General features: G+C 67.0%; 108 protein-coding genes, 1 tRNA gene and 1 riboswitch (2 of these 110 cut by a window edge). Of the genes, 78 read left to right on the top strand and 31 right to left on the bottom strand.

Translation table 11 applies throughout. The annotated features are described in order from the left end of the window. From secY to ligD, 10 genes are all read left to right on the top strand, one after another. Positions 1 to 680 carry the 3' portion of a preprotein translocase subunit SecY gene (secY, locus tag ABIB54_RS05100; RefSeq protein WP_354574443.1) on the top strand. The gene continues 646 nt to the left of window position 1, outside the view, so only the last 680 of its 1,326 coding nucleotides appear in the window; the start codon falls outside the window, past its left edge; its stop codon occupies positions 678 to 680. Continuing rightward, on the top strand, positions 677 to 1,267 hold the full coding sequence (locus ABIB54_RS05095; RefSeq protein WP_354574442.1) for an adenylate kinase: 591 nt from the start codon (positions 677 to 679) through the stop codon (positions 1,265 to 1,267). The genes secY and ABIB54_RS05095 overlap by 4 nt, the downstream gene beginning before the upstream one ends. Further along, the gene (gene map / locus ABIB54_RS05090; RefSeq protein ID WP_354574441.1) at positions 1,264 to 2,094 is read left to right on the top strand and encodes a type I methionyl aminopeptidase; all 831 of its coding nucleotides are present in this window, start codon (positions 1,264 to 1,266) and stop codon (positions 2,092 to 2,094) included. The genes ABIB54_RS05095 and map overlap by 4 nt, the downstream gene beginning before the upstream one ends. 292 nt (positions 2,095 to 2,386) lie before the next feature. Then, positions 2,387 to 2,608, top strand: coding sequence for a translation initiation factor IF-1 (gene infA / locus ABIB54_RS05085; RefSeq protein WP_022883252.1), 222 nt, complete (start codon positions 2,387 to 2,389; stop codon positions 2,606 to 2,608). Positions 2,609 to 2,693: 85 nt separating this feature from the next. Further along, positions 2,694 to 2,810 (top strand): 50S ribosomal protein L36, encoded by a 117-nt coding sequence (gene rpmJ, locus ABIB54_RS05080; RefSeq protein WP_185201699.1) that lies wholly within the window; start codon positions 2,694 to 2,696, stop codon positions 2,808 to 2,810. Positions 2,811 to 2,972: 162 nt separating this feature from the next. Beyond that, a complete protein-coding gene (rpsM, locus tag ABIB54_RS05075; RefSeq protein ID WP_185201698.1) occupies positions 2,973 to 3,347 on the top strand; it encodes a 30S ribosomal protein S13 in 375 nt (124 codons plus the stop codon). Positions 3,348 to 3,389: 42 nt separating this feature from the next. Then, positions 3,390 to 3,788 carry a 30S ribosomal protein S11 gene (gene rpsK, locus ABIB54_RS05070; RefSeq protein WP_161885428.1) on the top strand — a complete coding sequence of 133 codons (399 nt, stop codon included), beginning with the start codon at positions 3,390 to 3,392 and terminating at the stop codon, positions 3,786 to 3,788. A 220-nt stretch (positions 3,789 to 4,008) separates the two neighbouring features. Next, positions 4,009 to 5,004, top strand: a complete 996-nt coding sequence (locus ABIB54_RS05065; RefSeq protein ID WP_354574440.1) for a DNA-directed RNA polymerase subunit alpha — start codon at positions 4,009 to 4,011, stop codon at positions 5,002 to 5,004. Between the two features lie 40 nt (positions 5,005 to 5,044). After that, positions 5,045 to 5,590 carry a 50S ribosomal protein L17 gene (gene rplQ, locus ABIB54_RS05060; RefSeq protein ID WP_354574439.1) on the top strand — a complete coding sequence of 182 codons (546 nt, stop codon included), beginning with the start codon at positions 5,045 to 5,047 and terminating at the stop codon, positions 5,588 to 5,590. Between the two features lie 86 nt (positions 5,591 to 5,676). Continuing rightward, entirely contained in the window at positions 5,677 to 6,702 is a 1,026-nt protein-coding gene (ligD, locus tag ABIB54_RS05055; RefSeq protein WP_354574438.1) for a non-homologous end-joining DNA ligase, read from the top strand. 12 nt (positions 6,703 to 6,714) lie between these two features. Here ligD and ABIB54_RS05050 read toward each other — a convergent pair whose 3' ends face one another. Further along, positions 6,715 to 8,595: an acyltransferase family protein gene (locus ABIB54_RS05050; protein ID WP_354574437.1), complete on the bottom strand. Its 1,881-nt coding sequence runs from the start codon at positions 8,593 to 8,595 to the stop codon at positions 6,715 to 6,717. 169 nt (positions 8,596 to 8,764) lie between these two features. On the opposite strand from ABIB54_RS05050, the gene ABIB54_RS05045 reads away from it, so the two are divergent. The 4 genes from ABIB54_RS05045 (at position 8,765) to glmM (ending at position 12,168) form a co-directional block, all read left to right on the top strand. Next, positions 8,765 to 9,646, top strand: coding sequence for a tRNA pseudouridine synthase A (locus tag ABIB54_RS05045; RefSeq protein WP_354574669.1), 882 nt, complete (start codon positions 8,765 to 8,767; stop codon positions 9,644 to 9,646). A 168-nt stretch (positions 9,647 to 9,814) separates the two neighbouring features. Beyond that, the gene (gene rplM / locus ABIB54_RS05040) at positions 9,815 to 10,261 is read left to right on the top strand and encodes a 50S ribosomal protein L13 (protein ID WP_185201693.1); all 447 of its coding nucleotides are present in this window, start codon (positions 9,815 to 9,817) and stop codon (positions 10,259 to 10,261) included. Positions 10,262 to 10,293: 32 nt separating this feature from the next. After that, on the top strand, positions 10,294 to 10,782 hold the full coding sequence (gene rpsI / locus ABIB54_RS05035) for a 30S ribosomal protein S9 (protein ID WP_354574436.1): 489 nt from the start codon (positions 10,294 to 10,296) through the stop codon (positions 10,780 to 10,782). Between the two features lie 24 nt (positions 10,783 to 10,806). Then, positions 10,807 to 12,168 carry a phosphoglucosamine mutase gene (gene glmM, locus ABIB54_RS05030; protein ID WP_354574435.1) on the top strand — a complete coding sequence of 454 codons (1,362 nt, stop codon included), beginning with the start codon at positions 10,807 to 10,809 and terminating at the stop codon, positions 12,166 to 12,168. Positions 12,169 to 13,171: 1,003 nt separating this feature from the next. On the opposite strand, the gene coaA is transcribed toward glmM, so the two are convergent. Then, positions 13,172 to 14,137 (bottom strand): type I pantothenate kinase, encoded by a 966-nt coding sequence (gene coaA, locus ABIB54_RS05025; protein ID WP_354574434.1) that lies wholly within the window; start codon positions 14,135 to 14,137, stop codon positions 13,172 to 13,174. A gap of 78 nt (positions 14,138 to 14,215) precedes the next feature. Between coaA and glmS the strand changes: the two genes are divergently transcribed. The 8 genes from glmS (at position 14,216) to ABIB54_RS04985 (ending at position 20,788) form a co-directional block, all read left to right on the top strand. Continuing rightward, positions 14,216 to 16,072 carry a glutamine--fructose-6-phosphate transaminase (isomerizing) gene (gene glmS, locus ABIB54_RS05020; protein ID WP_354574433.1) on the top strand — a complete coding sequence of 619 codons (1,857 nt, stop codon included), beginning with the start codon at positions 14,216 to 14,218 and terminating at the stop codon, positions 16,070 to 16,072. Between the two features lie 44 nt (positions 16,073 to 16,116). Beyond that, a complete protein-coding gene (locus ABIB54_RS05015; RefSeq protein ID WP_354574432.1) occupies positions 16,117 to 16,494 on the top strand; it encodes a holo-ACP synthase in 378 nt (125 codons plus the stop codon). After that, the gene (gene alr, locus ABIB54_RS05010) at positions 16,491 to 17,600 is read left to right on the top strand and encodes an alanine racemase (protein ID WP_354574431.1); all 1,110 of its coding nucleotides are present in this window, start codon (positions 16,491 to 16,493) and stop codon (positions 17,598 to 17,600) included. Before ABIB54_RS05015 ends, alr begins: the two co-directional genes overlap by 4 nt. After that, complete coding sequence (gene tsaE / locus ABIB54_RS05005) at positions 17,584 to 18,063, top strand: tRNA (adenosine(37)-N6)-threonylcarbamoyltransferase complex ATPase subunit type 1 TsaE (RefSeq protein WP_354574430.1); 480 nt, start codon at positions 17,584 to 17,586, stop codon at positions 18,061 to 18,063. Before alr ends, tsaE begins: the two co-directional genes overlap by 17 nt. Then, the gene (gene tsaB, locus ABIB54_RS05000; RefSeq protein WP_354574429.1) at positions 18,063 to 18,695 is read left to right on the top strand and encodes a tRNA (adenosine(37)-N6)-threonylcarbamoyltransferase complex dimerization subunit type 1 TsaB; all 633 of its coding nucleotides are present in this window, start codon (positions 18,063 to 18,065) and stop codon (positions 18,693 to 18,695) included. Before tsaE ends, tsaB begins: the two co-directional genes overlap by 1 nt. After that, positions 18,696 to 19,187 (top strand): ribosomal protein S18-alanine N-acetyltransferase, encoded by a 492-nt coding sequence (rimI, locus tag ABIB54_RS04995; RefSeq protein ID WP_354574428.1) that lies wholly within the window; start codon positions 18,696 to 18,698, stop codon positions 19,185 to 19,187. Then, positions 19,184 to 20,236, top strand: a complete 1,053-nt coding sequence (tsaD, locus tag ABIB54_RS04990) for a tRNA (adenosine(37)-N6)-threonylcarbamoyltransferase complex transferase subunit TsaD (RefSeq protein ID WP_354574427.1) — start codon at positions 19,184 to 19,186, stop codon at positions 20,234 to 20,236. The genes rimI and tsaD overlap by 4 nt, the downstream gene beginning before the upstream one ends. A gap of 99 nt (positions 20,237 to 20,335) precedes the next feature. Then, a complete protein-coding gene (locus tag ABIB54_RS04985; protein ID WP_354574426.1) occupies positions 20,336 to 20,788 on the top strand; it encodes a hypothetical protein in 453 nt (150 codons plus the stop codon). Positions 20,789 to 20,877: 89 nt separating this feature from the next. On the opposite strand, the gene ABIB54_RS04980 is transcribed toward ABIB54_RS04985, so the two are convergent. Further along, positions 20,878 to 22,077, bottom strand: coding sequence for a THUMP-like domain-containing protein (locus ABIB54_RS04980; protein ID WP_354574425.1), 1,200 nt, complete (start codon positions 22,075 to 22,077; stop codon positions 20,878 to 20,880). Positions 22,078 to 22,213: 136 nt separating this feature from the next. On the opposite strand from ABIB54_RS04980, the gene groES reads away from it, so the two are divergent. From groES to guaA, 17 genes are all read left to right on the top strand, one after another. Further along, entirely contained in the window at positions 22,214 to 22,510 is a 297-nt protein-coding gene (gene groES, locus ABIB54_RS04975; RefSeq protein ID WP_185201682.1) for a co-chaperone GroES, read from the top strand. Between the two features lie 77 nt (positions 22,511 to 22,587). Continuing rightward, positions 22,588 to 23,523, top strand: coding sequence for an EamA family transporter RarD (gene rarD / locus ABIB54_RS04970; protein WP_354574424.1), 936 nt, complete (start codon positions 22,588 to 22,590; stop codon positions 23,521 to 23,523). Positions 23,524 to 23,568: 45 nt separating this feature from the next. After that, on the top strand, positions 23,569 to 24,831 hold the full coding sequence (locus ABIB54_RS04965) for an ABC transporter substrate-binding protein (RefSeq protein ID WP_354574423.1): 1,263 nt from the start codon (positions 23,569 to 23,571) through the stop codon (positions 24,829 to 24,831). A 232-nt stretch (positions 24,832 to 25,063) separates the two neighbouring features. Beyond that, positions 25,064 to 26,290: a branched-chain amino acid ABC transporter substrate-binding protein gene (locus tag ABIB54_RS04960; protein WP_354574422.1), complete on the top strand. Its 1,227-nt coding sequence runs from the start codon at positions 25,064 to 25,066 to the stop codon at positions 26,288 to 26,290. Positions 26,291 to 26,400: 110 nt separating this feature from the next. Then, positions 26,401 to 27,408, top strand: coding sequence for a branched-chain amino acid ABC transporter permease (locus ABIB54_RS04955; RefSeq protein WP_354574421.1), 1,008 nt, complete (start codon positions 26,401 to 26,403; stop codon positions 27,406 to 27,408). Next, positions 27,405 to 28,640, top strand: a complete 1,236-nt coding sequence (locus ABIB54_RS04950) for a branched-chain amino acid ABC transporter permease (RefSeq protein ID WP_354574420.1) — start codon at positions 27,405 to 27,407, stop codon at positions 28,638 to 28,640. The genes ABIB54_RS04955 and ABIB54_RS04950 overlap by 4 nt, the downstream gene beginning before the upstream one ends. Before the next feature lie 98 nt (positions 28,641 to 28,738). Beyond that, entirely contained in the window at positions 28,739 to 29,530 is a 792-nt protein-coding gene (locus ABIB54_RS04945; protein WP_354574668.1) for an ABC transporter ATP-binding protein, read from the top strand. Next, the gene (locus tag ABIB54_RS04940; protein WP_502917065.1) at positions 29,517 to 30,230 is read left to right on the top strand and encodes an ABC transporter ATP-binding protein; all 714 of its coding nucleotides are present in this window, start codon (positions 29,517 to 29,519) and stop codon (positions 30,228 to 30,230) included. The genes ABIB54_RS04945 and ABIB54_RS04940 overlap by 14 nt, the downstream gene beginning before the upstream one ends. A 100-nt stretch (positions 30,231 to 30,330) precedes the next feature. Then, positions 30,331 to 31,833, top strand: coding sequence for an IMP dehydrogenase (gene guaB / locus ABIB54_RS04935; RefSeq protein ID WP_354574419.1), 1,503 nt, complete (start codon positions 30,331 to 30,333; stop codon positions 31,831 to 31,833). A gap of 259 nt (positions 31,834 to 32,092) precedes the next feature. Beyond that, on the top strand, positions 32,093 to 33,055 hold the full coding sequence (locus tag ABIB54_RS04930; protein ID WP_354574418.1) for a hypothetical protein: 963 nt from the start codon (positions 32,093 to 32,095) through the stop codon (positions 33,053 to 33,055). A gap of 253 nt (positions 33,056 to 33,308) precedes the next feature. Then, a complete protein-coding gene (locus ABIB54_RS04925; RefSeq protein ID WP_354574417.1) occupies positions 33,309 to 34,427 on the top strand; it encodes a GuaB3 family IMP dehydrogenase-related protein in 1,119 nt (372 codons plus the stop codon). A 34-nt stretch (positions 34,428 to 34,461) separates the two neighbouring features. Beyond that, positions 34,462 to 36,192: a glycerol-3-phosphate dehydrogenase/oxidase gene (locus tag ABIB54_RS04920; RefSeq protein WP_354574416.1), complete on the top strand. Its 1,731-nt coding sequence runs from the start codon at positions 34,462 to 34,464 to the stop codon at positions 36,190 to 36,192. Positions 36,193 to 36,275: 83 nt separating this feature from the next. Continuing rightward, positions 36,276 to 36,812, top strand: a complete 537-nt coding sequence (locus tag ABIB54_RS04915; protein WP_354574415.1) for a cation:proton antiporter regulatory subunit — start codon at positions 36,276 to 36,278, stop codon at positions 36,810 to 36,812. 2 nt (positions 36,813 to 36,814) lie between these two features. After that, positions 36,815 to 38,167, top strand: coding sequence for a cation:proton antiporter (locus tag ABIB54_RS04910; protein WP_354574414.1), 1,353 nt, complete (start codon positions 36,815 to 36,817; stop codon positions 38,165 to 38,167). Between the two features lie 4 nt (positions 38,168 to 38,171). After that, the gene (locus tag ABIB54_RS04905; protein ID WP_354574413.1) at positions 38,172 to 38,999 is read left to right on the top strand and encodes an SURF1 family cytochrome oxidase biogenesis protein; all 828 of its coding nucleotides are present in this window, start codon (positions 38,172 to 38,174) and stop codon (positions 38,997 to 38,999) included. 4 nt (positions 39,000 to 39,003) lie between these two features. Then, a complete protein-coding gene (locus ABIB54_RS04900; RefSeq protein WP_354574412.1) occupies positions 39,004 to 39,459 on the top strand; it encodes a DUF3817 domain-containing protein in 456 nt (151 codons plus the stop codon). After that, positions 39,455 to 41,041 (top strand): glutamine-hydrolyzing GMP synthase, encoded by a 1,587-nt coding sequence (guaA, locus tag ABIB54_RS04895; RefSeq protein ID WP_354574666.1) that lies wholly within the window; start codon positions 39,455 to 39,457, stop codon positions 41,039 to 41,041. The genes ABIB54_RS04900 and guaA overlap by 5 nt, the downstream gene beginning before the upstream one ends. A gap of 2 nt (positions 41,042 to 41,043) precedes the next feature. Here guaA and ABIB54_RS04890 read toward each other — a convergent pair whose 3' ends face one another. From ABIB54_RS04890 to ABIB54_RS04875, 4 genes are all read right to left on the bottom strand, one after another. After that, positions 41,044 to 41,556 (bottom strand): MarR family winged helix-turn-helix transcriptional regulator, encoded by a 513-nt coding sequence (locus ABIB54_RS04890; protein WP_354574411.1) that lies wholly within the window; start codon positions 41,554 to 41,556, stop codon positions 41,044 to 41,046. A 197-nt stretch (positions 41,557 to 41,753) separates the two neighbouring features. Then, the gene (locus ABIB54_RS04885; protein ID WP_354574410.1) at positions 41,754 to 42,587 is read right to left on the bottom strand and encodes a Bax inhibitor-1/YccA family protein; all 834 of its coding nucleotides are present in this window, start codon (positions 42,585 to 42,587) and stop codon (positions 41,754 to 41,756) included. Between the two features lie 42 nt (positions 42,588 to 42,629). Then, positions 42,630 to 43,145, bottom strand: coding sequence for a hypothetical protein (locus ABIB54_RS04880; protein ID WP_354574409.1), 516 nt, complete (start codon positions 43,143 to 43,145; stop codon positions 42,630 to 42,632). A gap of 4 nt (positions 43,146 to 43,149) precedes the next feature. Beyond that, complete coding sequence (locus ABIB54_RS04875) at positions 43,150 to 43,431, bottom strand: zinc-ribbon domain-containing protein (protein WP_354574408.1); 282 nt, start codon at positions 43,429 to 43,431, stop codon at positions 43,150 to 43,152. A gap of 57 nt (positions 43,432 to 43,488) precedes the next feature. On the opposite strand from ABIB54_RS04875, the gene ABIB54_RS04870 reads away from it, so the two are divergent. Together ABIB54_RS04870 and ABIB54_RS04865 are read left to right on the top strand one after the other, a co-directional pair. After that, complete coding sequence (locus ABIB54_RS04870; protein ID WP_354574407.1) at positions 43,489 to 44,508, top strand: glycerophosphodiester phosphodiesterase family protein; 1,020 nt, start codon at positions 43,489 to 43,491, stop codon at positions 44,506 to 44,508. Between the two features lie 60 nt (positions 44,509 to 44,568). Beyond that, complete coding sequence (locus ABIB54_RS04865) at positions 44,569 to 44,946, top strand: hypothetical protein (protein WP_354574406.1); 378 nt, start codon at positions 44,569 to 44,571, stop codon at positions 44,944 to 44,946. Between the two features lie 19 nt (positions 44,947 to 44,965). Here ABIB54_RS04865 and ABIB54_RS04860 read toward each other — a convergent pair whose 3' ends face one another. Beyond that, on the bottom strand, positions 44,966 to 46,387 hold the full coding sequence (locus ABIB54_RS04860) for a dihydrolipoyl dehydrogenase family protein (RefSeq protein ID WP_354574405.1): 1,422 nt from the start codon (positions 46,385 to 46,387) through the stop codon (positions 44,966 to 44,968). A gap of 110 nt (positions 46,388 to 46,497) precedes the next feature. Here ABIB54_RS04860 and ABIB54_RS04855 point away from each other — a divergent pair, with 110 nt between their 5' ends. The 3 genes from ABIB54_RS04855 to ABIB54_RS04845 all read left to right on the top strand — a co-directional run bounded on the left by ABIB54_RS04855 (position 46,498) and on the right by ABIB54_RS04845 (position 50,675). Beyond that, positions 46,498 to 48,936 carry an ATP-dependent helicase gene (locus ABIB54_RS04855; protein ID WP_354574404.1) on the top strand — a complete coding sequence of 813 codons (2,439 nt, stop codon included), beginning with the start codon at positions 46,498 to 46,500 and terminating at the stop codon, positions 48,934 to 48,936. Between the two features lie 227 nt (positions 48,937 to 49,163). Then, positions 49,164 to 50,237, top strand: coding sequence for an alkene reductase (locus ABIB54_RS04850; protein WP_354574403.1), 1,074 nt, complete (start codon positions 49,164 to 49,166; stop codon positions 50,235 to 50,237). Positions 50,238 to 50,378: 141 nt separating this feature from the next. Next, positions 50,379 to 50,675, top strand: a complete 297-nt coding sequence (locus ABIB54_RS04845; protein WP_354574402.1) for a hypothetical protein — start codon at positions 50,379 to 50,381, stop codon at positions 50,673 to 50,675. Between the two features lie 7 nt (positions 50,676 to 50,682). Here the strand turns inward: ABIB54_RS04845 and ABIB54_RS04840 are convergent, their stop codons facing one another. Further along, entirely contained in the window at positions 50,683 to 51,435 is a 753-nt protein-coding gene (locus ABIB54_RS04840) for an oxygenase MpaB family protein (protein ID WP_354574401.1), read from the bottom strand. A gap of 51 nt (positions 51,436 to 51,486) precedes the next feature. Between ABIB54_RS04840 and ABIB54_RS04835 the strand changes: the two genes are divergently transcribed. The 3 genes from ABIB54_RS04835 to sucD all read left to right on the top strand — a co-directional run bounded on the left by ABIB54_RS04835 (position 51,487) and on the right by sucD (position 55,141). After that, on the top strand, positions 51,487 to 52,902 hold the full coding sequence (locus ABIB54_RS04835) for an RNB domain-containing ribonuclease (RefSeq protein ID WP_354574400.1): 1,416 nt from the start codon (positions 51,487 to 51,489) through the stop codon (positions 52,900 to 52,902). A 176-nt stretch (positions 52,903 to 53,078) separates the two neighbouring features. Then, a complete protein-coding gene (sucC, locus tag ABIB54_RS04830; RefSeq protein ID WP_354574399.1) occupies positions 53,079 to 54,242 on the top strand; it encodes an ADP-forming succinate--CoA ligase subunit beta in 1,164 nt (387 codons plus the stop codon). Between the two features lie 14 nt (positions 54,243 to 54,256). After that, a complete protein-coding gene (gene sucD, locus ABIB54_RS04825) occupies positions 54,257 to 55,141 on the top strand; it encodes a succinate--CoA ligase subunit alpha (protein WP_354574398.1) in 885 nt (294 codons plus the stop codon). Positions 55,142 to 55,539: 398 nt separating this feature from the next. Here the strand turns inward: sucD and ABIB54_RS04820 are convergent, their stop codons facing one another. Continuing rightward, a complete protein-coding gene (locus ABIB54_RS04820) occupies positions 55,540 to 56,157 on the bottom strand; it encodes a fasciclin domain-containing protein (RefSeq protein WP_354574397.1) in 618 nt (205 codons plus the stop codon). Positions 56,158 to 56,341: 184 nt separating this feature from the next. Between ABIB54_RS04820 and dhaK the strand changes: the two genes are divergently transcribed. The 9 genes from dhaK (at position 56,342) to ABIB54_RS04775 (ending at position 68,092) form a co-directional block, all read left to right on the top strand. Continuing rightward, positions 56,342 to 57,340: a dihydroxyacetone kinase subunit DhaK gene (gene dhaK, locus ABIB54_RS04815; protein ID WP_354574396.1), complete on the top strand. Its 999-nt coding sequence runs from the start codon at positions 56,342 to 56,344 to the stop codon at positions 57,338 to 57,340. A gap of 4 nt (positions 57,341 to 57,344) precedes the next feature. Beyond that, the gene (dhaL, locus tag ABIB54_RS04810; protein ID WP_354574395.1) at positions 57,345 to 57,983 is read left to right on the top strand and encodes a dihydroxyacetone kinase subunit DhaL; all 639 of its coding nucleotides are present in this window, start codon (positions 57,345 to 57,347) and stop codon (positions 57,981 to 57,983) included. Then, a complete protein-coding gene (gene dhaM, locus ABIB54_RS04805; RefSeq protein ID WP_354574394.1) occupies positions 57,980 to 58,693 on the top strand; it encodes a dihydroxyacetone kinase phosphoryl donor subunit DhaM in 714 nt (237 codons plus the stop codon). The genes dhaL and dhaM overlap by 4 nt, the downstream gene beginning before the upstream one ends. 201 nt (positions 58,694 to 58,894) lie before the next feature. After that, positions 58,895 to 60,112 (top strand): cell division protein PerM, encoded by a 1,218-nt coding sequence (locus tag ABIB54_RS04800; protein WP_354574393.1) that lies wholly within the window; start codon positions 58,895 to 58,897, stop codon positions 60,110 to 60,112. Between the two features lie 88 nt (positions 60,113 to 60,200). Beyond that, positions 60,201 to 60,839, top strand: coding sequence for a phosphoribosylglycinamide formyltransferase (gene purN, locus ABIB54_RS04795; protein ID WP_354574392.1), 639 nt, complete (start codon positions 60,201 to 60,203; stop codon positions 60,837 to 60,839). After that, on the top strand, positions 60,836 to 62,440 hold the full coding sequence (gene purH / locus ABIB54_RS04790) for a bifunctional phosphoribosylaminoimidazolecarboxamide formyltransferase/IMP cyclohydrolase (protein ID WP_354574391.1): 1,605 nt from the start codon (positions 60,836 to 60,838) through the stop codon (positions 62,438 to 62,440). The genes purN and purH overlap by 4 nt, the downstream gene beginning before the upstream one ends. A gap of 406 nt (positions 62,441 to 62,846) precedes the next feature. Then, positions 62,847 to 64,046 carry a dimethylargininase gene (gene ddaH, locus ABIB54_RS04785; protein WP_354574390.1) on the top strand — a complete coding sequence of 400 codons (1,200 nt, stop codon included), beginning with the start codon at positions 62,847 to 62,849 and terminating at the stop codon, positions 64,044 to 64,046. Between the two features lie 516 nt (positions 64,047 to 64,562). After that, positions 64,563 to 66,281: an ABC transporter ATP-binding protein gene (locus ABIB54_RS04780; protein WP_354574665.1), complete on the top strand. Its 1,719-nt coding sequence runs from the start codon at positions 64,563 to 64,565 to the stop codon at positions 66,279 to 66,281. Beyond that, positions 66,278 to 68,092, top strand: coding sequence for an ABC transporter ATP-binding protein (locus ABIB54_RS04775; protein ID WP_354574389.1), 1,815 nt, complete (start codon positions 66,278 to 66,280; stop codon positions 68,090 to 68,092). Before ABIB54_RS04780 ends, ABIB54_RS04775 begins: the two co-directional genes overlap by 4 nt. Positions 68,093 to 68,518: 426 nt before the next feature. Here the strand turns inward: ABIB54_RS04775 and ABIB54_RS04770 are convergent, their stop codons facing one another. Then, complete coding sequence (locus ABIB54_RS04770) at positions 68,519 to 68,806, bottom strand: MGMT family protein (RefSeq protein WP_354574388.1); 288 nt, start codon at positions 68,804 to 68,806, stop codon at positions 68,519 to 68,521. A 190-nt stretch (positions 68,807 to 68,996) separates the two neighbouring features. Then, on the bottom strand, positions 68,997 to 69,449 hold the full coding sequence (locus ABIB54_RS04765; protein ID WP_354574387.1) for a GNAT family N-acetyltransferase: 453 nt from the start codon (positions 69,447 to 69,449) through the stop codon (positions 68,997 to 68,999). A gap of 143 nt (positions 69,450 to 69,592) precedes the next feature. Between ABIB54_RS04765 and ABIB54_RS04760 the strand changes: the two genes are divergently transcribed. The 6 genes from ABIB54_RS04760 to ABIB54_RS04735 all read left to right on the top strand — a co-directional run bounded on the left by ABIB54_RS04760 (position 69,593) and on the right by ABIB54_RS04735 (position 79,235). After that, entirely contained in the window at positions 69,593 to 70,822 is a 1,230-nt protein-coding gene (locus ABIB54_RS04760) for an NADP-dependent isocitrate dehydrogenase (protein WP_354574386.1), read from the top strand. A gap of 278 nt (positions 70,823 to 71,100) precedes the next feature. Continuing rightward, positions 71,101 to 74,691, top strand: a complete 3,591-nt coding sequence (locus ABIB54_RS04755) for a S8 family serine peptidase (protein ID WP_354574385.1) — start codon at positions 71,101 to 71,103, stop codon at positions 74,689 to 74,691. A gap of 58 nt (positions 74,692 to 74,749) precedes the next feature. Beyond that, a complete protein-coding gene (locus ABIB54_RS04750; RefSeq protein WP_354574384.1) occupies positions 74,750 to 75,955 on the top strand; it encodes an ROK family protein in 1,206 nt (401 codons plus the stop codon). Between the two features lie 73 nt (positions 75,956 to 76,028). After that, positions 76,029 to 77,480 carry a glycoside hydrolase family 3 protein gene (locus tag ABIB54_RS04745; RefSeq protein WP_354574383.1) on the top strand — a complete coding sequence of 484 codons (1,452 nt, stop codon included), beginning with the start codon at positions 76,029 to 76,031 and terminating at the stop codon, positions 77,478 to 77,480. Further along, positions 77,477 to 78,472, top strand: a complete 996-nt coding sequence (locus ABIB54_RS04740) for an ROK family protein (protein ID WP_354574382.1) — start codon at positions 77,477 to 77,479, stop codon at positions 78,470 to 78,472. The genes ABIB54_RS04745 and ABIB54_RS04740 overlap by 4 nt, the downstream gene beginning before the upstream one ends. Continuing rightward, a complete protein-coding gene (locus ABIB54_RS04735) occupies positions 78,465 to 79,235 on the top strand; it encodes a glucosamine-6-phosphate deaminase (RefSeq protein WP_354574381.1) in 771 nt (256 codons plus the stop codon). The genes ABIB54_RS04740 and ABIB54_RS04735 overlap by 8 nt, the downstream gene beginning before the upstream one ends. A gap of 58 nt (positions 79,236 to 79,293) precedes the next feature. Here the strand turns inward: ABIB54_RS04735 and nagA are convergent, their stop codons facing one another. Together nagA and ABIB54_RS04725 are read right to left on the bottom strand one after the other, a co-directional pair. Continuing rightward, the gene (gene nagA, locus ABIB54_RS04730) at positions 79,294 to 80,427 is read right to left on the bottom strand and encodes an N-acetylglucosamine-6-phosphate deacetylase (protein WP_354574380.1); all 1,134 of its coding nucleotides are present in this window, start codon (positions 80,425 to 80,427) and stop codon (positions 79,294 to 79,296) included. Then, positions 80,424 to 80,816, bottom strand: a complete 393-nt coding sequence (locus ABIB54_RS04725) for a YrdB family protein (RefSeq protein WP_354574379.1) — start codon at positions 80,814 to 80,816, stop codon at positions 80,424 to 80,426. The genes nagA and ABIB54_RS04725 overlap by 4 nt, the downstream gene beginning before the upstream one ends. Before the next feature lie 119 nt (positions 80,817 to 80,935). Here ABIB54_RS04725 and ABIB54_RS04720 point away from each other — a divergent pair, with 119 nt between their 5' ends. The 5 genes from ABIB54_RS04720 to ABIB54_RS04700 are packed head-to-tail and all read left to right on the top strand — an operon-like array spanning position 80,936 to position 85,578. Continuing rightward, entirely contained in the window at positions 80,936 to 82,420 is a 1,485-nt protein-coding gene (locus tag ABIB54_RS04720) for a purine-cytosine permease family protein (protein WP_354574378.1), read from the top strand. Continuing rightward, on the top strand, positions 82,417 to 82,956 hold the full coding sequence (locus ABIB54_RS04715) for a cysteine hydrolase family protein (protein ID WP_354574377.1): 540 nt from the start codon (positions 82,417 to 82,419) through the stop codon (positions 82,954 to 82,956). The genes ABIB54_RS04720 and ABIB54_RS04715 overlap by 4 nt, the downstream gene beginning before the upstream one ends. Then, the gene (locus ABIB54_RS04710) at positions 82,956 to 83,681 is read left to right on the top strand and encodes a GntR family transcriptional regulator (RefSeq protein ID WP_354574376.1); all 726 of its coding nucleotides are present in this window, start codon (positions 82,956 to 82,958) and stop codon (positions 83,679 to 83,681) included. The genes ABIB54_RS04715 and ABIB54_RS04710 overlap by 1 nt, the downstream gene beginning before the upstream one ends. Beyond that, the gene (locus tag ABIB54_RS04705; protein ID WP_354574375.1) at positions 83,678 to 84,667 is read left to right on the top strand and encodes an ADP-ribosylglycohydrolase family protein; all 990 of its coding nucleotides are present in this window, start codon (positions 83,678 to 83,680) and stop codon (positions 84,665 to 84,667) included. Before ABIB54_RS04710 ends, ABIB54_RS04705 begins: the two co-directional genes overlap by 4 nt. After that, a complete protein-coding gene (locus tag ABIB54_RS04700; protein WP_354574374.1) occupies positions 84,664 to 85,578 on the top strand; it encodes a PfkB family carbohydrate kinase in 915 nt (304 codons plus the stop codon). The genes ABIB54_RS04705 and ABIB54_RS04700 overlap by 4 nt, the downstream gene beginning before the upstream one ends. Here ABIB54_RS04700 and pdxH read toward each other — a convergent pair. After that, a complete protein-coding gene (gene pdxH, locus ABIB54_RS04695; protein ID WP_354574373.1) occupies positions 85,575 to 86,213 on the bottom strand; it encodes a pyridoxamine 5'-phosphate oxidase in 639 nt (212 codons plus the stop codon). The two genes, ABIB54_RS04700 and pdxH, sit on opposite strands and share 4 nt — an antisense overlap. A gap of 167 nt (positions 86,214 to 86,380) precedes the next feature. Continuing rightward, complete coding sequence (purU, locus tag ABIB54_RS04690; protein ID WP_354574372.1) at positions 86,381 to 87,241, bottom strand: formyltetrahydrofolate deformylase; 861 nt, start codon at positions 87,239 to 87,241, stop codon at positions 86,381 to 86,383. Between the two features lie 61 nt (positions 87,242 to 87,302). Here purU and ABIB54_RS04685 point away from each other — a divergent pair, with 61 nt between their 5' ends. From ABIB54_RS04685 to ABIB54_RS04670, 4 genes are all read left to right on the top strand, one after another. After that, a complete protein-coding gene (locus ABIB54_RS04685; RefSeq protein WP_354574371.1) occupies positions 87,303 to 88,628 on the top strand; it encodes an MFS transporter in 1,326 nt (441 codons plus the stop codon). A gap of 206 nt (positions 88,629 to 88,834) precedes the next feature. Then, positions 88,835 to 88,920: riboswitch (ZMP/ZTP riboswitch) on the top strand. Positions 88,921 to 88,965: 45 nt separating this feature from the next. After that, positions 88,966 to 90,270, top strand: a complete 1,305-nt coding sequence (glyA, locus tag ABIB54_RS04680) for a serine hydroxymethyltransferase (RefSeq protein ID WP_354574370.1) — start codon at positions 88,966 to 88,968, stop codon at positions 90,268 to 90,270. Between the two features lie 151 nt (positions 90,271 to 90,421). Further along, entirely contained in the window at positions 90,422 to 91,297 is an 876-nt protein-coding gene (locus tag ABIB54_RS04675; protein WP_354574369.1) for a bifunctional methylenetetrahydrofolate dehydrogenase/methenyltetrahydrofolate cyclohydrolase, read from the top strand. Between the two features lie 29 nt (positions 91,298 to 91,326). After that, positions 91,327 to 91,971, top strand: a complete 645-nt coding sequence (locus ABIB54_RS04670) for a pyridoxamine 5'-phosphate oxidase family protein (RefSeq protein WP_354574368.1) — start codon at positions 91,327 to 91,329, stop codon at positions 91,969 to 91,971. Here the strand turns inward: ABIB54_RS04670 and ABIB54_RS04665 are convergent. The 3 genes from ABIB54_RS04665 to galT are packed head-to-tail and all read right to left on the bottom strand — an operon-like array spanning position 91,956 to position 95,005. Then, positions 91,956 to 92,708, bottom strand: coding sequence for a hypothetical protein (locus tag ABIB54_RS04665; RefSeq protein ID WP_354574367.1), 753 nt, complete (start codon positions 92,706 to 92,708; stop codon positions 91,956 to 91,958). The two genes, ABIB54_RS04670 and ABIB54_RS04665, sit on opposite strands and share 16 nt — an antisense overlap. Positions 92,709 to 92,735: 27 nt before the next feature. After that, positions 92,736 to 93,893 (bottom strand): galactokinase, encoded by a 1,158-nt coding sequence (galK, locus tag ABIB54_RS04660; RefSeq protein WP_354574664.1) that lies wholly within the window; start codon positions 93,891 to 93,893, stop codon positions 92,736 to 92,738. 5 nt (positions 93,894 to 93,898) lie between these two features. After that, the gene (galT, locus tag ABIB54_RS04655) at positions 93,899 to 95,005 is read right to left on the bottom strand and encodes a galactose-1-phosphate uridylyltransferase (RefSeq protein ID WP_354574366.1); all 1,107 of its coding nucleotides are present in this window, start codon (positions 95,003 to 95,005) and stop codon (positions 93,899 to 93,901) included. Positions 95,006 to 95,101: 96 nt separating this feature from the next. Between galT and ABIB54_RS04650 the strand changes: the two genes are divergently transcribed. The 3 genes from ABIB54_RS04650 to ABIB54_RS04640 all read left to right on the top strand — a co-directional run bounded on the left by ABIB54_RS04650 (position 95,102) and on the right by ABIB54_RS04640 (position 98,129). Beyond that, positions 95,102 to 95,914, top strand: coding sequence for a DeoR/GlpR family DNA-binding transcription regulator (locus ABIB54_RS04650; RefSeq protein WP_354574365.1), 813 nt, complete (start codon positions 95,102 to 95,104; stop codon positions 95,912 to 95,914). A 9-nt stretch (positions 95,915 to 95,923) separates the two neighbouring features. After that, positions 95,924 to 96,862 carry an aldose 1-epimerase family protein gene (locus ABIB54_RS04645; protein WP_354574364.1) on the top strand — a complete coding sequence of 313 codons (939 nt, stop codon included), beginning with the start codon at positions 95,924 to 95,926 and terminating at the stop codon, positions 96,860 to 96,862. Positions 96,863 to 97,037: 175 nt separating this feature from the next. Next, positions 97,038 to 98,129 (top strand): VIT1/CCC1 transporter family protein, encoded by a 1,092-nt coding sequence (locus ABIB54_RS04640; RefSeq protein ID WP_354574663.1) that lies wholly within the window; start codon positions 97,038 to 97,040, stop codon positions 98,127 to 98,129. Positions 98,130 to 98,174: 45 nt separating this feature from the next. Here ABIB54_RS04640 and ABIB54_RS04635 read toward each other — a convergent pair whose 3' ends face one another. Further along, positions 98,175 to 98,789: a Pr6Pr family membrane protein gene (locus ABIB54_RS04635; protein WP_354574363.1), complete on the bottom strand. Its 615-nt coding sequence runs from the start codon at positions 98,787 to 98,789 to the stop codon at positions 98,175 to 98,177. Between the two features lie 220 nt (positions 98,790 to 99,009). Here ABIB54_RS04635 and sigK point away from each other — a divergent pair, with 220 nt between their 5' ends. Next, the gene (sigK, locus tag ABIB54_RS04630) at positions 99,010 to 99,615 is read left to right on the top strand and encodes an ECF RNA polymerase sigma factor SigK (RefSeq protein ID WP_354574362.1); all 606 of its coding nucleotides are present in this window, start codon (positions 99,010 to 99,012) and stop codon (positions 99,613 to 99,615) included. 36 nt (positions 99,616 to 99,651) lie between these two features. Here the strand turns inward: sigK and ABIB54_RS04625 are convergent, their stop codons facing one another. The 3 genes from ABIB54_RS04625 to ABIB54_RS04615 form a co-directional block, all read right to left on the bottom strand. Beyond that, positions 99,652 to 100,305 carry a TOPRIM nucleotidyl transferase/hydrolase domain-containing protein gene (locus tag ABIB54_RS04625; protein ID WP_354574361.1) on the bottom strand — a complete coding sequence of 218 codons (654 nt, stop codon included), beginning with the start codon at positions 100,303 to 100,305 and terminating at the stop codon, positions 99,652 to 99,654. Positions 100,306 to 100,371: 66 nt separating this feature from the next. After that, positions 100,372 to 101,595 carry a cation:proton antiporter domain-containing protein gene (locus ABIB54_RS04620; protein ID WP_354574360.1) on the bottom strand — a complete coding sequence of 408 codons (1,224 nt, stop codon included), beginning with the start codon at positions 101,593 to 101,595 and terminating at the stop codon, positions 100,372 to 100,374. Between the two features lie 145 nt (positions 101,596 to 101,740). Beyond that, positions 101,741 to 101,813 (bottom strand) — tRNA-Lys (locus tag ABIB54_RS04615). A gap of 79 nt (positions 101,814 to 101,892) precedes the next feature. On the opposite strand from ABIB54_RS04615, the gene ABIB54_RS04610 reads away from it, so the two are divergent. The 3 genes from ABIB54_RS04610 to ABIB54_RS04600 all read left to right on the top strand — a co-directional run bounded on the left by ABIB54_RS04610 (position 101,893) and on the right by ABIB54_RS04600 (position 104,466). Beyond that, on the top strand, positions 101,893 to 102,522 hold the full coding sequence (locus ABIB54_RS04610; RefSeq protein WP_354574359.1) for a DNA-directed RNA polymerase subunit beta: 630 nt from the start codon (positions 101,893 to 101,895) through the stop codon (positions 102,520 to 102,522). A gap of 511 nt (positions 102,523 to 103,033) precedes the next feature. Then, complete coding sequence (locus ABIB54_RS04605; RefSeq protein ID WP_502917061.1) at positions 103,034 to 103,639, top strand: sigma-70 family RNA polymerase sigma factor; 606 nt, start codon at positions 103,034 to 103,036, stop codon at positions 103,637 to 103,639. After that, the gene (locus tag ABIB54_RS04600) at positions 103,636 to 104,466 is read left to right on the top strand and encodes an anti-sigma factor (RefSeq protein ID WP_354574358.1); all 831 of its coding nucleotides are present in this window, start codon (positions 103,636 to 103,638) and stop codon (positions 104,464 to 104,466) included. The genes ABIB54_RS04605 and ABIB54_RS04600 overlap by 4 nt, the downstream gene beginning before the upstream one ends. A 101-nt stretch (positions 104,467 to 104,567) precedes the next feature. Here ABIB54_RS04600 and pstB read toward each other — a convergent pair whose 3' ends face one another. The 8 genes from pstB to ABIB54_RS04560 all read right to left on the bottom strand — a co-directional run. Beyond that, on the bottom strand, positions 104,568 to 105,347 hold the full coding sequence (gene pstB, locus ABIB54_RS04595) for a phosphate ABC transporter ATP-binding protein PstB (protein ID WP_354574357.1): 780 nt from the start codon (positions 105,345 to 105,347) through the stop codon (positions 104,568 to 104,570). Between the two features lie 28 nt (positions 105,348 to 105,375). Continuing rightward, positions 105,376 to 106,461: a phosphate ABC transporter permease PstA gene (gene pstA, locus ABIB54_RS04590; RefSeq protein WP_354574356.1), complete on the bottom strand. Its 1,086-nt coding sequence runs from the start codon at positions 106,459 to 106,461 to the stop codon at positions 105,376 to 105,378. Beyond that, a complete protein-coding gene (gene pstC / locus ABIB54_RS04585; RefSeq protein WP_354574355.1) occupies positions 106,461 to 107,402 on the bottom strand; it encodes a phosphate ABC transporter permease subunit PstC in 942 nt (313 codons plus the stop codon). The genes pstA and pstC overlap by 1 nt, the downstream gene beginning before the upstream one ends. Positions 107,403 to 107,504: 102 nt before the next feature. Continuing rightward, on the bottom strand, positions 107,505 to 108,602 hold the full coding sequence (gene pstS / locus ABIB54_RS04580) for a phosphate ABC transporter substrate-binding protein PstS (protein WP_354574354.1): 1,098 nt from the start codon (positions 108,600 to 108,602) through the stop codon (positions 107,505 to 107,507). A 145-nt stretch (positions 108,603 to 108,747) separates the two neighbouring features. Further along, on the bottom strand, positions 108,748 to 109,698 hold the full coding sequence (locus tag ABIB54_RS04575) for an NUDIX hydrolase (protein ID WP_354574353.1): 951 nt from the start codon (positions 109,696 to 109,698) through the stop codon (positions 108,748 to 108,750). After that, the gene (locus ABIB54_RS04570; protein WP_354574352.1) at positions 109,695 to 111,872 is read right to left on the bottom strand and encodes an RNA degradosome polyphosphate kinase; all 2,178 of its coding nucleotides are present in this window, start codon (positions 111,870 to 111,872) and stop codon (positions 109,695 to 109,697) included. Before ABIB54_RS04570 ends, ABIB54_RS04575 begins: the two co-directional genes overlap by 4 nt. A 64-nt stretch (positions 111,873 to 111,936) precedes the next feature. Next, positions 111,937 to 112,737, bottom strand: a complete 801-nt coding sequence (mshD, locus tag ABIB54_RS04565; RefSeq protein WP_354574351.1) for a mycothiol synthase — start codon at positions 112,735 to 112,737, stop codon at positions 111,937 to 111,939. After that, on the bottom strand, positions 112,715 to 113,244 hold the 3' portion of the coding sequence (locus tag ABIB54_RS04560; protein WP_354574350.1) for a response regulator transcription factor. It continues 163 nt past the right edge of the window; the window shows 530 of its 693 coding nt (coding positions 164–693); its start codon lies off the right edge, out of view; its stop codon occupies positions 112,715 to 112,717. The genes mshD and ABIB54_RS04560 overlap by 23 nt, the downstream gene beginning before the upstream one ends.

Raw genomic sequence — 113,244 nt, 5'->3', positions numbered from 1 at the left:
AGGGCTTCGAGACCTTCCTGCTGGTGATCGCGATGGGCGTCGTGATCATGGCGCTCGTGGTCTATGTCGAGCAGTCCCAGCGACGCATCCCGGTGCAATATGCCAAGCGGATGGTCGGCCGGCGTACCTATGGCGGCAACAACACCTACATTCCGATCAAGGTCAACATGGCCGGCGTGGTGCCGGTTATCTTCGCCTCCTCGCTGCTCTATCTGCCGGCGCTGATCGCCCAGTTCAACCAGCCGGCCCCGGGCAAGGCCCCGGCCCCCTGGGTCACCTGGATCACCGACAACCTGCGCACGGGTGACAACCCGCTGTACATGGCCCTGTACTTCCTGCTCATCGTCGGCTTCACCTACTTCTACGTCGCGATCACCTTCAACCCGGAGGAAGTCGCCGACAACATGAAGAAGTACGGCGGATTCATCCCCGGCATCCGCGCCGGCCGTCCGACCGCCGAGTATCTCGACTACGTGCTCACCCGCGTCACACTGCCGGGGTCCATCTACCTCGGCCTGATCGCTCTCGTGCCGCTGATCGCGCTCGGCCTGTTCGGCGCGAACCAGAACTTCCCCTTCGGAGGCGCGAGCATCCTGATCATCGTGGGTGTCGGACTCGAGACGGTCAAGCAGATCGACTCCCAGCTGCAGCAGCGCCACTACGAGGGCCTGCTCCGTTGACCCGCCTGCTGATCGTCGGTCCGCCCGGGGCCGGCAAGGGCACCCAGTCTGCTCGGCTCCTCGAGACCTATGCGATTCCAGCGATCGCCACAGGGGACATCTTCCGCAAGAACATCACGGAAGAGACCCCTCTCGGCATCGAGGTGAAGGCGATCGTGGATGCGGGCGACTACGTGCCCGATTCGCTCACCAATGCGCTGGTCAAGAGCCGGCTCGAAGAGGCTGACGCGCGGGACGGCTTCCTGCTCGACGGCTATCCCCGTACCCTCGAGCAGGTGTCCTACCTCGATGACCTGCTCGCCGGGAAGGGGCAGTCCCTCGACGCCGTGATCCAGCTCGTCGCAGACCAGGAGGAAGTGGTGGCCCGGCTGCGCAAGCGCGCGATCGAGCAGGGGCGCTCCGATGACACCGAGGACGCGATCCGTCACCGCCAGCAGGTATACGGCCGCGAGACCACACCCTTGATCGCGGTCTATCGCGATCGCGACCTGCTGATCGAGGTCGATGGTCTCGGTGAAATCGACGACGTGAGCGCCCGCATCTCCGAGGCTCTCGCTGCTCGCGGAATCGTGCCCGCAGCGAAGTGAGCCTTCGCAAGAACATCTACAAGACTCCGGCGGAGCTGAGGCTCATGGTTTCGCCGGGTCTCGCCACGGCAGCATCCCTCGCCGCGGTGAAGTCCGCGATTCGGGCGGGCGTCACGACGCTCGAGCTCGACGGGATCGCCGAGGCGACCATCAGGGCGCTCGGCGCCGTGCCCAACTTCATGAAGGAGCCGGGATACCGGCACACGATCTGCACCTCCGTGAATGACGACATCGTGCACGGGATTCCGGGCGCGCGCGTGCTCGAGCCGGGTGACATCGTGTCGATCGACAGCGGAGCCGAGCTCGCCGGCTGGAACGGGGATGCGGCCATCACCGTCGTCGTGCCGGACCCCTCTCGCCCGTCCCTCGTTGCGGAGCGGCAGAAGCTCTCGGATGTCACGGAGCAGTCGCTCTGGCGGGGCATCGCCTCCCTCGCCTCCGCCACCCATCTCAACCACATCGGTGGGGAGATGGAGGACTACATCGACTCCCAGGGCAGCTACGGCATCCTCGAGGACTACGTCGGCCACGGCATCGGGCGCTCGATGCACGAGGATCCTCCCGTGTTCAACTATCGGGTGCGGGACCGGGGACCGCGGGTGAGACCCGGGCTCGTGGTAGCGATCGAACCGATGGTGACCGCCGGGGGAATCGATACCTTCACCCGGGAAGACGAGTGGACCGTCGCGACCCTGGATGGCACGATGGCTGCGCACTGGGAGCACTCCGTGGCCGTTCACGCCGGAGGAATCTGGGTGCTCACCGCCGAGGACGGCGGAGCCTCAGCTCTCGCTCCCCTCGGTGTGGTCCCCGTCCCCATCCCCTGATCGCCCCCCCCGATCCGCTGACCTCGCGAAAACGCAGGAGATTGGCCACGAAACCGACCACTTTGCGGCGATAGCCCCATTTTGGTGGCGAATCTCCTGCGTTTTCGAGAGGGACGGATGCCGGGGAGCGGGCGTTCGCGGTGGGCGGAGGCGGAGTATAGGCACAAGTTGGCAAAACGCCCGGGATTGGCATAAGATCGATCTTTGGTGTCTGCTGCCTGGTTAATCACGCCCAGACTGCCACAATCCATCCGCACGACCAGTAAACAATACTTTTAGCGACGAAGAGGCTATGGCCAAAAAAGACGGTGTCATCGAAATCGAGGGTGCAGTAGTCGAAGCTCTGCCCAACGCAATGTTCCGCGTTGAGCTGACAAACGGCCACAAAGTCCTCGCCCATATTTCGGGGAAGATGCGCCAGCACTACATCCGTATCCTCCCTGAGGACCGCGTGATCGTAGAGCTGAGCCCGTACGACCTGACCCGCGGCCGGATCGTCTACCGCTACAAGTAGTGCCACCCGGCACGTGATTGCTGGAAAGTAACGGCCGGTTCGGCGTGACGCCGCACCGGTACGAAGACAGCGAAAGAAGAAAGCAATGAAGGTCGCCCCGAGCGTCAAGCCCATGTGCGAGCACTGCCGCGTGATCCGTCGCAACGGCAACGTCATGGTCATCTGCAAGAACAACCCGCGCCACAAGCAGCGCCAGGGTTAGGTCTCGGCCGGGTCGCTGAGCGGCCCATCCGAGCACCGCACACAACTGAACACGCAACACACATAGCAACACCAGATCCCACGCAGGTGGGGGACACCAGCGGTCGGAGGCCGCTGCACAGGTGCTGCTACAGACCTCCACTCACAACCAGGAGAAGCCACAATGGCTCGTCTAGCAGGAGTCGACATCCCGCGCGATAAGCGCGTCGAGGTCGCATTGACCTACATCTACGGTGTTGGCCGCACGAGGGCACTCAAGACCCTCGCGGACACCGAAATCAGCGGGGAGATCCGCGTCAAGGATCTGACCGATGACCAGCTCATCGCGCTCCGCGACTACGTCGAAGGAAACTTCAAGGTAGAGGGTGACCTCCGCCGCGAGGTCGCCGCGGACATCCGTCGCAAGGTCGAGATCGGCAGCTACCAGGGCATTCGTCACCGCCGTGGTCTCCCGGTTCACGGACAGCGCACCAAAACCAACGCTCGTACCCGCAAGGGCCCGAAGCGCACCGTCGCAGGCAAGAAGAAGGCCCGATAGCGAGCACTGCTCGTATCGCCATAAAAGTTTTAGGAGAAAACAATGGCAGCACCAAAATCGGCCGCTCGTAAGCCGCGTCGTAAAGAGAAGAAGAACGTCGCTGTCGGTCAGGCTCACATCAAGTCGACCTTCAACAACACCATCGTGACGATCACCGACCCCACCGGTGCCGTACTGAGCTGGGCATCGTCCGGCACCGTCGGTTTCAAGGGTTCGCGTAAGTCCACGCCCTTCGCCGCCCAGCTCTCCGCCGAGTCCGCTGCGCGTCAGGCGCAGGAGCACGGTGTCAAGAAGGTCGACGTCTTCGTCAAGGGACCGGGATCAGGCCGCGAGACCGCGATCCGCTCACTTCAGGCTGCAGGCCTCGAGGTCGGCTCGATCAACGACGTCACCCCCCAGGCGCACAACGGATGCCGTCCGCCCAAGCGCAGGCGCGTGTAGGCGCGAAGCGCCACACTCGCCTGCGGGTCGAGTAGCGAGCGCTAGCGAGCGTGTCGAGACACCAGCCATCACCGCGTGACGGGGGTCTCGACACGGCCGCAGGCGGCCTACTCGATCAGCACAGGTTTCACCACGAACACAACTCAATAGAACGACGGGCCCGCCACCCGCCGCACGCACAAGTGTCAAATAGCGGACACTTCGCCGAAAGGAATCACCAGTGCTTATTGCACAGCGTCCAACTCTTACCGAAGAGAACATCTCCGAGTTCCGTTCACGGTTCATCATCGAGCCGCTCGAACCCGGCTTCGGTTACACCCTGGGCAACTCGCTTCGCCGCACCCTCCTCTCCTCGATTCCCGGAGCTGCCGTCACGAGCATCCGCATCGACGGAGTCCTGCACGAGTTCTCGACGATCGCGGGCGTGAAGGAAGACGTCACCGAGATCATCCTGAACATCAAGGGTCTCGTCGTCTCCAGCGAGCACGACGAGCCCATCACCGCCTACCTGCGCAAGCAGGGCGCGGGCCAGGTCACGGCCGCAGACATCTCGGCTCCGGCCGGGGTCGAGATCCACAACCCGGAGCTCGTGATCGCGACGCTCAACGACAAGGCGAAGTTCGAACTCGAGCTGACCATCGAGCGTGGCCGCGGCTACGTCTCCGCGACGCAGAACCGCAGCGAGTTCAGCGAAGCCGGCCAGATTCCGATCGACTCGATCTACTCCCCGGTTCTCAAGGTCACCTACCGTGTCGAGGCCACCCGCGCCGGTGAGCGCACCGACTTCGACCGCCTTGTGGTGGATGTCGAGACCAAGAACGCGATCACCCCTCGCGATGCCATCGCCTCCGCCGGTCGCACGCTGACCGAGCTGTTCGGCCTGGCGCGCGAGCTCAACTCGGCCGCAGAGGGCATCGAGATCGGCCCGGCTCCGGTCGACGCCGTTCTCTCGAGCGAACTCAGCATGCCGATCGAGGACCTCGACCTGTCTGTGCGCAGCTACAACTGCCTCAAGCGCGAGGGCATCAACACCGTCAGCGAACTCGTCGCCCTCTCGGAGACGCAGCTCATGAACATCCGCAACTTCGGACAGAAGTCTGTGGACGAGGTCAAGGACAAGCTCGTCGAGCTCGGCCTGAGCCTCAAGGACACCGTTCCCGGCTTCGACGGCGCGCACTTCTACAGCGGCTACGACGACGTCGAAGAAGCCAACTAGGCCCTCGGCACCTACCTTTTCAGACCTGGAGAAATAACTAATGGCTGCACCAACTAAGGGACCCCGCCTCGGCGGTGGACCGGCGCACGAGCGCCTCATGCTTGCGAACCTCGCGGCTGCCCTGTTCACCCACAAGAGCATCAAGACGACCGAGACGAAGGCCAAGCGCATGCGTCCCCTCGTCGAGAGGCTCATTACGTTCGCGAAGCGGGGAGACCTCCACGCGCGTCGTCGTGTACTCGCGACGATCGGCGACAAGACCGTCGTGCACGAGCTCTTCACCGAGATCGCGCCGCTCGTCGAGTTGCGTGAAGGCGGCTACACCCGCATCACCAAGCTCGGCTTCCGCAAGGGCGACAACGCCTCGATGGTTCAGATCGAGCTCGTCCTCGAGCCCGTGAGCCCGAAGCCGAAGTCGGCCAAGAAGTCCGCCAAGGCCGAGGCGCCCGTCGCCGAGGCACCGGCAGAGGAAGAGGCCCCCGCGGCCGAGGTCACCGAGTCGGAGGCCGAGGTCGAAGCCGTCGACGCCGAGACCGCCGAGGTCACCGCCGAGCAGCCCGCTGCTTCGGAAGAAGACGCGAAGTAGTTTTTCACCGAACGATGGCCCCGCCGATGGCGGGGCCATCCTTCGTTAATCGGCCATAGCGACGCGGGCCCGAGTACCGTGGCACCATGGCCAGCGATGCAGCAACCCTCGATGTCCCCGGACCCCACGGCACCCGGCAGATGCGGGTATCGAGCCCGTCTCGAGTGCTCTGGCCGGACCTCGGGATCACCAAGCTCGACCTCGCGCGCTACGTAGTGGAGGTCGGTGATGCCTTCGTTCGGGCCAATGGCGACCGCCCCGTCTCCCTCCAGCGGTTTGCGGAGGGGATCGACGGGGAGCAGTTCTTCTCGAAGAACCCGCCGAAGGGCGCGCCGGATTTCGTGCGCGCGGTTCCGGTGGTCTACCCGAGTGGGCGATCGCATCCGCAACTCGTCATCGATGAGCCCGCGGCGGCCGTCTGGGCGGTGCAGATGAACACGATCGTCTTCCACCCCTGGCCCTCGCGTGCGGAGAACACCGACAATCCCGACCAGTTGCGCATCGATCTCGACCCGCAGCCCGGCACCGACTTCGACGACGCGATTCCCGCGGCGATCGAGCTGCGCGCTCTGCTCGCCGAGGTCGGCCTCGAGGCATTCATCAAGACCTCCGGCAACCGCGGACTCCATGTCTTCGCACCGATCGAGGCGAGCCGCGAGTTTCTCGATGTGCGGCACGCGGTGATCGCGGCGGCCAGGGAGTTGGAGCGACGGATGCCGAAACAGGTGACGACGGCCTGGTGGAAGGAGGAGCGTGGAGAGCGGATCTTCGTCGACTTCAACCAGGCCAACCGGGATCGCACCATGGCCGGCGCCTACAGTCCGAGGGCGCTTGCGCACGCTCCGGTGTCATGCCCGATCGAGTGGAGCGAGCTGGAGTCTGTGGACCCTCGAGCGCTCACCGTACTCACGGTTCCCGCGCGGCTGGCGAGCTCGGGCGATCCCTGGCAGCGCATGGGGGAGAAGCCCGGAACAATAGACGCGCTCCATGGATGGTGGGAGCGTGATCTCGCGAACGGTCTTGGCGAGTTGCCGTTCCCTCCCGACTTCCCCAAGATGCCCGGGGAGCCCCCACGCGTGCAGCCCAGTCGGGCGAAGCATCCGAAGTCCTGACACCGAACCGTTCTAGAGCGGCACGCCGGCGAGTCCGAAGTCGTTGGTGCTGCGTGAGGGCGGCAGTTCGGCCAGCCGCTGCAGGGCATCCGTCACCGCGCGAACATAGATGGCGCCGCCGGCGGCTCCGGGATGGATCTGGTCCCTGGCGAGCAGGTCGAGCCGCGAGGAGATGGCATCACGCCAGTTGGCGAGTTCGACCGAGCGATACTGCTGGGCGAACCGCGTGAGGGTGACGTTCACCTGATCGGTCCAGCCCCGCGGAGCCTGCACGTTCACCACCACGATCTCGTGACGGGGGCCAACGATGGACCGGATTTGGTCGAGGGACTGCCGGTCGATCGGGCCATTGGTGCCCAGGCCGATCAGCAGCACCGGTCGCAGCGTGCCGGAGTCGCGCAATCCCTGCACGATCGCGGGCGCTGACGAGAGCTGCCGTGACACGACGGCATCGATCTGGATGCCGGGAAAGCCGGCCTGGAGTTCGGGAGCGGAAGCGAGCATGACCGAGTCGCCGATCGCATCGATCTGGTCCCCGCCCGGCAGGGCGGGAGGGGTCGCGGCGGTGGCGGAGGGCCGTGGGCGTGCCGGTGCCAGTGACTTGCTCCCCCTCTCGATCACGGCCTGCGCGTCGGTGGTCCCGGGGTCGGCGGCGATGGCGACGCCGGTGGTGCCGACGAGCGCCGCAACCAGCAGCGCAGACGAGACGATGCCGATGATCCTTGGCGTCGTGCGCGGCCTGGAGTCGAGCCATCCGGCGACAACAGCGCGGAACCCGATGCGGTGGATCGGCTGCTCGATGAAGCGGTAGGAGGCGGCGGCGGCCCCGACGGTCAGCACGAGTGCGATCACGCCGGGCATCCATCCGCTCCCACCGCTCGACGGCGAGGGGAGTGCGGCCGTCACCAACACCCACAGCGGCCAGTGCCAGAGATAGAGGCCGTACGAGCGCGCGCCGATCCAGCGCAGCGGAGGCCAGTCGAGAGCCGCGCCGACGCGGGAGACGACAGCGCCGGCGATCGCCAGCGCGGTGAGCAGGGCGACCAACAGCAGCCCGCCGCGGTAGGTGAACGCGGCACCGGCCGGAAGCATCAGGGCGATGGCGAGGATGCCGAGAACCGAGAGCACGGCCACGGGGGGCAGCACCCGGCGGGCGGTCGGCCCCGTGCTCGCCGGCCAGTCCCGGTGGAGGATCGCGAGCGCCGCCCCGATCGCCAGGCCGAAGCTGTGCGTGTCGCTGCCGTAGTAGACGCGGGTGGGATCACCGGTCGAGGCGAGGAGGATCATCGCTGTGGCCGAGGCGGCGCCGATCGCCATGACGACGAGCAACCGTGCGCGCCGTGACCGAAGCGCGAGCACCAGCAGGACCACCACCGGCCAGACGAGGTAGAACTGCTCTTCGACCGCCAGCGACCAGAGGTTGCGGAACAGCTCCGGCGAAGTCTCATCGAAATAGCTCTGCGCGGCCGCAATGGACAGCCAGTTGCTGCTGAAGGTCGCGGCCCCGAGTACCTGGCGCCCCAGGTGAACGAGCGGATTGCCGCCGATCACGAGGGCGAGGGTCGCAGAGACCGCCACGACGAGGCTGAGAGCCGGCAAGAGGCGCCGGGCACGGCGCATCCAGAACCCGGAGAGGCGGATGCGAGTCTGCGAATCCTTCTCGCGCATCAGGAGCCCCGTGATGAGGAATCCACTGATCACGAAGAAGACGTCGACGCCGATGAATCCCCCCGGAAGGATGCCGGATCCCAGATGGTAGAGGATCACCGCGGCGACGGCGATGGCGCGAAGGCCGTCCAGCCCGGGTAGCCGCGTCGATCGGGGATCGACGGAGAGCGGCATCCCCCCTGGCGCGGGAGCCGTCGATTCGAGGAGTGTGGGGGAAGTGGTCATAGGGAGACCACTCGAGTTTCGTCGTGACCGGGCGGGAGGTCAACTCCGCTCGGAGCGGCGCCCGGTGGGCGGAGCGGCGAACACACTTCGATCTAGACTCTGGGGTGTGGACGTCGAGAATCTCCCTGGCGTGAACATCCTGCACGGACCCCCGCAGGTGTCCGGTCCCCTGCCGGGAAAGACCCGCATCCGACTCGACCTGTCCTATGACGGTGGCAACTTCCTCGGCTGGTCCGCGCAGCCCGGATTGCGCACCGTTCAGGGGGAGCTCGAGTCGGCGCTGGCCATCATCTTCGGCAAGCACGGGCCGGTCGAGCCGCTCACCGTCGCCGGACGAACGGATGCGGGGGTGCACGCGACCGGACAGGTCGCGCATCTCGACGTGACGAAGGAGCAGCTCGGTGTCCTGTCGCGGCCGAGGGGCAAGACACCTCCGTTGGCACCCGGGGCTCGTTTCGACGGACCGCGCGCCCTCGGCAGGCGCCTCAATGGCATCGCCGGGCTGAACGCCGATATCTACGTATCGCGCGGATCCTTCGCTCCCGAGGGATTCGACGCCCGGTTCTCGGCGACCTGGCGGCGGTACCAGTATCGGGTAGCGGATGCCTCGGCCCCGCGCAATCCGCTGCTTCGGGGCCACACGCTCTGGTATCCCGCCGTTCTCGACCTCGATCGAATGAACCAGGCGGCGCAGGGTCTCCTCGGGCTGCACGACTGGGCCGCCTTCTGCAAACCGCGAGAGGGGGCGACCACGGTGCGGACCCTCGAGCGCTTCTTCTGGACCAGGGCCGACGACGGGGTGCTCACGGCAGAGGTGCGAGCCGACGCGTTCTGCCACAGCATGGTGCGATCCCTCGTCGGTGCGACGATCGCGGTGGGGGAGTCCAAGCTCGAGTCCGGCCGGCTCGTCGAGCTGCGGGATGAGCTCGATCGACCGAGTGACTTCAAGGTTCTGCCGGCCAAGGGGCTGACTCTCGTGGAGGTGGGCTACCCGCCGGAGGCGGAGATGGCGGCCCGCGCCCATACCACGCGCAACCGTCGGCCGGTTTGACCCCGGACGGGCGCAGAGACTAGTCTTGACCCTTGGTGCCTGCGCTGTGTGGCGTGGTATCACGAACTTGAGCCCTCCACCGGCAGCGTTCCGCGACATCGTCTGCGGAACACCCATCGGAGTGGGATTCACGAACACCTCATTTCGACACAAGAAAGCAGTACTACTGTGACGCGCACTTTCTCCCCCAAGCCCGAAGACGTTCAGCGTGAGTGGGTCATCATCGACGCCACTGACATCGTCCTCGGTCGTCTGGCGACCCACGCGGCAGTCCTGCTGCGCGGCAAGCACAAGGCGACCTTCGCTCCCCACATGGACATGGGCGACTTCGTCATCATCATCAACGCCGAGAAGGTCGCCCTCACCGGCGCGAAGCTCGCGCAGAAGCGGGCCTACCGCCACTCCGGCTACCCGGGCGGCCTGAGCTCGATGACCTACATCGAGATGCTCGAGAAGCACCCGACGCGTGCCGTCGAGAAGGCCGTGCGCGGCATGCTGCCGAAGAACTCGATCGGTCGCGCCCAGCTCACCAAGCTCAAGGTCTACGCAGGCGCCGAGCACCCCCACGCTGCCCAGCAGCCCAAGACCTACACCCTCGGCCAGGTCGCGCAGTAGCGCGCACCGACAGAATAAGGATTTCCAACATCATGGCGAAGATCGAAGATTCACTCGACGAAGCAGTTCTCGAGAGCTATTCCACCGAGAGCAGCGCAGCGGTCGAGACGAAGACCCCTCGCGCGGTTCTGAACGTCCCCGGCGCAGCCGTCGGACGTCGCAAGCAGGCCATCGCGCGCGTGCGCATCGCTCCCGGATCCGGTGTCATCACCGTGAACGGTCGCACCCTCGAGGACTACTTCCCCAACAAGCTGCACCAGCAGCTCATCAACGACCCGTTCAAGATCCTCGACCTGCTCGGCAGCTACGACGTGATCGCCCGCATCACCGGTGGTGGCCCCTCGGGCCAGGCCGGAGCCCTGCGTCTCGGCATCTCGCGTTCGCTCAACCAGATCGACGAAGAGAACAACCGTGCGGCCCTCAAGAAGGCCGGCTTCCTCAGCCGTGACGCTCGCGTCAAGGAGCGCAAGAAGGCCGGACTCAAGAAGGCACGTAAGGCGCCTCAGTTCTCCAAGCGCTAACGCGCCGCAACTGAGTCGGGTTCTATGCCTCGCCTCTTCGGCACCGACGGCGTTCGGGGTCTGGCGAACGATGTCATCACGGTAGAGCTGGCCGTCGGGCTTGCCCAGGCCGCTTCCGTGGTGCTCGGTAAAGGACGATTCGCCGACGGCCGTCGAGCCTCCGGGCGACGGCCGGTCGGTGTGGTCGCGCGCGATCCGCGGGTCTCCGGAGAGTTCATCGCGGCGGCCGTCATGGCGGGTTTCGCCAGCTCCGGCGTCGATGTTCTCGACGCCGGAATCATCCCGACTCCGGCTGCGGCGTTCCTGATCGCGGACATCAAGGCCGATTTCGGCGTCGTGATCTCGGCATCTCACAATGCGGCTCCCGATAACGGGATCAAGTTCTTCGCGGTGGGCGGCACGAAATTGCCCGATGAAGTGGAAGACCGCATCGAAGCCGCGCTTGGGGAAAAGAAGCTTGCTCCGACCGGGGTCGAGGTCGGACGCATCCGTCGTTTCGCGGATGCCGAGGATCGCTACGTCCTCCACCTCCTTTCGACCCTCCCTCACCGGCTCGAGGGCATCCATGTGGTGCTCGACTGCGCCAACGGTGCCGCCGCCGGAATCTCCCCGGAGGTCTTCACGGACGCGGGCGCCACGGTGACAGTGATCGGTTCCGATCCCGACGGGTACAACATCAACGAGGGAGTCGGCTCCACCCACCTCGACAATCTCGCCCGCGCGGTGCTCGAACACGGCGCCGATGTCGGCATCGCCCATGACGGGGATGCGGATCGGTGCCTCGCCGTCGATCACCTCGGGCAGATCGTGGACGGCGACCAGATCATGGCGATCCTCGCGGTCTCCATGAAGGAGCGCGGCCTGCTCGCAGACGACACTCTCGTCGCCACGGTGATGTCTAACCTCGGCCTCAAGGTCGCGATGGCCGAGCACGGCATCACCCTGCTGCAGACCTCCGTCGGCGACCGCTACGTGCTCGAGGCTCTCACCGAGAAGAAGTTGAGCCTCGGGGGTGAACAGTCCGGGCATGTGATCATGAGCCAGTTCGCGACAACCGGCGACGGCATCCTCACCGGACTCCACCTGCTCGCCGAGATGGCACGCACCGGCAAGTCGCTGGCGGAGCTCGCCGCGGTGATGACGGTGTATCCGCAGGTCATGATCAACGTGCGCGGGGTGGACCAACACGGTCTGGCGACGAACACGGTGATCGCGGATGCGATTCGCGCCGCCGAAGCGCGCCTCGGGGAGACCGGGCGGGTGCTGCTGCGCAAGTCCGGTACGGAACCGATGGTGCGGGTGATGGTAGAGGCAGAAGACCAGGCGACCGCCCAGGCGATCACCGAGTCGCTCGCTGAGGTTGTGCGGGAGCAGCTCGCTCGCTGAGGTCGTGCGGGAGCAGCTCGCTCGCTGACCGTTTCCGACTCTCGTCCGTCAGTAAGTGCTCCGTCGCGGGGCGGGAGCGACAGTCAGTGACGGATGATCGCCGCCGGCCGCTTGCCGCTCACCGCCGGCCGCTCACCGCTTGCGGCTCGGCGCTTGCCGATCGCCGCTCACCGCTTGGCATGGTGCAGTGGCAGGACTCCGTCGGGGATAACCGGCGTCGGTTGGGAGGGTGTCGCGCCCAGCCGTCGGAAGGTACTCACGCGCGATCAGCCGTCGGAAGGTGCCCTCTCGCGCGACGGTGGCGACAGTCAGTGGCGATTGGTCGTGGTCGTGGTCCGCGGATTCTTCGTGACGAATCCGCTTAGTGGGAAGAGGCGCTTCCCCCGTCACGGTCTGCCGGCTACCTGGGCCCAGCCGTCAGTATGTGCTCGATAGCGCGACAGCGGCGACCGTTGGTGACGTCTCACCGCGGTAGAAGTGCCGGTCCGAGGGAAGACCTCTACGCCGGGTATCTCCCCGGCGCGCCCAGCCGTCAAGAGGTGCTCTTTGCCGGGGCGGAGACGACATCGAGTGACGGTTCACGTGTGTTCGCCTCGGTGGAGTGGGATGATCGCGCGGTTGCGCCTGCGCCCGTCGGTCGCCCGGCCTCCCGTCGCCCAGCCTCCATCGCCCGGCCTCCATCGCCCGCCCACCCGTCACTAAGTGCTCTATCGCGCGTCGACGACGACACTTAGTGACGGCTGACCGATGACCGCTGATGGCTGATGGCTGACCGCTGACGGCCCCGCCCATCCTCGCCCGGCCGCGCCCACCCGCGCCCGGCCGCGCCCAGCCCCGCCCACCGGTGCCCACCGGTGCGCCACCCGCGCCCACCGGCGCCCACCGGCGCCCATCTCCGCCCAGCGGACAGGAACTGCTCTCCCGCTCCCCGTCGAGGACAGCCAGTGACGGATCGACCGTCGCCGGCCGCACACCGGAGCCGGCACAGCGGTGGATGGCTCCGTTAGATCTTCCTCAGGAGAACACTGTTCACGGCGTGATCGGCTCCCTTGCGCAGCACGAGGTCCGCCCGAGAGCGCGTGGGAAGCACATTCTGCAGAAGGTTCGGCTCATTGATGCGCTTCCAGATCTCGGCGGCGCGAGCCACCGCCTCCTCGTGGCTCAGGCTCGCGAAGCGGTGGAAGTAGGACTTGGGGTTGGTGAATGCGCCCTGCTGGAGCTTCAGGAACCGCTCCTCGTACCAGCGGGCGATGTCGGAGGTGCGAGCATCCACATAGACGGTGAAGTCGAACAGGTCGCTGATCGCCAGTCCGTGCCCGGATGACGGCGGCTGCAACACGTTCAGGCCCTCGACGATGAGGATGTCCGGCCGCCGCACCACGATCTCGGCGTCGTGGATGATGTCGTAGCTGAGGTGCGAATAGAACGGGGCTCGCACCTCCTCCGCACCGCTCTTCACCTTCGTGACGAAGCGGAGCAGCGCGCGGCGATCGTAGGACTCGGGGAATCCCTTGCGCTCCATCAGGCCGCGGCGTTCGAGTTCCGCGTTGGGGAGCAGAAACCCGTCGGTGGTCACGAGCTCGACGCGCGGGGTGTCCTCCCAGCGCGAGAGGAGCTCACGCAGCAGTCGGGCGCTGGTCGACTTGCCGACCGCGACGGATCCGGCGACCCCGATCACAAAGGGGGTTGCGGGCGAATCGCGCCCGAGAAAACGACTCGTGTCGCGATGGAGTTGGCGAGCGCCCACCGCATACAGGCTGATGAGCTTGCTGAGAGGGAGGTAGACGTCTGTCACCTCGCTCAGGTCCAGTCTGTCGCCGAGCCCGCGGAGACCCACGATCTCGGTCGGCGAAAGTGGGAGCTCGGTCGTCGGCGCGAGGGCAGCCCAGTCGGCACGCTCGATTTCGACGAACGGGGTGGAGTGGGCGGACGTCGAGTGGGCCGCGGCGGAATGGGCCTTGTCGGACATAGGGATTCAGGCTACCGGAGACCCGGTGTGCCGACGACCCGGCGGAGATGCCTCGGCCGGTACCGTAAAATCGGCTCCATGTGTGGAATCGTGGGCTACGTCGGCAGCAACCAGAGCATCGAAGTACTGCTGGGGGGCCTTCGTCGACTCGAATACCGCGGCTACGACTCGGCGGGCATCGCCGTGATCGACCCAGAGGGTGTGCTGCACACGCGCAAGCGGGCGGGCAAGCTGCAGGTACTCATCGACGATCTGGATGGCCGCGAGATGGCGAACGGCGCCACCGGCATCGGGCACACGCGGTGGGCGACCCACGGTGGCCCCAACGACCAGAATGCGCACCCTCACCTGGGGGATGACGGCAAACTCGCGCTCATCCACAACGGAATCATCGAGAACTTCGCCGAACTCAAGGCCGAACTTCTCGCATCGCACCCCGACACCGTCTTCACCAGCGAGACCGATACCGAGGTCGCGGCGCTGCTCGTGGGAATCGAGTACGAGAAGACCGGTGATCTCGCCGTCGCGCTTCGCAACGTGGTCGATCGGCTGCACGGTGCGTTCACTCTGCTCGTGCTCCACAAAGACCAGCCCGGAGTCGTCGTCGGCGCCCGAAGGAACTCGCCCCTGGTGATCGGCCTCGGCGACGGCGAGAACTTCCTCGGGTCGGATGTCGCGGCCTTCGTCGAGCACACCCGTCGCGCCATGGCGATCGGCCAGGACCAGCTCGTCACCATCACCGCCGACAGCGTCACGGTCACCGACTTCCTCGGCAACCCGGTCGAGACCGAAGAATTCGAGATCGCCTGGGATGCCTCTGCCGCCGAGAAGGGTGGATGGTCGAGCTTCATGGCCAAGGAGATCAGCGAGGAGCCGGAGGCTATCGCCAAGACCCTGCTCGGCCGCATCGCCGACGGAGCGGTGCGACTTCACGAGCTCGACAGCCTCGGCGACGATGCCCTGCGGGACATCGACCGCATCGTGATCCTGGGCTGCGGCACGGCCAACTATTCCGGGATGCTCGGCAAGTACGCGATCGAGAAGTGGGCACGCATCCCGGTGGATGTCGAACTCTCGCACGAGTTCCGCTACCGCGATCCGGTGATCGACGCCCGCACTCTCGTCGTGTCGATCAGCCAGTCCGGTGAGACCATGGACACCCTGATGGCCGTGAAGTATGCGGTCGCGGCCGGGGCGAAGACGCTCTCGATCTGCAACACCCAGGGTGCCACCATCGCCCGTGAATCCGACGCCGTGATCTACACGCACGCCGGACCGGAGGTGGCCGTGGCATCCACCAAGGCCTTCGTCGCCCAGGTCGCCGCTCTGTATCTCTTCGGCCTGCACGTCGCCCGCGTGCGCCAGACTCTCTCTGCGGTGGAGATCGCTGGCCTGCTCGAGGAGCTCCAGGCGTTACCCGACCAGCTCGCGACTGTGCTCGAGCAGCACGACGCGATCACCCAGCTTGCGGGCTGGATGACGGACACCCGTTCCGTGCTCTTCCTCGGCCGTCACGCGGGATACCCCGTGGCGCTCGAGGGCGCGCTCAAGCTCAAGGAGCTCGCCTACATCCATGCGGAGGGTTTCGCTGCCGGTGAGCTCAAGCACGGCCCGATCGCGCTCATCGAGCCGGGCCAGCCCGTGTTCGTCATCGTGCCGAGCCCGCGCGCGACGGATTCGCTGCATCCCAAGGTGGTATCGAACATCCAGGAGATCCGCGCCCGCGGTGCTCGCATCCTCGCCATCGCCGAAGAGGGGGATGTCTCGGTGCTGCCCTATGCCGACACCGTGATCCGCATCCCACTCGCCTCCACCCTGTTCGAGCCGCTGCTTGCCGTTGCGCCACTGCAGATCTTCGCGATGGAACTGGCCGCGGCCAAGGGGCTCGACGTGGACCAGCCGCGCAACCTGGCCAAGTCGGTCACGGTCGAGTAGCGCGGCCGAGTAGCGCGGTCGAGTAACACCAAGGAGGCATCGGAATGATCATCGGCATCGGTGTGGATGTCGTCGATCTCGCCCGTTTCGAGCGCGCCACCACCCGAACACCGGGGGTCCTCACCCGCTTGTTCGCCGAGAGCGAACAGTGGGACGGGGAGTCCAGGAGGTCGCTCAGCTCCATGGCCGCACGGTTCGCGGCGAAGGAGGCCGTCATCAAGGCGATCGGCGATTCCACCGGGGTGCGCTGGCACGACATGGCCGTCGTCTCGGATGGCCTTCGCAATCCCTCCATCGAGGTCTACAACTCTCTCGCCGACATCGTCGCGGCGCGGGGGATCTCCGCCATCCACCTGTCGATGAGCCACGATGCCGGGGTCGCGATCGCCTACGTGATCGCCGAGGGTTCGGGCGCGTCATGAGTCGGCCGCTTCGCGAGGCGCGCGTCGATCTCGACGCGGTGGCCCACAACATCCGCGTGCTGCGCGGAAGCATCGGGGACACGCGGCTCATGACGGTCGTCAAGTCGCGCGCCTACGGCCACGGCGCCGTGGCCGTCGCACGGGCGGCGGTCGCCGCAGGCACGGACTGGCTCGGTGTCGTGGATATCCCCGAGGCTCTCGAGTTGCGCGCGGCGGGCATCGATGCGCCGATCCTCGCCTGGTTGCACGGCCCCGAAGCCGGTTTCGACGACGCCATCGCCGCAGACATCGACCTCGGTGTGCACTACCTCCAGCAGCTCGACCGGGTGGCGGATGCCGCGGGCACGGCCTCCGTGCAGCTCAAGGTAGACACCGGCCTTGGTCGCAACGGCGCCGTGGAGTCCGACTGGCGGGCGCTGTTCGAGGCGGCCGCCGAGCACGAGCGCGCCGGGCGGGTGAGGGTGCGCGGGCTCTGGAGTCACCTCGCCAATGCCGGAGAGGGTGAGGATCTCGCCCAGGTCGCGGCCTTCGAGCGGGCGATCGCCGATGCGCTGTCGGCAGGGCTTACTCCCGAACTGCGCCATCTCGCCGCGACCGCCGGAGCGCTCAGGGTGCCCTCCGCGAGATTCGGCCTGGTGCGGGTGGGAATCGGCACCTACGGCCTTTCGCCCTTCGACGACGTGAGCTCCGCCGACCTCGGGCTCCGTCCCGCGCTCGAATTGAGCGCGAGCATCGTCTCCGTGAAGCGCGCGCCGGCGGGGACCGGCGTGTCCTACGGCTTCGACTACCGCACGCCCGTCGAGACGAGCCTTGCGCTCGTGCCCCTCGGGTACGGCGACGGCATCCCTCGCCAGGCATCGGGGCGCGGACCGGTGTCCATCAACGGTCGCCACTACCGGATCGCCGGCCGCGTCGCGATGGACCAGTTCGTGGTGGACGTGGGCGACGACGAGGTCGCGGTGGGCGACCGCGCGGTGCTGTTCGGGGATCCCGGGATCGGGGTGCCGTCCGTGGACGACTGGGCACGAGCCGCCGACACCATCAACTATGAGATCGTCACGCGCCTCGGCGGCCGGATCGAGTGGACCTATGCAGCTAGAGATTGATACCCCGCAACACATGGCCGAGCTCGGGGCCCGTCTCGCGCTCGAGCTGAAGGCCGGCGACCTGGTTGCGCTCAACGGCGAATTGGGGGCGGGGAAGACCACCTTCACCCGCGGTCTCGGCGAACAGCTCGGTGTGCGGGGATCGGTGACGAGTCCCACCTTCGTGCTCGCTCGCACGCATCGGCGGCTCGTCGAAGGCGCCCCCCTCGTGCACGTGGACGCCTACCGGCTCGGAAGCGCGGCCGAGCTCGATGATCTCGACATCGACTGGTCGGCGTCGATCGTGGTGGTCGAATGGGCGGCCGGGATGCTGGACGGCGTCGCCGAACACTGGATCGAGATCGACATCCGCCGGCCGACCGGCGCGGGTGCCGGGGTCGCGGACGGGGACGAACCGGTGGAGCCGCGGATCGTCACCATCACCGGCCACGGTGCGCGCTGGCGCGACCTTAGGCTGGACTGATGCTGCTCGCCATCGACACCTCCGCCGGCACGAGTGTCGCCGTGGTCGACCGGGACCGGGGCATCCTCTCGGAAGTCAACGAGTCCGACACCCGGCGCCATGCCGAAGTGATCGGCGAAGCGATCCTGTTCGCGATCGAGCGGTCCGGCATTGCGATCGACCAGCTCTCCGGAGTCACCGCCGGCATGGGACCCGGTCCGTTCACCGGCCTGCGGGTGGGGATCGCCGCCGCCCAGGCTTTCGCCTTCGGGGCGTCCCGTCCGCTCGTGCGGGTGGTGAGCCACGATGCGGTCGCCTGGGGTCACTTCGCGGCGGGCAATACGGGCCCGCTTCTCGTCGTCACGGACGCCCGTCGACGCGAGGTCTACTTCTCCGCATACTCCGGCGTCGATTCGGTGGGACTCCCGGTGCGCGCGCAGAGTCCGGGACTGTGCCGCCCCGACGAGCTGTCCCTGGCGGTGGAGGACTATGAGGACTACGAGCGGATCGATGCGGCCGAGGTCTCCGCGGCATCCGCCGGCCTGCTCGCCGAGGGCCTGTTCCTGCACAAGCGTGCCTTCGCCGGTGCTGAGGCGCTCTACCTGCGGGCGCCGGATGCCACGGTCTCGGCCGGTCCGAAGCGGGTGAGCTGAGTGAGCTGGCAACTGCGGGTCGCCACGACGGAAGACCTCGCCCGCATCATGGAGCTCGAGACCGGCACGTTCGGCACCGACGCCTGGTCGAGTGACGCGATGCTCAGCGATCTGCGCAATCCGCAGTGCTATTACCTCGTGGCCGACAGGCTGGGATTCCCGGGGGAGCTCGACGGTTACGCCGGGCTGTTCGCCCCCCGTGGGGCCCTCGAGGGGGACATCCAGACCATAGCGGTGGCAGAGACCGCGCGCCGGGGAGGGCTCGGTCGAGCGCTGATGAACGCGCTGATCGGCGAGGCACGCAAGCGCGGCGCGAAAGAAGTGTTCCTCGAGGTGCGCGCAGACAATCCCGGTCCCAAACGCCTCTACGACAGTCTCGGATTCGAGGAGATCGCGGTGCGGGTGGGCTACTACCAGCCGGATGGCGTGGATGCGATCGTGATGCGGCTCGACGTGCCAGAGCCCGTCACCCGACCGGCGGTAGGGCAGTGACCGGCGGCCCTCTCGTGCTGGGCATCGAGACGAGCTGTGATGAGACCGGGATCGGCATCGTCCGCGGCACGACCCTGCTCGCCAACGTGATCGCCTCCTCGATGGACGAGCACGCCCGCTACGGGGGAGTCGTGCCCGAGATCGCCGCCCGTGCCCACCTCGAGGCGCTCACTCCGGCCCTGACGGCGGCGCTCGCCGAGGCCCGAGTGACGCTCGCCGAGCTCGATGCCATCGCCGTTACCAGCGGACCGGGCCTCTCCGGTGCCCTCATGGTGGGTGTCGGGGCGGCAAAGGCGCTCGCCGTCGCCCTCGACAAGCCGCTCTACGCCATCAACCACCTCGTTGGGCATGTGGGTGCCGATGTTCTGAGAGACGACGGCACCGACATCGAACTTCCGACCATCGCCCTGCTGGTGTCGGGCGGTCACACGTCGTTGTTGCACGTGCGCGACCTGATCTCCGATGTCGAACTGCTCGGTGAGACGATCGACGATGCCGCCGGCGAGGCGTTCGACAAGGTGGCTCGTCTGCTCGGGCTGCCCTATCCCGGTGGCCCGCAGATCGACCGGGTTGCGGTGGGCGGTGACCCCAAGGCGATCCGTTTCCCGCGCGGGCTCAGTCAACCCAAAGACATGGCGAAGCATCGCTACGACTTCTCCTTCTCGGGGCTCAAGACCGCCGTGGCGCGCTGGGTCGAGCAGAAGCGTGACGCGGGCGAAGAGGTGCCGGTGGCGGATGTCGCGGCGAGCTTCCGAGAGGCGGTCACCGATGTGCTGCTCACGAAGGCGGTCGCGGCATGCCGGGACCTCGGCGTACCGCGGTTGCTGCTCGGCGGCGGAGTCGTCGCCAATGCCCGGGTGCGGGAGGTCGCGGCGGAGCGCTGCGCGGCTGCGGGAATCGAGCTGCGGATCCCCCCGCTGGCCCTCTGCACCGATAACGGAGCGATGATCGCGGCCATTGCGGCGAGGCTGATCGAGGCCGGCCACGGACCGTCCGCCCTGTCGTTCGGGGCCGACTCCACCCTGCCGGTCACGGTCATCCAAGCCTGACTCGAGCACCGGGGTCACCGGCGTGCTGTTTGACATGCCACCACTGCGGTGAAATGCTGTGAATCGCCTGACACCGACAACGTTCTCAAAGGAGCAACCATGACTGACCCCGACAACGGTGCCGTGCCGCCGGTACCGCCGCCAGCCTCGCCCGTGACTCCGCCCGTCGCGCCTCCGGTGATGCCGCCGGCTCCTCCGGCCGGGGACGGCTACACGACTGCCCCTCCCGCCTATGCCGCTACGGGTGTCGTCGGCCCCAAGAAGACCCTCAGCCTCATCGGAATGATCGCGGGAATCGTCGGCCTTCTCGGTTTCTGGGTCGTTTTCATCCCGATCGTCGGATCGGTGCTGCAGCTCTTCATCCCCGGCGCCGCGCTGGTGCTCGGAATCCTCGGTCGCAAACGCGAAGGTGTGCAGGCCAAGGGATTCTGGATGACCGCGATCATCACCGGAATCGCCGGCCTGGTCATTGCGATCATCGCCCTGATCGGCTGGATCGCCCTCTTCGCCATCGGCGGAGCCAACGGCGCGTTCAACTCGAACAACTACTAGTCGCCTCGGTTTCGACCGATGAGGGCCCGTCTCCTCCGGGAGACGGGCCCTTCGTCGCTTTCCCTCCCCGGTGCCGGCAGCCCGACGGCTCAGGAGCGGAAGGTGACTCGCTCGCACAGGAGTGCGGTGTGTCGACCCGCGACGCGGGTGAGCACCAGCGTCGCGGACCGCGGGCCGTGGAGCGAGAGCTTGCGCCGGAAAGCCGCGGGATCGACATCCACTCCGCGCTTCTTGATCTCGAGCGAACCGATGCCCCGTGCCGCCAGCTCCTTCTTCAGCCGACGTTCGTCGAGCGCAAAGGTCTCGACCACACGGAAGCACGCGGCAAAAGGCGTCTCGATGGCGGTGTCAGAGGTGAGGTAGGCGATGCCGTCGCTCAGCATCGTCGCCCCGATGCGCCGGCCCAGATCGCCGATCAGTCGGGAGCGGATGACCGCCCCGTCGGGCTCGTACAGGTAGCTGCCGAGCGTGCCGGTCTCGACATCCGTGCTGTCGCCGGTGGAGGCGAGCTCCGCGGTGCCGTGCTCCCCGATCACGAGCGCGGAGCGGCGGATGCCCGGGCGCGCGAGGCTGCCGAACCAGAGCCCGAGCTCGACCACGTCGCGATCAACGGACACCCACTGCGCCTCGGCCTCCGCCGGGATGAGGTCGCGGTCGATCCCGGGTCCGAGTTTGATTCCGGTGGGCAGTCGGTCGGCGATACCGAAGGCGAAATCGAGCGTCGGCGAATAGTCGGCCGGGTCCGAGAGGCGCGAGGTGTTCTGGTGGCCGGCGGTGCGTCGGGCGGGGTCGAGGTAGACCCCGTCGAAGCCCTCGAGATCGAAGGTGGTGACGTCGGCGTGCTCGACGGTGGCATTCGGCCAGAGCGCGAGGTTGTAGGCCGCGATCGCCGCGGTCACCTCGTCGAGTTCGACGGCGGTCACTTCGAGATCCAGCGAGGCGAGAGCGAGCGCGTCGCCCCCGATCCCGCTGCCCAGGTCGGCGATGCGCAGGAGTCCTGCGGCCTGGAACCGACCCGCATGAAGGGCGGCTACGCGCAGCCGGGTCGACTGCTCGAGCCCGGCCTCGGTGAAGAGCATCCGCCCGGCGAAGGGCCCGAACTTGGCCTTTGCCTTTGCGCGTAGCTTCGACTGGCTGAGCACCGCTGCGACGAGGCCGGGGGAGTGACCGGCGCGGCGGAGGTCGTTCACCGTCTTCAGCACATCCGAGTTCGACTGCCATTCTGGCAGCGAATCCAGGAGCCTCAGGCCGTCGCCGGAGAGCAGTTCGACGAGCTCTGAGGAATCCATCGACCCACCGTACCAAGCCGTGGATTGGCACTCACCTTGCAGGAGTGCTAACGCGCGGCTAAGCTACATCTGGCACTCTCCTCAGGAGGGTGCTAACCCTCCAGATTTCGAAGTACTTCCAAGAAAGAGGTCAACCGTGGCAGTCTCCATCAAGCCGCTCGAAGATCGCATTGTCATCAAGCAGGTCGAAGCCGAGCAGACCACTGCGTCCGGTCTCGTCATCCCGGACACCGCGAAGGAGAAGCCCCAGGAGGGCGAGGTCGTCGCTGTCGGACCGGGTCGCATCGACGACAACGGCAACCGCATCCCCCTCGACATCGCCGTCGGCGACAAGGTCATCTACTCCAAGTACGGTGGAACCGAGGTCAAGTACGGCGGGGAAGACCTGCTCGTGCTGTCGGCTCGCGACGTGCTCGCGGTCGTCACGCACTAGGACCACTTCTTCGTGGAGGGGCCCATTTCCGATCATCTCGGAAGTGGGCCCCTTCTCTTTTGTGCCGTAACATCCCCATGATGCCCAGCTCGCGATCCCCCGAACAGTCCACGGAACGATCCGGCGTGGCGATGGCCGTCGCTGCCTACGCGCTCTGGGGCATCCTGCCGCTCTACTTCCTGCTGCTCCAGCCCTCCGGCGCGTTCGAGATCGTCGCCCTGCGCATCCTCTTCTCCCTCGTGTTCTGCGCGATCATCATCACCGTCACGCGCAAATGGCCGGCGCTCGTCGCGATCCTTCGCCAGCCTCGCATCGTCTTCACGATGGGTCTCGCCGCGGTCTTCATCTTCGTCAACTGGCAGGTCTACGTCTTCGCGACGCTCGATGGCAAGGTGATCGAGGCATCCCTCGGCTACTTCATCAATCCCATCGTCACTGTTCTCCTCGGGGTGATCTTCCTGCGTGAGAAGCTGCGGATCGCGCAGTGGATCGCCGTGGGCACGAGCCTCGTTGCGGTCGTGGTGCTCGCATTCAACTACGGCGCATTGCCGTGGATCTCCCTCGTGCTCGCCTTCTCCTTCGGTCTGTACGGGCTCATCAAGAAGCGCGTGGGCCCAGCGGTGGATGCCGTGAGCGGCCTCACGCTCGAAACGGCCTGGCTCGCCCCGGTCGCGATCGTGCAGCTGGCGGTCGTCGGCACCAGCGCCGGCCTCACCTTCGGCACCGTGAGCCTCGCCCACACGGTTCTCCTGGTGAGCGCCGGGGTCGTCACCGCGGTTCCGCTCCTGCTCTTCGCGGCCGCCGCGCGACGACTGCCTCTCGTCTACCTGGGGCTCACCCAATACCTCGCGCCGGTGCTCCAGTTCGTGGTGGGAGCTTTCGTGCTGGGGGAGGACATGCCGCCGGCGCGCTGGATCGGATTCGCCCTCGTCTGGGTGGCGCTCACGATCCTCACCGTGGACATCTTCGTCGCGGCGCCTCGGGCCCGTCGCGCCTCGCTGCCGGCCCGGTGACCGAACTGTAGGGTTCGACATACCCGATCTACCCGAAGGACCATCATGTCGCGCTCCCGAACGCTTCCGGCTGCCCTCTCCGGAGTAGTACTCAGCCTCGCGCTCGTGTCCTGCTCTGTCGCACCCCCGACGCCCGTTCCTCCGGTGCCGTCGGCCTCATCGACGGCCGCACCTTCCGGCGACGGAGTTCTGCGCATCGGAACACTCTTCCCCAGCACCGGCACACAGTCCTACCTCGGCGGCGCACAGGCCGCGGGCGTCGCGGTTGCCGTCAAGGAGATCAACGATGCCGGTGGCGTGCTCGGCAAACCCGTGGAAGTGCTCGCACGAGACTCCGGCGACGTGTCCACTGCAACGATCGAGGCGTCGATCGCCGAGCTCGTGACCGCGAAGGCCGACGTGCTGATCGGGCCGTCGTCATCGGTGCTGGCCGAGAGAGTCATCCCGAAGCTCGTCGCGGCGAAGCTGCCGATGATCTCGCCGGCCGCCACCTCCGCGCGCCTCAGTTCGGTGGCATCCGGCGGCTATTTCTTTCGCACGATCGGCTCCGCCGCTCTCGAAGGGGGCGCTCTCGCCAAGACCATCGGTGGAGGAAAGGCACGCATCGCGATCGTCTACTTCGACGACGACATGGGGCGGGCGATACTCGGCACGATGCGAGCAGCGCTTGCGGCGACCGGAGGCCTGGTTGGCGTGCAGAAGATCGATGCGGCGACGAAGGACCTGGCTCCCATCATCGCCGCGGTGAATAGTTCGAAGCCGGACGACGTCGTCTTCGTGAGCCCCTTCAGCGCAATGGCGCAGAACACGGCACTGATCACCCAGCTCACGGCGGCGGGATTCGGCGGAGCGAAGCTGTGGCTGACGGGACAGAACACCGCGGACTATTCCCAGGCCGTACCGGTCGGCACCCTGGCAGGCGTCAACGGCATCCTGGAGGGGGCGCAGCCGACTCCCGCTTTCGCCGCGCGGGTAGCGGCCGTCGCACCGGCGGTCACCGATCTGCAGTACGCAGAGGAGTCCTATGACGCCACGATTATCGCCGCGCTCGCGGCGACGGTCGCCAACGATGCGAGTGGCGCGGCGATCGCGGCCCACCTGCGAGAGGTGTCAGCCGGGGGCATCGAGTGCACCACCTACGGCGAGTGCGTCGATGTGCTGAAGACCTCCACCGACATCGACTACGACGGGATCTCTGGCGCCACCACCTTCGACACGAACGGTGATACCAGCCCGGCAGCATTCGGGCTCTATCGCTACGACGCGGCCAATCGGTTCAGCCGAATCGGCACGGTGATCGCCGGGTGAAGCTGGGAGTGCAACTCGCTGGATCGACCCGTGCGGCAGGTCGTGGTGACCGAGGATGCCGTCGATTCGACGGACCTGCACGAAACTACAGTTTGATCACGTTTCGACCCAGAGCGATCTTTGCTTGCGATTCGTCTCCACGCTACCGATAACATTACCGCACTATCCCCGAAATGCCAGGCGCAATGTCGCGCTCCGGCAGCATGGAAGCATGGAAGGCAGAATCAATTACATGAAGCACTCACGAATCATGGTCGGCTTAGCAGTCGCCGCAAGCCTGGGAATGGCTTTGTCGGGCTGCGCAAATCAGGCCGCTCCCACCGGAGGTAGCACCGCCTCGACAGGGTCGAAGGTGAGCCTCCCCGCCGTGACATCCGTTCCCGTCCCCGCGAACGCGGTACTGCCCGCTGGCGACGGCAAGGCAAAGTGCGATCCTTCGACGACCCTCGCCTACATCGGCGCAGAGACCGGACCGAACGCGCAACTCGGAATCAACATCTTCAACGGTGTCCAGCTCGCGATCGACCAGCACAACAAGTCAAACGCGGACTGCCAGGTGAAGTTCACCAAGTTCGACACCGAGGGTTCGCCAGACAAGGCGACCGGCCCGGTCACCCAGGCGGTCAACACCCCAGCCATCGTCGGCGTGGTCGGACTCCCGTTCTCGGGCGAGTCCAAGGCCACCGGAAACATCTTCGAGCAGAAAGGCCTCGTGCACATCACGCCTTCTGCAACGGCGCCCTCGCTCACGACTAACGGATGGAAGACCTTCTTCCGCGGTCTCGGTAACGACAGCCAGCAAGGCCCGGCTGCCGCGAGCTTCGTTCTTGACAAGCTCAAGGCGAAGAAGGTCTACCTCGTTCAGGATGACTCGGAGTATGGAATAGGCCTCGGCGAAGCGACCAAAGCGGGCCTCGGCTCGAACATCGCCGGCACCGACAAGGTGACCACCGGCCAGAAGGACTTTTCGGCCGTCATCTCGAAGATCATCAACTCCAAGGCTGACGCGGTCTACTACGCGGGCTACTACGCCGAGGCCGCCCCTTTCGACCAGCAATTGGTCGCTAAGGGCTTCAAGGGCGACTTCGTCGGACCGGATGGAGTAAAGGATGACCAGTTCATCAAGCAGGCGGGCGATGCTTCTTCGAATGCGTACTTCACCTGCCCGTGTATCCCGGGTGAGCTAATCCCGGACTTCGCAACGGCTTACACCGCTGCGTTCAGCGCCGCGCCAGGCACCTACTCGATTGAGGGCTATGACGCCGCAACGGTGTTGCTGTCGGGCATCGATAAGGGCAAGACAACACGGGCTGACCTCTTGGCTTGGGTCACTTCGTACGATGCGGACGGTCTCAGCAAGCACTACAAGTGGAACGATAAGGGCGAGCTCGCAAAGCCCGCCGTCTACGGCTATAAGGTGGACGCAGGAAAGATCGTGTTCATCGGCCAAATCGGCTAGTTAGGAAGCAATGATTGATCGGGGCGGGGAGAAGTCTTCCCGCCCCGATCTCCATGTGATTATCCAACCACTACCCCGGTCCGCGACGATGCGGTCCCTGAGGACGTGCAATGCTCCCGATGCTCCTATCCGCCCTTCCGATGGACGACAGCTGGATCAGCTTCGATGTCCCGTCCCTGATCCAGAACTTTTGGAGTGCCACCTTCGATGGCCTCACCTTCGGGGCGATCTACGGACTCGTGGCACTTGGCTACACTCTCGTCTATGGCGTGCTCAACCTGATCAACTTCGCCCATTCCGAGGTCTTCATCCTCGGTGCCTACGGTGTGGTTTTCACCCTGACGTCCCTCGGCTTCGACGGATCAGTGCCGACGCTGTCGCCGATAGCCCTCATCGGTGACCTGTTGCTCGCGTTGGTGGTCGGAATGATCGCCTCAGCGGTAACCGCATATGGGCTCGAGCGTCTCGCGTATCGCCCGTTGCGCAAGCGCAATCCTCCTCGCCTCGTGTTCCTGATTACGGCGATCGGTGCATCCCTAGCCATTCAGTACACGATCTTTCTGGTTCGGGGCGGCAATCCCGAACCCGCTGTGACTATGTTCCAACCGCAGCCGATCTTCGATGTTTTCGGAACGATCGTGGATTCCCAGCAGATCACCATCGTTGTTGCGGCGGTGATACTCATGGTCTTCACCGACCAGTTCATCCGTCGCTCCAAAATCGGCCGTGGCATTCGCGCGGTGGCACAGGATCCGGATACTGCGACGCTGATGGGGGTCGATAAAGAGCGCATTATCGTGCTCACCTTCGTCATCGGAGGTCTTCTCGCCGGTGCCGCGGCCCTCTTCTACGTGATGAAGGTGCCGTCGGGCGTTCTCTACTCGGGGGGGTTCGTGCTCGGCATCAAGGCATTCGCCGCGGCGGTGCTCGGGGGTATTGGTAATGTTCGCGGAGCCCTGCTCGGCGGGCTGTTGATCGGGCTGATCGGCAACTACGGCCAGATCCTGCTCGGCAATTCGCAATGGACCGATGTCGTCGCGTTTATCGTGCTCGTACTCGTCCTCCTCGTTAAACCCACTGGCATACTCGGAACCTCACTGGCGAGGAGCAAGGCATGAGCACCACTGACGGACCCACCCTGATGCCCGATTCGGAATCCGCAAAGGATCGGGTCGATCGCTTCACCGCTGGAACGAAAAAGCCACGCCTGACGCAGGCATTCCGTGACAAATGGAATAACCTTCGTCGACCTCAGCAGTGGGCATTTCTGCTCATCGTGGTGGTCTTGGTTTACGCGTTGCCAATTCTCAACCCGCCGATCATCACCTCAGAGCCGGGAAATGACTGGCCGATCACGTGCTTCCAGATGGCGATCTACGCCCTCGTCGCCGTTGGCCTCAACGTGGTGGTCGGCTATGCCGGCCTTCTTGACCTCGGGTACGTCGCGTTTTTTGCGGTCGGTGCGTACACAGCTGCCATGCTGACCAGTCCCGACTCGCCGTTCCTGCACATCCCGTACCTCTGGACCGTTCCGGTCGCGATGGCAGTGACGATGTTCTTCGGTGTGATCCTCGGAATTCCCACACTTCGTCTGCGGGGGGATTATCTCGCGATCGTGACTCTGGGCTTCGGAGAGATCGTGCGCATCCTGGCAACCATCATCCCGGCGATGAAGGGTCAGGTCGGATTTCAAAACGTGGGGCGCCCACCCGGCACCCAGGCGGACGGAACGCCACTGTTTTCGAATTCAAACGGAACGCCGTGGTACTGGCTGACCGTCACTGTGATCATCATCGTATTGTTGCTCGCCGGAAACCTCGAGCGCAGCCGTGTTGGCCGCGCGTGGGTTGCGATTCGCGAGGATGAGGACGCGGCAGAGATCATGGGTGTGCCCGTGTTCAAGTACAAAGTGTGGGCATTCGCCATCGGCGCGGGCGTCGGTGGGCTGTCGGGCGCGCTCTATGCCGGCCAGATTGGTTTCATCAACAACCAGAAGTTCGATGTGGTGACCTCAATCCTCTTTCTCGCCGCGGTGGTGCTCGGTGGAGCGGGTAACAAGGTGGGGGCGATCATCGGTGGAGCGATCGTGGCCTACATACCACTGCGGTTTACTGCGATCGCGGAGTACAAGTACCTGATTTTTGGGCTCGCACTCGTGTTACTGATGATCTTCCGCGCTCAGGGGCTTCTGCCCGCCCGGCAGAAGCTGCTGGCCTACGGACGTACCACGTACACGCGTGTCAGTGCGTCTGCGCGGCCGAGACCGTCGGCACGCAACGGCACGCAGCCACCCGGTAGTCGGTCGTCTGCCGGGTCGGTTGACGCGTCGTCCAAGGGGGTGGCCGAATGAGCGTCGTGCAGCCGGGCGGCGGAAAAGGCACCGACTCCTCGATAGAGGAGAGGCACGTTTCCGCCGAAACGGCCGAGGGCGCCGCACCGCTGCGCGAGATGGGCGTCGAAGTCGGCGAGAACATCATGGAGGTCAAGAATCTCACCGTGAAGTTCGGTGGACTCACGGCGCTCGACGATGTGTCATTCGATATCCGAAGGGGCGAAATCCTCGGTCTCATCGGGCCTAATGGTGCGGGAAAAACGACCTGCTTCAACGCGATGACGGGAGTGTATAAGCCGACCAGCGGCAAGGTGCTTCTCGAAGGAGTGAGCATCGGAGGCCGGCGTCGGCATCGGATCACCCGCCTCGGACTGGCCCGCACCTTCCAGAACATCCGTCTGTTCGGTGAAATGACCGCGCTAGAAAATGTTGTGGTCGGCTTGGACGCCCGCCACAAGACGAGTGTTGTCGGAGCTCTTTTGCGATTGCCTCGGCACGTGCGCGAAGAAAAGTCTTCGATCGGTCGCGCGATGGCACTCCTTGAATTCGTCGGCATTGGTGAGGATGCGGCCGTGTTGTCCCGCAACCTTTCTTACGGGCACCAACGCCGTCTCGAGATCGCTCGGGCGCTGGCCACGGATCCGAAGGTTCTCTGCCTCGACGAACCGGCGGCTGGTTTCAACCCGGCCGAAAAGGAAGGTCTGATGGACCTCATCCGGGCCATCCGCGATGACGGTTACACGATTCTGCTGATTGAGCACGATATGAAGCTCGTGATGGGCGTGACAGATCGCATTGTTGTTCTGGAGTTCGGCAAGAAACTCGCCGACGGCTTGCCCGTCGAGATCCGCAACGACCCCCGCGTCGTGGCCGCTTACCTAGGGGAGCCAGAAGATGACGCTGCTTGAACTGAAGAATGTTAGCGTTAACTACGGACGCATCGAGGCGATCCACGACATGTCGTTCGCGGTCGAAGAAGGGGAGATCGTCAGTCTGATCGGCGCCAACGGAGCAGGCAAGTCCACCACGATGAAGACGATCTCGGGCCTCCTCAATCCTGCTGCGGGCACGATCGAGTTCGAGGGCGAAGACATCACCAAGATGAAAGCGCATATCCGGGTCATCCGCGGAATCTGCCAGGCACCGGAAGGCCGCGGAATCTTCCCTGGAATGACCGTGTTGGAGAACTTGGACATGGGTGCCTTCGGGCGCAAAGACCGTAGCAAAATGGCTGCGGATTTCGACCGCGTGTATTCGCTCTTCCCTCGGTTGGCAGAGAGAAAGTCCCAGCAGGGTGGCACGATGTCCGGAGGCGAGCAACAGATGCTCGCGATCGGTCGGGCACTGATGGCTGCTCCACGGTTGCTTCTGCTCGACGAACCGTCCATGGGGCTCGCGCCGCAGTTCATCAAACAGATCTTCAAGATCATCAAGGAGATCAACGAGCAGGGCACCACTATCCTGCTGGTGGAACAGAACGCCAATCAGGCTCTCGCACGAGCCGATCGTGCCTTCGTTTTGGAGACCGGCACGATTACCCATCGGGGAACCGGCCGGGAGTTGCTGGCTAATCCAGCCGTCAAAGAGGCCTATCTGGGCGTCGGGTAGCTGCACTACCGCCGTTCTCAGCGCGGTTAAGATTGAATACCGGAATCTATTGTCGTAGCCCGGGCAGTTTGATCAACGCTCGCACGAGAATGAGGATTTCATGGATCAGCCGGACCCTTTCGGTTTCGTTGGACTCACCTATGACGACGTTATGTTGCTTCCTGGGCACACCGATGTGATCCCGTCTGAAGCAGATACATCCTCGCGGTTGAGTCGCCGCATCCGGGTAGCGGCACCGTTGCTGTCGAGCGCTATGGACACCGTCACGGAGTCTCGGATGGCCATCGCGATTGCGCGCCAGGGAGGCTTCGGTGTACTGCACCGTAACCTCTCGGTCACCGACCAGGCCGAGCAGGTCGACCGGGTGAAGCGCAGCGAATCGGGCATGATCACGAACCCCGTCACCACCACGCCGGATTCGACGGTCGCGGAGGTGAATGTGCTCTGCGGCCAGTTCCGGATTTCCGGGCTCCCCGTGGTGGATGAGAGCGGCATCCTGGTCGGTATCATTTCGAATCGCGATATGAGGTTCGTCTCACCGTTCGAGAAGTCCACGACGCTCGTGCGTGACGTGATGACACGAATGCCGCTGATCACCGCACCGGAGGGGATCAATCCGGATGACGCGATCGCCATTTTCGCACAGCACAAGATCGAGAAGCTGCCGCTGGTCGACTCATCCGGCCGCCTTCGCGGTCTCATCACGGTGAAGGACTTCGACAAGTCTGAGCAATACCCTCAGGCGACGAAAGACGAGAACGGCCGGCTGCGGGTGGGGGCCGCCATCGGTTTCTTCGGTGACGCCTGGGAGCGGGCGATGCTTCTCATCGACGCGGGAGTGGACGCGCTCGTTGTCGACACGGCCAACGGAGACAGTGCGGGAGTGATCGACATCATCCGCCGCCTGAAGAGCGATCCAGTCGCCCGCAAGGTAGACGTCATCGGAGGCAATGTGGCGACTCGAGCGGGCGCGCAGGCGCTCGTGGATGCCGGCGTCGATGCCATCAAGGTGGGCGTCGGTCCGGGCTCGATCTGCACCACCCGCGTGGTGGCCGGCGTCGGGGTGCCGCAGGTGACCGCGGTCTACGAGGCCTCTCTCGCGGCGCGCGAGACCGGCATCCCGGTGATCGCCGATGGCGGTCTGCAGTATTCGGGTGACATCGCCAAGGCCCTCGTCGCCGGAGCCGACACCGTGATGCTCGGGTCGCTGCTCGCCGGCTGTGACGAGAGCCCGGGCGACCTGGTCTTCGTGAACGGCAAGCAGTACAAGAAGTACCGCGGCATGGGGTCGCTCGGCGCGCTGCAGAGCCGCGGGGAGAAGACCTCCTATTCGAAGGATCGCTACTTCCAGGCCGACGTCCCCTCCGACGACAAGCTCATCCCCGAGGGGATCGAGGGCCAGGTGCCCTACCGCGGACCGCTGTCGGCCGTGGCATACCAACTGCTCGGGGGCCTTCGCCAGTCGATGTTCTACACCGGCGCTCGCACCATCCCGGAGTTGAAGGCCAAGGGCAAGTTCGTGCGGATTACCGCAGCGGGGCTGAAAGAGTCGCACCCTCACGACATCCAGATGACGGTGGAAGCGCCGAACTACTCGCGGTAGCGGGTGCGGCGCGGGTGTCGCCGCGCGGGTGTCGCCGCGCTCCGCGGCCCTCGCCGCGCGCTCCGCGGCCCTCGCCGCCACTGCGGGCGTTTGCGGACATTCCGGGTCGGCGTGCCGGCCCGCGCTGTCCGCACTCACCCGCAGTTCGGGTGAGTCGCGTCATGGGGACCCCTCCTCCCCCGCAGCGGCGGCGCGATGAGTTCTCCCCTGTTGGCTAGACCGAGCGGCAGGCGCGGCCCCGTGCGGCATCGTTCTGCCCATGGAGAACATCGCCCCCATCCGCGACATCACGTACATCTCTGAGCTTCGCCAGTTCGACCTCGACGGTCGACCATTCCGGCGAGCGGCCCTGCGCGGGGATGCGGTTCGCATTCATCGGGGCGCCTACCTCCCCGCGACCGTATGGCGCAGTCTCGATCGCACCGAGCAGTATCGGCACCAGGTCGTCGCAGCGACGAGTGCCAGTCGCACACATCCGACGCTCAGCCATCGGTCGGCGGCGGTCGTCTGGGGCATACCGCTGATCGGTCCGCTCCCCAAGCTCGTCGACGTGCTCGCGAGTGAATCGTCGGGGAGCAGAACCGAAGGGTCGTTTCACCGCCATGCGACCCGCGATCTCGAGGGAGACATCGAGTTCCTCCACGGGGTCCCGGTGACCAGCTTGCGACGGACGATCATCGACCTGGCCCTTGTCCTGCCGTTTCCCGCAGCCGTGGTTGCGCTGGACTGGGCGATCCGCCCGGGCACTGACAATTCCCCGAAGCCGAGCATCACCATCGAGGATCTCTGGGATGCCGTCTCCGCACTGCAGATATCGCGAGGTCACCGCCGGGTCAGCCGAGCGATCCAGTTCGGTGACGGTCTCTCCGGTTCGCCGGGGGAGTCACTGAGCCGGGCGCTGATCCATGAGCTGGGATTTCCCGCGCCGGTGCTTCAGCAGCGATTCGACGACAGGCTGGGCCTCATCGGATACGCGGACTTCTGGTGGCCGAGGTTCCGCCTCATCGGAGAATTCGATGGGCTTCTCAGGTACACGAGGGGAGCGTTCGACTCCGGCCTGTCAGTGAGTGACATCGTGGTCGCCGAGAAGAAGCGCGAGGACCGGCTTCGGGCCCTTGGGCCCTCGGTGGCACGGTGGTTGTGGGCTGACACGATGGAGCCGCGATCCCTCTTCACCCTGCTTCGTGAAGCGGGGCTGCCGTCGGGGCGTATCCGTGCCTAGGTCCTCTGTGACCGTCATCGGGTGTCACGGCACTGTTCGCGTGGCACGTGTCGGGCGAATAGGGACACTCCGGGCCGGCGTTCCGGCCCGGAGTGTCCGCGAACGCCCGGGTTGGTAGCGCGGGGCGCGACGCCGCCCCGCGCGGCGCGGGCGCGACGCCGCACCGCGCGGCGCGGGGCACACCGCCGCCCCGCGTGGCGAACCCACCGGGCAAGGGATACCCCGGCCGCGCACCCCGGGTAGGGTTGAACCCGTGAGTGACGTAGAAATCGGCCGCGCCAAGCGCGCTCGCCGGGTGTATGCCTTCGATGACATCGCCATTGTGCCGAATCGGCGCACTCGGGACCCCCAGGATGTCTCGGTCAACTGGGGCATCGACGCCTACCAGTTCTCCATCCCGTTCCTTGCGGCGCCGATGGACTCGGTCGTCTCTCCCGCCACGGCGATTCTCATGGGCAAGCTCGGCGGCCTGGGGGTGCTCGACCTCGAGGGGCTCTGGACGCGCTACGAGGACCCGGAGCCGCTGTTCGCGGAGATCCGCGCCCTTCCTGCCGCCGACGCCATTCGACGCATGCAGGTGATCTACGCGGAGCCGATCAAGCCGGAGCTCGTGATCTCCCGCCTGGCCGAGATCCGCGCCGCCGGAGTGACCGTCGCCGCTGCCCTCTCACCCCAGCGCACCCAGGAGCTGTACAAGACGGTCGTCGAGGCCGGAGTGGACCTCTTCGTCATCCGCGGCACGACAGTGAGCGCCGAGCACGTCTCCCAGAACCAGGAGCCCCTCAACCTCAAGAAGTTCATCTACGAGCTGGATGTTCCGGTGATCGTCGGCGGCGCCTCCGGGTACACCCCCGCGCTTCACCTCATGCGCACGGGGGCCGCGGGAGTGCTTGTCGGCTTCGGCGGGGGAGCGGCATCGTCGACGCGCGCGAGCCTCGGCATCCACGCGCCCATGGCGACCGCGGTGGCGGATGTCGCCGGCGCACGTCGCGACTACATGGACGAGTCCGGCGGGCGTTACGTGCACGTGATCGCCGATGGCGGCCTCGGCACCTCCGGGGACATCGCCAAGGCGTTCTCCGTTGGAGCGGACGCCGTGATGCTCGGGTCGACGCTCGCGCGAGCCACCGAGGCACCGGGCGGCGGATGGCACTGGGGTGCGGAGGCGCACCACAGCGAGTTCCCGCGCGGCAACCGGGTCGAGGTCGGCCAGGTCGCGCCACTAGAACAGATTCTTTTCGGCCCATCCACAGTTGCGGATGGCACCGTGAACCTGGTCGGCGCGTTGCGCCGGTCGATGGCGACCACCGGGTACTCCGACCTCAAGGAATTCCAGCGGGTCGAAGTGGTGGTCGCGCCCTACCAGAAGTAGCACCGAACAACCAGCACGACTGACGGAGGCAGAGATGGCCAGGCTCAAGACGGTAACCCGCTCATCGAAACTGGGACCGGAGGAGCGCGCTGATGCGATCACTGCGCTCAAGGAGAAGGAACTCGACATCCTCGTCGTGGGTGGCGGGATCGTCGGAACGGGCAGCGCCCTCGACGCCGTGACCCGTGGCCTCAGCGTCGGCATGGTCGAAGCGCGTGACTGGGCCAGTGGCACGTCGAGCCGGTCGTCGAAGCTCGTGCACGGCGGCATCCGCTACCTCGAGCAGTTGGACTTCCGGCTCGTGCGTGAGGCTCTCATCGAGCGTGGCCTGCTGCTGCAGCGGCTCGCCCCTCATCTCGTGAAGCCGGTGCGCTTTCTCTACCCGCTCAAGAAGCGCGTCATCGAGCGTCTCTACATCGGCGCGGGCATGCTGCTCTACGACATCTTCAGCTACACCGGCGGTCGGCCGCCCGGTGTGCCGCATCACCGTCATCTCTCCAAGACCCAGGTGATGCGCTCGATTCCCAGCCTGTCCAACGATGCGCTCGTCGGTGGCATCACCTACTACGACGCCCAGGTGGATGACGCACGCTATGTCGCGAGCCTGGCCCGCACCGCATCGTTCTACGGCGCCCACGTCGCCAGCCGGGTGCGCGTAGAGGGCTTCATCAAGGTGGGCGAGCGAGTGGTCGGCGTCACCGCCCACGACCTCGAGACGGGCGAGAAGTTCGAGATCCGCGCCAAGCAGGTCGTCAATGCCACGGGGGTGTGGACGGATGACACCCAGTCGATGGTGGGCGAGCGCGGCCAGTTCAAGGTGCGGGCCTCCAAGGGCGTGCACCTCGTGGTGCCGCGGGACCGCTTCCAGTCGAGCATGGGCCTTCTGCTGCGCACCGAGAAGAGTGTGCTCTTCGTGATCCCGTGGGGTCGCCACTGGCTGATCGGTACGACCGATACCGACTGGCACCTCGACAAGTCCCACCCCGCTGCGACCGCGGCCGACATCGACTACATCCTCCAGCACGTGAATGACGTGCTCGCGGTGAAGCTCACCCGCGATGACGTGGAAGGCGTCTACGCCGGGCTGCGTCCGCTCCTCGCCGGGGAGTCGGACCAGACCTCCAAGCTCTCGCGCGAGCACATCGTCGCGCACAGCGTGCCCGGCCTCGTCGTCGTGGCCGGAGGCAAGTGGACCACCTACCGCATCATGGCGAAGGATGCGATCGACGCCGCCGCCGCCGCTCTCGACGCGAACGTGCCGAAGAGCGTCACCCAGGACATCGCACTGCTCGGCGCAGAGGGCTACCAGGCGGCGTGGAACAAGCGGGCGAAGATCGCCCGGGCGTTCGGCGTGCACAAGGTGCGCATCGAGCATCTGCTCAACCGCTACGGCGTGATGACGGACGAGCTGCTCGATCTCATCAGGGAGACACCGTCGCTCAACACCCCGCTGCCCGGCGCGGACGACTACATCGAAGCGGAGGTCGTCTACGCGGCCACCCACGAGGGGGCCCTTCATCTGGAGGACGTGCTCGCGCGCCGCACCCGCATCTCGATCGAGGCCTGGGACCGCGGTATCTCCGCCGCCCCGGTCGCGGCGAAGCTGATGGGCGATGTGCTCGGCTGGGACGCGGCGAGGGTGGAGCGGGAGACCAACAACTACCTCAAGCGCGTGCAGGCCGAGCGCGACAGCCAGCTCGAGCCCGACGACGAATCCGCCGATCGCGTGCGGCTCGAAGCCCCGGACATCGTTTCGAGCCGGTAGGCCCCGCCCGCACTCCCGGGGTCGCCCAGGGGTGCCCCGGTAGAATGGTGGCTGATTGTCCGGTCGGTGAAAGGGTCAGCACGATGGTCGATGTTCGACGGGTCAAACTCCCCGGAGTGGGCGTCCTCCACACCTTCGTGACCGCCGACGGCGGCAAGGCAGGCGTCATCACCCACCGTTCCGGTCACAGCGATCTGATCACCTTCGCCGACGAGGAAGACGGATCGGATGCCAGCAAGGTCTCCCTGCGCCTGAGCGAGGACGAGGCTCACACGCTCGCCGAACTGCTCGGCGGCACCCGCATCACCGAGGGCCTCGACAAGCTCGACCAGATCCCGGGTCTCTCCATCGACTGGTTCACGGTCGATTATGACGATCACATCGCGGGCCAGCAGCTCGGCAACCTCGCCTCCCACGGCGTCGTCGGACTCACCGTCGTCGCTGTCGTGCGCGGTGAATCGGCGAATCCAGCCCCGGCCGACGACTTCAAGGTCTTCCCCGGCGACACCCTCGTGGTCGCCGGCTCTCCGGAGAAGGTCAACAAGGCCTTCAACTTCTACCGCACGGGCGAGTTGACCCTTTCCACCCGGATGCCCGTCGACGCGCCGCCGGGTACCTAGTCGTGCACCTGGGTGAAGAGCTCGCGATTCTCGGGGCGCTCCTCCTCATCGCCTACGTGTTCGGCAGGCTGGGCAAGCTCATCGGCCTTCCCTCCATCCCGGTCTACATGCTCGTGGGACTGCTGGCGAGCCCGCACACCGGATGGTTCCCGCTCAACTTCGACTCGGGGCAGATCGAACTCATCGCGATCTTCGGGCTGATCCTGCTGCTGTTCAACCTCGGTCTCGAGTTCGATCAGGACGAGTTCTTCGGCAACGCCGGAAAGCTGATCGTCTCGGGCGGGTCCTACATCCTGGTGAATATGGCCGTCGGTCTCGCCTTCGGATTCTGGGTCGGCTGGGGCACCCGCGAGGCGCTCATCATCGCGGGTATCACCGCCACCTCCTCGAGCGCCATCGTCACCAAGCTCCTGATCGAGCTCAACCGCCTCCCCAACCGGGAGACACCGATGATCCTCGGCGTCACCGTGGTCGAAGACATCTTCATCGCCATCTACCTGGCCATCGTGGGAGTCGTCCTCAGCGGTGAGACGGCCATCTGGCCGGTCATCGGCAAGTTGGGCGTCTCATTCCTGTTCCTGGTCGTGATGTTCACGATCGCGCGCTGGGGCGGCAGGTGGGTCTCAAAACTCTTCCGCACCAAGGATGACGAGCTCTTCACCATCCTGTTCTTCGGGCTCGCTGTCGCCTTCGGTGGTATCGGCGAACTGCTCGGCGTCACGGATGCCATCGGTGCTTTCCTGATCGGGCTCGTGCTCGGCGCAACCAAGTACCGGGCGAAGATCGAGAACCTCTCGCTGCCGATGCGGGATGTCTTCGGAGCGTTCTTCTTCCTCAATTTCGGACTCACCCTCAACATCTCGCAATTTCCGACGGTGGTCGTTCCCGTTGCCGGAGCCGTGGTGATGACACTGGTGCTCAACGTGATCGCCGGGCAGTTCGTGGCCTGGGTCAACAAGCTCGGTCCCCAGGCGGGAATCAATGCGGCGGTGATCCTGCAGAATCGTGGCGAATTCGCGCTCATTCTCGCCACGCTCTCGATCAGTGCGGGACTCGACAGCCGGATCGTGCCGTTCGCGGGACTCTACGTGCTCGTGATGTCGATCATGGGACCGATCCTCGCGGCCAATTCGGTGAAGATCGGCGGGGTCGTGCTGCGCACGAAGAAGAAGAAATCTGCCGCAAAGCCGATTCCCATCATGGCGGAGGAGAATATCGCCTTGGTCGAGGCCGCGACCGTGGGGCTCGACGCCGGAGAGCCCGGGCACGCCGTCACCGCCGCCGACCGGCTGATCGAACAGGCGATGCAGCAGTCAGACGCGCAGGCCGAACGCACGAGAGATCCGGAATATTGACAGAATGACCGACACAGAAACGGTATGGAGCGTCGCCCGCCGACCGCGGTGGATCGGCGCCCTCGCTCTCGCGCTCGTCGTGGCCGCCGGATTCGCCGGACTCAGCCAGTGGCAGCTCGCGCGCGCGGTGGCGACCGGAACGGTGATCGAGCGAGACACCGAGACGGCAGTGCCGCTCGAGGATGTGGCCAAACCGCAGTCTCCCGTCACCGATCGGGCCAACGCGCAGCTGGTGACCGCATCCGGTCGCTGGAATGCAGGGGACTATTCGATCCTGAGCGATCGGCTGAACAAGGCGGTCCCCGGGTACTGGGTCGTCGGGCACTTCTCCGCCGGGCTCGACTCCGGTACCTCGGCCGGACTGGCCGTCGCGGTCGGCTGGTCCAGGGACCGCGCGGGTGCGGATTCTGCGCTGAAGGCTCTCGAAGAGCAGTCGAGCGTCGCTGTGGTGCCGATCGAGGGACGGTACATCCCCGCCGAGGGCCCGCAGGACAGCGACTTCGAGCACGGAAAGCTCTCCACGATGACGCCCGGTGCGTTCCTCAACACCTGGAAGGTACCGGATGTCGCGGGAGTCTACGGCGGCTACCTCACCGCGGCCGAGCCCGCCGCCGGTCTCACCAGGATCGATTCGCCGAAGCCTTCCTCGAATGTCGAGGTCAACCTGCTCAACGTCTTCTATGCGGTCGAATGGGTGGTCTTCGCCGGCTTCGCGATCTTCCTCTGGTACCGGCTCGTGCGCGACACGTGGGAGCGGGAGCGTGAGGAGGCCGCGGAGGCCGCAGCGGCCGAGGGAAGCGCGGCAGACGCTCACGCTGCCCACGTAAACTAGGCTCATGGCGCTTCGACCCCGACTGTCCGACATCCCGAAGATCCGCGGGGCGGTGAAGTGGTACCGGGTGTCTGCGTATGTCACCGGCACCCTGCTGCTGCTGCTCGTGCTCGAGATGGTGCTAAAGTACACGCCGATCCAGCGGGAGATCGAGCTCGGCGGCAGCCAGGGTGTCATCGCCCTGGTTCCGGATGGCACGGTTCGTGCGGTCAACCTGTCGACGGGCATCCTCATCGCCCACGGCTGGTTGTACGTGGTCTATCTCTTCGCCGACTTCCGACTGTGGAGCTTCATGCGCTGGCCATTCCTGCGCTTCATCCAGATCGCCCTCGGCGGGGTCGTGCCATTCCTCTCCTTCATCGTCGAGCACTTCATCACGCGTCGCGTGCGCCTCGAGCTCGCCGAGCTCGAACAGGCCGTCCCGGCTCCGGCCGCCCCCTCGGAGGTAACGAATCATTAGCACGGCACGCAGCGAGACTGACCACCAGAGAGTACTCGTCGTGGACTTCGGCGCCCAGTACGCCCAGTTGATCGCCCGCCGGGTGCGCGAGGCAAACGTCTACTCCGAGATCGTGCCGCACACGATCACGGCGGCCGAGGTCGCCGCCCTCAATCCCTCCGGGATCGTCCTGAGTGGCGGCCCGTCGAGCGTCTACGAGTCGGGATCGCCGAGCCTCGACCCGGGCATCCTCAAGCTCGGTATCCCGACCCTCGGCATCTGCTACGGCTTCCAGGTGATGGCGCAACAGCTCGGAGGAGAGGTCGCCAATACGGGTCTGCGCGAATACGGGTCGACCGCCGTGACCCTCGCGCCCGGCAACTCGACGCTGCTCGGCGACCAGCCGACAGAGCAGACCACCTGGATGAGCCACGGCGACTCGGTCTCGAAGGCGCCGGAGGGTTTCACCGTGCTCGCCTCGAGCGCATCCACCCCGGTCGCGGCCTTTGCGAGCGACGAGAAGCGGATGTACGGGGTGCAGTGGCATCCCGAGGTGAAGCACTCCGAGTTCGGCCAGCGGGTGCTCGAGAACTTCCTCCACGATGCCGCGGGGATCCCGGCGGACTGGAACAGCGGAAGCGTCATCGCCGAGCAGGTGGAGCGCATCCGCGCCCAAGTGGGGACTGCCCGGGTGATCTGCGGACTCTCCGGAGGCGTCGACTCGGCCGTCGCCGCGGCGATCGTTCACAAGGCCGTCGGCGACCAGCTCGTCTGCATCTTCGTTGACCACGGACTGCTGCGCCAGGATGAGCGCCGCCAGGTCGAGGAAGACTATGTCGCCTCCACCGGCGTGCGACTGGTCACTGTGGATGCCGTCGACCAGTTCCTCGACGCCCTCGCGGGGGTCAGCGACCCCGAGACCAAGCGCAAGATCATCGGTCGCGAATTCATCCGCTCCTTCGAGGCCGCGGCCGCCGATCTCGTCGCGGAAGCGGCGGGGGACGGCGCGTCGATCGACTTCCTCGTGCAGGGCACCCTCTATCCCGATGTCGTCGAATCGGGCGGCGGAACCGGCACCGCGAACATCAAGAGCCACCACAACGTCGGCGGACTGCCCGAAGACCTGCAGTTCTCCCTCGTCGAGCCGCTTCGCGCCCTGTTCAAGGACGAGGTGCGGGCCATCGGTCGTGAGCTCGGGCTTCCGGAGGTCATCGTCGGCCGCCAGCCCTTCCCCGGCCCCGGCCTCGGCATCCGTATCGTCGGCGAGGTCACGCGCGACCGCCTCGAGCTGCTGCGCAAGGCGGATGCGATTGCTCGCGCCGAGCTCACGGCGGCCGGCCTCGACCAGGAGATCTGGCAGTGCCCGGTCGTGCTGCTCGCCGACGTGCGCTCCGTCGGCGTGCAAGGGGATGGACGCACCTACGGGCATCCGATCGTGCTTCGCCCGGTCTCGTCGGAAGACGCGATGACCGCCGACTGGACCCGGCTGCCCTACGACGTGCTCGCGCGCATCTCCAACCGCATCACCAACGAGGTCGCCGGCGTCAACCGTGTGGTGCTCGACGTCACGTCGAAGCCCCCGGGCACGATCGAGTGGGAGTAGCGCTACTCCGTCGGGCTGATGGTGGTGCGGATCGCTTGCGCGATGTGCTCCAGCACCTCGATGGCATCGGCCGCGCCGTCCGGTCTCCAGCTTTCGTTGGCGTGTGCCACCGCTTCGAAGTAGCGGCGATATACCTCCGCGCGTGCATCCTGGCCGGTGGGTGACAGGCGCACGTAGAGGGAGCGGCGATCGTGCGGGTTCGGACGACGTAAGACCAGTTGGGCGGCCTCGAGCCGATCGACCATCGCGGTCATGGCGCCGGTGGTGAGGCCCAGTTCCAGCGCCAGTGCCTTGGGGGTGACCTCGCCGATTTCGCCCAGATGCATCAGCAAGTTGAACTCCGACGCGCTCACGTGAAGAGAGTCGGCGAAGACACCACGGATGCGGCGATGTTCGATGTCGAGATGGTGGAGGGCTCGCGCCAGAAGCCGCGTGGGGCTCGCTGGATCGCCGAGGAGGTGCGCATCATCCGACACGAGGGGCGCCTGCCGAGCAGCCAGTTCAGCGGATGTCACGGACTGTTCCTTCGTTCGGCGGTTTCTCTGCACTCAAGCCTAGGTTCAGCCGGGGCCGTGCGCACGGCCCGGCGACCCCCAGTAGTTGGGTGTCGTGAGTGGCGCGTCTCTGGCTCAGCCTGATGGAGGCGACGGTATCCGCCGTCGTGGGACTGACGTGCAGAACGCCGCGGCGAGCCGCGGCGGCCGGCTGGAGGTTATCGGCGCAACAGGGCGAGAAGGCGCAGGATCTCGAGGTAGAGCCAGACGACGGTGACCATGATGCCGAAGGCGGCGGTCCACCCGTAAATGCGCTGCGCTCCGCGCTGAACTCCGGTCTTGATGCTGTCGAAGTCGAGCACGAGCGAGTAGGCCGCCATGATGATCACGAGCGGGCCGAGGATGACGCCGAGTGGGATGCCTCCGAGGATCGGGATCTCCGCGCTGCGCAGGCCGAAGGCGTCGGAATTGACGCCGGTCGCGATGAGGATGAAGTTGATCAGCGAGAAGACGCCGTAGCCGATCATCGCGATCAGGAACACCTTGGTGGCACGCTTGGAGGCGCGGATCTTGCCACTGACGAACAGGGCCAGGGTCACGCCGACCACCACGAGGGTACCGAGAACGGCCTGGACGGCGATGCCCGGGAAGCGCGATTCGAAGAACACGGTGATTCCACCGACGAAGATCCCCTCGACGGCGGCATAGCTGAGCACCAGGGCGGGGGAGGGCTTCTTCTTGAAGATGTTGACGAGCGCGAGCACGAAGCCGACGATGGCGGCCGGAAGGGCGAGCACCGGGAAGAACCAGCCGACGGCGGCGCCGACCAGGAGGATCACGAACGAGACGACGATCTTGACCATCGTGTCTTCGTAGGTCATGCGGTCGGTGTCGCTGGGCGTCGCAGAAGGAACGCTGTAGAGATCGGTGAGCTGGGCCGCGGTCATGTTCTCGGTCTTCACCGACGCCGACGAGCTCTGCAGCTTCGCGACGACATCGCGGTTGGAGGAGAACGCGGGGGAGCGATTGAACGCCGGGTTGGAGGTAGCCATGGCGCCGAGTTTACCGAGAAAAGCATCCGAAATGCTGGGGATTCACCCCCCTTGGCTGCGCTCTGGGCGTAGTGCGCGGGGCCGTGCGAGCGAGCGCGCGATCCACGCGGATGCCACGATCACCAGCAGAGAGACGGCCACCACGATCGCTCCGTCCCCGTATTGCGGATAGAGCTGCGCGAGGATGAGGCCGCTGGCGAGCGGAAGAAGCGTCGCGAGGTAGCTGCGCCCGGGGCGCTGCCGCAGCAACAGCCAGAAGGCGAACGGCCCGACGAGAAGCACCGCGGCCATCGACCCGATCAGCAGGGAGCCGACGAGAAGCGCGCTCGGCACCGCGACCGCCGCCCGTCGGGCACCCCGCGCGGGCAGGATCAGCCAGCCGGCGATGTGCGCTCCGACGCCGAGAACGATGAGGTAGTCGGCATACGCGGATCCGGCCTGCAGCACGAGCGCGCCGGCGAGGATCAGCGCGAGGGCGCCGGGATAGCGCACGCGGTAGCTGCCCCAGCGTAGGGGGATTCGCGCGGTCGGTTCGTGCCAGCCGGAGCGCGTCGCCATGGCCTCAGCCCCGGGGACTGAAGACGGCGATCGCCACGAGGATGATCAGCACGCCGCCGCCGAGGGCCATGGCGACTCCGACGATGACGGCCGCATCCATTCGCTTGCGGGGCATCGGTTCGTCCGGCTCGTCGGGGCGGATGGCCGAGGGGATCGGCTCGCGTTGCTGGGCGGCTGTCGCGCCATCCACCGCCGTGTCCTCGGCTGCCGCAGCGGGCTCACCGCACGCGATGCAGAACTTCCAACTCGGATCGAGCGTCGTCCCACAGTTCGTGCATTTCCCCATGGCCACGAGAGTAGCAAGTCCGCCGAGCGCGCCTGCGGCATCCCGTAGCGTTGTCCCGTGACTATCTCACCCGGCCCCCTCGTGATCGGTCATCGCGGAGCCAGCGGCTACCGGCCAGAGCACACCCGTTCGGCCTATGAGCTCGCGTTCGCCCAGGGGGTGGATGCCGTGGAGCCCGATCTCGTCGCGACGAAGGACCGCGTGCTCGTGATCCGCCACGAGAACGAGATCTCGGGCACGACGGATGTGGCCTCACATCCCGAGTTCGCCGACCGTCGCACGACGCGAGAGATCGACGGGGTGAGTCTCACGGGCTGGTTCACCGAGGACTTCACGTGGGCGGAGCTGGCCATGCTGAACGCGCGGGAGCGGCTTCCCCAGGTGCGGCCGCGCAACACGGAGTACCCGGACGAAGGCATCCTGAGGCTCGTCGACCTGATGGCGCTGCTCGACGCGGCACCGCTGAGCGCTCGTGGCGCCCGAATCGGCATGGTCGCGGAGATCAAGCACGCCAGCTATTTCGCGTCGATCGGCCTGCCCCTCGACGAACTCTTCGCCGCGGAGCTTGCCGCGGCGGGCTGGACCGACGACGACAGGCTGACGGTCGAGAGCTTCGAAGAGACGGTGCTCGGGCAGATCCGTGACCGGGGAGTGCGGGCGCGGTATGTGTTCCTCGTCGACGTCGAGGGCGCCCCCGCCGACCAGGTCGCCCGGCACGGCGCCGAGGCTCTCCCCTACTCGTCCTACCTCACCGTCGACGGCATGGCGGCGCTTGCGGCCGGCGAAGACGGCATCAGCTTCGACAAGCATTTGCTGCAGCACACGGATGCCTCTGGCGCACCCGTCGGCGCCGAACTCGTCGCGCGCGCCCACGCCGCTGGGCTCACGGTCTTCTGCTGGACGCTGCGCGCCGAGAACAGGTTTCTCGCGGAGACACTGAGGAACGGCCCATCCGCGAGCCGGTTCGGTGACTGGAAGACCGAGTTCCTCGAGCTGATGGGCATGGGGGTCGATGGGGTCTTCACCGACCAGCCCGATCTCGCGATCGCGGCGAGGTCTGCGCTACGGGTCGAGTAGGCCGCCCGCGGTCGAATCGAAATCCTCGACAGCCGGGGACAAGCGAAGTACTCTCACGATATGGACACTCTCGACCGCATCGACCGTGCGCTGCACCAGGACGAGCTACGGCTCCGTGGCCGCCGCAACGCTGGGCTTCTGATCGCGCTGGGCGCGCTCGCGGTCATCGGATCCTGGTGGCTCGTGCCCCGGTCGATCATCGCGCTCGCCATGGCCTCCATCGATTCCACCATCGCAACGATCGATGTCGCGGTGGGCGTCGTCGCGCTGGTCTCGGGCATCACGCTCATCGTGGTCGGCATCCAGACGCAGCGACGCGCGAGCACCGGCGATGCGCAGTCCTCCGCCGGCCGAGCCAACCCGCGTTTCGACAACCCGGGGGCACCGACCCCGAATGGCCAGCCTCCGCTCAACTGGACTGGCCTCACGCCGCACTGACCAGAAGCACCGGCGGGCGTCACTGAAGAGCGGGTATCGGCTCCTTCCGCTGCGTCAGCAACGCCCGTGCGGCCAGCCCGATCACCGCGCTGTAGGTGGGGTAGGCGAACTTGACGTTCGCGAGGGTAGCCACGTCGATGCCCGCCGCCATCGCCGTGGTGACCGACTGCACCACCTCGATCGCGTTCTCGCCGACAGCGTGCGCCCCGAGAATCAGCTCGCGGCGGCGATCGGAGATGAGCATGAGGAATCCACGCTCCCGGTCGTCGATCACGGCTCGGTCGAGCGTGGAGTAATCGACTCGTGCGACTACACAGTGCGGATCCCGCTCTCGAGCCACTGCCTCGGTGAGTCCCACACCCGCGTAGTCCGGGTCGGTGAACCCGCCGGCGGGCAGCAGGTGATGCGGGGTGCGTCGATTCGCGTCGAGCACCGCGTTCTCCGCCGCGGCCTCGCCCTCGAAGTGCGCGGCCTGCACGAGCATGTCCCGCCCGTTCGCATCTCCCACCGCGAAGATGTGCGGCACGGCCGTGCGGAAGTACTGGTCAACGGGAATCGCCGACCGGGCCGGTGTGATCCCCGCATGCTCGAGGCCGAGGTCGTCGACATCCGCGGGCCAGCCGGTCGCCATGATCACGGCGTCGAAGTCGGCGGATGTCTCGACCCCGCCCTCTCGCCAGCTCAGGCTGATCGAGCCATCGGCGGCCCGCGAGAGGCCGTCGACGCCATCCACACCGGTGCGGACGGACACGCCCTGTTGCACGAAGGCCTCGCTCACGGCCTCGGCGATCGCGGCATCCGATGCCATGAGAAGGCGGGGCGCGACATCCAGCACGGTGACGGCGCTGCCGAAGGAGTTGAACACCGTCACGAGCTGCGCCCCGGTATTGCCCGCCCCGATCACGGCGAGGCGAGCGGGCAGCTCCGGCAGGGAGAGGATGTCTTCCGGAACGGTCGCGAGGTGCGCCCCGGGGATCGGCAGCCGGCGGGAGTGCCCGCCGACGCAGATGATCACCGCGTCGGCGGTGACCACGCGACCGCTGTCGAGCACCAGGGTGTTGGCGTCGGAGAATCGCGCGCGGCCCTCCAGGATCAGCTCGATCCCGGCGGCCGCGAATCGACCAGCCTCGGCTTTGATCGAGCGCACCCGGTCCACTGTGCGGGTCACGCGGGCGACGGTCTCCGGCCAGTCGAGGGACTGCTCGGTGAGGGTGATTCCCCACGATCCGGCGGTGCGCATCTCGCGGGTGATACGGGCGGTTCGGGCGAGAACACGGGTGGGCACGCAGCCGGTGTTCACGCAGGTGCCGCCGGTGCGATCCGCTTCGAGCACGGCGACCCGGGCGCCGAGTTCGGCGGCCCGGATGGCGGCGGCTGTGCCGGCGGGCCCGGCTCCGATGACGACGACGTCGAAGTCACGATCAATGGGGGATGCGGGCACGGTTCTCTCCAAGGGGCTCGGTCTCAGGCTAGAGGCGATCCCGATCGAGCCCCTCGCCCATCAGCACTTTCGCAGAACCGTCGGTGCCTCGCCCTACAATTGGGTCGGTTATGACCTTCATCCTGGATCCGGCCGAGCCCTCGCGTTCCGAGCCGAGAGAGTCGCCACTGCTCGCCGGCCTCAATCCCCAGCAGCGCGAAGCCGTCGAGTACCGCGGCCATGCCCTGCTCATCGTCGCGGGTGCCGGATCGGGCAAGACCAGCGTGCTCACCCGGCGGGTCGCGAGCCTGATCGAGAGCCAGGATGCCTGGCCCTCGCAGATCCTCGCGATCACCTTCACCAACAAGGCCGCCGCAGAGATGCGCGAGCGCGTCGAGGCCATCCTCGGGCAGGCCTCCCAGGGCATGTGGATCTCGACCTTCCACTCCGCCTGCGTGCGCATCCTGCGCCGGGAGGCCGAGCACTTCGGTTTCGGAAAGAACTTCACGATCTACGACTCGGCGGACTCCCGTGCGCTGATCAAGCGGATCATCAAGGACCTGGATGCCGACACCTTCGGCTTCACCGTCTCGAGCGTCGCGGGCAAGATCTCCAAGCTCAAGAACGAGCTGAACGACGTGGAGTCCTACGCGCGCGGGGCGAACTTCAATGATCCCGCCGAGCGGGTGTTCCTCGACATCTTCCGCGAGTACACGCGCAGCCTGCAGAGCGCCAACGCCTTCGACTTCGACGACCTCATCGGCCAGACCGTCTACCTGTTCCGGGCCTTCCCGCAGGTGGCCGCGCTCTACCAGCGGCGCTTCCGGCACATCCTGGTCGACGAATACCAGGACACGAACCACGCGCAGTACTCCCTGATCCGGGAGCTGACGCAGCCGCCACGCACCGATCTGCTCGGGGGCGCGACCGGGTTCGACGGGTCGCTGCTCAGCAACCCCACGAAGCACCTCGAACCCGCATCGCTCACGGTCGTCGGTGATTCCGACCAGTCGATCTACGCCTTCCGCGGCGCGGACATCCGCAACATCGTCGAGTTCGAACGCGACTTCCCGAACTCCAAGGTGGTGTTGCTCGAGCAGAACTACCGCTCGACGCAGAACATCCTGAGCGCGGCCAATGCGGTGATCTCGAACAACTTCGACCGCAAGGACAAAAAGCTCTTCACCACTGTCGGCGACGGCGACAAGATCGTGGGCTTCACCGGGTACAGCCAGCACGACGAAGCCCAGTTCATCGCGGACGAGATCACCGAGCTCCATTCCACCGGCAACATCGAGTACCGCGACATCGCCGTCTTCTACCGCACCAACGCCCAGACGAGAGCTCTGGAAGAGATCTTCATCCGCTCGGCGCTGCCCTATCGGGTGCTCGGCGGAACCAAGTTCTACGAACGCGCCGAGATCAAGGATGCCTTCGGCTACCTCATCGCCATCGCGAATCCGGCGGACCCCATGGCCCTGCGTCGCATCCTCAACACCCCGAAGCGTGGCATCGGTGGCGTCACCGAAGCGACCCTGCAGCGCTACGCAGAGACGCACGGGATCACGCTGCGGGAGTCGCTGCGCCATGCGGATGAGATGGGGTTCGGGCCCAAGATCACCGGGGCGATCCTCGGCCTCGGCGCGATCCTCGACGAGGTAGCACTCACCTCCGACACCGCAGCGGTCGCCGACATCCTCACCGCCCTCATCACCAAGACCGGACTCGTCGAGGCGCTTCGGGCATCCCGCGACCCCCAGGACGAGGCCCGCGCCGAGAACATCGAGGAGCTCGTCGCAGTGACCAAGGAGTTCAACAAGAACAATCCGGATGGCACGCTGCTCGACTTCCTCACCGAGACCTCGCTCGTTGCCGCGGCCGACGACATCGACGACTCGAGCGGCACCGTGTCGCTCATGACGCTGCACACCGCGAAGGGCCTGGAGTACGAGGCCGTGTTCCTCACCGGCATAGAGGAAGACCTGCTCCCGCACCGGATGTCGGCGAACGAGCCCGGCGGGCCCGCCGAGGAACGTCGACTGTTCTACGTGGGCATCACGCGCGCGCGCCGCAAGCTCTACCTGTCGCTCGCCATGACCCGGGCGCAGTTCGGCGAGGTCTCCGTCGCCATGCCGTCGCGCTACCTTCAGGAGATCCCGCCCGAGCTCATCGACTGGCGCCAGTCGCCTGGCATGGCCACCTCGCGCGGCGGCACCCAACCGCGCGCGCTCAACGCCCGCCGTGGCGGATTCGGTGCGGAGGATGCCCCGGCGTTGGGCTCTGGCTACGGCGCGTCCAGTGGACCGGGGGCGACTGCTCTCGCCCGCGCCGCCCGTGCCGAGCGAGCGGCGCAGCCCAAGACCCAGTGGGCGAATCGCGTGACGAACGTGGTGCGCGACAACGGCGACCTGACGCTGGCGGCGGGGGATCGCATCCGCCATATCGACTTCGGTGACGGTCGGGTGACCGGGGTGACCGGCATCGGGCCAAAGTCGATCGCCGAGGTGCAGTTCGACACCGCCGGGCGCAAGCGCCTGCTGATCAAACTGGCGCCCATCGAGAAGCTCTAGCCGGCGCGTCCCTCTGCCTCCGCTGTGCCTCTCATCATTCAGGAAGGCGCGGGGCTGAAGGGGCGGAATGACTCTTGTGGGAACGCATCACGCACTCTGGCCACTCCCGCCTCACACCTTCCTGAATGATGTGAGTCCTGGGGGAGGGGAATTATCGGGGGCGCATCCCCGTTCTCGATCAGGTCCTGCTCTGCAGTTCAGAGCTCACCAGTCCAGAAGGAAGTGCCGTGCAACTCTTCGCGCCCGTGAACCTCGGGGCCCTCGCCCTGTCCAACCGTGTCGTCATGGCGCCCCTCACCCGGCTGCGTGCCGGTGACGCCGGGGTACCGAACGACCTGCTCGTCGAGCACTATCGGCAGCGCGCCACTCTCGGCCTCATCGTGACCGAAGGCACCTTCCCGAGCCCGGTGAGCCGCGCGTACCCGGGCCAGCCCGGCATCGTCACCCCCGAGCAGATCGCCGGCTGGCGCCGGGTCACCGAAGCCGTGCACGCCGAGGGCGGAATCATCGTCATGCAGCTCATGCACGGCGGCCGCGTGACGCATCCCGAGATCATCGGAGGGCTCACCCCGGTGGCTCCGAGCGCCGTCGCGATCGACGGGGAGACGCACACTCCTCTGGGCAAGAAGCGCTACCCCGAGCCCCGCGCCCTCGAGGCCGACGAACTCCCCGGCGTGACCGAGGAGATCGTGCAGGCCGCCCGCAATGCGATCGAGGCCGGCTTCGACGGCGTCGAGGTGCACTCCGCGAACGGATACCTGCTGCACGAGTTCCTCTCGCCCGTGTCCAACGTGCGCACCGATGCCTACGGTGGATCGCCCGCCAACCGCGCCCGGTTCGGAATCGAGACCGTGACGGCCGTCGCCGAAGCTGTCGGAGCGGATCGGGTGGGCATCCGCATCTCGCCCTCGCACAACATCCAGGACGTCTTCGAGACGGATGAGGCGGAGACCAAGGCCACCTACGACGCTCTGATCGATGGCATCGCCCCGCTCGGCCTCGCCTACCTCAGCGTGCTGCACAGCGATCCGGCCGGCGAGCTCGTGCAGGACCTCCGCGCCCGCTTCGGCGGCCCGCTCATGGTGAACAGCGGATTCGGCCAGCTGACCACCCGCGACGAGGCGATGGAGTTCGTGAAGGCGAACCACGCGGATGTCGTCGCCGTCGGCCGCCAGGCGATCGCGAACCCCGACCTCGTCGCCCGCTGGCGCGACGACCGCGAGCTCAACGAGCCCAACCCGAGCACCTTCTACGGTGCGACCGGCGAGGGCTACACGGACTACCCCGCCCTCGCGGTCTGAGCCGGTGCTGCCGTGTAGCCCACGGCGGCACCGGTCCGCATCAGGGCTGGCAGTTGATGTTGTGAAAGCTCCGCTGCCGCAGCATCAACTGCCAGTTCTGACGCTTGCCGTGTGCTCAGCAGCGGTTGTATCATCCGGGATATGAGCGAAAGTCTGGTCGATGCTCGGCCGGTTCCGGGCACGGCGATCGCTGCGCTCACGGTGGGAGTGCTGTCGATTGCGGCGATTCCTCTCATGGTCGTCGCGACTCTGCCGCTCGGGGTCGTCGCGCTGGTGCTCGGACTGGTGTCGAGGCGCACCCTGCGCCGGGATCCGACCCTTCGGGGCTCGCGGATCTCACTCGCCGGTTTCCTCCTCGGCATCTCGGGGATGATCCTGGGCGGAGCCGTGCCGCTGGCGCTGATGTTGCTCTGGCGACTCTTCGGATCCGGCGACTGAACGGTCGTCAGCCGAGTCGTTTGAGCAGGTGGTTCTTTGGCCAGTGCCGCAGCCGGGCTGGCAGCCGCGGATAGAGGCGTGCCGTGACATCCATGAGGCGATCGAAGCGGCGCTGGCGGCGGTCGTCCCAGGGCAGCGCATAGGCCTCGCGCAGCGCGGGAGACAGCAAGCCGGCGGTCGCAAGGCGCGCGATCGGCATCAGCGCTCGCATCCAGAGGGGACCGGATGCCGGTCGCAGCAGTTGCACCGAGACCTCTCGAACCCGGTCGTCGACTTCGAGCCCCGCCAACTGTCGCTGCCAGTAGCGACTGAAGGCCTCCCGGTCTGCGGGCCAGAGAGCCGCGGGCATGCCGAGAGCGGTACCGACGACCGCGTAGTCCCGGTAGACCCGCTCGGCGGATGCCGCGTCGAGGGGGCCGAACACGCGCTCGTGCAGCGTGGTCGCCGTCTCGTAGAGTGTGGCCGCAACCCAGAGCTGCAGCTCGGCATCCGAGGCATCGTAGGTTTCGGACCGCACCGGCGCATGGGCGCGCTGCACCATCGCCGTCACCGCCGCGACCTGCTGCGGGGTGCCGAAGACGAGTGCGTACACGTATGTCAATGTGTTGCGTAGCCGCCGGAGCGGGTCGGCGGCGAAGTCGCTGTGGTCGGCGACGGCGTGACCCACCGCGGGCTTCGCCAATTGCAGCAGGATCGCGCGACCGCCACCGGCGAGCAGCACGGCCTCGGCGCCGATGTCGGGGAGCGCCACGGGTCTCATCCGTCCATTGTGCGCCGTGCCCCATGAGTGTTGGCACGTAGGCTGACGCGCATGACCGTGTCTTCAGTGCGCCTCGTGCTTCCGTCATCCGGTCAGCTCGCCGAGCGTTTCGCCCAGCTGCGCGCGGAGCTGGGGCTGTTCTCGGAATTCCCCGCGGAGGTCGAGGCCGATGCGCGATCCGTGATCGCCCACCAGGTGCTGCCGGAAGTGGATGGCACGGAGATCCCGTTCATCACGATCGACCCCCCTGGCGCGACCGACCTCGACCAGGCGCTCCACCTCGAGCGCAGCGTCGACGGATACCGCGTGCGGTACGCCATCGCCGATGTGCCGGCCTTCGTGGCGCCGAACGGCCCGATCGACGCGGAGGCCCGCCGGCGCGGTCAGACCATGTACGCGCCCGACGGCCGCATCCCCCTGCATCCGACGGTCATCAGTGAGGATGCCGCGTCGCTGCTGCCGGGCGAGGTGCGCGGCGCGTTCGTGTGGGACTTCACGCTCGACGCCGCCGCCGACGTGATCGTCGCCACCGTCGCTCGCGCTCGCATTCGCAGCATCCGCCAGTGCGACTACGCCGAAGCGCAGCGGGAGATCGATGCGGGAACTGCCGACGAATCACTGCAGCTGCTGCGAGAGGTCGGCGAGAAGCGCATCCTGCTCGAGAGGAAGCGCGGCGGGGCGAGCCTCAACCGCGCCGACCAGGAGGTCACCGAGGTCGATCACGTCTACCGGCTCGAGCGCCGCCGGTCACTTGCGGTCGAGGACTGGAACGCCCAGCTCTCCCTGATGACCGGTATGGCCGCGGCCGGCATCATGATCGAGGGCGGAGTCGGCATCCTGCGCACCATGCCTGCCCCGGATGCCGCAGCCATCGACCGTTTCCGGCTACAGACCGTGGCACTCGGCTGGCCGTGGGCGCCGCAGCTCGCCTACGGCGAATACCTGCGCACCCTGGACTCGGAAGACCCGAAACAGCTCGCGATCATCCATGCTGCCGGTTCGCTCTTCCGCGGCGCCGGCTATGCGGTCTTCGACGGCGACGCCCCGAAGGTCATACTGCAGGCCGCGGTCGGTGCGCCCTATGCGCACACCACTGCGCCGTTGCGGCGCCTCGTCGACCGCTTCGTGCTCGTCATCTGCGAGGCGCTCGTGGCCGGGCATCCGGTTCCGTCCTGGGTTCGAAGTGCGCTGCCGGCCATCCCGGCTGTCATGGCTGCGTCGGACGGCATCGCCTCACGTCTCGGCCGGGGCTCGATCGACGCGGTCGAGGCCGCCGTGCTGCGCGGACGGGTGGGCGAGGTCTTCGACGCGACGGTGATCTCCGCTCGGCGAGGCGGAGGCGTCATCCAGCTGGCGGACCCGGCGGTGGCGGCGGAATGCAGCGGACAGCTCGAGGCGGGCAGCCGGGTGCGAGCGACCCTGGTGGCGGCGGACATCCCGACGAGTACAGTGCGGTTCTCGGTCTGAATCTCAGAGCGTAAAAACCCCCAAAGTTTCCGCCGCGGTCGCCGTCCTCGAGCCAAGCTCCCGAGCGGCCGGGGGTAGAGTGCTTGGTGGCCCAAATATCTTGATGTCGAGCTATCTCGATATCGAGAGACTTGCCGCCACATCAGACATACGAACTGCGGATTGGACACAGCAGCGTGGATCTATTTGAGTACCAGGCCAGAGATCTCTTCGAATCCTACGGAGTGCCGGTACTCGCCGGAATCATCGCCGACACGCCGGAAGAGGTGCGCGCGGCCGCGACGAAGCTCGGCGGCACGGTCGTCGTCAAGGCGCAGGTCAAAGCGGGCGGACGCGGCAAGGCGGGCGGCGTGAAGGTCGCCCACAACCCGGACGATGCGGCTGCTGCCGCCGAAGGCATCTTCGGGCTCGACATCAAGGGCCACACCGTCAAGCGGGTCATGGTCGCCGCCGGAGCCCGCATCAAGGAGGAGTACTACTTCTCCGTACTGCTCGACCGCGCGAACCGCAGCTACCTCTCTCTCGCGAGCTACGAGGGTGGCATGGAGATCGAGGAGCTCGCCGTCGAGCGGCCAGAGGCCCTCGCTCGCATCGAGATCGACCCGCTCACCGGCATCGACCTCGCCAAGGCCACCGAGATCGCGATCGCGGGCAAGTTCCCGGCCGACATCGTCGAGAAGGTCGCTCCCGTGTTCGTGAAGCTCTACGAGGTCTACAAGGGGGAGGATGCCACGCTCGTCGAGGTCAACCCGCTCGTGATCACCGAAGACGGGGACATCGTCGCCCTCGACGGCAAGGTCTCGCTCGACGAGAACGCGGAGTTCCGTCACCCCAACCACGAGGCACTCGTGGACACCGACTCCGAGGACCCGCTCGAGGCGAAGGCCAAGAAGCTTGGACTCAACTACGTGAAGCTCGACGGCGAGGTCGGAGTCATCGGAAACGGTGCTGGCCTCGTGATGTCCACGCTCGACGTCGTCAGTTATGCGGGCGAGAACTTCGGCAACGTGAAGCCGGCCAACTTCCTCGACATCGGCGGTGGAGCATCCGCTGAGGTCATGGCCAACGGCCTCGACGTGATCCTCGGCGACCCGCAGGTGAAGAGCGTGTTCGTGAACGTCTTCGGCGGCATCACCGCGTGCGACGCGGTGGCCAACGGCATCGTCGGAGCGCTCAAGACGCTCGGCGAGACGGCATCCAAGCCCCTCGTGGTTCGTCTCGACGGCAACAAGGTCGAGGAGGGACGCGCGATTCTCGCCGAATACGCACACCCGCTCGTGTCGCTCGCCGACACCATGGACGACGGCGCCGCCAAGGCTGCCGAACTGGCTTCGAAGTAAGGGACTGCAGAGAAATGTCGATCTTCCTCAATAAGGACTCCAAGGTCATCGTGCAGGGCATCACCGGCGGTGAGGGCACCAAGCACACCGCCCTCATGCTGAAGGCCGGCACCCAGGTCGTCGGTGGCGTGAACGCCCGCAAGGCCGGCACGAGCGTCACCCACGGCGACGTGGAGCTGCCCGTCTTCGGTACGGTCGCCGAGGCCATAGAGAAGACCGGAGCGGATGTCTCCATCGTCTTCGTCCCCCCGGCCTTCGCCAAGGATGCCGTGCTCGAGGCCATCGAGGCCGAGATCCCGCTCGTCGTCGTGATCACCGAGGGCATCCCGATCCAGGACTCGGCCGAGTTCTGGGCCACGGCCAAGGCCTCCGGCAAGACCCGCATCATCGGACCGAACTGCCCCGGCATCATCACACCGGGGGAGTCGCTCGTGGGCATCACTCCCGCGACGATCACCGGAAAGGGGCCGATCGGACTCGTCTCGAAGTCGGGAACGCTCACGTACCAGATGATGTACGAGCTGCGCGATCTCGGATTCTCGACGGCCATCGGCATCGGGGGCGACCCGATCATCGGCACCACCCACATCGACGCGCTCGCCGCGTTCGAAGCGGACCCCGAGACCAAGGCGATCGTCATGATCGGTGAGATCGGTGGTGACGCCGAGGAGCGTGCCGCGGACTACATCAAGGCGCACGTCACCAAGCCCGTCGTCGGCTACGTCGCCGGTTTCACCGCGCCCGAGGGCAAGACGATGGGCCACGCCGGCGCCATCGTCTCCTCCGGAGCGGGCACCGCGCAGGGCAAGAAGGAGGCCCTCGAGGCCGCCGGGGTCAAGGTCGGCAAGACGCCGAGCGAGACCGCCACGCTCATGCGCGAGGTACTCGCCGCGCTGTAGTCGCCTCTTCGGCGGGTCTTTTCTCCCGCTGCACGGCGCCATCACCATCCGGCGCCATCAGCACCCGGCGCAATCAGCACCCGGAAGGCCAGCCTCGGCTGGCCTTCCGTCGGTTAACCGGGGTCGGGCATCCGGCGGGGGTTGCGCGGCGGACCTCGCCCCCGGGTCCACTCGGCGGTTGCGCGGCGGACCTCGCCGCCCCCGAGTCCCCCCGGAATCGACTCGGGAGTAGATGCGACTTCTGGGGTGCAGGAGGTCGCAACGACTCCCGAGTCGATCTCTCAGGGCTCGGAGTCGCGGGGACCGGGGCCCCGGAGCGCGATACCCCGGAGGGCGATACCCCGGGCCCCTTTACTCAGCCCCCTTAAATCGGGGCCCCGGAGCAGACCGCCCGAGCGTCAGATGACGGCGGGCAGCAGCACGCGGTTGATCGTGTGGATCACACCGTTGCTCGCCTGGATGTTGATCCCGGAGAGCACGAGGCGCGGGTCCTGGAACGCCGGGTTCGCGTCACGCAGCGTGATGCCCCGCGGCTTCACGACGCCTCCGTTGGCCATGGTCAGCGACCGGGCCGTGAGCACGCTGATCGGGCCGAGCTTGCGGTCGGCGACCACGTGGTAGAGCAGCACGTTCTTGATCTGGTCGATGGTGAGGGCGCTCGTGATGGTCGCGAGCGCGGCCGCCTCGCTGGTGGGTGCGACCCCGGTGAGATCCTGCACGAGACGCTCGAAAGCGAGGTCGTTGGGCGCGAATACGGTGAACTTGCGGCTGGTGTCGGCAAGCACGGGAACCAACCCGGTGGCCGTCAGCGCCTGCACGAGGAGGTCGTAGTCGTAGGGATTGCTGTCGGGGGTTCCTCCGCCTGAGGCGGCGACCGCGACATCCACGATCGATCCCTTCGGGGCTGGCGGACCGTAATGGGAGGGTACGGAGGCGGATGCCGGAATGGAACTGCCGAGCACGAGCGCTCCGGCGGCGGCGGTGGTGATGACGGTGGCGATGAGACGGTTCTTCATGATGCACTCCTTTGTGTGGCCCTGGGTGGGCGGAAACGGTCCTTATCACCAGTTAGTTCCGCCGAAAGGGCCCGATCGGATGCACCCGGCCGCGACTTTCTCGCAGCGACCGCTGCGCTCTGGCGCGGCACCCGGCGCGGGTCTAGCGTGAGTGTCAGGAATACTCAAGGAAGAGGGCTTACCCGTGAAAAAACTCATCAACGACCCCGAGAACGTCCTGGCCGATTCCCTCGTGGGAGTCGAGGCCGCGCATCCCGAACTGCGGGTCGACCATGTCAATCGCATCATCTACCGCGGCGAACCGACGAAGCAGGGCAAAGTCGCCCTGATCTCGGGAGGCGGATCCGGCCACGAACCGCTCCACGGCGGATTCGTCGGGTTCGGGATGCTCGACGCCGCGTGTGCCGGTGAGGTGTTCACCAGCCCGACCCCCGACCAGATGCAGGAGGCGACGAAGGTCGCCGACTCCGGCGCCGGCGTTCTGCACATCGTCAAGAACTACACGGGCGACGTGATGAACTTCGAGATGGCGGCAGAGCTCGCCGAGGCGGATGCCGGGGTGAAGGTCGAGACCGTCGTCACGAACGACGACGTCGCGGTCGAGGACTCGACCTGGACGGCCGGCCGACGTGGCGTCGGCGTGACCGTCCTGCTCGAGAAGATCGTCGGGGCCGCGGCCGAGGCCGGCCAGGACCTGGCCGCGGTCGCCGCGCTCGCCCGCAAGGTGAACGAATCCGGCCGGTCGATGGGGATGGCCCTCACGAGTTGCACGGTGCCCTCGGCCGGCAAGCCGACCTTCGAGATCCCGGACGACATGATGGAGATGGGCGTCGGCATCCACGGCGAGCCCGGCCGCCACCGCGTGCCCCTCGCGCCCGCGGCATCCATCGCCCAGCAGCTGGTGGAGCCGGTGCTTGCCGACCTCGACTTCACCGACGGTCCGACCATCGTGATGCTCAACGGAATGGGCGGGTCCCCGCTCATCGAGCTGTACCTCATGTATGGAGAGGTGAAGAAGATCCTGGACAAGGCCGGTGTCACCGTGGCCCGAAGCCTGGTCGGCAACTACATCACCTCGCTCGATATGGCGGGCTGCTCGGTGACGATCCTGAAGGCGGATGACGACATGCTGAAGTTCTGGGACGCTCCGGTGAATACTGCCGGCCTGCGCTGGGGGGTCTAGGACTGTGGCGGACCGCACCGTCTCACTCGACCAGCTCGTCTCCTGGCTGTCCCGGTTCGCCGCGCTGGTGACCGAGAACCGCAGCTATCTCACGGAACTCGATTCGGCGATCGGCGACGCCGACCACGGAGCGAATATGGCCCGGGGCATGGCGGCGGTGATGGAGAAGATCGCGGCCGCACCGTCGACCGGGGTCGATGAGCTGTTCAAGCAGGTCGGGATGACGCTGGTCACCTCGGTCGGTGGAGCGAGCGGTCCGCTGTACGGCACCTTCTTCCTGAGGTTCGGCACCACGGCCGGCGCCGTCGCGGAACTGGACTCCGCCGGGCTGGCCGCGGCACTCCGCGCCGGGTTCGGCGGGGTGCTGGCCCGCGGAAAGGCCGAGCTCGGCGACAAGACGATGGTCGACGCGATGTCTCCGGCAGTGGACGCCTTCGACGCCGAGATCGCGGCGGGGGCCGACCTCGCCGCGAGTACGGCAGGGGCAGCCGCGGCCGCATCGGCGGGGAGGGATGCCACGGAGCCCCTCGTCGCCCGCAAGGGACGCGCGAGCTACCTCGGCGATCGAAGCGCCGGGCATCTCGATCCCGGGGCGACCTCCACCGGGTACCTGTTCCAGGCGCTCGCCGAAGCGCTCGCGTGATCGGACTAGTGGTCGTCTCCCACAGCTCGGCTCTCGCGCACGCGGCGGTCGAGCTCGCCCTGCAGATGGTGCCGGGGGAGCGGCCGGCCATCGCGATCGCCGCCGGGGCGGGGGAGGGGCTGATCGGTACGGATGCCACGGCGGTCTCGGCCGCGATCGACGAGGTCGCCTCGCCCGACGGCGTGCTCGTGATCATGGATCTCGGGTCGGCGGTGATGAGCGCGGAGATGGCACTCGACTTCCGCGCATCCGATGCCGAGGTGCGGCTCTCGAGCGCGCCATTCGTCGAGGGCCTGCTCGCCGCCATCGTCACGGCGGCGGGGGGAGCCGGCCTCGACGAGGTCGATCAGGAGGCACGGAGTGCCCTCACCCCGAAGATCTCGATGCTCGACGAGCCCGCTGCGGCGGCGCCAGTCGAGCCGGCGGCTCCTGCGGGACTCTCCGCCGACCTCACGATCATCAATCCGGACGGCCTTCACGCCCGGCCCGCGGCCACGCTGGTGTCGACCCTCGCCGGCTTCGACGCGAAACTCACCGTGGTGAACACCCGCACCGGAGGTGCGCCGGTGGCCGCCAATAGCCTGATCGGGTTGCTCTCGCTCGGGGCGAAGACCGGTGACGTGTTGACCGTGGCCGCATCCGGTGCCCAGGCCACGGAGGCGCTCGCGAAGGTGACGGAGCTCGTGACCGAGGGTTTTGGCGAGGTATGACCCGGCGCCTCCGCCCTCCCTTCCCGCGCTCCGAAAACGCAGGAGATCCGCCACGAAAGGGCCCCTTCTGCGGCACAGTCCGCTCCCGGTGGCGAATCTCCTGCGTTTTCGGTGGGCGGGGCAGGGAATTGCCGGGGGTTTGCGCCACGGCGGACCGGCGGACCGGCGGATCGCGGGGCCGCCGGTAGGCTCACCTCCGGTATGAATCGTCCGCTCACCGCCCTCTTCTCCGCGCTCGAAGCGGTGCTCGTCGCCGCCATCGGTGTCGCGATCCCCTTGGTGCCGCTCACGGTGCTGTGGGCGTTCCAGTACGGGCTCCAGGTCGACTTCATCGTGTTCTGGCGCACGGCCGTCGACCTGTGGCTGCTCGGTTCCGGCGTGGACATCCAGCTCACCCTCGACCCGGTGATGGCCTCGGGGCTCGGATTCGATGGTGCGGGAACCCCGTTCATCGTCACGATCGCCCCCCTCGGTTTCGCGCTCGTGACCGTGTTGCTCGGGGTGCGCGCCGGGCGTCGCATCGGCGAGACGCCCCATCGACTGCTCGGGATGGCGGTGTCCGTCGCCGCTTTCGCCGTGATCTCGCTCGGTCTCACGCTCAGCGTGCTCCTGCCCGCCGCGCGACCCTCCATCTGGCAGGGAACGCTGCTGCCGACTCTCGTCTTCGCCCTCGGGATCGTGATCGGGTCGGAGATTCTGCGCCCTGCCACCGCCGCGGCTGACGTGCTTGGCGACAGTGCCCGGGGAATCGTGCGGGGCTGGCGCCCGGAGGTGCGCACGATCATCGTGGCGGGGCTGCGCGGCGGCGTCGGCTCCGCGAGCGTGGTGATCGCGGCATCCGCCCTCGCCGTCGCGGTGCTGTTCCTCGCGAACTATGCGGCCATCATCTCCCTGTATGAGGGCGTGCACGCGGGGGTTCTTGGCGGGATCGCGCTCACCATCGGACAGTTGGCGGTGCTGCCCAATCTCGTCATCTGGGGCGCCTCGTGGTTCATCGGGCCCGGCTTCGCCATGGGCGCGGGCTCGTCCGTCACGCCGCTCGGCACCACGCTCGGGCCCATCCCCGCGATCCCCGTGCTCGGCGCACTTCCCGCTCCGGGAGCGCTCGGGTGGGGTTTCCTCGGACTCCTCGTGCCCGTACTCGCCGGCTTCTTCATCGCTCTCGTCGTGCGACCGCGACTGGCCCGAGAGCTCGGTCCGCGGGTGTCCGTCAGCTCGTTCATCGCCACCGGGCTCGCGAGCGGCGTCGTCGGCGGCGTGCTTCTCGCACTGCTCGCCTGGGCATCCGCCGGTTCTGCCGGCCCCGGACGACTGGTGGATGTCGGACCGTCCCCGTGGCTCGTCGGCGGGTTCGCCGCGCTCGAGATCGGCGTTGCCGCGGTCATCGGGCTACTGGCCGGTCGGCCGTCTCGCCGCTGAGGCCCGAGGCCCGAGGCCCGAGGCCTGAGGCCTGCGGGCTCGACAGGCTCGCCACTCGACCGGCAGAGCACTCCGATAGGCTCTGTGCGTGCTCTCATTGGTCGTGTTGATCTCCGGCGGAGGGTCGAACCTCCGCGCGCTTCTCGAGGCCTCCGAAGATGCCGAATTCCCGGCAAGGGTGATCGCGGTCGGAGCGGACCGGGATGCGGACGGTTTCGAGCATGCCGAGGCGTACGGCATCCCCACCTTCGCGGCCGCGCTGTCGAGCTTCGACGACCGGGAGAGTTGGGGCGATGAGCTCCTGGAGCAGATCCGGGTCTGGCAGCCGGACCTCGTGATCCTCAGCGGTTTCATGAAGCTGCTGCCGCCGCGGGTGATCGCGGCCCTCAGTCCCAACCTGATCAACACACATCCGGCCTACCTGCCCGAGTTCCCGGGGGCCCATGGCGTTCGGGATGCGCTCGCCGCCGGCGTCACCGAGACCGGTGCGAGCATCATCGTCGTCGACAACGGGGTGGATGCCGGACCGATCATCTCCCAGCGCCGCGTTCCCGTGCTGCCGGGCGACACCGAATCCACCCTCCACGAGCGCATCAAGCCGGTCGAACGCGAACTGCTCGTGCAGGCCGTGCTCGACATCGCCAACGGTGCCATCGACCTCCCGACCATCGCCGCACGCAAAGCAGCTTCCGATACAGCTGCGCCAGACCTGAGGAGTGCCCCATGAGCGCACCGACCCACGACCCCGCCGAGTACCGCGCACGGGATGCCATTCCGATCACCCGCGCCCTCATCTCCGTGAGCGACAAGACCGGCCTCCTCGAACTGGCCGCGTCCCTCGCTGGCGCGGGCGTCGAGATCGTCTCCACCGGCTCGACGGCGAAGACGATCGCGGATGCCGGCCACCCCGTCACCGAGGTCGCGAGCGTCACCGGCTTCCAGGAGACCCTCGACGGGCGGGTGAAGACGCTTCATCCCGCCATCCATGCTGGCATCCTGGCCGACCTGCGGCTCGAGAGCCACGAGACGCAGCTCGCCGCGCTCGACATCCGTCCCTTCGAGCTCGTCGTCGTGAACCTGTACCCCTTCGTCGAAACCATCGCCTCGGGGATCACCGGCGATGATGCGATCGAGCAGATCGACATCGGCGGACCGGCGATGGTGCGCGCGGCCGCCAAGAACCACGCGAATGTCGCGATCGTCGTGTCGCCCGAGAGCTACGCCCAGGTGATCAAGGCCGTCACCCTCGGTGGAACGACCCTCGCCCAGCGCCAGCGTCTCGCGGGTGAGGCCTTCGCGCACACCGCTGCGTACGACTCGGCAGTGGCCGAATTCTTCGCCGCGAATGTGGGGATCCGGGCGGAGCATCCACGCGAAGAAGCCCACAGCTTCAGCGTGACCGCGTCGCTCAAGAACGTGCTGCGCTACGGCGAGAATTCGCACCAGGACGCCTGGATCTACGTCACCGAGCACGGCGCGGGAATCGCGCAGGCGATCCAGCTCGGCGGCAAGGAGATGTCGTACAACAACTACGTGGATGCGGATGCCGCGCTCCGCACCGCCTACGACTTCCGTGAGCCCGCGGTCGCCATCATCAAGCACGCTCAGCCCTGCGGAATCGCGGTCGCGCGTGGGGCCGGGGATCCCATCGCCTCCGCGCACCAGCGCGCCCACGACTGCGATCCGGTCTCGGCCTACGGCGGGGTCATCGCGGCGAACCGCCCGGTCACCATCGAGATGGCCCACACGGTGAAGGACATCTTCACCGAGGTCGTGATCGCCCCCGACTTCGACCCCGAGGCCCTCGAACTGCTGCAGACCAAGAAGAACCTCCGGCTGCTCAAACTGCCGGAGGGATACCGCCGCGAGCCGCTGGAGTTCAAGCAGATCAGCGGGGGGCTTCTCGTGCAACAGCCCGATGTCTTCGACGAGTTCTCCAGCGACGGCTGGACCCTCGTCTCCGGCGAAGAGGCGGATGACGCCACCCGCGCCGACCTCGAATTCGCGTGGCGCGCGGTGCGGGCGGTCAAGTCCAACGCGATCCTGCTGGCGGATGACGGTGCCTCGGTCGGCGTCGGCATGGGCCAGGTCAACCGCGTGGATTCCTGCCGACTCGCGGTGTCGCGTGCGGGCGATCGTGCGGCCGGATCGGTTGCGGCATCCGACGCCTTCTTCCCGTTCGCCGACGGCCTTCAGATCCTGCTCGACGCGGACGTTCGTGCGGTGGTGCAGCCCGGTGGGTCGATCCGCGACGCCGATGTGATCGAGGCGGCGAAGGCTGCTGGCGTCACCATGTACTTCACGGCCGAGCGCCACTTCTACCACTAGCCAGCTGCGCTGCGCCGGGTTCAGTCAGCTGCGCTCACCCAGCTGCGCTGCGCCAGCTGCGCCAGCTGCGCTGCGCCGGGTTCACCCAGCTGTCACAATGCGCTCCGAAACCCCCTGCTGGGAGCAGTTTTCGCCGGTTCGCCCCGCGCGCGCAGGGGATGGGGCCGGGCCGGGGCCCCGTCGGCCCGCTCATCCGTCACAATCGGCGCTGAGCCGTGCCCCTGAGAGCGTTTTGCGCCGGCTGAGCCCGCGCGGTCTGCGCCGGCGCCGAATCGCCCCGGGAGACCCGCTCGCGGGGACCATTACGCCGGTCGAGCAGTGAACGCCAGCGAGAGCCGGCGAGCCTAGCCCGGCCACCGGCTCGGCACAGCCGATCCATAGCCGACATCCCCTAGGGTCGGGACCCATGACCGTCGACAGCGCCAGCTCCCCATTCCTCCGCCGACTTGCGGGCGCGGTCGTCTCCGCCCTCGCCGTGTCCCTGATCTCACTCCTCGCGGTCTCCCTGCTGTTCTACGGCGGCAGCGTCTCGACTCTCGGCCAGGTCTTCGACTTCTTCCTGGGGTCGACCCTCATCCTCTTCGTCGTCCTCGCCGTGCTCGCCCTCGTCGGCTTCTATCGCTATTGGTACCTCAGACTCATCGGTGGCATCGTCGCCGGTCTCGTCGGAGCCGTCGCCGGGGCGGCGATCACCGTCGCCCGAAGCGCCTCTCCCGTCACCGAATCGGTCGCGACCCAGCTCATCGGCACCAACCTCCCCTTCGTGCTCGCCACGATCATCGGCACAGTCACCGCGGGGTACGCCGTCTGGCGACTGCTGATGGGACGGCAGGCGGATGCCGCCGGCCGCCGCATCGCGTTGGTGCGAGCCCCGGCCGATAGCCTCGCCGATGGGCAGGTCACCCACATCGAACGGGTTCCGGTGGACCTCGAGCTCGCCAACTCCCAGTGGGACGAATACGTCGCGCTGCTCTCGAACGCCGGGTGGGACGTCGTGGAGGTGCCGGTGGCCACCGGTCAGCCCGATTCCGTGTTCGTCGAGGACACCATGGTGATCTTTGGCGACACGGCGATCATCGGCAGCCCCGGAGCCGAGTCCCGCGCGGGAGAGATCGTCGAAGCGGAGCGGGCCGTCGCGGCGCTCGGCCTCAGCATCCGCCGCATCGAGATGCCGGGCACCCTCGACGGCGGCGACGTGCTCAAGGTGGATCGCACCGTCTTCGTCGGCCGCGGCGGTCGCACGAATGCGGAGGGCATCCGCCAGTTGCGAGCCCTCGTCACGCCCCTCGGCTACACGGTAGTCGCGGTTCCGGTGACCAAAGCCCTGCACCTCAAGAGCGCCGTGACGGCGCTTCCGGATGGCACGGTCATCGGCTACCCGCCACTCGTCGATGACCCTTCGGTCTTCGGCCGCTATCTGGCGGTGCCGGAAGCGGAAGGCGTGGCAGTGGTGGTGCTCGCGGATGACACGGTGCTGATGTCATCCGCGGCACCGAAGTCTGCCGCGCTCATCGCGGACCTCGGATACCGTGTGCTCACCACCGACATCAGCGAGTTCGAGAAGCTCGAGGGCTGCGTCACCTGCCTCTCGGTGCGGGTGCGCTGAGCCAGCCGGTCCTCTGACCCGTCGGAAACGGATTCTGCGACGAATTCGTGACAAAGGTTGTATGTGTGTAAGTAGTGGGCATATCCTGTAGGGCTGTCCGGTCGACCCCTACGAGGGGCCGAATCGTGGCCACACTGGTGAAGACACAACTGTTCCGGAGGACACCATGACCATCACATCTCTCGCAACTGCAGGCGCGACGCGTGGTGCCGTCCTTCCGTTCGTCCCCGTCATCGGCACCCGGTAACACCCGGGGCCGCCGAGTCTCTCGCTGCCCCGCCAGCTCCACCGTCCGTCGCCCGGCCCACACTGGCGCGTCCGCACGGCATCATCCCCTTCTTTCGCACCCTCCGTTACCGGCCACCACCACATCGGTGCGTGCCATCCAATCCGCAAGGAAATCCTTTGTCTGCAGACAACCGCAAACGCTCGCTTCCGATTGAGAAGGTGCCGGCCACGAAACGCCAGGGCACCTTCGCCTCCATCGTGCGCATCTACCCCTGGGCGAAGCCGGCCATGCCGCGCATCTACCTCGGCATGGTGTCAGCGCTCATCGCCGCGCTCGTCGCGCTGCTCATCCCGCAGGTGTTGCGTGCTCTCGTCGACGGCCCGCTTAAAGACGGCGACTCGAGCCAGATCTGGTGGCCGGTGGCCGCCGTGCTCGGGCTGGGCGTGCTCGAAGCGGTGATGATCTGGTTCCGCCGCTGGTTCGTGCTTCAGCCCGGTACGCACGTCGAGGCGGATCTGCGCAATTCGCTTTACACGCAGCTCCAGGACCTGCCGGTGAACTTCCACGATCGCTGGGCGAGCGGCCAGTTGCTCTCGCGCGCCATCAGCGACCTCAACCTCGTGCGCCGGTGGATCTCCTTCGGCATCGTGCTGCTCGTCGTCAACACCATCACGATCCTCGTCGGATTCGTGTTCCTCCTCTCGATCAGCTGGATCCTCGGCGTCGTCTTCGTGCTCTGCTCGATTCCGCTCTGGATCTACGGCTACCTCTTCGAACAGAAATACTCGGTGGTCGCTCGCCGCAGCCAGGACCAGGCCGGCGACCTCGCGACCGCCGTCGAGGAGTCGGTGCACGGCATCCGGGTGCTCAAGGCCTTCGGCCGCGGCCCTCACGCGCTCAAGAACTTCGCCTCCCAGGCGGAGGACCTGCGCGGCACCGAGATCGAGAAGGCCAAGGCGATCGCCGGCATCTGGCTCTGGCTGCTGATGGTTCCGGATGTCACGTTCGGACTCTGTCTTCTCGGCGGCGTCTGGCTCGCCGCTGCCGACCAGATTTCGGTCGGCCAGCTCGTCGCGTTCTTCGCGACCGCGACAGTGCTGCGCTTCCCGGTGGAGTCGATCGGCTTCCTGCTGTCGATGACCTTCGACACGCGCACCGCTGCCGATCGTTTCTTCGAGGTGATGGACGCCAAGAACACGATCGCCGACCCGGAGCACGCGAAGACCATCGCGAAGCCCGAGGGGCGTCTCGTCTTCGACGACGTGCACTTCCGCTACTCGGACTCGCCGAGCCAGTACGACGACCTTCTCGACGGAATCGACCTCGAGCTCGAGCCGGGGGAGACGATGGCGGTCGTGGGCCTCACCGGTTCCGGCAAGTCGACTCTCACCGCGCTCACCACCCGGCTCTACGACGTGACCGGTGGCGCGATCCGGCTGGACGGGGTCGACATCCGGGACCTCGGACGACTCGACCTGCGCACCCACATCGCCATGGCGTTCGAGGATGCCACGCTGTTCTCGGCCTCCGTGCGCGACAACGTGATGCTCGGGCGTCCGGAGGGATCCGACGCCGACCTCGCCGAGGCGCTCGACATCGCGCAAGCTGACTTCGTCTACGACCTGCCCTTCGGCATCGACACCAAGGTGGGGGAGGAGGGGCTCAGCCTCTCCGGCGGCCAGCGCCAGCGGCTCGCGCTCGCCCGTGCGGTGGCGGCGCGCCCGGAGGTGCTCGTGCTCGATGATCCCCTCTCCGCGCTGGACGTGGACACCGAGGCGCTCGTCGAGGCGGCGCTCCGCCGCGTCCTCGCCTCAACGACCGCGCTCATCGTGGCTCACCGCCCGTCCACGGTCATGCTCGCCGACCGGGTGGCGCTGCTCGAACGTGGCCGCATCACCGCCGTCGGACGACACAGCGAACTGCTCGAATCGAGCGATCACTACAGGTTCGTCATCTCGAGCCTCGAGGATGAAGAGAAGCGCGAAGCGCAGGAGGTCACCGCATGAGCACCGCCAACATCACCGGTGTCGAGGGCGAAGAGCGCAACGACTTCAGCAAGGCCGAGAGCCGGCAGATCCGGGACCGCTCGCTTCGCCTGCTCAACTCGCTGCTGCGTCCGCTCTGGGCCCGAGTCACCCTCACGATCATCGTTGTGGTGGTGTCGACGGCCGCGCAGGTCGCCGGTCCCGCGCTGATCGCGTTCGGGATCGACACCGGCCTGCCCGCCCTGGTGAAGCACGACTGGGTGCCGCTCGGCTTCGCTGTCGAAGCGTACCTCTTCACGGGAGTGATCGGTGCCGTGCTGATCGCCTGGTACACCGTGCTCACAGCGCGCATCAGCCAGGCCATCCTTATCGATCTGCGCAAGAGGGTGTTTCTGCACACCCAGCGCCTGAGCCTCGAGTTCCACGAGAGCTATACCTCCGGTCGCATCATCGCGCGCCAGACCAGCGATCTGGATGCCATCCGCGAGCTCTTGGATTCGGGCATCAACCAGCTGATCCAGGGCGGGCTGTACATGGTGTTCATCGCCGTCGCCCTGTTCTCGATCGACTGGGTGAGCGGTGTGGTCTTGTTCGGATCGCTCATCCCACTCGGCTTCCTCATCCGCTGGTTCCAGGTGCGCTCGCAGAAGGCGTTCCGCGAGACGCGCACCGCATCCGCTCGTCTCATCGTGCAGTTCGTGGAGACGATGACGGGCATCCGCGCGGTGAAGGCGTTCCGCAAGGAGAAGCGAAACGAGACCGAGTTCGCGGGTCTCGTGGAGGACTACCGCATCTCGAACCTGCGCACCATCAAGCTCTTCGGAGTGCTCGACCCCGGTCTCGTGCTCATCGGCAACGTGGCGCTCGGGGTCGTGCTGCTTGTGGGTGGCTTGCGGGTGGCCGGCGGGGGGCTCGCCATCGGTGTGCTGCTCGCGGCGCTGCTCTACACGCGGTCGTTCTTCGCGCCGGCGCAGGAGATGGCGATGTTCTACAACTCCTACCAGTCGGCGACGGCCGCGCTCGAGAAGATCTCCGGCGTGCTCGAGGAGCAGCCGAGCGTGCCGGATCCGACGCGCCCGATCGACCTCTGGAAGGCGGAGGGCGAGCTGCGATTCGAGGGCGTCGAATTCGCGTACAAAGCGGACCGGGTCATCCTCCCGCACTTCGATCTCGACATCCCGGCCGGGCAGACGATCGCCCTCGTGGGATCGACGGGAGCAGGCAAGTCGACCCTGGCGAAGCTCATCTCCCGGTTCTACGACCCCTCGGATGGCATCGTCTCGCTCGATGGCATCGACCTGCGCCGGCTGCATCCGAAGGACCTGCGGCGAGCGATCGTGATGGTCACCCAGGAGGCGTACCTCTTCTCGGGCTCCGTTGCCGACAACATCGCGCTCGGGAAGCCGGATGCGACGCCGGAGGAGATCCGTGCCGCAGCGAAAGCGGTGGGAGCTCACGAGTTCATCCAGTCGCTCCCGGATGGCTACGACACCGATGTGAACAAGCGTGGTGGTCGCGTCTCGGCCGGCCAGCGCCAGCTCATCTCGTTTGCGCGGGCGTTCCTCGCTGATCCCGTCGTGCTGATTCTCGATGAGGCCACCGCGTCGCTCGACATTCCGTCGGAACGTCTTGTCCAGGAGGGCCTGCAGACCCTGCTCGCGGACCGCACCGCGATCATCATCGCCCACCGCCTGTCGACAGTGGCGATCGCCGACCGCGTGCTCGTCATGGAACACGGCATCATCGTGGAGGATGGCGCGCCGCGCGACCTCATCGCCGGAACCGGTCGCTTCGCGAAGCTCCATGCCGCCTGGCGGGAGTCGCTGGTCTAGGAGCATCCTGCCCGGTGCCGGGCGCGTGCGCGTGCCGGCGGTGCCGGGCGCGTGCGCGCGATGGCCGCGCGGGGCGCGTGCGCTGGCCATCCGTCACAATGTGCTCCAGTGGGCGCGGTCCAGCGCACTTCGTGACGGTTCGGCGGGGTGGGGCGCCCGGAGGGTCTTGGTCATCCGTCAGGATGTGCTCGCCAGGCCGACCTGGGGAGCAGTTGGTGACGGTTCGGCGCGCCGGGGCGCCGGGCTGGCGGGGTGCCGCGCCGGCGGCGGGATGGGGCGCCGGGCGGCGGGGTGCGGCGCCGGTCGCGGGCGCCGCGCCGGGCGCCCGCGGCGGTCATCCGTCACAGAGTGCTTGGCCGGGCCGAGCGGGGAGCAGTTTGTGACTGCTGGGCAGGGTGCGGGGATCCCGCCCTCACCGGACCCGGGTCAGGGCACCCAGCGCGCCGCGGCCAGGTCGACGCGGAAGAGGCCGGAAGCCGACCACGTCAGCGGCGTGCCCTCGGCACGGAAATGTTCGAGGGCCGCTGACTCGTGATCCACCGCGGGATGGCCGCTTGCCCGGATGACCCGCCACCACGCCACATCGGACCCGTAATAGGCCATCGTCTGGCCGACGGCCCGCGCAGCTCGCGATCCGATGGCGGCGGCGACATCGCCGTAGGTCATCACCCGGCCGCTCGGGATGGCCTCGACCACCGTGAGCACACGGGACACGAAGTCGCCGGCGGGCTCTTCAGAGGCCGCCGCGTCGAAGCCCGCTCGATCGGAGGGTGGGCCGACTATGGCCGATACTCCGGCGGCCGCGGCGACGGTCGCACCGGCTCCGGGTTGCGGCCCGCGAGCCCGGGAAGCGCGGCCCTGGCGATCCGGAGAATCGACACGCCAATCCCCCGAAGCAACGGGATCACAGCCCGAGCTCGCCGATCTTCTCGCCGTACTGCGTCTCGCCGACGACGGTGAAGCCGGTGTGGAGGAAGAACTGCTCCGGGCCCTCTTCGCCCTCTTCCCAGATGGCGGTGATGCGATCGAAGCCGCGCTGGCGGGCCTCTTCGGCGAGCGCCCACACGGCGAAGCGTCCGACCCCGGTGCCCTGGGCATCCGCCGAAACGGTGACGCGCCAGATACAACTGCGGAATTCCTCCTGCGTGGCATCCGGGTCGAAATTGCCCCGGATGAAGCCGACCACGGTGTCTCCATCGAGCACCACACGCGGCCAGGAGGTCACCGGACTGAGGTACGCATCGGCGATCGCATAGGACGGGGGAGTGACGAACTGCTCCTGCCCGCGTCTCAGCGTGAGGCTGTTGGCGGCAACGATAGTTCTCGCCGACAACTCTTCCAGTCTCAGTTCAGCCATGAGCACAGGCTAACCCCCGCCACCGATCCGGGGGTAGTCGGAGTCGCTAAGAGTCAGGAAAGTATCTCGATGTCGAGATACTTCGAGAAACCGGTAGGCTTACAGGCGGTGCGCAGAATGCCCCGTCGTGTAAGGAGAATCGCTTGTCCAACAGCCAGGTTGAAAAGATCAAGGTCGCAGGAACTGTCGTCGAACTCGACGGCGACGAGATGACGCGAATCATCTGGCAGAAGATCAAGGACACGCTGATCCACCCCTATCTCGACATCGACCTCGAGTACTACGACCTCGGCATCGAGCACCGTGACGCGACCGACGACCAGGTCACCATCGACGCGGCCCACGCCATCCAGAAGCACGGCGTCGGCGTCAAGTGCGCGACAATCACTCCCGACGAGGCGCGCGTGGAGGAGTTCGGACTCAAGAAGATGTGGAAGTCGCCGAACGGCACCATCCGCAACATCCTCGGCGGTGTGATCTTCCGCGAGCCGATCATCATCTCGAACATCCCGCGACTGGTTCCGGGATGGAACAAGCCGATCATCATCGGACGCCACGCGTTCGGCGACCAGTACCGTGCCACGGACTTCCGCTTTCACGGCAAGGGAAAGCTCACCGTGGAGTTCACCCCGGAAGACGGATCCGAGCCGCTCAAGTTCGAGGTCTACGACGCCCCGGGCGACGGCGTCGCGCAGGTACAGTACAACCTGGATGACTCGATCCGCGACTTCGCGCGCTCGAGCCTGAACTACGGCCTGACCCGCAACTACCCGGTGTATCTCTCCACCAAGAACACCATCCTCAAGGCCTACGACGGTCGCTTCAAGGACATCTTCGAGGAGGTCTTCGAGGCCGAGTTCAAAGAGAAGTTCGACGCTGCCGGTCTCACCTACGAGCACCGCCTCATCGACGACATGGTGGCCTCCGCCATGAAGTGGGAGGGCGGCTACGTCTGGGCCTGCAAGAACTACGACGGTGACGTGCAGTCGGACACCGTCGCGCAGGGCTTCGGCTCGCTCGGCCTGATGACGTCGGTGCTCTCGGTTCCGGATGGATCGGTCGTCGAGGCCGAGGCCGCGCACGGCACGGTCACGCGCCACTACCGGATGCACCAGCAGGGCAAGCCCACCTCGACCAACCCGATCGCGTCGATCTATGCCTGGACCCGCGGCCTCTCGCACCGCGCAACGCTCGACAACAACCCCGAGCTCGAGGCGTTCTCCGCAACGCTCGAGGATGTCGTCATCAAGTCCGTTGAGGCCGGTCACATGACGAAGGACCTCGCGCTGCTCGTCGGACCGGACCAGAAGTGGGAGACCACCGAGGAGTTCCTCGACACGCTCGACAAGAACCTCGCCGCGCGACTGGGTTAGTCTGCCTGCCTGGCTCGCCAGGTACGTCTTCCGAACGCACGGGTGCCGCATGGCGCCCGTGCGTTCGTCGGTTAAGCGACTCGCCGGTCGTGCGGCCAACCGCCGACAGGCCGGACGAAGTGTCCCCCGATTGTCCCGTTCAGGGACGGACGGGGGACATTCCCGTAACGGAACCATAACGACGTACCCCCGATACGGGGGTAGAACCCTAGGTTGAGACCATCGCGCAGTTACCGACTGCCCGGCAGAGATTCACCTTCCACGAAAAGGACCTATCTGTGAGCATTCGGAAAGCACTGTCAGGCCTCGCCATCGTCGGCCTGGTCGCCACCTCCCTCGTCGCCGGCACCGCGCTCAGCGCCAGTGCCGCCCCCACCGGAATCGGCGGTCAACACCAGACCACCTTCACTCCCGGTCGTTACATCGTGACCCTGGCCGACCCGGCCGTCGCGACGTACCGCGGCGGGGTGAAGGGCTATGCGGCCACGAAGCCCGTCGAGGGCAAGCAGCTCAACGCCCGGGCCAAGGCCGTGCAGACCTACTCCGAATACCTTTCGAGCGAGCAGAAGGATGTCGCTGGGGCGGCGGCCGTCACGATCGACCAGTCGTACACCCTCGCTCTCAACGCGTTCTCTGCGACCCTCACGGTGAAGCAGCTCGCCGCCCTCTCCTCCGACCGGAAGGTCGCGTCGCTCGCACCGGACGAGCTCAAGCATGTGACCGCGACTCCGTCGACCTCGTTCCTCGGCCTCGATGGCACGGGCGGCGTGTGGGACAAGATCGGCGGTCTCGACAAGGCGGGCAAGGGCATCGTGCTCGGAGATCTCGATACCGGCATCGCCCCGGAGAACCCCTCCTTCGCCGGCTCGCCCCTCGGAACCACCGCGGGTGCGGAGCCCTATCTCAACGGCACCACCACGACTTTCGCGAAGGCCGACGGTGCCACCTTCACCGGTGTATGCCAGACCGGTGAGCAATTCACGGCAACAGACTGTTCCACCAAGGTCATCAGCGCCCGATACTTCCTCGCCGGCTTCGGCGCCGGCAAGATCGGAAGCGCAGCGACCGGCGAGTACGTCTCGCCGCGTGACGGCGACGGCCACGGATCCCACACCGCGAGCACCGCCGCGGGTGACGCCCGAGTCCCCGCCTCCGTCAGCGGCACGAGTTACGGCACGATCACCGGCGTCGCCCCCGCGGCGAAGATCGCCGTCTACAAGGTCTGCTGGTCCGGTCCCGATCCCTCCGCAACAACCGATGACGGATGCGCCACCTCCGACCTCCTCGCCGGAATCGACCAGGCGGTCGCGGACGGCGTCGACGTGATCAACTACTCGATCGGCGGCGGAGCGGCCCAGACCACGGTGTCTCCGACCGACCAGGCCTTCCTCGGCGCCGCCGCCGCCGGAGTCTTCGTCTCCGCCTCGGCGGGAAACTCCGGTCCCGGCGCATCCACTCTCGATAACGCGTCTCCGTGGATCACCACGGTCGCCGCCAGCACGATCCCGAGCTACGAGGCAACGGTGACCCTCGGCGACGGCAGCACGTTCGGCGGCGCATCCGTCTCCGTCGACCGCACCGCGGGTGCGACTGCGCTCACTGGCCCACTCGTGACCGCGGCAAGCGTGGCACTCGCGGGAGGCACGAGCCCCAACCTCTGCTTCACGAATTCCCTCGACCCGGCGAAGGCAGCCGGCAAGATCGTGGTCTGTGAGCGGGGAGTCAGCGCCAGGGTCGACAAGTCCGCCGAGGTCAAGCGTGCCGGGGGGATCGGCATGGTCCTCGTCAATGTGGTTCCGGGATCGCTCGACCTCGACCCGCACTCCGTGCCGACGGTTCACCTGGATGCGCAGTACCACAACCAGGTGCTCGCCTACGCGGCGACCGCAGGAGCGACCGCCACCTTCACCCCGGACAACACCGCCGGTGACACACCGCCGACTCCGATCGTGGCGGGGTTCTCGTCCCGTGGCCCGGTGCTCGCCGACGGCAGCGACATCATCAAGCCGGACATCTCCGCCCCCGGGGTGGCGATCATCGCCGACGGGGCGAATGCCGCCGGCGCCGACCCGACCTTCCAGTTCCTCTCCGGAACCTCGATGGCCGCGCCGCACATCTCCGGCCTCGGTCTGCTCTACCTCGGTGTGCATCCCACCGCGACGCCGTCGGAGATCAAGTCCGCGTTGATGACCACGGCCTACGACACCAAGGATGGTGCCGGAAAGGCGGTGACCGACCCGTTCACCCAGGGAGCCGGCCACGCCGACCCGACCAGGTTCTTCGCGCCGGGACTCCTCTACCTCAACGGTCTCGACGACTGGTACGGCTACATCCAGGGCGCCGGCTACGACGTGGGAGTCGCCCCGATCGATCCGAGTGATCTCAACCTGGCCTCCATCGGTATCGGATCCCTCACCGGCTCACAGACCGTCACTCGCACGGTCACCTCGACTCAGGCGGGCACCTTCACCGCTGCGGTGAGCGTGCCGGGGATCGACGCGGTGGTCACCCCGTCGACCCTCACCTTCGGTGCGGCGGGCGAGGTCAAGAGCTACACGGTCACCTTCACCCGCACGACTGCGCCGCTCGATGCCTTCGCCACGGGTTCCCTCACCTGGACCAGCGGCTCGACGTCGGTCCGCAGTCCGATCGCGGTGCAGCCCGTGACGATCGTGGCACCGGCCTCCGCCAACGGCACCGGCACCTATGGATCGGTCGACGTGACCGTCACTCCGGGTGGTGACGGAGACATCCCGCTGACGACCACCGGTCTCACCGCCGGGACCTTGCAGCCCGATCCCACCGCGGGCGGCACGCCGGGTCACTCGGGGTCGAGTGCCGAGGCTGACACCTTCGACTACACGGTCGCCGTACCCGCCGGATCGAAGTACGCCCGGTTCGATCTCGACACCACCGACAACGCCGCGGACCTCGACCTCGTCGTCTACCAGCTGGATGCCGCGGGCACTCCGATCGCGGCCTTCCAGTCGGCGACCGGCTCTGCCGACGAGCGCGTGAACCTGCTCGCTCCGGATGCCGGGAGCTATCTCGTGGAGGTCAGCGTGTATGCGGCGCCCGCGCCGACCACCTTCGACCTGCGCACCTACGCGGTGGCCGACGGGGGAGCCCCGCTCACCCTCACGCCCCCGGTCCTGCCGGGTAAGCAGGGTGTGCCGGCGACGTTCACGGCAGCCTGGGCGGGCCTCGCGGCCTACTCCGACTATCTCGGGCTCGTCAGCTACGGAGACACCGGTGCGTACACCGTCGTCAGTGTGGTGACACAGGCCGACGTCAAGCCGGGTACGCCCCTCAACACCGCGCCGCCAGCCATCACCGGCACGCCGGAGGTCGGCCAGCGGCTCACCGCGACGCCCGGAACGTGGGATGTCGCGGGCCTGCGCTTCGCTTACCAATGGCAGGCGAACGGGGTGGACATCCCCGGTGCGACCCGGGCCAACTATCGCGTGGCGACGGCCGACCAGGGCAAGGCGCTCACCGTGGTCGTCACCGCGACCAAGGGGGCGCTGCCCCCGGGCACGGCCACCTCTGCCGCGGTCACGGTGAAGTTCGCCACGGCGACGAGCCTCTCCCTGAGTCGCACCGTGCTGTTCTCCTGGCAGCAGACGACGGCGACCGTGAGGGTGACATCCGGTGCCGCCGCACTGCCCGCGGGACAGGTCGTGATCACCGTGAACGGTCGTCCGGTCGCCACCCTGCCGGTCGCCGCGGGCAGTTCGGGCGTCGTGAGCTATCCGCTGCCGAAGAGGGGCAGCGGTATCTACTCGGTGCGAGCGAGCTTCGCGCCGGCGGCGGCGGACACGGTTACCGGGTCGACCAGCCCGACGAAGCGCTATCTGGTTATCTTCTAGCGGGGCATCGAAGGGGGGTGTGTTGCGGCACCCCCCTTCGTAAGCTTTACTAACAAACATGACGCAGCCAGGTGGGACCGGGGTGGCTCGCTCGAGGGCATCCTTCCTCTCGCAGCGCATCGCCGGCTCCGCGGGGCGCCCGCTGCGACCGAACGCCAAAGTGCTGCCGGAACACGCTCGCGGGCACAATCGGGCCCTCGTGCTCCAAACCCTTTTTACGGCCGGCCAGCAGAGCCGGGCGGATGTCGCGCGCAGCACCGGGCTCACGAGAGTCACCGTCTCCGATCTGGTCACCGAGCTTATGGCGGAGGCACTGCTGGTCGAAACCGGCCAGCGAGACGTACCCCGGCCAGGCAAGCCGGCGATCCTGCTCGATATCGACCGCTCAGCGTTCCAGATCGTGGGCATCGACCTGAGTGATTCAGAGGTCTTCCGCGGAGCCGTACTCGATCTGGGAGGCACGATCCTTCGCCGGGTTGAGCTTGCGATCGCCGGAACCGTGGGCGAAGCGGCTCTCGAGCAGCTGTTCTCCCTCATCGAGAGCCTGCTCGCGACGGTGACGGCGCCCCTGCTCGGAATCGGCGTCGGATCCCCCGGTATCGTCGACCTCGCAGGGACAGTGGTGAGCGCCCCCAACCTCCACTGGACCGGGCTGCCGCTGCGAGCCGAGCTCTCCGAGCGATTCGGAGTGCCGGTCGTCGTGGCGAACGATGCCAACGCGGCGGTTCTCGCCGAGCACAGCTACGGCGACGCGCAGGGAGACCTCATGCTCGTGCGGGTGGGCCGCGGGGTCGGCGCCGGACTCCTGCTCGGGGGCACCCTGCTGCACGGCAGCCGATTCGCGGCGGGTGAGATCGGCCACGTCGTCGTCGGCACCGACGGCGGCGAGCTCTGCAGCTGCGGCAAGCATGGTTGCCTCGAGACCTGGCTCGCCGCACCCCGGCTCGAGGCGAAGCTGGGCGAGGCCAAGCGCGATCCGGATCCGGCGGCGTCCCGCACCATCATCCTGCGTGAGGCGGGCACCCGGCTGGGAATCGCGCTCGCGCCGATCGTCGGGGCCCTCAACCTCGGCGAGGTGGTGCTGAGCGGCCCGGATTCTCTCCTCGGCGGCTCGTTCATCGCGGCGGCTCTCGAGACGATTCGCGGCCGCACGATGGACCGGTTTCACGGGGGTCTCGCGCTGCGCCTCTCGACCCTCGGGGACGACATCGTCCTTCGGGGCGCCGCGGTCATGGTGATCTCCTCACGACTGGGCGTGTCCTGAGCTTTCGCCGCGACCGATCACGTTAGTAAGCTCTACTAACAAACCCCGTTTCGCGATTCGAAGGGAGCACGACGTGGTCGGCCAGGACTCCGGGATCACCCCAGCCGGCGTGCTGCTTCCGGGTTTTGTCGGGGAGACTCTCCCCGACTGGCTCGCGGTCCGGCTGCGCGCCGGTCTCGCCGGGGTCTGCCTGTTCGGGCAGAACATCGTCTCCGCAGGGCAGCTCGCCGAACTCACCGCCGCCATCCGTGCCGCCAATCCCCTCGCCGTCATCGCCGTGGACGAGGAGGGCGGCGACGTGACCCGCCTGCACGACCGGCTCGGCTCGCCCTATCCGGGCAACGCCATCCTGGGTCGCGCCGACGACGTCGACTACACGACAGCGATAGCGACGACCGTGGGCTGGGAGTTGCGTCGGGCCGGGTGCACCCTCGATTTCGCTCCGGATGTCGACATCAACTCCAACCCGGACAACCCGGTGATCGGCGTGCGCAGCTTCGGCACTGATCCCGCGCTCGTCGCCCGCCACAGCGCCGCCTGGGTGACGGGACTCCAGTCGACGGGAATCGGCGGCAGTGCCAAACACTTTCCGGGACACGGCGACACCGCCCTCGACTCCCACCTGGCGCTGCCGGTGATCGATCGATCGCTCGAGCAGCTCCGTGACCGTGAGCTCGTTCCCTTCGTGGCCGCGATCGCCGCGGGTGTGCGCACGATCATGACCTCGCACATCATGGTTCCGCAGCTCGATGCGCAGTCTCCCGCGACATTCTCTTCCACGGTGCTCGGAGGCCTCTTGCGCGGAGAACTCGGGTTCGAGGGGGTGATCGTCACCGACGCCCTCGATATGGCAGGGGCCAGCGGCGAGATCGGTATCCCCGAGGCAGCCGTGAGGGCCGTGGCCGCCGGCTGTGACCTCCTCTGCATCGGCACGGAGAACACCGCCGAACAGCTCGACGACATCGAGAGGGCGCTCGCGATTGCCGTGGTGACGGGAAGGGTGCACCCCGAACGTCTCGCCGATGCCGTCGCCCGGGTAAGACGACTGGCTCGGGACTTCATCGAGGACTCCCACGACATTCCGCTGCCGGCATATACGTCGGAGCCCCGCTTCTCAATCGAACGCACCATCTCGGTCTTCGACACCGCGGCCTTCGCCGAGGCCGGCCTTAGGATCCAAACGGACCGCAGCATCGTGGTCCCGGAGACCGAGGCGAACATCGCGGTCGGCGCATCCCCCTGGGGCTTGGCGGCGGCCGGCGCAGAGGTGTCCGTGCTGCGAGAGGGAGAGGCACTCGAGCTGGCACCGGGCACGCAACAGGTGATCGTCGGTCGCGGTAACCATCGCCAGGCGTGGGTGCGGAGCCTGATCGACGATGCGCGCCGGCAGCATCCGTCCACCGTGGTCGTGGAGATGGGCTGGCCGTCGGACGACCGGCGCTACGCCGATGTCGCCACCTTCGGGGCGTCTCGTCACGCGGGCCTCGCCCTGCTCCTCTGGCTGGAGAGGCAGGCCGGCGCATGAGGCTCGGAGTGGATGTCGGCGGCACGAAGACCGATGCGGTGGCCATCGACGAGACGGGTCGGATCCTTCACCAATTGAGGGTGTCTACCGGTTTCGGGGCATCCTCGGTGCTGCAGACCACAGCGGGAGTGGTCTCGTCCCTCGCGGCCGCGTTGCGGGTGCCGGTCGACAGCATCGAATCGGTGGGCGTCGGCGTGCCGGGTGCGGTCGACAGCGCGAGCGGCCGCGTCTCGCATGCGGTCAATCTCGGGCTGGACGAGCTCGAACTCGGGGGCGAGCTCTCCCGCATGCTCGGAGTGCCGGTTCGGGTGGAGAACGATGTGAATGCTGCGGCGCTCGGAGCCTTCCATCTGCTCGGGCTGCCGCAGGCGACGTCCATGGCCTATCTCAACCTGGGCACCGGGCTCGCCGCGGGCCTCGTCCTCGAGGGTCGGCTGTGGCGCGGTGCCCGCGGCACCGCCGGCGAGATCGGGCACATCCCGGTCGACCCCGACGGCCCGGTCTGCCAGTGCGGACAGCGCGGCTGTCTCGAGATGGTGGCCTCCGGATCCGCCGTCTCGCGACAGTGGCCGAGCGAGGCCGCCTCCCCGGTGCACGCGCTGTTCGAGTCCGCGCTCGCGGGCGAGCCCCTCGCGGTCGCGGTGAAGCAACGGTTCCTGGCGAACGTGGCCTCCGCGGTGCGGATCCTCGTGTTGAGCGTCGATGTGGAGACCGTGGTGATCGGCGGCGGGATCAGCTCGCTGGGCGACCCGCTGTTGGCGGGAATCCGGACTGCGCTCGACGGCTGGTCGGAGCACTCGCCATTCATCGCCTCGCTGCGACTCGCCGAGCGGGTGCGGCTCGTGCCTGCGGGCACTCTCGTGTCGGCGGTCGGGGCCGCCTTCGTCGGGGCCGCATCGAACGGTGCCGGCCCGCGACCGACAGGACTCCCTCGACCAGAACCAGACGCGCACAGGGAACCGGACCAGGGAAGGGCATCGACCGATGGCTGAGATCGTGATCGTGAAAGACAGCGCGGAGGCGGGCGAACTGGCGGCGGATGCCATCCTCGCGCTCGTGGCGAGAAGAGCGGATGCCGTGCTCGGCCTCGCGACCGGATCGACCCCGCTCGGCGTCTGGCGCGCCCTCGCGGGCAGGCGGGCCGATCTCTCCCGGGTCCGCGGTTTCGCGCTCGACGAGTATGTCGGACTGCCCGACGGTCATCCGGAGAGCTATCGCGCCGTGATCACCCGGGAGGTGGTCGAACCGCTCGGGCTCGACGAATCGCTCGTGGCGGTTCCCGGCCACCTCGGACCGATCGAGACGGCGGGCGAGGATTACGAGCTCGCCGTCCGGGCGGCCGGGGGAGTCGACCTGCAGGTGCTCGGCATCGGCACCGATGGGCACATCGGCTTCAATGAGCCGGGATCGTCGTTCGAGTCGCTCACCCGTGTCAAGACCCTGACACAGCAGACCCGCCGCGACAACGCCCGGTTCTTCGCCTCGGTCGACGAGGTGCCGGTCAATTGCATCACCCAGGGGCTCGGCACCATCCGCCGGGCCCGGCACCTGGTGCTGCTGGCCTTCGGCGCAGGCAAGGCGGCGTCGATCGCGGCCGCCGTTGAGGGGCCGGTGACGGCGAGTGCTCCCGGGTCCGCGATCCAGCTGCACCCGCACGTCACGGTGATCGTCGATGAAGCCGCCGCTTCCGGCCTCGCCAACGTCGACTACTACCGCTACGCCTGGGCCAATAAGCCGGAGTGGGAAGGCCTGTAGCCCCACCCCCTCGACCCGCTGGAATGGCGACCGGTGCGGGGAGGATGGGGGATGTCGCCTACAGCTTCGCGCCGGCCGCCCAGACCTCTGATACCTGCCACTCGTGATCCAGCAGCACCGCGTCGGCGGCGAAGCCGGGAGCCAGATACCCGAAGCGGTGCCCGTAGCCGAGCGCGGCGGCGGGCGTGATGGTGAGGGCGGCGACCGCATCCCGTGGTGAGATCCCGGTCGCCTGGATCGCGCAGCGCAGCGCCGCATCCTGGGTGAGGGTGGAGCCTGCGATGGTCGAGGTGCCCGACAGCACGGCGAGGCCGTCTTTCACCGTCACGTTGAGGGAACCGAGGCGGTAGTCCCCGTCGTCGGATGCCGCGGCGGCCATCGCGTCGGTCACGAGCGCGACCCGGCCGGGTGCCGAATGGAACACCATAGCCGCGACATCCGGATGCACGTGGAGGCCGTCGAGAATGAGCTCGATGGTCACCCGTTTGTCTTCGAAGGCGGCGATGATCGGTCCCGGCGCCCGGTGGTGGATCGGCGCCATGGCGTTGAAGACGTGGGTGAGCAGGCGCGCTCCGCGGTCGAAGGCCTCGCGGGTGAGGTCGAACCCGGCATCGGTGTGCCCCACCGCCACGGTCACGCGATTCTCCACGAGCACGTCGATCGCCTCGAGAGCACCCTCGCGCTCGGGCGCGATCGTGATCTGGCGCAGGGTTCCGCGAGCGGCACCGAGCAGTTCGTCGACCGCCCACGGGAGGGGGTCGAGCAGGAACTGCGGGTTGTGGGCACCCCGGCGATCGGAGGAGAGGAACGGCCCCTCGAGGTGAGACCCCAGCACGAGTGGATCGGATGCCGCGAGCTCGGCGATCACGCCGAGGCTCTCGCGCAACTGTGCCACCGGATTGGCCACGAGGCTGATCACCGAGCGGGTGGTGCCGTGGGCGCGGTGAGCCTCGAGCGCCGCAGAGATCTCCTCCCCGCCGTTGTCGAAGGAGTGCCCTCCTCCCCCGTGGGCGTGGATGTCGATGAAACCGGGCACGAACCAGCGACCGTCGACGTCCACCTCGGTGTCTGCCTCCGGATGCTGCGGTCCGGAGCCGACGGATTCGATCGTGTCGCCGCGCACGAGCGCCCAGAAGTCGTCGACCTGGCCGTGGGCATCCAGCTTGCGGGCACTGTGAAAGAGGGTGGTCATCGTCGTTCTGCTTCCTGTGCTGTCACTTCCGCGGCGATCTCCGCGCGGCCCGCGATGACGCCGCTGGTCGCGGCGAGAACCCCGAAGACGACGCCGACCACGGGGTATCCGATCATGAACCAGACGGCGACGGCGGCCCCCATCACGAAGATCTCCACCAGGCTTCGCCCGACGACGTCGAGCGGGAACACCGCCTTCGGGGATCGGAACAGGGCCCAGACCACGGCGGCGAAGAGGGGAGCACCGACCATGAAGAGCACCCCGGGCCACGGAAACGGCCAGGCGATGTATCCCCAGAATCCGAGGGAGAACAGGGCGAAAAGCTCGAGGGCGAAGCGAAGCACATCGTTCGGCCCGATTCGTACCGCAACTGTCCCTGACGTTGTCACACCCCCAGAGTAGCGATGCATTGACAGGCCGGAGCCGAGGCCACTAGCGTGTGCTCACGGACTGAACAGGTCTGAACAGGTGCAGTCTGAGCGATGTCACCACGAACCGGAGGAATTCTGTGAGCACCACCGACACCCCACGAGAGCTGCGCGACGCCAGGGGCATCGAGCTCAATGGCATCAACACGATTCAGGAGTCCGAACGAAAGGGCAAGGCGTCCAGCCTGTTCTGGCCCTGGTTCGGCGCGAATGTCTCGGTCTTCGGCATCAGTTACGGATCCTTCATCCTCGGCTTCGGCATCTCGTTCTGGCAGGCGACCTTCGTCAGCCTCGTCGGCATCGTCGTCTCCTTCCTGCTCTGCGGCATCGTCGCGCTCGCCGGCAAGCGCGGCTCTGCCCCCACGATGGTGCTCAGCCGGGCGGCCTTTGGCGTGCGGGGAAACCGGGTTCCCGCCGTGCTCTCCTGGGTGCTCACGGTGGGCTGGGAGACGGCGCTGACGGCCCTCGCCGTGCTCGCGACCTCCACGGTGTTCACCGAACTCGGCTTCGACGGCGGGATAGCGACGAAGATCGTCGCACTGATCGTGATCGCGGCTCTCATCGTGGTGGCCGGAATCGTCGGCATCGACTTCATCATGCGACTGCAGGTGTGGATCACCGTGATCACCGGCGTGCTCACCGTCGTCTACATCGTGCTCGCGCTGCCCAGCATCGACTTCGCGAAGATCGCGGCCATCCCCGCCGGCCAGCCCCAGGCTGTCGTCGGCGCTCTCGTGCTCGTCATGACCGGCTTCGGCCTCGGCTGGGTCAACGCTGCGGCGGACTACTCCCGCTATCTCCCGCGGTCCACCCGCAGCTCCGCCGTCGTCGGATGGACCACGTTCGGAGCCGCCGTCGCGCCGATCGTGCTCGTGGTGTTCGGACTGCTGCTCGCCGGATCGTCCTCCAAACTGAGCGACGCGATCAGTGGTGACCCGATCGGCGCGCTCACGTCGATCCTCCCGGTCTGGTTCCTGATTCCATTCGCGCTCGTCGCCGTGCTCGGCCTCGTCGGGGGAGCGGTGCTCGACATCTACTCCTCCGGTCTTGCCCTGCTCAGCGCGGGCATCCGCATCCCGCGCTTCGCCGCAGCCGGCATCGACGGAGTGGTGATGATCGTGGGCGCGATCGTGGTGGTCTTCTTCGCGACGAACTTCATCGGTCCATTCCAGGGCTTCCTCATCACCCTCGGAGTGCCGGTCGCGGCGTGGTGCGGGGTGATGGTCGCCGACGTGATCCTGCGCCGCAAGGACTACGCGGAGGCGGAGCTCTACTCGACCACCGGGCGCTACGGTGACGTGCGCTGGGTGCCGATCCTGCTCATCGTCGTCGGCACCGGTCTCGGCTGGGGACTCGTCGTGGCCACCGCAGATGTGCCGTGGCTCAATTGGCAGGGCTACTTCCTCGGCCCGCTCGGTCTCGCGAAGGACTGGTCCTACGCCAACCTCGGGGTTCTGCTGTCGTTGCTCGTCGGCTTCCTCGGCACCGTGGTCTTCAGCCGGGCGACCATCCGCCGCCAGGAGGCACTGCCGATCGAGGAACCCGTCGAGACCCTCGTGCGATGAACGGCCCCTGGCTCGTCATCATCGACATGCAGGTGGTGTTCGGGGATCCGAGCAGCGCCTGGTTCACCCCCGGCTACGCGGCGATCGAACCGACCGTCGAGCGCCTCGTCGAACACTTCGGTGAGCGGGTCGTGCTCACGCGGTTCATCGCGCCCGAGCATCCGACCGGTGCCTGGGTGCCCTACTACGAGCTGTGGCCGTTCGCGCTCGTGCACCACAGCGATCCGCTCTACAAGCTGATGCCGGCGTTCTCGGGCACGGATCATCCGGTGATCTCGCGCACGACCTTCGGCAAGTGGGGCGATGAACTCTCCACGATCATCGGACCGGATGCGGCGGTGGTGCTCGCCGGCGTCTCGACCGACTGCTGCGTGCTCTCGACGGCTCTCGCTGCCGCGGATGCCGGGGTGCGCGTGCTTGTCGCGCAGGACGCGTGTGCCGGGCTGAGCGCGGCGGACCACCAGCGCGCTCTCGACGCGATGGCGCTCTACGGCCCGCTGATCGAGGTCACGAGCGCTGACGCCGTGATGTCCTGATGGTCGGCGGCGCGCGGGTCTCCGGTCTCAAACATGAGGAGATCGCCCGCATTCTCACCGGGGAGATCCGCACGGGGGAGGTGCCCTACGGGCTGCAGCTGCCCGGGGAGACCACCCTCGCCGAGAGGTTCTCGGTGAGCCGCAATACCGTGCGCGCGGCCCTCACGGAGCTCGGCCGGGCCGGGCTCATCAGCACCCGCTCTGGCAAGGGGTCCTTCGTCACCTACGATGGCCGACCGCTCAACGTGAGGCTCGGCTGGGCGCGGGCCCTGCAGGAGCAGGGGCTCGAAACGACGGTGCGGGTCGTCAGCGCGCAGCCGGTGCAGGATGCCGCGCTCGCGTCGTCGCTCGGGGAGCCGAGCGACAGTTTCATCGCGATCGATCGCCTGCGTTCCATCGTGAACGGCCCGGTGATCTCCTACGAGCGGTCGCGGGTGCGGGCGACATCGCGGGTGGCCGAAGCGGTCGCGGGTGGCAAGGCCGCGGGATCGCTCACCCGAATGCTGCTCGAGTGCGACCTCGTCGCGTCAACCGGCGAGCAGTGGGTGGAGGTGCGGATGCTCGACTCGACGGAGGCCGTACTGCTGGATCGCGCACCCGGGGCGGCGTTCCTCTGGTCACGGTGCGTGACACGCAACGCGGTCGGCGAGCTCGTGGAGCACGTGGAGAGCCTGCTCGATCCCGCTCACTTCAGCCTCCACTTCCAGTTCTCGGCCCACGAGTGACCGCCCGCGACCACGCCATCGCAGCCCTGTACGGACTGGCGATCGGCGATGCCCTCGGCATGCCGACCCAGCAGATGTCACGCGCGGAGATCGCCGGCCGCTACGGCATCATCGACGGCTTTCGGGCCGCCGATCCCGGGCATCCGCTCGCCGGTGGTCTCCCCGCCGGCCACATCACCGATGACACCGAGCAGGCGCTCCTGCTCGCCGGGCTTCTCATCGCGGGAGGCGGCACGGTGGATCCGGGGATCTTCGCGGCCGCTCTGGTGAGGTGGGAAGACGAGATGCGCGAGCGTGGTTCGCTCGACCTTCTCGGACCGTCGACGACGCGCGCTGTTCGCGCAGTCCTCGACGGGGAGTCGCTCGCCACCGCCGGGCGGTTCGGAACGACGAACGGTGCCGCCATGCGGGTCACGCCGGTGGGCATCCTCCGCAGATGGCAGCCTATTGACACGCTGGTCGACCTCGTCGCGGCGACCAGCCTCGTCTCGCACAACACGGGCGTCGCCATAGCCGGAGCGAGCGCGGTCGCCGCCGCGATCAGCGCCGGCGTCGACGGCGCCGACCTGGACGAAGCCTTCGGCGCGGCGATCGAGGCGGCCCGGCTGGGTGCGAGCCGGGGGTACTGGGTCGCTGCGGCGGATGTCTCGGCGCGCATCCGTCTCGCGATCGACCTGGCCGATCCCGCCGATCCCGATGCCAGCCTCATCCGCCTCTACGAGGTCATCGGCACGAGTCTCGCCACGCAGGAGTCCGTGCCGGTCGCATTCGGGATCCTCGCCACCTTCCCGTACGAGCCCTGGCGGGCCGTCTGCGCCGCGGCCTCGCTCGGCGGTGACAGCGATACCGTCGCCGCGATGGCCGGAGCGATCGGGGGAGCGATCTCCGGCACCGCGGCCTTCCCCGCTGAAGCGCGCGAGATGGTGCGGGTGGTGAACGCACTCGACCTCGAGTCGGTCGCCGATGGCCTGTTGGCGCTGCGATGACGATGCGGCTGGTGAGCGTCGGCAACGTGATCGTGGACGTCACCCTGCGCATCCCGGCGCTTCCCGAACGAGGCGGCGATGTGCTCGCCCGTGACACCGGCAGCACACCGGGAGGAGCCTTCAACACGCTGGTGGCGGCCGCTCGGCAGGGCCTCGAGGGTGTCTACGGCGGCGCTCACGGGGTGGGACCTCATGGAGACCTGGTGCGATCGGCCCTCAGCGGCGAGGGAATTTCGGTGCTGCTCGATCCCTCGCCGGACGCCGACACGGGTTTCGATATCGCCCTGGTCGACGACGAGGGCGAGCGCACCTTCGTCACGGTGTTCGGAGCAGAGGCGAGGCTCACCGCCCGCGAGCTGGCGAGCATCAGCCTCGGTGCCGGTGACCTCGTGCACGTCTCGGGCTACGGCCTGCTCGAAGACACGAACGCCCGCGTGCTTGCCCCGTGGATCGCGGGGATCGGCTCCGGGCACACGGTTCTGTTGGATCCGGGGCCGCTCGCGACCGCGATCCCCGCGGAGGCGCTCGCCACCGTCGCCGGGCGCGTCGATTGGCTCAGCTGCAACCTGCGGGAGGCCCTGTCGCTGACCGGTGCGGCGGATGCCGTTGCCGCCGCGACGGCCCTGCGCGAGACCTGGCGCGCGGTCGTCATCCGGCTCGGGCCGCAGGGGTGTCTCGTCGTGCAGGACGAGGCTCGATTCGTTGCGGGCTTCGCCGTCGAGGCCGTCGACACCAGCGGTGCGGGCGATGCCCATACGGGGGCATTTCTCGCCGGACTCGCCTCGGGGGAGACACCGCGGGCTGCGGCGCGCAGAGCGAACGCCTGTGCCGCCATCGCGGTCACCCGGCGCGGCCCCGCTACCGCTCCGACCGCGGCAGAGGTGCAGCGGCTGCTCGATGGCGCGGGCTAGGGCTGCAGTCGCTCCAGCGTCCACCCGCCCTCGACGGCGGTGAAGACCAGCCGGTCGTGCAGGCGCGAGGTGCGTCCCTGCCAGAACTCGATTGTGCTCGGCATCACGCGGAATCCGCCCCAGTGCTCGGGGCGTGGCACGATCGACCCCTCCGGGTAGCGTGACTCGAGCTCGCGCATCCGATCTTCGAGAACCCGGCGTGAGGCGACCGGCTCCGACTGCTCGCTCGCGAGCGCGGCCAGTCGGGAGCCGTGCGGGCGGGCGGCGAAGTACGCGTCGGAGGTGGCGGCATCCGTGCGGTGGGCGACGCCCCGCACGATCACCTGGCGGGTGAGCTGGTACCAGGGGAAGAGCAGCGAAACTGCCGGATGCGCGGACAGCGCGTGCCCCTTGTGCGACCGGTAGTTCGTGACGAACTCGAAGGCCTCGCCGTCGAGGCCCTTGAGCAGCACGGTGCGGCTGCTCGGCGTGCCGTCGGAATCCACGGTGCTCACCACCATGGCGTTGGGCTCGAAGATCTCCGCGTCCTCAGCGGCGGAGAGCCAGTCCGCGAACTGTGCCATCGGGTCCCGAAGCACGTCAGACTCCGTGAGGCCGGTCGATCCGTAGTCGGTGTGTCGTTCGAGTGAGCTCATGTGCAGATCCTAGGCACCCCGGCTGGCATCCCTCCGGTCTCCGTTGTGCGCAACTCCTGCAATCTGAGCGGCGGGGCGGCTCCGGCCCCCCGTTCTCGGGCGGCAACCGACGCGCTTCGGCGAAGTGCAGGAGTTATGCCAATCGCGGGGCGGTGAGGAGCGGGCGCCTACTTGAAGATGATCGTGCGGGCGCCATCCCGCAGCACGCGATTCTCGGCGAACCACTTCACCGCCTGGGTGAGTGTGCGGGATTCCTCGTCCTGGCCGATGGCCACGAGCTCTGCTGGCGTGCGGGAGTGGTCGACGCGCACCACGTTCTGCTCGATGATCGGACCCTCGTCGAGGTCGCTGGTCACGAAGTGCGCGGTCGCCCCGATGAGTTTCACGCCCCGGGCATGGGCCTGGCGATAGGGATTCGCGCCCTTGAAGCCCGGAAGGAAGGAGTGGTGGATGTTGATGATGCGCCCCGACAGACGCTCGCAGAGGGCCGGAGACAGGATCTGCATGTAGCGCGCGAGCACCACCAGCTCGATATCGAACTGCTCCACCGCATCGAGAACACGATCCTCGAACGCGAGCTTTTGGCCATCGGATGCCACGGGGTGCGACTCGAACGGAACACCGTAGAACTCGGCGAGGCCGCCGAGATCCGGGTGATTGCTGAGAACGAGGGGCAGTTCAACCGGAAGCTGACCGGCGCGCTCGCGGAAGAGCAGATCGTTGAGGCAGTGGGCGGCCTTGGAGACGAGCACTAGCGTGCGCAGGGGCCGGCCGACGACATCCAGGCTCCAGGTCGCGTCGTAGTGGGCGGTGACCGGCACGATCGCCGCCTCGAATGCCTCACGGGTCACCGCGGATTCCACCTGCAGCCTCATGAAGAAGGTGCCGGTGTCGGCGCTAGAGAACTGCTGCGACTCGGTGATGTTGCCACCGGCGGTGACGATGGCGCCGCTGATCGCGTGCACGATGCCCGGCCGGTCGGAGCAGACGAGGGTCAGCACCCAGTGGGTCGACAGCGCAGAGGTCATCTGCTTAGGTTATTGCCTCCATTGCGCCCCACGGCGAAGAGATGGCCGTACTCTGGAGGGGATGCCGCATGAGCCGCGGCCTCCCGCGGACGGCGAGACGTTCCACCTCTTCCTCGAACGGACTACCGGTCTCATGACCGCGCCACGAACGACAGCCCCCTTTCCCTACTTCGCCCTCGTGACCGTCGCGGTCGCGATCTTCCTCAGCGTCACCACCGAGATGCTGCCCACCGGACTCCTGCCGGAGATGAGCGCGGATCTGCGCGTCAGCGAATCCCTCATCGGTGCCACGGTGTCGGTGTTCGCCTTCACCGTCGTGTTGTCGAGCGCGCCACTCACCGGCCTCCTCCGCCGGGTTCCTCGCCACGCGCTCGTGGTGTCGGTGTTGCTGGTGCTCGCGGTGAGCACCGTGGCGACGGCCCTCGCCCCCAACTACGCCGTGCTCGTCGCCTCCCGGGTGCTCGGCGGGCTGGCCCACGGTGTGTTCTGGTCGGTTGTGGGGGCCTATTCCGCCTACCTGGTGCCGAAGCATCAGGTCGGACGCGCCGTCTCCATCACCCTCGGCGGCGGCTCGCTCGCCTTCGTGCTGGGGGTGCCGATCGGCACAGCCCTCGGCCAGGCCATCGGCTGGCGGGCGAGCTTCTTCGTGCTCGGCGCCCTCCTCATCGTCGGTGCCGGATTCGTGTACCGGTTCCTGCCCCGGGTCGACCATCTCGCGGGCGCCGCAGTGGTCGGAACGGCGACCGGCGGCATCACCGTGCTCGACGGGAGATTCGGCGCCTCGACGGTTCCGCGGCGCGACCACTCGATCATGGCTGTCGTCTTCGTCTGCGTGATCGCCGCCATCATCATGATCGGCCAATACTGCTTCTACACCTTCATCGCGCCCTATCTCACGCGTGCCGTGGGCCTGGATGCTTCCGCGGTGAGCCCCGCACTCTTCGCCTACGGAATCGCCGGGGTGCTCTCGCTCGTACTCGTCGCCTTCGTGCTCGGGCGCCGGCCCAACCTCGGACTCGTCATCGCCCTCGTCGTGTTGCTGGCTTCGGTGCTCGTGCTCGGTCTCGAACCGAGGGTGCTTGCCGCATCCCTCCCCGCGTTCTTCCTCTGGGGCCTCGCGATCGGGGTCGTTCCGCCCCTGCTTCAGACGCGGATGCTGCACGCGGCCCCCGCGCGCATCCGGGACACGGCGAGTGCGTTCTACACCACTGCCTTCAACGTGGGGATCGGCGGCGGCGCTCTCCTCGGCTCGCTGCTGCTCGGCACCCTCGGTCTTGGATCGCTGCCCTTCGTCTACGCCGGCATCCTCGTGCTGTCGATCGCCCTCGTGATCGTCTCGCAACTGGTGCTGCGGCAACGCCCTCCGCGCCGCGTGCTCGACCACTGACGTCCCTCCGGAGGCCCCGGTCTCTCGGGTGGCTCCGGCGTGAGTTGCACTCTTGTGCTGGTGTCCTCGGCCGGTAACCCGCAAAAGAGTGCAACTCGAGGGGCGAGGGCGGGGGCGAGGGCGAGGGCGGGGGCGAGGGAACCCGTCGACGGGGCATCCTCTGGAGAAGCTTCCCAGGTGCGCACCGTCCCACTGCCGGGTACAATCGAAGTCGTCACAACTGGCGTTCGGATGGGCATCCATCAGGGAGTGACGTGCCTCCACGTTTCGGCCGTTCGCCTGGGCCGAACCGGATAACCTTTTCATCAATCCGGTCGTGCCAAGAGGAGTCATCCAGATGTCCACCAGTGTCAATTCACCCCGCAGCTTCACGTCGCCGCTCAGTGGCGTCGATCCGGAGATCGCCCGCGTTCTCGAGCAGGAGCTCGATCGCCAGCGCGGCACCCTCGAGATGATCGCCAGCGAGAACTTCGTCCCCCGCGCGGTGCTCGAGGCGCAGGGCTCGGTCCTCACGAACAAGTATGCCGAGGGCTATCCGGGTCGCCGCTACTACGGCGGCTGCGAGTTCGTGGATGTCGCGGAAAGCCTCGCCATCTCCCGCGCGAAGAGCCTCTTCGGTGCCGCCTACGCGAACGTGCAGCCGCACTCCGGGGCATCCGCCAACGCGGCGGTGCTCGCGGCGATCGCGAGCCCGGGCGATCGCATCCTCGGCCTCGAGCTCGCCCACGGCGGCCACCTCACCCACGGCATGAAGCTCAACTTCTCCGGCAAGCTCTACGAGGCGCACGCCTACGGGGTCGACCCGGAGACCTTCCTCATCGACATGGATGTCGTGCGCGAGAAGGCGCTCGAGACCCGTCCCCACGTGCTCATCGCCGGCTGGAGTGCCTACCCGCGCCAGCTCGACTTCGCGGCATTCCGCGCCATCGCCGACGAAGTGGGAGCCACTCTCTGGGTGGACATGGCCCACTTCGCCGGGCTCGTCGCCGCCGGGCTCCACCCGAACCCCGTGCAGCACGCGCATGTCACCTCGTCGACGGTGCACAAGACCCTCGGCGGGCCTCGCTCCGGCTTCATCCTCAACAACGATCTCGACCTGCAGAAAAAGATCAACTCCAACGTGTTCCCCGGCCAGCAGGGCGGCCCCCTCATGCACGTGATCGCAGGCAAGGCGACGGCATTCAAGCTCGCCGCTGAGCCCGAATTCAAGGACCGCCAGGAGCGCACCATCCGCGGGGCGCAGATCCTCGCAGAGCGGCTCGTCGCCGCTGACGCCACGGCAGCCGGTATCGACGTGCTCACCGGCGGCACCGATGTGCACCTCGTGCTCGTCGACCTTCGCAACGCGGCGATCCACGGCCAGGAGGCCGAGGACATCCTGCACTCGGTCGGAATCACGGTCAACCGCAACGCGGTGCCGTTCGACCCGCGTCCGCCGATGACACCGAGTGGAGTGCGCATCGGAACCTCGGCGCTCGCGACCCGCGGATTCGGCGACGAGGAGTTCACCGAGGTCGCCGACATCATCGCCGCGGCACTCAAGCCGAGCCCGGATGTCGAGGCTCTGCGCGCCCGGGTGCTGAAACTCACCGACGGCTACCCGCTCTACCCGGGCCTCGTCTCGCCCGGCACCTGGGCCTGATCGGCTGGTGCCCGCGTCGAGATCTACGGCGGCGGGTCTCGACACGGCCGCGGGCGGCCTACTCGACCGGCAGGTGCTGGTCGAGTAGGACGCGACGAAGGAGCGCCCGTGTCGAGACCGGGGGCATCGCAACCAACGTGAAGGAGAAGTCATGACCGCGGTACGCATGGACGGCGTCGCCACCGCGACGGCAGTCAAGAACGAGCTCGTCGGCCGCATTGCGGCGCTCAAGGCCCGCGGCATCCACCCGGGTCTCGGCACCCTGCTGGTCGGAAGCGATCCCGGATCGCTGTCGTACGTGGCCGGAAAGCATCGCGACAGCCTCGAGCTCGGCATCGAGTCGATCCGGGTGGACCTTCCGGCCGAGGCGACAGAGGACGAGGTGCGGGCGGCCATCCGCGGCCTCAACGAGAATCCTGCGGTCACCGGCTACATCATCCAGCTGCCGCTGCCCGCCGGCATCGACGAGAACGCCATGCTCGAGTTGATGGACCCGGCGAAGGATGCCGATGGGCTCCATCCCACGAATCTGGGACGGCTCGTGCTCGGCGTCGGTGGCGACCTGGATTCGCCGCTGCCCTGCACCCCGGCCGGTCTCGTGGAGATGCTGAGGCGCTATGACGTGCCGATAGCAGGAAGGCACGTGGTCGTGATCGGTCGCGGCCTCACCGTCGGCCGCCCGCTCGGCCTGCTGCTGACGAACAAGGGGGTGGATGCGACGGTCACGCTCACTCACTCCCGCACCGTCGACCTCGCGGCCGAAGTGCGTCGAGCGGATATCGTGATCGCGGCTGTCGGTGTGCCCGGCCTCGTGAAGGCCGACTGGGTGAAGCCGGGGGCCGCGGTGCTCGATGTGGGAATCACGCGCGTGATGAACCCGGATACCGGCAAGGCGAAGCTCATCGGCGACATCGATCCGGCGGTCGCCGAGGTGGCCGCATTCCTCTCGCCGGTGCCCGGCGGGGTCGGCCCGATGACGCGCGCCATGCTGATGTACAACGTCGTCGCGGCGGCCGAACGGCTGTGAGCGACACCGCGCGCAGTCGACCGAGTCGAATGCCCGAGAAGTTCGTCGCACCAGATCTCGAGGCGCTCGGCGCCCTCGTGCGAGACGCGCGGGTCGGGCACTTCGCCTTCGTGGAAGACGGCCGGCCGCGCGTGCTCCCGATCGCGATCGTGGCGGATGGTCCGCACATCCTGCTGCACGGATCCTCCGGCTCACACTGGTTGCGACTGCTGGCGACGGGCATCCCTGTCGCGCTCTCGGTGACCGCTCTCGACGCTCTCGTGGTGGCGCGTTCCGCCTTCGAGTCTTCGATGAACTATCGCAGCGCCGTGATATTCGGCCGCTGCGCCCCGGTGGCCGACACCGCGGCGGGCAAGGCTGCCGCCCTCGACCTCGTCACCGAGGGGCTCATCCCGGGACGGGTGGCCGAACTGCGTCCGCACTCGGCGAAGGAGCTCGCGGCGACCCTAGTGCTGCGCCTGACCATCGACGAGTGGACGCTCAAGGTGTCCGACGGCTGGCCAGAGGACGGTCCCGCGGATGTCGCGGGCGCGGCCTGGGCTGGCATCCTGCCGCTCCGCACCGGGTACGAGACGGCCATCGCCTCGCCGGACCTCGCCGCGGGCATCCCTCAGCCGGAATCCGTGCGCGCACTGCTCGACAGTGAGCGCGCCTGCGGCTACTCGCCGACGTAACCGATGGTGCAGGCGTAGCCCGTTGCGGCCTGGCTCGGGTCCCAGCCGGCCACGTCGGCGACCGTCGATTTCGCGGCATCCGTCAGGGTCACCTTGCACGCCTCGATGGTGGACTGCGAATCCGCCGGCACGCTGAAGCCGTACAGTGCGTACTTCCAGCTGGTGAGGTCCGGGCCCGGGTTGCCGCTCTCGAAGTCGGCGATGGCGCGGCCACTGCCGGAGGTGGTCCAGATGAAGCCGCTCGAGCAGGGATGCGCGGTGTCCGTCGGGGCGATGCCCTTGCCGACCACCGACTGGCCGAAGTAGACGTTGCCGAGCGTGACGTCGATCGGGTAGACGAACTGCTTGCCGTTGGTGCTCGAGGCGAGGTCCATCTGCAGCAGGATGCTGCCGTTGGCAGCCAGCGTGTCGGCGGTGACCGGGGTGGCGCCGACCCCCGTGCCGCAGGCGCTCACGAATTCGTTGACAAGGGACTTGGCGCCGCTGTCGCTGTAGGGCAGCGGATTGTGGGCGACGAGTTCGATCGCGATGGTGTTGCCGGTCTTATCCCGCACATTCGCCGAAATGGTGAACAGCACGTCCTTCGGCGCTGCCGGAGTGCTCGCGCTGGCCGAGGGACTCGGGGACGCCGATGGCCGTGTGGTCGGACCGGCGTTCGTCGACGAGCCCGCGCAGCCGGCGAGCAGCACCACGAGCAGGGCACCGGTGCTCGCACCGAGGATCGACTTGGCTCTCACTGCTGGCTCCTGCGTGCTCGGGGGGAATCAGTTCTCGCGCGATGCTCCCTGCGCGGCCGTCACGACGAAGGTATCAGGCTGACCGAAACCATGTTCCGCGAATGCGCCGTCGATCGCAACCTGGAGGCGGGAAAGATCATCCGAGCGGATGAGGGCGATGGCCGCCCCGCCGAACCCGCCGCCGGTCATCCGTGCGCCGATAGCCCCGTTCGCCTGTGCCGTCTCGACGGCCAGATCGAGCTCGCGAACGGAGATCTCGAAGTCGTCGCGCATCGACCGGTGCGAGGCATCGAGAAGATCGCCGATGCCGGCGGGTCCGAGGTCGCGCAGCACCTCGACGGTGTCGAGCACTCGCTGGTTCTCGGTCACCACATGGCGAACGCGGCGGAAGGTTACGTCGTCGAGGATCTCGCGAGCGCGGGGGAGGTCGGCAACAGTCACATCGCGCAGGGACTGTGCCCCGAGCATCCGTGCTCCGAGTTCGCAGGATGCCCGCCGCTCGGCGTAGCCGCCCGTGGCGTGTTGATGGCTGACGCCGGTGTCGATGATGAGCACAACGAGACCGGCCGCCTCGAGGCCGAGGTCCACGATCTCCGAGTCGAGGCTCCGGCAGTCGAGGAACACGGCGCAGTCTTTCTGGCCGAGCAGGGACGCGGTCTGGTCCATGATCCCGGTGGGTGCTCCGACAGCCTCGTTCTCGGCGCGCTGGCCCACCTGGGCGAGAACCGGGCGCGAAAGGGTGAGCCGCCACACGTCGTTCAGGGCGATGGCGACGGCGCTCTCGATGGCGGCAGAGGAGGAGAGTCCCGCGCCGACCGGCACATCCGATTCGATGAAGATGTCGACCCCGGGCACGGCGGAGAGGTCGGCGCCGTGCCCGCTGAGCGCCCAGGCGACGCCGAGCGGGTAAGCACTCCAGCCGTGCAGGGCGCCGGGGGAGAGCTCGGCGAGGGGGATCTCGACGACCTCGTCGGAGAACGAACTCGCGACCCGGATGACGCGGTCCTCCCGCAGCCCGAGCGCGACGAAGGTGCGACGGTTGATGGCGAAAGGCAGGACGAAGCCGAGGTTGTAGTCGGTGTGTTCCCCGATGAGGTTCACGCGCCCCGGGGCCGACCATTCCCCCGCCGGTTCATAGCCGTAGAGCGCAAGGAACTTCGCCTGCAGGTCGTCGCGGATATCGATCGAGGTCACTGGGGGTCCTTTACTCGGGTGAGGGCGTCGCGCACGAAGGCGGCGGTCTGTTCGGGGGTCACGTCGCCGATCCAGGCGCCCATGGCGGCCTCGGATCCGGCGAGGTACTTCAGCTTGCTCTCCGCGCGGCGCGGCGAGGTGACCTGCAGCATGAGACGGATGTCGTCACGCCCGGTCGCGACCGGCGCCTGGTGCCAGGCAGCGATGTACGGCGTCGGGGTGTCGTAGAGCTCGTCGATCCCGCGCAGCAATCGCAGGTAGAGGCCCGCCAGTTCGTCGCGTTCCTCCGACGAGGTGGCGGCGAAGTCCGGAATCTGGCGATGCGGCAGCATGTGCACCTCGATGGGCCAGCGGGCGGCGAACGGCACGAACGCCGTCCAGTGTTCGCCGCGCAGCACCACCCGGTCGGAGGCCGACTCGAACTCGAGGATGGACGCGAACAGGCCGGGACCGAAGCTGGCGATCGACTCGATCAACCGGGTCGTGCGCGGAGTGATGTAGGGATAGGCGTAGATCTGGCCGTGCGGATGCCGCAGGGTGACGCCGATGGCCTCACCGCGGTTCTCGAAGGGGAAGACCTGCTGGATGCCCGGCAGCGCAGACAGCGCCGCTGTGCGCTCTGCCCAGGCCTCGATCACCGTGCGCGCCCGCGATCGGCTCACGCTGCCGAAGGCTCCCTCGTGTTCCGGCCCGAAGGAGACGACCTCGCACCGACCGATCGAGGGCAGGCTGCGACCGAGACCGATGCGGGTGAGTTCGCCGGCCTCGAACGGTGCCGCGATCCCGGGGCCGAAGCTGGGCGACCGATTCTCGAACACGGCGACGTCGTAGACATCCGGGATCTCCGAGGGGTTGTTCGCGCTCGCCGGGGCGAGCGGATCCTGGTCCGCCGGCGGCAGGAAGACCCGGTTCTGGCGGGCGGCCGCGATCGAGATCCATTCCCCCGTGAGCGGATCCTGGCGCATGGACGCGGTGTCCGGTCGCGGATCGAGGTGGCGGGCATCCGGGGCGCGGTGCGGGCTGAGGAGGGTATCGGCGTCGTCGAAGTAGATGAGCTGCCGCCCATCGGCCAGCCGGAATTCGCGTGAGACGATCGATGACATGGCGACTCTCTGGGGAGGATGCACGGACGGAGTTTCGAAAACACCAAAACGTTACCGGCGTTTGACAAGAAAACGCAAGTAATCGAAGATGAGCGCATGACAGACTCGAGCTCCCGACCGCCGGCGGCGGCGCGGCGCGAGCAGATCCTGTCCATCGTCGACGAGCGCGGATTCGCCAAGGTGGCACAACTGAGCCAGCTCTTCGGCATCTCCGAGGTGACGATCCGAGCGGATCTCGATGCGCTCGCCGACGGCAACGCCCTTCAGCGCGTGCACGGGGGTGCGGTGACCGGGAGCCCCACGGCCGGCCGGCCGCCGGGGCCCGAGCGCCCCTTCGAGCAGTCCATGCTCGCGTCCTCGCTGGAGAAGGCACGGATCGGCCGCGCGGCCGCTTCGCTCGTTCGGTCGCACCAGACCATCGTGCTCGACGTGGGGACCACGACGACGGCGATCGCCGCCGCCCTCCTCGATCGGGACGATCTGCAGGGTGTGGTCGTGATCACCAACGCGCTCAACATCGCGCTGCTGCTCGAGCCGGTCATCCCACGGTTCACGGTCGTCGTGACCGGTGGCACGGTACGACCGCTGCAACACTCGCTCGTCGACCCGCTCGCCGGGGTGGTGTTCGACCGCATTCGCGCCGACCTCGCATTCATCGGGTGCAGTGGCGTGGATGCAGCATCCGGAATCACCAACGTCAACCTGCCGGAGGCCGACCTCAAGAGGCGGATGCTCGAGGCCTCCGCCCGCTGCATCGTGGTGGCCGACAGCGCCAAACTGGGGGTCACCCAGCAGAGCCGCGTGGCCCCGATCGGCGAGGTCGACACCCTCATCACCGGAAGCGAAGCCGATGCGAGCGCGCTGGCGATGCTCGAGGCGGCGGGACTGCACATCCTGTTGGCTCGCTAGGCTGACCGCATGCGTGCCCCCACCGGAGACCAATTCGCCCTCTCGAAGTCGACTCCACACGGCGAGGCGATCGCGGTGATCACCGAGGTCGCGGCATCGCTTCGCGTGCTCTCCATCGGCGGCGTAGAACTCACCGAGCCCTACGGGGAAGACGTGGTGCCGCCCTTCGGCGACGGCACCGTGCTCGTGCCCTGGCCGAACCGGGTGCGAGACGGCCTGTGGATCCACGAGGGCGCGGCCCAGGTGCTGGACATCACCGAGCCCCCACTGCACAATGCCCTTCACGGGCTCCTTCGTGACCGCCCGTACGCGGTGGTGGACCGCTCCGCGGAGGCCGTGACCCTGGCGGCGACAGTCCACCCGACCCGCGGGTACCCGTTCACCCTCGACACCACGGTGCGCTACGAACTCGTCGACGACGGCATCCGCGTGACCCACGGTGTCGTGAACGTCGGCGGGGACCGCGCGCCCTATGCGGTGGGAACCCATCCGTTCCTGCGCATCGGCGAGGTGCCGACCTACGAGCTCACGCTCGCGGTAGCAGCCGGCACCCGTTTCGAGACGGATGACCGGCTCAACCCGATCCGGGAGACGAGCGTCGACGGCACGGCGTACGACCTGCGCGCCGGTCGCTTGGTGGCCGGCCTCGACCTGGACGATGCCTTCGGTGGTGTGACCTCTGTGGACGGCGTGAGCCGCCACCGGCTCACCGCACCGGACGGCCGATTCGTGGAGCTGTGGCAGGAGTCCGACTTCGGCTACGTGCAGGTGTTCACGACGCGCATTTTTCCCCGGAATGGAGGGCTTGCGACGGCGATCGCGGTGGAACCGATGACCGCACCACCGAACGCCTTCAATAGCGGCCAGGGCCTCAAGTGGCTCGATCCGGGCGAGAGCTGGTCGGGTTCCTGGGGCATCCGGTACTCTGGAGGGAACGAAGGGGAGTAGTTCCCTCGCACCGGGTCGGTTAGAACGGTGTAGTCGGGAGTATCGACATACTGGCGGGTCACGACGACCGGCCCGGTACCCCACCGAAGTGACGAATGCCGTCGTTTCGGCGAACGAGACCTTCGGTCCCACAGGAGACTCCGGCGAGACCCGCGGATTCTTCGAGACCGAAAGGATCCCCGTGAGCGACACGCGCCCGCCATCGTCCCCCGCTGCCCCCACCCCGTCCGACCTCCGTCGCTGGCGCCAGTACCTCGCCGACGAGAAGGCCGAAGCCTCGGTGTACCGCGATCTCGCGGGCCGTCGCTCCGGAGAAGAGCGGGCGATCCTGCTGGCGCTCGCCGAAGCGGAGGGTCGCCACGAACAGCACTGGTTCGACCTGCTGGGTGACCAGGTCGGCAAGCCACGACGCGGAGACTTCCGCACCCGCTCACTCGGTTTTCTCGCGCGTCGGTTCGGGTCGGTCTTCGTGCTCGCGCTCGCGCAGCGCGCCGAGGCCCGTTCGCCCTACGACTCGGATACGGATGCCACCCCCGCGATGGCCGCCGATGAGCGGATCCACGCCGAGGTGGTGCGCGGTCTCGCCGCTCGCGGGCGCAACCGGCTCTCCGGCACCTTCCGCGCCGCCGTCTTCGGCGCGAATGACGGGCTGGTCTCCAACCTCGCTCTCGTGATCGGCATCAGCGCGAGCGGCGTGCCCAACCATGTGGTCTTACTCGCGGGCATCGCCGGACTCCTCGCCGGCGCCCTGTCGATGGGGGCGGGGGAGTACGTCTCGGTGCGGTCCCAGCGGGAGTTGCTCGAAGCATCCACCCCCGATCCCGAAAGCAACAGCGCCCTCCCACACCTCGACGTCGACGCGAACGAACTCGCACTCGTCTACCGGGCGCGCGGTATGACACCGGGTGACGCTGCCACCCGGGCAGCCGAGGTGCTTCAGGATCACAGCCTCGCCGACCAGGAAGCTCCCGTCGACAGGCACGAAGCCGTCGGTACGGGTTTCGGCGCCGCGATCTCGAGCTTCTGCTTCTTCGCCTCCGGCGCGGTCATCCCGGTGTTGCCGTACCTCCTGGGGCTCGAGGGGATCGCGGCTCTCCTAGTCGCGGCGGTGCTCGTCGGCCTGGCCCTGCTCGGCACTGGCGCGGTCGTCGGCCTGCTCTCCGGCGGACCGCCGCTGCGTCGCGCCCTCCGCCAACTCGGCATCGGCTATGGCGCGGCGGCCGTCACCTACCTGCTCGGCCTGCTCTTCGGCACCTCGACCGGCTAGCGGTGCACCGCGGACAGATTCTCGCCGCGGCCCCCGGGAATGGCCCTAAGGCTTGAGGATGCGCACGCGGCTGAGTGCGAACACCACGAGCCCGAAGAGCACTGTGAAGACCGAGATCGCGACGCAATACGCGGCAACTGACGCGTAGCCGGTCGCCGGGTTGAGGAATGGATAGGGCACCCAGCCGTCTGTGGCACCGCGGATCAGGATGACGACCAGCCAGACCACCGGATAGATCAGCACGATCCAGAGCCGGTTGTACGGCAGTTTCTTGCGGTCGGCGAAGAACACCCAGTCCACCAGCGCGTAGATCGGGATGATGATGTGCAGGATGTTGCTCGACCAGCGCAGGTCGAACGAGCCGGCGAGCGAGGCACCGGCGAGCAGGGTGTTGTAGACGATCCCCACGATCACGATGATCGTCGTCGCGACGGCCCGCAGGGAGATCACCCAGCTGGGCTGCTTCTTGCGGCTGAAGATGAAGTACGCCGAGGCGAGAAAGGCGACCATCGTGATGATGTTGCTCTGAATGGTGAAGTATCCGAAGAAGTTGAACGGGTTGATCGTGGCGCGCTCAGCGCTGTAGGCGAACTGCCCGACGATAGCGGCGAGGATCGCGAGCCCGGCCACCAACCGCAAGAGCCCGAAGAGTTGCTTCACTGATAGTCGCCAATCTGATGGGGCGCGGCTCCCTGCCGCGAGTTGGATCGAGCGTATCGCGCAATCGGACGGCCGAGTCCGAGGCGCGACAACTGAGCACTCGCACAGTCGTGCCGGCCGGGTCAAGCCCTGCGCACCAATCCGGTTCTGCCCGTAACGTTACAGATCGCTGCCCCAGAAACCGTCAGCTCCTCTCCAACGACTTCGAAAGACGGAGCCCATGGCTGAATCAGAGCACGACGAGACTGCCGCGGCATCCCGGGCCCATGCCAACGGCCTGCTGGTGCGGGTCGCAGCCGGAGATCACGGGGCCTTCCGCGAGCTCTATGACGCTGTGGCTCCCCGCGTTCACGGCCTGATCCGACGCACACTGGTGGACGACGGGCTGTCCCAGGAGGTGACGCAGGATGTCTTTTTCGAGGTGTGGCGGTCGGCGTCCCGGTTCGACGCTGCACGGGGTTCCGCGGTGAGCTGGATCATGATGATGGCCCATGGCCGCGCCGTCGATCGCGTGCGCGCGTCACAGGCCAGCCGGGATCGAGACCTGCGTGTCGGAGTTCGTGACCGCGAAGTGAACTTCGACCCCGTCTCCGAGGCGGGGGAGCTCTCGGTCGAGTCTGCGCGAGTGTCGGTGGCGATGGCCCGCCTCACCGCCATCCAGCGCGATGCGATCTCGATGACCTACTTCGAGGGGCTGACCGGCCCGGAGCTGGCCGCCCGCCTGCAGATCCCGGTCGGCACGCTCAAGTCCCGGTTGCGTGAAGCCCTCATCCGGCTGCGAGACGAACTGGGTATCGGCGCGACCACCGAGAGCACACTCGCCTGACCGAGGGATGCCTCCCATCCCGGCGGGGCCGAGCGTTCACACGAACGAGAGAAGTGCCCCGATCGGACGGGGCATGCGCGAGAGGTCGATGGCAGACGCCAGCGCGATCGCGTACCGGGACTTCCGGCCACTGGTGGTCCCCATGAAGCGGTGCAGTTGGTGCTCGAGGGCCCGTGCGCGCTGCGCCGGCTGGTTCCGGAAGCTGCGCAGGGCTCTCGCATCCCCCTCTTCCGAGATCACCTCGATCGTGCGATCGGTGCCGATCGCGCGAATCAGCTCGAACTCGAGGTCGGGTACGCAGACGAAGAAGCCGAGTTGCTCCATCTCATCGCGGGTGAGCTCCGGATGACGGTCGGAGCCCTGCACCGCCTGGCGGAAGAAGCGTTCCTCCGCGGCATCCACGAGCCCGGAGAGCCGCAGATCGAGCCCGGCAGGGCCGAAGGGCTCGAGGAACCGGCGAACGGAGGTGGCGCCTCCGACCGGCACGATGCTGATGTGCTCGAGTTCGAGGTCCCGGCCCAGGCGGTTCGCAAAGGTGTCGACCGCCATCGCGTCACTCTGCCCTTCCACGAGCACGACCGTCGCAACGCGCCCGGCGAGCCCGCGAAGGATCTCGGCTGCAGCATCCGCATCGGCACCCGCGGCCGCCCACGAGACCGCGGCGTCGCGGAACCGAGTCATGTCATGCATGGCCCCAGTCTCGCAGCCCGGTGAAACGGGAGCGGATGAGGAGCGGCCGTGCGGAGGCAAGGGGGCCTATTCGGATTGCGGAGGCCCGGGAGGAGCGATCGAAGGGGAGCCGGCCTCTGCGGAGGTCTTGTGTTGCGCCGTGGTGATCCGCCCGAAATAGCTGGCGATCGGAACGTCGGTTGACGAGTGAGCGACGATCGAGAGTGAGATGGCGACAACGATGAGGTGAAAGAGGTGCTCGGAATCGGGGTTCCCGCTCTCCAGCACCAGCAGGCCGTAGAGCACTGAAGCGAATCCTTTGGGCCCGAACCAGGCGGCTGTCGCTCGTTCCTGCCAGGGCAATTTGCTGCCGATCAGCGCCAGCTCGACCGCGATGGGCCTGGCGACGATCAGGGTGAGCAGCGCGAAGAGATAGCCGGCCAGTGACACGTCCCCGAGCACGCTCGGAGTGATGAGAGCACCGAAGACGAAGATGGCGACCAGCTTGACGTTTTCGGCGATGAACTCGCCGTACTCCCTGAAGGCGTCCCTCAGGGCCGGAGCTGCGCTGGCGATGGTTATGCCAGCGGAGAAGGCTGCCAGGTAGAGATTCGCCCCGGTGGCTTCCGCGACGCCGTAGATGATGATCGCGATTGCGACGGGCGCGAGGGACGCATACAGCGGGGTCGTGGTGAGGAATCGGATGCGCAGCAGAAGGGAAACGAGAAGGGGCACGACGACCCCGAGGGCGATTCCGCCCACGAGCTCCAGTGCGAGCACGAACGGTTCGACGGTGGGTCCTCCGACCGCAGCCACCAGTACGAGCACGACGGGCAGTGCCAGCCCGTCATTGAGTCCGGATTCGACGTTGAGAAGTCCGCGGATTCGTGCCGGGATCTCTGTGCGTCCCACTATCGCCGAGGCGAAGACAGGGTCGGTGGGGGCGAGCACGGCCGAGATCAGCAGCGCTTCGAGAAGCGGCAAACGGAGAAGCGTGACTCCGAGCACGGTGGTGATGAGGAATGTGAGCGGCATCCCGAGAAGGAGCGCTCGCCCGGGCAGGCGCCACGCCCGGGCGAGGTCGCGCACCGCCAGATGCTGGCCGTCGGTGAACAGCACCACGAACAGCGCGATCTGGGCGATCTGGGTGACCTGCGGGTCGCCGGCCTTGAGCGTGATGACGTTGGCCATGCCGTCGCCGAGCAGGAACCCGGCGAAGAGGAACACCACTGCGGTCGACAACACGGTGCGGTGGGCGAGGCCGGAGATGAGGATGGCGGCGACCAGGACGAGACCGAAGCTGAGGATCATCGCTGCCGCCCATCCCGTGCGACGGAGCCGGCCGCCGGGCCTCCAGCGCCGTGCCGCTCCCGGCGACGAATCGCTGTTCGATCGGTGGGTGGCATGCTGACTGGTCTCCCTCGTGACATCTCCGCCGAAACACAGCAGCCAGGGGTGGGCCCCGTCGGGCTCGAACCGACGACCCACGGATTAAAAGTCCGATGCTCTACCAACTGAGCTAGAGGCCCCTGCCGTTAAATCTAGCGTGGATTGCGCGACCGGCGAACGAGAGGGCAGCGCGGCATCCGCTCGCTTAGGCTTTATCGGATGACCGACGAGTTCCACAAACCGACCCAGTTCTCGGGCGCCAAGTTCGAGAGTTTCGTTGGCGGGGAAGACCCAGCCCAGATCAGTCGCGTCGCCCACGAGACCGCCGGCGCGCTGCTGAGTCGCGTGCGGCAGAGCTCGGACCAGGGGGTCGTCGACCGGCTCGTGGCCTTCACCGACGAGCATGGCATCGACGCAGTCGCGGAACTCTGGGCGCGCGCGAGCCCGCGCAGCCTGCCCGGGGCGCTTTGGCGCATCTACCTCATGCGTGCTCTCGTGCGGCAGGATGCCGAGGGCATCGCCTACTTGTTCCAGCGGGGCACCGAGATCGCGACCACCATCGATCCCGTCGTGGCCGGCGCGACCGCCCCGACCGGCCCCGCGGAGATCATCGCGCTCGCCGACCAGATTCTGCGTGGTCTCTTCCAGGGCGACTTCGGCGTGGCCCTCGACCGCGCGGCGGCCTTCTGCCGCATCACCGCGCTCGGTGCCACCAGCGTTGCGGATGACTCCGATCTCACCTCGCCGGAGCGAGCATCCGAACTCACCACCCGTGCCCTCCGCCTCTCGCAGACGGCCACGGAGTTCGTCTCCTGCGCCAAGCTCTGGCGCGCCGGCTCGCTCGACTGACGCCTCCCCGGCCACGGAGGTTCGCGAGTTGCATCCTTTTGTGGGTTCGCGCGCCGGCTGACCCGCAGAAGAGCGCAACTCGACGATGGATGGCGCCGACGCGATTGTGCCGCCCACCGGAGTGCGAGCATCCAGTGTCGGCGGGTACACTCGTCAACGGCTCGAAAGGGCCACCGCCGGGCCGCAGTAACCCCGGGCTCCAATATTCGCCGCTTCGAGCGGCCTAGCGCCGAGAGGCGTTTCTGCGGCCTGGCACCCCTCCGTTCTCGGGGGGATGCCGCGAATCCATCGGATTCGCCGCAGAATCCGCCACACAATCCGCCACAGACCAATCCGATTCGCCATCGGTTGCGAACTCCCATTGTGACCCGCACAGACGGAACGGCCTCGGAAGCGAATCGAAGCCGCTCCGGCTGCGCTGGTGACGCACAACTCAACATCGAGGTGCCGAAATCCACGCTCAACGTGAGTGTATTTTCGGTGCCGCGCACGATCACACGGATTGTTTGCGATGCTTAAGCTCGTGCCCCGTGAAACCGACCGCAGCCAGGACTACGAGTCCATGGACAAACCTGCGACCAAAGAGACTCTGCTCGCGCAAATCGTGGGCGGCGATCAGGCGGCTTTCGGAGCACTGTACGACGAGATCTCCCCGAGAGTGTTCGGGCTGATCCGCAGGCTTCTCGTGGATCACGCGCAATCGGAAGAAGTGACCCAGGAAGTGTTCCTGGAGATCTGGCAGAACGCGTCCCGGTACGAACCGAGCAAGGGCGGGGCATCCACCTGGATCCTCACCATGGCTCACCGACGCGCGGTCGACCGCATCAGGTCATCTCAGTCCGGTCGCGATCGTGACGTGAAGATCGGCATCAGGGATTACGTTTCCGACTACGACAATGTGGCGGACACGGTAGAAACGACCATTGAACACGAGAGGGTGAAGGAAGCCATGTCGCAATTGACCGAACTGCAGCGCCAGGCTGTCACCCTTGCGTATTACGGCGGCTACAGCCACAGTGAAGTGGCGGCAATGCTCAGCGTGCCAATCGGCACGGTGAAGACGCGACTGCGCGACGGCATGATCCGCCTGCGTGACGAATTGGGGGTGGCATCGTGACTGACCGCGAAGAACTACACCTCCTCAGCGGCGCTTACGCGTTGAACGCACTTGAGGGCGATGAAAAGACTCGGTTCGAGGCATACCTGCTGACATCCGAAGAGGCACGGGCGGAGGTGGCTTCATTGTCGGACACAGCGGTGCTGATCGGACTCTCGGCCGACCCGGTCGCGCCCCCGGCAGACCTCAAGGCCCGCCTCATGGCCCAGATCGCCGTGACCCCCCAGCTCGCCCCGCTTCCGGCGGTGCGTCCGACTCTCACCGCGGTACCCGCGGCGACCACCCCGCAGCAGGATGCCTCCGCGGAAGCCATCCGCACGGCGAGCCTCGGCACGCCGTCGGGGGCGTCGACGAAGGCCACCGCTCGCTGGTTCACCCGGCCGGCGTCGATCCTGGTGGCTGCGGCCGCTGCGGTCGCGCTCTTCGTCGGAGGCAACATCCTCGGGCTGTCTGCGGGCAACGAGTCCCAGCAGCAGGCGGCGGCCATCTCGGCCATCGTGTCGGCGAGTGACTACCAGCAGGCCAAGGCGGATGTCTCCGGTGGCGGCAAGGCCACCTTCGTCTGGTCCGTGGGCCTCAAGAAGTCCGCAGTGGTGATCGACAAGCTCCCGAAACTCGATGGCGGCAAGACCTACGAACTCTGGTACATCGACAAGGCCTCGAACGCGACACCGGCGGGGATCTTCGACGCCGCGTCATCCGGCAGGACCGTGAGCGTGCTCGCGGGAGCGATGACCGAAGGCGATACCCTCGGCATCACGGTCGAACCGAGTGGCGGCTCCAAGACGCCGACCACCGCGCCGATCGTGGCGGTCCCCAGCGCCTGACGCCTCCGGGCCCCCATACGCGCACCGGTGGCTGCGTCGATCGATCTGCTGCGTAGATCGATTTGCGAGCGCAGGTCGCTCAGCGATCGTTTAGAGACCGGCTATCCGAACTTGCCGGACACGTAGTCTTCGGTCGCCTGCACGCTCGGCTTCGAGAAGATGGTGTTGGTGTCGTTGTACTCGATGAGCCTGCCCGGCTTGCCGGTGCCGGCGATGTTGAAGAACGCGGTGCGGTCCGACACCCGTGAGGCCTGCTGCATGTTGTGCGTCACGATCACGATGGTGTAGTCGAGCTTCAGTTCCTCGATCAGGTCTTCGATGGCGAGGGTCGAGATGGGGTCGAGCGCCGAGCAGGGCTCGTCCATGAGCACCACATCGGGTTGCACCGCGATCGCGCGAGCGATGCACAGACGCTGCTGTTGGCCTCCGGAGAGTCCCGAACCCGGAAGAGCGAGGCGATCCTTGACCTCATTCCACAGGTTCGCACTCTGCAGGGACTTCTCGACCAGCGAATCGGCGTCGCTCTTGGAGATGCTGCGGTTGTTGAGTTTGACGCCGGCGAGCACATTGTCGCGGATGGACATGGTGGGGAACGGGTTCGGTCGTTGGAAGACCATGCCTACCTGGCGACGCACCAGCACGGGGTCGACTCCCGGCCCGTAGAGATTGTTTCCGTCGACCAGCACCTCGCCCTCCACTCGCGCCCCCGGGATGACCTCGTGCATGCGGTTGAGAGTGCGGAGAAATGTCGACTTGCCGCAGCCACTCGGGCCGATGAAGGCAGTGACCGTGCGGGGTTCGATCGTCAGAGTCACATCTTCCACGGCTTTGAACTTGCCGTAGTACACGTTGAGATCATTGACTTCGATGCGCTTGGACACAGATTTCCTTTATAAAGATCGATGAGGGTTAGCGGCCGAGCTTCGGCGAGAAGATTCTGGCGATGGCGCGGGCGATGAGGTTGAGGATCATCACGAGAAGGATAAGGGTCAGTGCAGAGGCCCACGCGCGGTCGAGGAAGTTCGCCGCCTCCGGGCCCTGGTTCGCATACTGGGTGTAGGTGAACATCGGGAGCGTCATCATCTGATTGTTGAAGATGTCGTAGTTCATTCCCGCGGTGAAGCCCGTGATGAGGAGCAGCGGCGCCGTCTCACCGATGACCCGGGCCACCGCGAGCATGACGCCCGTGGTGATTCCCGCGATCGCTGTCGGGATGACGATCTTCAGCACCGTCAACCACTTGGGCACACCGAGCGCGTAGGACGCCTCACGAAGCTCGTTCGGAACGAGTTTGAGGATCTCCTCCGATGAGCGCACCACGACGGGGATCATGATCACCGAGAGCGCGACCGCGCCTCCGAAACCGGAACGGTACCCCGGGTTGCCCGTGACGAGCACGAACAGCGCGTAGGCGAAGAGTCCGGCGACGATGGACGGGATGCCGGTCATCACATCGATCATGAAGGTGATCGTGCGCGCGAGGGCACCCCGACCGTACTCGACGAGATAGACCGAGGTGAGAAGTCCGATCGGCACCGAGATCACGGTGGCTGTGAGCGTGATCTCGAGCGATCCGATGACCGCGTGGAGCGCCCCGCCTCCCGGGCCGAGCACGTTGCGCATGGAGCTGCTGAAGAACGACGGCTCGAGCATTCTCGGCAGGCCGTTGAGTACCACCGTGTAGACGAGGGACACGAGCGGCAGCAGCGCGACGATGAAGGCGGTGGTCACCAGCGAGGTGACGAGTCGATCCGTGGCCCGTCGCCTGCCCTCGACAATGCGGGACAAGACGTAGATGAGCACATCGAACAGCACGGTTCCGAGGAAGAGCGCGCCGACGAGGTTGAAATTCTTGGTGCCACCGGCGAGCTGCACGAAGAGGAAGACGACTCCGAACACGGCCCAACTTGCCACAAGCACCATGAGGGCGGCCCCGCGGGGGAGCCTACCGACGGTGAGAGAGTTGGCTGCCGGACCGAGAGCAATCGTTGACATCAGTTCGCTCCCGAGAATGCTTTGCGACGGTTGACCGCGACGCGGGCGATGGCGTTCACGATGAAGGTGATGACGAACAGGACGAGTCCGGTGGCGATGAGGGTGTTGACCCCGACACCGGTCGCCTCCGGAAATTGAAGGGCGATATTCCCGGCGATCGTATTCGGGTTCTGGGTGGTGAGCAGAAAGAAGGACACGACGGTTGCCGGGGAGAGCACCATGGCCACCGCGAGAGTCTCTCCGAGGGCGCGACCGAGGCCGAGCATGGTCGCAGAGATGATTCCGGCGCGGGCGAAGGGCAGCACGGCTATCCGGATCATCTCCCAGCGGGTCGCGCCGAGAGCGAGTGCGGCCTCTTCGTGAAGCCGGGGAGCCTGGAGGAAAACCTCGCGACAGACTGCCGTGATGATGGGCAGCACCATCACTGCGAGCACGATCGCCACCGTGAGGATGGTGCGCCCGGTGCCGGACACCCTGCCGTCGAAGAGGGGAAACCAGCCCACGTTGTTGCCGAGCCACACATAGAAGGGCTGAACGAACGGAGCGAGAACACCGATGCCCCACAGCCCGAAGACGACTGAGGGGACCGCGGCCAGAAGGTCGACGATGTAGCCGAGCACCTGCGCGATGCGACGCGGCGCGTAGTGCGAAATGAAGAGGGCGACCCCGATGGCCACGGGAACGGCGATGACCAGGGCGATGGCTCCCGCCCAGATGGTGCCGAATACGAGCGGCCACACGTACACCCAGAAGTTGGCTGCGCCTCGGGGAAGTGTTCCCGGCTTCGCGACGAATGCGGGGATGCTCTGGCCGACCAAGAAGATGGCGACTGCAGCGAGAACCGCCAGGATAATCGAGCCGGCGACGACGGTGCTGCTGGAGAATATGCGGTCACCGAGCCGGACTTTTGCCCTGATCGCTCCTGGAGTTGCGGTAGTCATTGTGGGTTCTGCCTACCTCACGAGATATAGAGAATGCAAGTCTTCCGCACACACCGGCTTGAGCTGTGAAGTCACAGCTCAAGCCGGTGCGCGGAAGGCGGACTACTTGATGGTAGCGATTGATTTGGCGACCTTGGCCGCAAGATCGCTCGCGAGGGGTGCGGACTTGGCCTGGTCGGAACCGACTTTCTGGCCATCGGCGCTTGCGACGTAGGTCGCGTAGGCCTTGACGAGCTCGGCCTTGGCCGGGTCGGCGTACGTCTGGCACACGATCAGGTAGCTCACCAGAGCGATCGGCCATGCGCCGGCGGTCGAGTTCTTGCGGTCGATCGCGATGGCGAGGTCGTTGGCCGGGCGGCCGGCGACCAGGGGGGATGCTGCGATGACGGCAGCGGCACCCTTGGTCGTGATCTTCTCGTACGAGCCGCCCACCTTGACCTGCGCGATGTCCAGTGCGCCTGCGGCGGACTGGTCGGCGTAGCCGATGCTGTTCGCTGCAGCGGTGACTGCGGAGACGACGCCCTGGTTGCCCTTGGCTGCATCACCGATCGAGTAGGGGAAGGTCTGTCCCGACGGCTTGTCCCAGACAGAGCTGGCGACGGTGGCCAGGTAGTCGGTGAAGTTCTGCGTCGTTCCCGAGTCATCCGAACGGTGGACGACCGCGATGGCAGCATCCGGAAGGGTCGCTCCCGAGTTCTGCGAGGCGATGGCCGGGTCGTTCCACTTGGTGATGGCACCCTTGAAGATTCCGGCGATTGACGCCGCATCGAGCTTCAGGTCCTTGACGCCGGCGACGTTGTAGACCACGCCGATCGGGGAGATGTAGACGGGCAGGTCGATCGCCTTGCTGTCGGCGGCGCAACCGGCGAAGGTGCTGGCGAGTTCAGTGTCGTTCAGTGCGGCATCCGACCCGGCGAAGTCGGCCGACCCGCCGATGAATGCCTTGCGGCCGGCGCCAGATCCCTGCGAGTCGTAGTTGACGGTGACCTTCGGGTTGGCGGTCTGGAAGCCCGCAACCCAGGCGGCTTCCGCGTCGGCTTGAGCGGAGGAGCCGATACCGTTCAGGGTGCCGGAGAGCTTGCTGACCGGGGCTGCGGACCCGGACGTGGACGGTGCTGCCTCGTTTGCTGCGCACGAGGACAGGACAACGGTGGCTGCGACAGCAATGGCAGCGATGCTGCCAAAACGCTTGATGTTCACAGGTTTCCCTTCGGGAGGTTGAAAACAGGACGTGGGCCGGTGCCGACCCCTCAGCGAGAGTACAAGCGACCGTTAACCAGACCTTGCCCGGAAGGTAAATGGCAGGTTAACGGCACCCCAACACTCCCTGTCTCAGGGAAGCGATCTAGAGGAACGCCGGGCCGTGGGTCTCGACGGCGACGAGCGGTGCATCCGGATGCTCCGCCGACACGTGCATCACCGTGAATTCCGAGGTCGACAGCATGCCGGCACGGCGCAGGGGAGCGTCGAGCGGGGTGTTGGTGAGAGCGGCGGTCTCCGCGATGATCTCGGGGATCACAGGCCCGTGGCTGCACAGCACCACAGACACCCCGGCGGCGAGCCGCTTGCGAACGGCCTTGTGCACCCGGGCGGCACCGTCTTCCCAGGCATCCTGGCTGATGCCGGTCGACTGCTTGACGGGCAGTCCGGTGAGAGCGGCGACCGGTTCGATCGTGGCGAGACAGCGCGCGGCAGTGCTGCTGATGAGTTTCTCCGGTGCCCAGGCCGCGATGGCCGGCGCGACATTGCGGGACTGCTCGAGCCCGCGATGCAGCAGCGGGCGCGTCGCATCCGGTCCGTCCCAGCTTGCGGGCGGAACCGCGCGACCGTGGCGCAGAACGATGATCGGGAAGGTGCGGATGGTGCGGGCCTTCGCCCGCGCAGAGAACCGGTCGAGCACATCCCGGTCGAGGTCGTAGCTGAGGGCTGCCCGCGCGGCTTTGACCGACAGCCACTCGACGGCCGCCACCTCCTTGTTCGGCACGAAGGTCGACCCGGCGATCGCCTCATCCGAGACCTCCGCGGACCAGTAGTGCACGATCTTCTCGCGACCTCCCGGCATGGTGTACTCGGTCGAGCCGAGGGGCGCGCCCAGCGCGATCGCGAGCCCGGTCTCCTCGGCGATCTCGCGCACGGCGGTCTGCGGGGGAGTCTCGCCCGGATCCACCTTGCCCTTGGGAATGGAGACGTCCGCGCGGTCACCGCGGTGGATCACCAGCAGTTCGATGCCCGAGGGGGTCTCCCGCCAGCACACTGCTCCCGCGGCCTGTACGACAGCGGGGCCGGTGAGGGTCAACGCACTACTCCGGTGCGCTTTCTCTGGGACACCTGTCGCATGAGCACATTCTGCATGTCCTCGAGCAGTGACCCGTCTTCCGCCCGGTAGTGCCGCGTCCAGCTCCCGTCGGCGGCGAGCTTCCAGTGGGCGGTGTCATCGGACATGGAGAGGTCGAAGAGATCCTCGATCTGCCGGAGGTGGTCAGGGGAGGTGAGACGCACGAGCGCTTCGACCCGTCGGTCGAGGTTGCGGTGCATCATGTCCGCACTGCCGATGTAGACCTGCGGATCGCCGCCGTTGATGAAGGAGAAGATGCGGGAATGCTCCAGGTAGCGGCCGAGGATCGACCGCACCTCGATATTGCCGCTCAGGCCGTCGACGCCGGGCTTGACGCCGCAGATGCCGCGCACGAGCAACTCGATGGGGACACCGGCTTCGCTCGCCCGGTACAGCGCATCGATGATGGCCTCGTCGACGATCGAGTTGAGCTTGATGCGGATACCCGACGGCATGCCGTTGCGGGCATTGTCGGCTTCGATACGGATGCGCTTGATCAGTCCCTTGCGCAGATGGAGGGGCGCGACGAGCAAGCGCTTGAATTTCTTCTCGATCGCATACCCGGAGAGCTCGTTGAACAGTCGCGTGAGGTCTTTGCCGACGGTGGCGCTCGCGGTGAGCAGCCCGTAGTCCTCATAGATGCGGCTGGTCTTGGGGTTGTAGTTGCCGGTGCCGATGTGGCTGTAGTGCTTGAGCACGCCGTTCTCCTGGCGGATCACGAGCGCCAGCTTGCAGTGTGTCTTGAGCCCAACGAGCCCGTAGACCACGTGAACCCCGGCCTTCTCCAGCTTGCGCGCCCAGGAGATGTTGGCCGACTCGTCGAACCGGGCCTTGATCTCCACGAGCGCGAGCACCTGCTTGCCGGATTCGGCGGCCTGGATCAGCGCCTCGACGATCGGACTGTCACCGGAGGTGCGGTACAGGGTCTGCTTGATGGCGAGCACGTCGGGATCCGTCGCGGCCTGTTCGAGGAAGGCCTGCACGCTCGTCGCGAAAGACTCGTAGGGGTGGTGGAGCAGCACGTCCTGGCGGGCGATCGATCCGAAGATGTCCGGCGTCGCATTGGGTTCGAGCGGCATCAGCTGGGAGGCGGTCGTCGGCACATGCTTGCGGTACTTGAGGGTCGGGCGATCGATCTTGTTCAGCTCGAACAGTCCACCGAGGTCGAGGGGGGCCGGTAGCCGGTAGACCTCGGAGTCGGTGATGTCGAGTTCGCGCACGAGGAGGCTCAGCGTGAGGTCATCCATGTCGTCGGTGATCTCGAGACGAATGGGCGGACCGAAGCGGCGGCGAAGCAGCTCGCGCTCGAGGGTCTGGATCAGGTTCTCCGACTCGTCTTCCTCGAGTACCACATCCTCGTTGCGCGTGACGCGGAACTCGTGGTGATCGAGCACCTCCATGCCGGGGAAGAGGTCTCCGAGATGGTTGGAGATGAGGTCTTCGAGCGGGATGAAGCGCAGCAGGCCGCTCCCGTCGTCCGGAAGCTGCACGAAGCGAGGCAGCATCGGCGGCACCTTGAGCCGGGCGAACTCGTCTTTGCCGATCTTGGGATTGCGCACCCGGATCGACAGGTTGAGCGACAGCCCGGAGATGTAGGGGAACGGATGCGCCGGGTCGACGGCCAGCGGCATCAGCACCGGGAAGATGCGGGCGGCGAAGATCTCGTCGAGGGAGTCGCGATCGGCCTGGCCGAGGTCGGCCCAGGTCTCGATGTGGATGCCGGCGTCGTCGAGGTCTGGTTTCACCAGTTCGCGGAAGGCGAGCGCGTGGCGGGCCTGCAACTCGTGCGCGCGATCCTGGATCACGGCGAGCACCTCGGTCGGTGCGGCCCCGATGTTGGTCGGCACGGCGAGCCCGGTGAGGATGCGGCGCTTGAGCCCCGCGATTCGCACCATGAAGAACTCGTCGAGGTTGCTCGCGAAGATCGCGAGGAAGTTCGCCCGCTCGAGGAGCGGCAACTCCGGGTCCTCCGCGAGCTCGAGCACCCGCGTGTTGAACGCCAGCCAGCTCAGCTCTCGGTCGAGATAGCGCTCCGGGGGCAGAGTGCCGTCGTCCACCCAGGTCGACTCGTAGTCGTCATCATCGAGACTGTCGGTGGCCAACCCGGCGTCGCCAAGATACGTCTCGTTGCTCATACCTAAATCATTGCACTTCGCCTGTTGCCGTCATCGCGAGGTGAATTAACTACAGGTAAACGGCTCAGGCGCGGGCGTACTGGATGTCGACCGAATGCGCGGTGAATCCCAGGGAGCGGTACAGCGCTATCGCCGGCACGTTATCGGACTCCACGTAGAGTGCGGCGGTGCGGATGCCGCGGTCGGCCAGTCGCGCGAAGCCGGCGGCCATGAGACGACGGCCGAGCCCCTCGCCCTGCCGGTCGGGATCGACGCCCACCACGTAGAACTCGCCGATCCCGTCTTCGATCTTCAGCCAGCAGTATCCGGCGAGACCCGCGCCGTCGCGGCTCACGATGAAGTCGTCGGCCTCGAACCACGGCTCTGCCTCAAGCTCGATGAGCGCGGCAACCGTCACGGAACCCTGTTCGGGGTGGAAGGCGAAGGCCTTCGCGTTGAGCGCGACCCAGGACTCCTCGTCGACGCCGGGGCGGAAGCGGTCGAAGTCCGAGGCGACTGCCGGCGCAAAGGGAACCGGCATCCGCAACTGGCGGAGTTCCCGCATCGCGACGAGGTCATGGCTGGCCGCGAGGGCGCGTGCCGCGGGGTGGTCGCCGTGTGCCCAGATCTTGACGGAGGGCTCGCAGCGCTCCAGGAGCTGGTCAAGCAGTCGGGTTCCGATTCCTGCACCGCGCCGAGCGGGGTCAACGACGAACTCGGCCTCCGTGCCGGAGTAGACGGCTGCGGCGTGCTCGAGTTCGAGCAGGGACTTGGCGCCGGTGCGCAGCTCTACCAGCGCGCCATCGGAGAAGGGCGGCTGGCCGTCGGCATCCCTGGCTCGCTCGATCAGACGAGCGAGAGACTCAGGAATTGACGGACTGGGCAAGGCGTTCGGTGTCGTCTTCATACACGTTGAAGCGGTACCCCACGTTTCGCACGGTGCCGATCAGCGACTCGAGGTCGCCGAGCTTCGCCCGCAGTCGCCGCACATGCACGTCGACGGTGCGGGTGCCACCGAAATAGTCGTAGCCCCAGACTTCGCTGAGCAGTTGCTCACGGGTGAAGACGCGGGAGGGATGCGTGGCGAGAAAACGCAGGAGCTCGAATTCCTTGAACGTGAGGTCGAGCGGCCTCCCGTGCACCTTCGCCGAATAGCTCGCTTCGTCGATCACGACACCGGAGGCGTGGATCTTGTTGCTCGTCTTGTCGAGGGCCTGGCGACCCACCACGAGACGGATGCGGGCATCGACCTCTGCGGGGCCGGCGGTCTCGAGGATCACGTCGTCGACACCCCAGTCCGCGCTGACGGCCGTGAGGCCACCCTCGGTGAGGATCAACATGAGGGGCACGTTGACACCCGTGGTGTTGAGGATCTTGCAGAGCGACTTCGCGC

The sequence above is a fragment of the Frigoribacterium sp. UYMn621 genome (assembly GCF_040549525.1).
In the GTDB taxonomy this organism is placed as follows: domain Bacteria; phylum Actinomycetota; class Actinomycetes; order Actinomycetales; family Microbacteriaceae; genus Lacisediminihabitans.
The sequence above is the reverse complement of the archived record's forward strand: the minus strand, read 5'-3'. Positions and strand labels throughout refer to the sequence as shown.

Excerpts from the sequence above, each read along its gene's own strand:
- ABIB54_RS04980 (WP_354574425.1), bottom strand. The coding sequence starts at position 22,077 with ATGGATTCCTCAGAGCTCGTCGAACTGCTCTCCGGCGACGGCCTGAGG.
- galT (WP_354574366.1), bottom strand. The coding sequence starts at position 95,005 with ATGTCATCGATCGTCTCACGCGAATTCCGGCTGGCCGATGGGCGGCAG.
- ABIB54_RS04645 (WP_354574364.1), top strand. The coding sequence starts at position 95,924 with ATGCGTGCCCCCACCGGAGACCAATTCGCCCTCTCGAAGTCGACTCCA.
- ABIB54_RS04605 (WP_502917061.1), top strand. The coding sequence starts at position 103,034 with ATGCTTAAGCTCGTGCCCCGTGAAACCGACCGCAGCCAGGACTACGAG.
- ABIB54_RS04800 (WP_354574393.1), top strand. The coding sequence starts at position 58,895 with ATGAATCGTCCGCTCACCGCCCTCTTCTCCGCGCTCGAAGCGGTGCTC.
- ABIB54_RS04930 (WP_354574418.1), top strand. The coding sequence starts at position 32,093 with ATGGAGAACATCGCCCCCATCCGCGACATCACGTACATCTCTGAGCTT.
- ABIB54_RS04740 (WP_354574382.1), top strand. The coding sequence starts at position 77,477 with ATGAGGCTCGGAGTGGATGTCGGCGGCACGAAGACCGATGCGGTGGCC.
- rpsM (WP_185201698.1), top strand. The coding sequence starts at position 2,973 with ATGGCTCGTCTAGCAGGAGTCGACATCCCGCGCGATAAGCGCGTCGAG.
- ABIB54_RS04710 (WP_354574376.1), top strand. The coding sequence starts at position 82,956 with ATGGTCGGCGGCGCGCGGGTCTCCGGTCTCAAACATGAGGAGATCGCC.
- infA (WP_022883252.1), top strand. The coding sequence starts at position 2,387 with ATGGCCAAAAAAGACGGTGTCATCGAAATCGAGGGTGCAGTAGTCGAA.
- sucD (WP_354574398.1), top strand. The coding sequence starts at position 54,257 with ATGTCGATCTTCCTCAATAAGGACTCCAAGGTCATCGTGCAGGGCATC.
- glyA (WP_354574370.1), top strand. The coding sequence starts at position 88,966 with ATGTCCACCAGTGTCAATTCACCCCGCAGCTTCACGTCGCCGCTCAGT.
- ABIB54_RS04715 (WP_354574377.1), top strand. The coding sequence starts at position 82,417 with ATGAACGGCCCCTGGCTCGTCATCATCGACATGCAGGTGGTGTTCGGG.
- ABIB54_RS04620 (WP_354574360.1), bottom strand. The coding sequence starts at position 101,595 with ATGATCCTCAGCTTCGGTCTCGTCCTGGTCGCCGCCATCCTCATCTCC.
- ABIB54_RS04570 (WP_354574352.1), bottom strand. The coding sequence starts at position 111,872 with ATGAGCAACGAGACGTATCTTGGCGACGCCGGGTTGGCCACCGACAGT.
- ABIB54_RS05050 (WP_354574437.1), bottom strand. The coding sequence starts at position 8,595 with ATGACCACTTCCCCCACACTCCTCGAATCGACGGCTCCCGCGCCAGGG.
- alr (WP_354574431.1), top strand. The coding sequence starts at position 16,491 with ATGAGTCGGCCGCTTCGCGAGGCGCGCGTCGATCTCGACGCGGTGGCC.
- ABIB54_RS04840 (WP_354574401.1), bottom strand. The coding sequence starts at position 51,435 with ATGAGACCCGTGGCGCTCCCCGACATCGGCGCCGAGGCCGTGCTGCTC.
- ABIB54_RS04835 (WP_354574400.1), top strand. The coding sequence starts at position 51,487 with ATGACCGTGTCTTCAGTGCGCCTCGTGCTTCCGTCATCCGGTCAGCTC.
- ABIB54_RS04920 (WP_354574416.1), top strand. The coding sequence starts at position 34,462 with ATGGCCAGGCTCAAGACGGTAACCCGCTCATCGAAACTGGGACCGGAG.
- ABIB54_RS04855 (WP_354574404.1), top strand. The coding sequence starts at position 46,498 with ATGACCTTCATCCTGGATCCGGCCGAGCCCTCGCGTTCCGAGCCGAGA.
- tsaB (WP_354574429.1), top strand. The coding sequence starts at position 18,063 with ATGCTGCTCGCCATCGACACCTCCGCCGGCACGAGTGTCGCCGTGGTC.
- rarD (WP_354574424.1), top strand. The coding sequence starts at position 22,588 with ATGATGCCCAGCTCGCGATCCCCCGAACAGTCCACGGAACGATCCGGC.
- glmS (WP_354574433.1), top strand. The coding sequence starts at position 14,216 with ATGTGTGGAATCGTGGGCTACGTCGGCAGCAACCAGAGCATCGAAGTA.
- glmM (WP_354574435.1), top strand. The coding sequence starts at position 10,807 with ATGCCTCGCCTCTTCGGCACCGACGGCGTTCGGGGTCTGGCGAACGAT.
- ABIB54_RS04845 (WP_354574402.1), top strand. The coding sequence starts at position 50,379 with ATGAGCGAAAGTCTGGTCGATGCTCGGCCGGTTCCGGGCACGGCGATC.
- ABIB54_RS04965 (WP_354574423.1), top strand. The coding sequence starts at position 23,569 with ATGTCGCGCTCCCGAACGCTTCCGGCTGCCCTCTCCGGAGTAGTACTC.
- ddaH (WP_354574390.1), top strand. The coding sequence starts at position 62,847 with ATGACCGTCGACAGCGCCAGCTCCCCATTCCTCCGCCGACTTGCGGGC.
- ABIB54_RS04865 (WP_354574406.1), top strand. The coding sequence starts at position 44,569 with ATGGACACTCTCGACCGCATCGACCGTGCGCTGCACCAGGACGAGCTA.
- purH (WP_354574391.1), top strand. The coding sequence starts at position 60,836 with ATGAGCGCACCGACCCACGACCCCGCCGAGTACCGCGCACGGGATGCC.
- ABIB54_RS04675 (WP_354574369.1), top strand. The coding sequence starts at position 90,422 with ATGACCGCGGTACGCATGGACGGCGTCGCCACCGCGACGGCAGTCAAG.
- ABIB54_RS04950 (WP_354574420.1), top strand. The coding sequence starts at position 27,405 with ATGAGCACCACTGACGGACCCACCCTGATGCCCGATTCGGAATCCGCA.
- rpsI (WP_354574436.1), top strand. The coding sequence starts at position 10,294 with ATGGCGAAGATCGAAGATTCACTCGACGAAGCAGTTCTCGAGAGCTAT.
- ABIB54_RS04650 (WP_354574365.1), top strand. The coding sequence starts at position 95,102 with ATGACAGACTCGAGCTCCCGACCGCCGGCGGCGGCGCGGCGCGAGCAG.
- pstA (WP_354574356.1), bottom strand. The coding sequence starts at position 106,461 with ATGTCAACGATTGCTCTCGGTCCGGCAGCCAACTCTCTCACCGTCGGT.
- ABIB54_RS04955 (WP_354574421.1), top strand. The coding sequence starts at position 26,401 with ATGCTCCCGATGCTCCTATCCGCCCTTCCGATGGACGACAGCTGGATC.
- pstC (WP_354574355.1), bottom strand. The coding sequence starts at position 107,402 with ATGACTACCGCAACTCCAGGAGCGATCAGGGCAAAAGTCCGGCTCGGT.
- ABIB54_RS04765 (WP_354574387.1), bottom strand. The coding sequence starts at position 69,449 with ATGGCTGAACTGAGACTGGAAGAGTTGTCGGCGAGAACTATCGTTGCC.
- nagA (WP_354574380.1), bottom strand. The coding sequence starts at position 80,427 with ATGACCACCCTCTTTCACAGTGCCCGCAAGCTGGATGCCCACGGCCAG.
- ABIB54_RS04985 (WP_354574426.1), top strand. The coding sequence starts at position 20,336 with ATGACTGACCCCGACAACGGTGCCGTGCCGCCGGTACCGCCGCCAGCC.
- ABIB54_RS04900 (WP_354574412.1), top strand. The coding sequence starts at position 39,004 with ATGGCGCTTCGACCCCGACTGTCCGACATCCCGAAGATCCGCGGGGCG.
- ABIB54_RS04945 (WP_354574668.1), top strand. The coding sequence starts at position 28,739 with ATGGGCGTCGAAGTCGGCGAGAACATCATGGAGGTCAAGAATCTCACC.
- purU (WP_354574372.1), bottom strand. The coding sequence starts at position 87,241 with ATGACCTCTGCGCTGTCGACCCACTGGGTGCTGACCCTCGTCTGCTCC.
- ABIB54_RS04940 (WP_502917065.1), top strand. The coding sequence starts at position 29,517 with ATGACGCTGCTTGAACTGAAGAATGTTAGCGTTAACTACGGACGCATC.
- rpmJ (WP_185201699.1), top strand. The coding sequence starts at position 2,694 with ATGAAGGTCGCCCCGAGCGTCAAGCCCATGTGCGAGCACTGCCGCGTG.
- ABIB54_RS04880 (WP_354574409.1), bottom strand. The coding sequence starts at position 43,145 with ATGGCGACGCGCTCCGGCTGGCACGAACCGACCGCGCGAATCCCCCTA.
- ABIB54_RS04885 (WP_354574410.1), bottom strand. The coding sequence starts at position 42,587 with ATGGCTACCTCCAACCCGGCGTTCAATCGCTCCCCCGCGTTCTCCTCC.
- ABIB54_RS04610 (WP_354574359.1), top strand. The coding sequence starts at position 101,893 with ATGACCGACGAGTTCCACAAACCGACCCAGTTCTCGGGCGCCAAGTTC.
- tsaE (WP_354574430.1), top strand. The coding sequence starts at position 17,584 with ATGCAGCTAGAGATTGATACCCCGCAACACATGGCCGAGCTCGGGGCC.
- ABIB54_RS04820 (WP_354574397.1), bottom strand. The coding sequence starts at position 56,157 with ATGAAGAACCGTCTCATCGCCACCGTCATCACCACCGCCGCCGCCGGA.
- rpsK (WP_161885428.1), top strand. The coding sequence starts at position 3,390 with ATGGCAGCACCAAAATCGGCCGCTCGTAAGCCGCGTCGTAAAGAGAAG.
- ABIB54_RS04915 (WP_354574415.1), top strand. The coding sequence starts at position 36,276 with ATGGTCGATGTTCGACGGGTCAAACTCCCCGGAGTGGGCGTCCTCCAC.
- guaB (WP_354574419.1), top strand. The coding sequence starts at position 30,331 with ATGGATCAGCCGGACCCTTTCGGTTTCGTTGGACTCACCTATGACGAC.
- coaA (WP_354574434.1), bottom strand. The coding sequence starts at position 14,137 with ATGTCCGACAAGGCCCATTCCGCCGCGGCCCACTCGACGTCCGCCCAC.
- sigK (WP_354574362.1), top strand. The coding sequence starts at position 99,010 with ATGGCTGAATCAGAGCACGACGAGACTGCCGCGGCATCCCGGGCCCAT.
- pdxH (WP_354574373.1), bottom strand. The coding sequence starts at position 86,213 with ATGAGCTCACTCGAACGACACACCGACTACGGATCGACCGGCCTCACG.
- ABIB54_RS04780 (WP_354574665.1), top strand. The coding sequence starts at position 64,563 with ATGCCGCGCATCTACCTCGGCATGGTGTCAGCGCTCATCGCCGCGCTC.
- ligD (WP_354574438.1), top strand. The coding sequence starts at position 5,677 with ATGGCCAGCGATGCAGCAACCCTCGATGTCCCCGGACCCCACGGCACC.
- ABIB54_RS05015 (WP_354574432.1), top strand. The coding sequence starts at position 16,117 with ATGATCATCGGCATCGGTGTGGATGTCGTCGATCTCGCCCGTTTCGAG.
- ABIB54_RS04670 (WP_354574368.1), top strand. The coding sequence starts at position 91,327 with ATGCCCGAGAAGTTCGTCGCACCAGATCTCGAGGCGCTCGGCGCCCTC.
- ABIB54_RS04700 (WP_354574374.1), top strand. The coding sequence starts at position 84,664 with ATGACGATGCGGCTGGTGAGCGTCGGCAACGTGATCGTGGACGTCACC.
- ABIB54_RS04685 (WP_354574371.1), top strand. The coding sequence starts at position 87,303 with ATGCCGCATGAGCCGCGGCCTCCCGCGGACGGCGAGACGTTCCACCTC.
- ABIB54_RS04875 (WP_354574408.1), bottom strand. The coding sequence starts at position 43,431 with ATGGGGAAATGCACGAACTGTGGGACGACGCTCGATCCGAGTTGGAAG.
- ABIB54_RS04905 (WP_354574413.1), top strand. The coding sequence starts at position 38,172 with ATGACCGACACAGAAACGGTATGGAGCGTCGCCCGCCGACCGCGGTGG.
- ABIB54_RS04960 (WP_354574422.1), top strand. The coding sequence starts at position 25,064 with ATGAAGCACTCACGAATCATGGTCGGCTTAGCAGTCGCCGCAAGCCTG.
- rplQ (WP_354574439.1), top strand. The coding sequence starts at position 5,045 with ATGGCTGCACCAACTAAGGGACCCCGCCTCGGCGGTGGACCGGCGCAC.
- ABIB54_RS04625 (WP_354574361.1), bottom strand. The coding sequence starts at position 100,305 with ATGCATGACATGACTCGGTTCCGCGACGCCGCGGTCTCGTGGGCGGCC.
- ABIB54_RS04735 (WP_354574381.1), top strand. The coding sequence starts at position 78,465 with ATGGCTGAGATCGTGATCGTGAAAGACAGCGCGGAGGCGGGCGAACTG.
- ABIB54_RS04750 (WP_354574384.1), top strand. The coding sequence starts at position 74,750 with ATGACGCAGCCAGGTGGGACCGGGGTGGCTCGCTCGAGGGCATCCTTC.
- ABIB54_RS04775 (WP_354574389.1), top strand. The coding sequence starts at position 66,278 with ATGAGCACCGCCAACATCACCGGTGTCGAGGGCGAAGAGCGCAACGAC.